This is a genomic window from Pedobacter sp. PF22-3, assembly GCF_026239555.1.
Lineage (GTDB): Bacteria > Bacteroidota > Bacteroidia > Sphingobacteriales > Sphingobacteriaceae > Pedobacter.
In genome coordinates this window covers 57,672-149,559 of record NZ_JAPIVP010000013.1, presented here as the reverse complement: position 1 = coordinate 149,559, position 91,888 = coordinate 57,672, and the positions used below count along the sequence as shown (strand labels likewise).

Annotated in this window: 80 protein-coding genes and 2 tRNA genes (1 of these 82 running past the window's edge); 45 read left to right on the top strand and 37 right to left on the bottom strand. The window is 38.0% G+C overall.

The window, feature by feature from the left end; genetic code table 11:
* The first annotated feature begins 321 nt into the window (after positions 1-321).
* Positions 322-687 (top strand): YraN family protein, encoded by a 366-nt coding sequence (locus OQX63_RS16865; protein ID WP_265851990.1) that lies wholly within the window; start codon positions 322-324, stop codon positions 685-687.
* On the top strand, positions 665-1,747 hold the full coding sequence (locus OQX63_RS16860; RefSeq protein ID WP_265851989.1) for a glutaminyl-peptide cyclotransferase: 1,083 nt from the start codon (positions 665-667) through the stop codon (positions 1,745-1,747). Before OQX63_RS16865 ends, OQX63_RS16860 begins: the two co-directional genes overlap by 23 nt.
* Positions 1,748-1,859: 112 nt before the next feature.
* Here the strand turns inward: OQX63_RS16860 and OQX63_RS16855 are convergent, their stop codons facing one another.
* The 3 genes from OQX63_RS16855 to OQX63_RS16845 form a co-directional block, all read right to left on the bottom strand.
* Positions 1,860-2,390 (bottom strand): DUF4251 domain-containing protein, encoded by a 531-nt coding sequence (locus tag OQX63_RS16855; RefSeq protein ID WP_265851988.1) that lies wholly within the window; start codon positions 2,388-2,390, stop codon positions 1,860-1,862.
* A gap of 102 nt (positions 2,391-2,492) precedes the next feature.
* Positions 2,493-3,107, bottom strand: coding sequence for a hypothetical protein (locus OQX63_RS16850; RefSeq protein WP_265851987.1), 615 nt, complete (start codon positions 3,105-3,107; stop codon positions 2,493-2,495).
* Positions 3,108-3,195: 88 nt separating this feature from the next.
* The gene (locus OQX63_RS16845) at positions 3,196-3,537 is read right to left on the bottom strand and encodes a TfoX/Sxy family protein (protein WP_265851986.1); all 342 of its coding nucleotides are present in this window, start codon (positions 3,535-3,537) and stop codon (positions 3,196-3,198) included.
* Between the two features lie 85 nt (positions 3,538-3,622).
* Here OQX63_RS16845 and OQX63_RS16840 point away from each other — a divergent pair, with 85 nt between their 5' ends.
* The 4 genes from OQX63_RS16840 to OQX63_RS16825 all read left to right on the top strand — a co-directional run bounded on the left by OQX63_RS16840 (position 3,623) and on the right by OQX63_RS16825 (position 7,596).
* On the top strand, positions 3,623-4,231 hold the full coding sequence (locus OQX63_RS16840) for a ribonuclease HII (protein WP_265851985.1): 609 nt from the start codon (positions 3,623-3,625) through the stop codon (positions 4,229-4,231).
* 22 nt (positions 4,232-4,253) lie between these two features.
* Positions 4,254-5,456, top strand: a complete 1,203-nt coding sequence (locus OQX63_RS16835; RefSeq protein WP_265851984.1) for a glycosyltransferase family 4 protein — start codon at positions 4,254-4,256, stop codon at positions 5,454-5,456.
* Between the two features lie 255 nt (positions 5,457-5,711).
* The gene (gcvT, locus tag OQX63_RS16830) at positions 5,712-6,791 is read left to right on the top strand and encodes a glycine cleavage system aminomethyltransferase GcvT (RefSeq protein ID WP_265851983.1); all 1,080 of its coding nucleotides are present in this window, start codon (positions 5,712-5,714) and stop codon (positions 6,789-6,791) included.
* Between the two features lie 85 nt (positions 6,792-6,876).
* Complete coding sequence (locus tag OQX63_RS16825) at positions 6,877-7,596, top strand: 2-phosphosulfolactate phosphatase (protein WP_265851982.1); 720 nt, start codon at positions 6,877-6,879, stop codon at positions 7,594-7,596.
* 144 nt (positions 7,597-7,740) lie between these two features.
* On the opposite strand, the gene OQX63_RS16820 is transcribed toward OQX63_RS16825, so the two are convergent.
* From OQX63_RS16820 to gldB, 4 genes are all read right to left on the bottom strand, one after another.
* Positions 7,741-8,601, bottom strand: a complete 861-nt coding sequence (locus OQX63_RS16820; protein WP_265851981.1) for a hypothetical protein — start codon at positions 8,599-8,601, stop codon at positions 7,741-7,743.
* Positions 8,602-8,730: 129 nt separating this feature from the next.
* Complete coding sequence (locus OQX63_RS16815) at positions 8,731-9,525, bottom strand: M12 family metallopeptidase (RefSeq protein ID WP_265851980.1); 795 nt, start codon at positions 9,523-9,525, stop codon at positions 8,731-8,733.
* A gap of 313 nt (positions 9,526-9,838) precedes the next feature.
* Positions 9,839-10,609 (bottom strand): patatin-like phospholipase family protein, encoded by a 771-nt coding sequence (locus OQX63_RS16810; protein ID WP_265851979.1) that lies wholly within the window; start codon positions 10,607-10,609, stop codon positions 9,839-9,841.
* A 43-nt stretch (positions 10,610-10,652) separates the two neighbouring features.
* Positions 10,653-11,687 (bottom strand): gliding motility lipoprotein GldB, encoded by a 1,035-nt coding sequence (gene gldB / locus OQX63_RS16805; RefSeq protein WP_265851978.1) that lies wholly within the window; start codon positions 11,685-11,687, stop codon positions 10,653-10,655.
* Between the two features lie 30 nt (positions 11,688-11,717).
* Between gldB and OQX63_RS16800 the strand changes: the two genes are divergently transcribed.
* Positions 11,718-12,386: a porin family protein gene (locus OQX63_RS16800; RefSeq protein ID WP_265851977.1), complete on the top strand. Its 669-nt coding sequence runs from the start codon at positions 11,718-11,720 to the stop codon at positions 12,384-12,386.
* A 44-nt stretch (positions 12,387-12,430) separates the two neighbouring features.
* Positions 12,431-14,071 carry an NAD+ synthase gene (locus tag OQX63_RS16795; RefSeq protein WP_265851976.1) on the top strand — a complete coding sequence of 547 codons (1,641 nt, stop codon included), beginning with the start codon at positions 12,431-12,433 and terminating at the stop codon, positions 14,069-14,071.
* 192 nt (positions 14,072-14,263) lie between these two features.
* On the opposite strand, the gene OQX63_RS16790 is transcribed toward OQX63_RS16795, so the two are convergent.
* From OQX63_RS16790 to rsmI, 8 genes are all read right to left on the bottom strand, one after another.
* Positions 14,264-14,680: an OsmC family protein gene (locus OQX63_RS16790; protein WP_090983017.1), complete on the bottom strand. Its 417-nt coding sequence runs from the start codon at positions 14,678-14,680 to the stop codon at positions 14,264-14,266.
* Positions 14,681-14,884: 204 nt separating this feature from the next.
* Positions 14,885-15,634 (bottom strand): M57 family metalloprotease, encoded by a 750-nt coding sequence (locus tag OQX63_RS16785; protein ID WP_265851975.1) that lies wholly within the window; start codon positions 15,632-15,634, stop codon positions 14,885-14,887.
* Positions 15,635-15,764: 130 nt separating this feature from the next.
* Complete coding sequence (gene lspA, locus OQX63_RS16780) at positions 15,765-16,271, bottom strand: signal peptidase II (RefSeq protein WP_265851974.1); 507 nt, start codon at positions 16,269-16,271, stop codon at positions 15,765-15,767.
* A gap of 5 nt (positions 16,272-16,276) precedes the next feature.
* Positions 16,277-16,738: a DinB family protein gene (locus OQX63_RS16775; RefSeq protein WP_265851973.1), complete on the bottom strand. Its 462-nt coding sequence runs from the start codon at positions 16,736-16,738 to the stop codon at positions 16,277-16,279.
* Positions 16,731-18,359: an apolipoprotein N-acyltransferase gene (gene lnt / locus OQX63_RS16770; protein WP_265851972.1), complete on the bottom strand. Its 1,629-nt coding sequence runs from the start codon at positions 18,357-18,359 to the stop codon at positions 16,731-16,733. Before lnt ends, OQX63_RS16775 begins: the two co-directional genes overlap by 8 nt.
* Before the next feature lie 121 nt (positions 18,360-18,480).
* Complete coding sequence (locus tag OQX63_RS23395) at positions 18,481-18,723, bottom strand: GIY-YIG nuclease family protein (protein WP_265851971.1); 243 nt, start codon at positions 18,721-18,723, stop codon at positions 18,481-18,483.
* Positions 18,724-18,774: 51 nt separating this feature from the next.
* Positions 18,775-19,428, bottom strand: a complete 654-nt coding sequence (locus OQX63_RS16760; RefSeq protein WP_265851970.1) for a PH domain-containing protein — start codon at positions 19,426-19,428, stop codon at positions 18,775-18,777.
* A 39-nt stretch (positions 19,429-19,467) separates the two neighbouring features.
* On the bottom strand, positions 19,468-20,181 hold the full coding sequence (gene rsmI / locus OQX63_RS16755; protein ID WP_265851969.1) for a 16S rRNA (cytidine(1402)-2'-O)-methyltransferase: 714 nt from the start codon (positions 20,179-20,181) through the stop codon (positions 19,468-19,470).
* A 98-nt stretch (positions 20,182-20,279) separates the two neighbouring features.
* On the opposite strand from rsmI, the gene serS reads away from it, so the two are divergent.
* Complete coding sequence (gene serS / locus OQX63_RS16750; RefSeq protein ID WP_265851968.1) at positions 20,280-21,551, top strand: serine--tRNA ligase; 1,272 nt, start codon at positions 20,280-20,282, stop codon at positions 21,549-21,551.
* A gap of 217 nt (positions 21,552-21,768) precedes the next feature.
* Here serS and OQX63_RS16745 read toward each other — a convergent pair whose 3' ends face one another.
* The 5 genes from OQX63_RS16745 to fabV all read right to left on the bottom strand — a co-directional run bounded on the left by OQX63_RS16745 (position 21,769) and on the right by fabV (position 26,068).
* On the bottom strand, positions 21,769-22,083 hold the full coding sequence (locus OQX63_RS16745) for a hypothetical protein (RefSeq protein ID WP_265851967.1): 315 nt from the start codon (positions 22,081-22,083) through the stop codon (positions 21,769-21,771).
* A 93-nt stretch (positions 22,084-22,176) separates the two neighbouring features.
* Positions 22,177-22,863 carry an SIMPL domain-containing protein gene (locus OQX63_RS16740; RefSeq protein ID WP_265851966.1) on the bottom strand — a complete coding sequence of 229 codons (687 nt, stop codon included), beginning with the start codon at positions 22,861-22,863 and terminating at the stop codon, positions 22,177-22,179.
* Between the two features lie 514 nt (positions 22,864-23,377).
* The gene (locus tag OQX63_RS16735) at positions 23,378-23,830 is read right to left on the bottom strand and encodes a cold-shock protein (protein ID WP_029277369.1); all 453 of its coding nucleotides are present in this window, start codon (positions 23,828-23,830) and stop codon (positions 23,378-23,380) included.
* A gap of 413 nt (positions 23,831-24,243) precedes the next feature.
* Positions 24,244-24,780 (bottom strand): GNAT family N-acetyltransferase, encoded by a 537-nt coding sequence (locus tag OQX63_RS16730; protein ID WP_265851965.1) that lies wholly within the window; start codon positions 24,778-24,780, stop codon positions 24,244-24,246.
* A gap of 94 nt (positions 24,781-24,874) precedes the next feature.
* Entirely contained in the window at positions 24,875-26,068 is a 1,194-nt protein-coding gene (gene fabV, locus OQX63_RS16725; RefSeq protein WP_265851964.1) for an enoyl-ACP reductase FabV, read from the bottom strand.
* A gap of 384 nt (positions 26,069-26,452) precedes the next feature.
* On the opposite strand from fabV, the gene OQX63_RS16720 reads away from it, so the two are divergent.
* Both OQX63_RS16720 and OQX63_RS16715 read left to right on the top strand, forming a co-directional pair.
* On the top strand, positions 26,453-27,160 hold the full coding sequence (locus tag OQX63_RS16720) for a DUF2490 domain-containing protein (RefSeq protein ID WP_265851963.1): 708 nt from the start codon (positions 26,453-26,455) through the stop codon (positions 27,158-27,160).
* An 85-nt stretch (positions 27,161-27,245) separates the two neighbouring features.
* Positions 27,246-28,136: a hypothetical protein gene (locus OQX63_RS16715; protein WP_265851962.1), complete on the top strand. Its 891-nt coding sequence runs from the start codon at positions 27,246-27,248 to the stop codon at positions 28,134-28,136.
* A 601-nt stretch (positions 28,137-28,737) separates the two neighbouring features.
* Here the strand turns inward: OQX63_RS16715 and OQX63_RS16710 are convergent.
* The 6 genes from OQX63_RS16710 to OQX63_RS16685 form a co-directional block, all read right to left on the bottom strand.
* On the bottom strand, positions 28,738-29,625 hold the full coding sequence (locus OQX63_RS16710; protein ID WP_265851961.1) for an archaemetzincin: 888 nt from the start codon (positions 29,623-29,625) through the stop codon (positions 28,738-28,740).
* Positions 29,626-29,727: 102 nt separating this feature from the next.
* Complete coding sequence (locus tag OQX63_RS16705; RefSeq protein WP_265851960.1) at positions 29,728-30,177, bottom strand: DUF1572 family protein; 450 nt, start codon at positions 30,175-30,177, stop codon at positions 29,728-29,730.
* 10 nt (positions 30,178-30,187) lie between these two features.
* Complete coding sequence (locus OQX63_RS16700; RefSeq protein ID WP_265851959.1) at positions 30,188-30,952, bottom strand: hypothetical protein; 765 nt, start codon at positions 30,950-30,952, stop codon at positions 30,188-30,190.
* 438 nt (positions 30,953-31,390) lie between these two features.
* Positions 31,391-32,122, bottom strand: coding sequence for a head GIN domain-containing protein (locus OQX63_RS16695; RefSeq protein ID WP_265851958.1), 732 nt, complete (start codon positions 32,120-32,122; stop codon positions 31,391-31,393).
* A gap of 157 nt (positions 32,123-32,279) precedes the next feature.
* Positions 32,280-33,932 carry a M1 family metallopeptidase gene (locus tag OQX63_RS16690; protein ID WP_265851957.1) on the bottom strand — a complete coding sequence of 551 codons (1,653 nt, stop codon included), beginning with the start codon at positions 33,930-33,932 and terminating at the stop codon, positions 32,280-32,282.
* A gap of 71 nt (positions 33,933-34,003) precedes the next feature.
* Positions 34,004-35,875 carry a CocE/NonD family hydrolase gene (locus OQX63_RS16685; RefSeq protein WP_265851956.1) on the bottom strand — a complete coding sequence of 624 codons (1,872 nt, stop codon included), beginning with the start codon at positions 35,873-35,875 and terminating at the stop codon, positions 34,004-34,006.
* A 312-nt stretch (positions 35,876-36,187) separates the two neighbouring features.
* Here OQX63_RS16685 and OQX63_RS16680 point away from each other — a divergent pair, with 312 nt between their 5' ends.
* The 10 genes from OQX63_RS16680 (at position 36,188) to OQX63_RS16635 (ending at position 47,441) form a co-directional block, all read left to right on the top strand.
* Positions 36,188-37,018 carry a DUF6515 family protein gene (locus OQX63_RS16680; protein ID WP_265851955.1) on the top strand — a complete coding sequence of 277 codons (831 nt, stop codon included), beginning with the start codon at positions 36,188-36,190 and terminating at the stop codon, positions 37,016-37,018.
* A gap of 435 nt (positions 37,019-37,453) precedes the next feature.
* Positions 37,454-38,614, top strand: coding sequence for an esterase-like activity of phytase family protein (locus tag OQX63_RS16675; protein WP_265851954.1), 1,161 nt, complete (start codon positions 37,454-37,456; stop codon positions 38,612-38,614).
* 23 nt (positions 38,615-38,637) lie between these two features.
* Complete coding sequence (locus OQX63_RS16670; RefSeq protein ID WP_265851953.1) at positions 38,638-39,303, top strand: HAD family hydrolase; 666 nt, start codon at positions 38,638-38,640, stop codon at positions 39,301-39,303.
* A gap of 42 nt (positions 39,304-39,345) precedes the next feature.
* Positions 39,346-39,954 (top strand): DUF2306 domain-containing protein, encoded by a 609-nt coding sequence (locus OQX63_RS16665; RefSeq protein WP_265851952.1) that lies wholly within the window; start codon positions 39,346-39,348, stop codon positions 39,952-39,954.
* Positions 39,955-40,192: 238 nt separating this feature from the next.
* Positions 40,193-40,549, top strand: a complete 357-nt coding sequence (locus tag OQX63_RS16660; protein WP_265851951.1) for a bleomycin resistance protein — start codon at positions 40,193-40,195, stop codon at positions 40,547-40,549.
* A 369-nt stretch (positions 40,550-40,918) separates the two neighbouring features.
* On the top strand, positions 40,919-42,325 hold the full coding sequence (lpdA, locus tag OQX63_RS16655) for a dihydrolipoyl dehydrogenase (RefSeq protein WP_265851950.1): 1,407 nt from the start codon (positions 40,919-40,921) through the stop codon (positions 42,323-42,325).
* Between the two features lie 376 nt (positions 42,326-42,701).
* Positions 42,702-44,249 (top strand): choice-of-anchor I family protein, encoded by a 1,548-nt coding sequence (locus tag OQX63_RS16650; protein WP_265851949.1) that lies wholly within the window; start codon positions 42,702-42,704, stop codon positions 44,247-44,249.
* 409 nt (positions 44,250-44,658) lie between these two features.
* Positions 44,659-45,477, top strand: coding sequence for a bifunctional hydroxymethylpyrimidine kinase/phosphomethylpyrimidine kinase (gene thiD / locus OQX63_RS16645; RefSeq protein ID WP_265851948.1), 819 nt, complete (start codon positions 44,659-44,661; stop codon positions 45,475-45,477).
* The gene (locus tag OQX63_RS16640) at positions 45,474-46,127 is read left to right on the top strand and encodes a TenA family protein (RefSeq protein ID WP_265851947.1); all 654 of its coding nucleotides are present in this window, start codon (positions 45,474-45,476) and stop codon (positions 46,125-46,127) included. The genes thiD and OQX63_RS16640 overlap by 4 nt, the downstream gene beginning before the upstream one ends.
* A gap of 108 nt (positions 46,128-46,235) precedes the next feature.
* A complete protein-coding gene (locus OQX63_RS16635) occupies positions 46,236-47,441 on the top strand; it encodes an MFS transporter (protein WP_265851946.1) in 1,206 nt (401 codons plus the stop codon).
* A 796-nt stretch (positions 47,442-48,237) separates the two neighbouring features.
* On the opposite strand, the gene OQX63_RS16630 is transcribed toward OQX63_RS16635, so the two are convergent.
* From OQX63_RS16630 to OQX63_RS16610, 5 genes are all read right to left on the bottom strand, one after another.
* Positions 48,238-49,041, bottom strand: coding sequence for a hypothetical protein (locus tag OQX63_RS16630; protein ID WP_265851945.1), 804 nt, complete (start codon positions 49,039-49,041; stop codon positions 48,238-48,240).
* Between the two features lie 231 nt (positions 49,042-49,272).
* Positions 49,273-52,467: an efflux RND transporter permease subunit gene (locus tag OQX63_RS16625; protein WP_265851944.1), complete on the bottom strand. Its 3,195-nt coding sequence runs from the start codon at positions 52,465-52,467 to the stop codon at positions 49,273-49,275.
* Between the two features lie 65 nt (positions 52,468-52,532).
* Complete coding sequence (locus tag OQX63_RS16620) at positions 52,533-53,600, bottom strand: efflux RND transporter periplasmic adaptor subunit (protein ID WP_265851943.1); 1,068 nt, start codon at positions 53,598-53,600, stop codon at positions 52,533-52,535.
* 2 nt (positions 53,601-53,602) lie between these two features.
* Positions 53,603-54,943, bottom strand: coding sequence for a TolC family protein (locus tag OQX63_RS16615; RefSeq protein WP_265851942.1), 1,341 nt, complete (start codon positions 54,941-54,943; stop codon positions 53,603-53,605).
* Positions 54,944-55,029: 86 nt separating this feature from the next.
* Complete coding sequence (locus OQX63_RS16610) at positions 55,030-55,641, bottom strand: TetR/AcrR family transcriptional regulator (RefSeq protein WP_265851941.1); 612 nt, start codon at positions 55,639-55,641, stop codon at positions 55,030-55,032.
* Between the two features lie 167 nt (positions 55,642-55,808).
* Between OQX63_RS16610 and OQX63_RS16605 the strand changes: the two genes are divergently transcribed.
* The 4 genes from OQX63_RS16605 (at position 55,809) to OQX63_RS16590 (ending at position 58,422) form a co-directional block, all read left to right on the top strand.
* Positions 55,809-56,249 (top strand): sterol desaturase family protein, encoded by a 441-nt coding sequence (locus OQX63_RS16605; RefSeq protein ID WP_265851940.1) that lies wholly within the window; start codon positions 55,809-55,811, stop codon positions 56,247-56,249.
* Positions 56,250-56,259: 10 nt separating this feature from the next.
* Positions 56,260-56,706: a hypothetical protein gene (locus OQX63_RS16600; RefSeq protein WP_265851939.1), complete on the top strand. Its 447-nt coding sequence runs from the start codon at positions 56,260-56,262 to the stop codon at positions 56,704-56,706.
* A gap of 41 nt (positions 56,707-56,747) precedes the next feature.
* Positions 56,748-57,764 (top strand): UDP-N-acetylmuramate dehydrogenase, encoded by a 1,017-nt coding sequence (murB, locus tag OQX63_RS16595; RefSeq protein WP_265851938.1) that lies wholly within the window; start codon positions 56,748-56,750, stop codon positions 57,762-57,764.
* A 127-nt stretch (positions 57,765-57,891) separates the two neighbouring features.
* Positions 57,892-58,422 carry an RNA polymerase sigma factor gene (locus tag OQX63_RS16590; RefSeq protein ID WP_265851937.1) on the top strand — a complete coding sequence of 177 codons (531 nt, stop codon included), beginning with the start codon at positions 57,892-57,894 and terminating at the stop codon, positions 58,420-58,422.
* 492 nt (positions 58,423-58,914) lie between these two features.
* Here OQX63_RS16590 and OQX63_RS16585 read toward each other — a convergent pair whose 3' ends face one another.
* Together OQX63_RS16585 and OQX63_RS16580 are read right to left on the bottom strand one after the other, a co-directional pair.
* On the bottom strand, positions 58,915-60,396 hold the full coding sequence (locus OQX63_RS16585; RefSeq protein WP_265851936.1) for a phytoene desaturase family protein: 1,482 nt from the start codon (positions 60,394-60,396) through the stop codon (positions 58,915-58,917).
* A gap of 330 nt (positions 60,397-60,726) precedes the next feature.
* Entirely contained in the window at positions 60,727-61,032 is a 306-nt protein-coding gene (locus OQX63_RS16580; RefSeq protein ID WP_265851935.1) for a GIY-YIG nuclease family protein, read from the bottom strand.
* A 573-nt stretch (positions 61,033-61,605) separates the two neighbouring features.
* Here OQX63_RS16580 and OQX63_RS16575 point away from each other — a divergent pair.
* From OQX63_RS16575 to OQX63_RS16565, 3 genes are all read left to right on the top strand, one after another.
* On the top strand, positions 61,606-62,136 hold the full coding sequence (locus tag OQX63_RS16575; RefSeq protein ID WP_265851934.1) for a hypothetical protein: 531 nt from the start codon (positions 61,606-61,608) through the stop codon (positions 62,134-62,136).
* Position 62,137: 1 nt separating this feature from the next.
* Positions 62,138-62,827: a lycopene cyclase domain-containing protein gene (locus tag OQX63_RS16570; protein WP_265851933.1), complete on the top strand. Its 690-nt coding sequence runs from the start codon at positions 62,138-62,140 to the stop codon at positions 62,825-62,827.
* Between the two features lie 679 nt (positions 62,828-63,506).
* The gene (locus OQX63_RS16565; protein ID WP_265851932.1) at positions 63,507-63,749 is read left to right on the top strand and encodes a cytochrome b5 domain-containing protein; all 243 of its coding nucleotides are present in this window, start codon (positions 63,507-63,509) and stop codon (positions 63,747-63,749) included.
* Between the two features lie 136 nt (positions 63,750-63,885).
* On the opposite strand, the gene OQX63_RS16560 is transcribed toward OQX63_RS16565, so the two are convergent.
* A complete protein-coding gene (locus OQX63_RS16560; protein ID WP_265851931.1) occupies positions 63,886-64,806 on the bottom strand; it encodes a PfkB family carbohydrate kinase in 921 nt (306 codons plus the stop codon).
* Between the two features lie 143 nt (positions 64,807-64,949).
* Between OQX63_RS16560 and OQX63_RS16555 the strand changes: the two genes are divergently transcribed.
* The 3 genes from OQX63_RS16555 to OQX63_RS16545 all read left to right on the top strand — a co-directional run bounded on the left by OQX63_RS16555 (position 64,950) and on the right by OQX63_RS16545 (position 67,236).
* A tRNA-Asn gene (locus OQX63_RS16555) sits at positions 64,950-65,023 on the top strand.
* A 334-nt stretch (positions 65,024-65,357) separates the two neighbouring features.
* Entirely contained in the window at positions 65,358-66,266 is a 909-nt protein-coding gene (locus OQX63_RS16550) for an alpha/beta fold hydrolase (protein WP_265851930.1), read from the top strand.
* A 103-nt stretch (positions 66,267-66,369) separates the two neighbouring features.
* Complete coding sequence (locus OQX63_RS16545) at positions 66,370-67,236, top strand: helix-turn-helix domain-containing protein (protein WP_265851929.1); 867 nt, start codon at positions 66,370-66,372, stop codon at positions 67,234-67,236.
* Between the two features lie 858 nt (positions 67,237-68,094).
* Here the strand turns inward: OQX63_RS16545 and OQX63_RS16540 are convergent.
* A complete protein-coding gene (locus OQX63_RS16540; RefSeq protein WP_265851928.1) occupies positions 68,095-68,595 on the bottom strand; it encodes a GNAT family N-acetyltransferase in 501 nt (166 codons plus the stop codon).
* A gap of 442 nt (positions 68,596-69,037) precedes the next feature.
* Between OQX63_RS16540 and OQX63_RS16535 the strand changes: the two genes are divergently transcribed.
* The 5 genes from OQX63_RS16535 (at position 69,038) to OQX63_RS16515 (ending at position 76,389) form a co-directional block, all read left to right on the top strand.
* The gene (locus tag OQX63_RS16535; RefSeq protein ID WP_265851927.1) at positions 69,038-72,322 is read left to right on the top strand and encodes a TonB-dependent receptor; all 3,285 of its coding nucleotides are present in this window, start codon (positions 69,038-69,040) and stop codon (positions 72,320-72,322) included.
* A gap of 257 nt (positions 72,323-72,579) precedes the next feature.
* On the top strand, positions 72,580-72,738 hold the full coding sequence (locus OQX63_RS16530; protein ID WP_265851926.1) for a hypothetical protein: 159 nt from the start codon (positions 72,580-72,582) through the stop codon (positions 72,736-72,738).
* 448 nt (positions 72,739-73,186) lie between these two features.
* Positions 73,187-73,263, top strand: a tRNA-Asn gene (locus tag OQX63_RS16525).
* Positions 73,264-75,086: 1,823 nt separating this feature from the next.
* Positions 75,087-76,094: a S1 family peptidase gene (locus tag OQX63_RS16520; RefSeq protein ID WP_265851925.1), complete on the top strand. Its 1,008-nt coding sequence runs from the start codon at positions 75,087-75,089 to the stop codon at positions 76,092-76,094.
* 169 nt (positions 76,095-76,263) lie between these two features.
* Complete coding sequence (locus tag OQX63_RS16515; protein WP_265851924.1) at positions 76,264-76,389, top strand: hypothetical protein; 126 nt, start codon at positions 76,264-76,266, stop codon at positions 76,387-76,389.
* A 174-nt stretch (positions 76,390-76,563) separates the two neighbouring features.
* On the opposite strand, the gene OQX63_RS16510 is transcribed toward OQX63_RS16515, so the two are convergent.
* Complete coding sequence (locus tag OQX63_RS16510; RefSeq protein ID WP_265851923.1) at positions 76,564-76,977, bottom strand: VOC family protein; 414 nt, start codon at positions 76,975-76,977, stop codon at positions 76,564-76,566.
* A 239-nt stretch (positions 76,978-77,216) separates the two neighbouring features.
* On the opposite strand from OQX63_RS16510, the gene OQX63_RS16505 reads away from it, so the two are divergent.
* The gene (locus tag OQX63_RS16505; RefSeq protein ID WP_265851922.1) at positions 77,217-78,371 is read left to right on the top strand and encodes an aspartyl protease family protein; all 1,155 of its coding nucleotides are present in this window, start codon (positions 77,217-77,219) and stop codon (positions 78,369-78,371) included.
* 241 nt (positions 78,372-78,612) lie between these two features.
* On the opposite strand, the gene OQX63_RS16500 is transcribed toward OQX63_RS16505, so the two are convergent.
* Entirely contained in the window at positions 78,613-79,227 is a 615-nt protein-coding gene (locus OQX63_RS16500; protein WP_265851921.1) for a hypothetical protein, read from the bottom strand.
* 294 nt (positions 79,228-79,521) lie between these two features.
* Here OQX63_RS16500 and OQX63_RS16495 point away from each other — a divergent pair, with 294 nt between their 5' ends.
* From OQX63_RS16495 to OQX63_RS16460, 8 genes are all read left to right on the top strand, one after another.
* Positions 79,522-80,583 carry a sensor histidine kinase gene (locus tag OQX63_RS16495; RefSeq protein ID WP_265851920.1) on the top strand — a complete coding sequence of 354 codons (1,062 nt, stop codon included), beginning with the start codon at positions 79,522-79,524 and terminating at the stop codon, positions 80,581-80,583.
* Positions 80,580-81,272, top strand: coding sequence for a LytR/AlgR family response regulator transcription factor (locus tag OQX63_RS16490; protein WP_265851919.1), 693 nt, complete (start codon positions 80,580-80,582; stop codon positions 81,270-81,272). The genes OQX63_RS16495 and OQX63_RS16490 overlap by 4 nt, the downstream gene beginning before the upstream one ends.
* An 18-nt stretch (positions 81,273-81,290) precedes the next feature.
* A complete protein-coding gene (locus OQX63_RS16485; protein WP_265851918.1) occupies positions 81,291-83,045 on the top strand; it encodes a CocE/NonD family hydrolase in 1,755 nt (584 codons plus the stop codon).
* A gap of 135 nt (positions 83,046-83,180) precedes the next feature.
* Complete coding sequence (locus OQX63_RS16480) at positions 83,181-84,716, top strand: SulP family inorganic anion transporter (RefSeq protein WP_265851917.1); 1,536 nt, start codon at positions 83,181-83,183, stop codon at positions 84,714-84,716.
* A gap of 689 nt (positions 84,717-85,405) precedes the next feature.
* On the top strand, positions 85,406-88,261 hold the full coding sequence (locus OQX63_RS16475; RefSeq protein WP_265851916.1) for a SusC/RagA family TonB-linked outer membrane protein: 2,856 nt from the start codon (positions 85,406-85,408) through the stop codon (positions 88,259-88,261).
* A 34-nt stretch (positions 88,262-88,295) separates the two neighbouring features.
* Positions 88,296-89,813, top strand: a complete 1,518-nt coding sequence (locus tag OQX63_RS16470) for a RagB/SusD family nutrient uptake outer membrane protein (RefSeq protein WP_265851915.1) — start codon at positions 88,296-88,298, stop codon at positions 89,811-89,813.
* A gap of 11 nt (positions 89,814-89,824) precedes the next feature.
* The gene (locus tag OQX63_RS16465) at positions 89,825-90,934 is read left to right on the top strand and encodes a discoidin domain-containing protein (protein ID WP_265851914.1); all 1,110 of its coding nucleotides are present in this window, start codon (positions 89,825-89,827) and stop codon (positions 90,932-90,934) included.
* Positions 90,935-90,938: 4 nt separating this feature from the next.
* Positions 90,939-91,888, top strand: the 5' portion of a protein-coding gene (locus OQX63_RS16460) for a DUF5007 domain-containing protein (protein ID WP_265851913.1). Its footprint extends 175 nt past the window's final position; only the first 950 of its 1,125 coding nucleotides appear in the window; it begins with the start codon at positions 90,939-90,941; the stop codon falls past the right edge of the window.

Below are 91,888 nucleotides of genomic sequence, written 5' to 3'. Positions count from 1 at the left end.
ACCTAATGCCAATATGTAACCTGGGATACCGCCGGGAGGGGATGTCATAACCATTTTTATGCCCAAAATAGAATTTCGATCCCAGATCTGTTCAGAAATGCCATCCAAAATGAAATTGCAGCTATAAATATAGTTATAGGGGGGATAAAATCAGGTGATATTCATTTTGTAAATTGCCAATATTCATAATTATAACAGACATGCGGATATTAGGAGCTATCGGGTCCGCTCGAAATGACGGCTTTTCAATCATGACGATCGTTCTTGATAAAGAGACTATAAAATTCATTCATTCAAAATTCACTCATTCAATAAGTAGACATGGCGCTTCATAATGATTTAGGTAGAGAAGGTGAACGGATTGCGAAGCAATATCTGGAAGGAAAAGGATACGAAGTTTTAGATGAAAACTGGACACATGGTAAGGCTGAGGTAGATTTAATTGTATATAAAAATGGTATTATGGTTTTTGTTGAAGTTAAGTCCCGTAGCTCCATTGCTTTTGGAGAACCAGAGGAATTTGTACACAAAGCGAAACAAATTCAGATGGAATTGGCCGCTAATGCTTATATTGAAATCATGAATCATCAAAATGATATCCGTTTTGATATTATTGCGATTACCTTTACAAAAAATAAAAGTTATAATTTAAACCATATAGAAGATGCGTTTTGGCCTGAAGATTAACCCCATTAAAAAAATTGCATTTATTGGAATTGCACTTGCATTTGTAAGCTCTTGTAAAGAGCGTACAACCACAACTTACCGTAATTTTGTTGCTCCATTAACTGGTGTTAATGTGCCCTCAGGAAATGAATTTGATGTGAAAGTGCAGTTTGGAGCTGAGCAAAAAGTAGACTCTGTAATTTATTTGATCGATACCATCAAAGTTGCTTCGAAAACCGATACTTTGGCGCTTAAACTTAAAACAGAAGGTCTGAAATTGGGTAACCACCTGTTAACCGCCAAAATATTTGGAGAAGGAAAATCAGAAGATTTAACTTCAAATATTAACGTATTGGCAGCGCAGGCGCCTACAGAATATACTTATAAGGTAATTAAGAACCTGCCTCATGATACCGCTTCGTATGTAGAGGGTTTAGAATATCATGATGGCTTCTTTTACGAAAGTGCCGGCGATTATGGCCATTCGAGCTTACGCAAGGTAGACCCGGCAACAGGAAAAATTCTTCAGAAAGCAGATTTAGATAAGCAATATTTTGGCGAAGGCATGACCGTAATTGGAAACAAAATTATTCAGTTAACGTATCGCGAAAAAGTTGGATTTGTTTACGATAAAGCTACTTTGAAGAAATTGTCTGAGTTTTCTTATACTGCTGGAAGAGAAGGCTGGGGTTTGGCTTTTGATGGGGAGAAGGTGTTGAATACCGATGGTTCAAATACGATCTTTTTTCTGAATAAGGATACTTATCAAAAAATTGGTTCGATTGATGTGTTTGATAATAAGGGGCCGATCCAAAATCTGAATGAACTTGAAGTTATTGACGGTAAAATTTATGCAAACGTATATACAACAAACGAAATCATGATCATCAATCCGGAAACGGGTGCCGTTCAAAGTAAGATCGATTTATCAGGACTGTTGCCAGCAGATTATTTTAAAACTGAAGATGAAAAAGCCAATAATGTGTTAAACGGAATCGCTTACGATAAAGCTGGTAAAAGGCTTTTTGTAGCTGGCAAAAAATGGCCGCACATTTTTCAGATTGAGTTGGTTAAGAAATAGTGCAGTCGTCGTCTCAACCGAAGCAAAGCAAAGCGGAGAGATCTTTGAACCGTGCTAAAAGATTTCTCCAATCCGCTCGAAATCAAGATTTATTAAGCCTGGCTTCTAATATCTAATCTTTTTTCTTTAGCTCTTCTAAATATCCATTAAAAATAATGGGCTGTTTATTGATACTACTCGCCGTTAAAGAAGCATAACCGTTTGTCGAAATATTGATTGTAAACCGATAATTTTCTCTTACCACATCCTTTGTTTCAATTTGGATGGTATACATTCCTTTTTTATTCTTCGATTCTTTATAGGTGAAATTTTTTGAAGTAAATTTAATACCACCTTGTGTCGGATCTATCGGAGCCGAAAAAGACCTTCCAAAATAAGGCAGGTAAGCAATAATACTGTCTTTGGTAACCTTTACATCGTATTGTGATCCGCTTAGGTTTATGGAAGAACCTACCTGGCTGCCTGGCATTGTTGACAATATTCTGTTAATGTCATTGTTAGCCATTGGAGTGGCTGTGTTGGCCACAAAAGCATAATTCTTATCTGTTACGATTTTTATGGTGGTTTGCTTATCCGTTTGGGCAAAAGACTGAAATCCTATCGAAAAAAATGCAAGGCTTAATATTAAATTTAAATGTTTCATAATGTGTGTTTTAAATGTATAATAATTTAAAGATGCACAGATTTGAAAGATTCCATAATAGTGCCAAAAAACGGGAGTAGCATAAATTTAAAGATATTGATACTAAGGATATACCTTTTCCGAATAACTCGATTTGTATAATGGATTAGCTTTTTCTGTTGCAGAGGCTCCCATTGCAGTAAATTTATAAATGCCTACAGGCAGGTTATTCAGCTCTATTTCGCCATTTTCGTTTGTGATTAAGGTGATTAAATTTCCTCCCGGATTTTTACCACCTTTAACAACTATTCCGCCTATTGGTGATCCTGCCACCCGTGATTTGGGATTGGTGGAAGGGACCAAAAGGATAAATTTGTAATTCCCTGCGCTGGCATTGTTAAATTCTATCTCGCCATTTTGGTTGGTTACAAGTGTAACTATATTGCCGTTAGGGTTCTTGTCTGCTTTTACCAAAATCCCGCCAATGGGTTGCCCGGCAACAAAAGTAACCTCTCCGGAAGTTACATCTAATTTACCCTTTATGGATTTCATGATGCAGGGGAAATGCGATTCCGGATAATTCAGCTTACAATAGTCGCAATAATGCCCTTCTGGTGCCTGTTTTCTTAATTGAGTATTTTCGTTGGTAGTTATTGCAGTAGTGGTTGTTTTAATTTGAGCCAGTACGGTTAATGATATAGACAGTAGAAATATGGCCAGAGCAGCTCTTTTTTTCATAAAATTTGATTAGAATGGTAAAATTAATCAAAAAATATGGCTCTTACTAGAATTAGCCTGTTTTGGAGCTTTGCCGGCCTTAACCTGTTTATTTCTTTTTTGATGCTTTGGCAATAGGATTAAAATCCAGGGCAAGTTTAACCCAAAAATCAAGCTCATCATTTCTAACTAAAACATCTTCTGATACTGAAATATAGCCTCGCATAGGCCTATTACCCATGATCATTTGGTGCCATCCATCTTTATGCGATAGGTTTTCTAAACCATTTGGATCCAGTCTTACCATCATACCCTCCTTCGAAACACCAATGCACATTTTGCCATTCACCATGAACACTAACCCGCTAAACATCAGTTTTTCTTCTACATCAGCAATGTGCATTAAACGTTCGGCTACACGGTGGGCAAGGGTTTCGTTGTATACTCTCATAGGTCATACTATTGGCAATTGATAAACAGAAACAATTTAATCTTTAACTTTCATTCGCAAAAAATAAAATAATTAAATTTGCAACATGTTGTTAAACTGCTATCAGGAAGAATTATTGGAGGCTGGTTGTGATGAAGCTGGAAGAGGTTGCCTTGCAGGGCCAGTTTTTGCAGCAGCGGTAATATTGCCCAAAGGTTTTGTACTTGAGGGTTTAAATGATTCCAAACAGCTTTCTCACGAGCAAAGGGCGCTGTTAAGGCCAATTATTGAACAGGAGGCTCTCGCTTGGGCAGTAGCCTCTTGCGATCATGAAGAAATTGATCGCATTAATATTTTAAATGCATCTTTTCTGGCCATGCACAGGGCTATTGAGAAATTGCAAACACAACCACAATACCTGATTATTGATGGGAACCGTTTTAAGACCTATCCGCAGATTCCACATAGTTGTATTGTTAAAGGCGATGGTAAATATCTAAATATCGCCGCCGCTTCTATACTGGCCAAAACGCACCGCGATGAATACATGACCAATCTACACATCGATTTTCCGCATTACAATTGGCAGCAGAATAAAGGATACCCAACAATTGCACACCGTAAGGCTGTAATCGAAATCGGTTTATCGCCATTTCACCGCAAAACATTTAATGTAAGCGATCCCCAGTTAGAACTGTTTTCAAAAAACGCCTAAAAATTCGTATTTTCACCACATTGTGAAAATTCTGTTGATTACTAAGCGGGTTCCCTTTCCGCCAAATAGTGGTTACCCTATTGTGGTTTATAATACCATAAAAGGTTTGCTGCAACTTGGTGCAGATATTACCTTGTTTAGCCTTAACCCAACAAAGGGCCGTATCGATATTGAAGATATTTATGACCCCATTTTTGAACAGATTAAATACCATACCTACGATTTAGATACCGATGTAAATGTGTGGTCGGCTTTTTTTAATATTTTCACCAACGAATCATACAATGTTTCCCGGTATTACAGCGAAGATGCTGCGCGGCAGCTGGAAAATCTCTTAAGGGAAAACGTATTCGATGTCATCCAGTTCGAGGGGCTCTTCGTGGTGCCCTATTTGGATGTGGTTAAAGCAAATAGTAATGCAAAGCTGATTTACCGCGCACATAATATCGAATTTACGTTGTGGGAACGTCTTTCGCTTTCAGAAAAGTTTCTCATTCGGCGTAAGTACTTAGCTTTTTTGGCACAACGGCTTAAAGCTTACGAAACGGATCAGATTAACCGCTTTCACCACATTTTTGCCATTTCCGAACCCGATCGTCAAAGTATATTAAGGTTTGGTTGCGAAATTCCGATGTCGGTTTTTCCGGTTGCCATCGATCTGGAAAAATATAAGGTAGACAAAACCAAAACCAGTTTTCCTACGCTTTTTCATTTGGGGGCGATGGATTGGCGGCCAAATCAGGAAGGTTTAGAATGGTTTTTAGATGATATCTGGCCAGACATTGAAAAGTTAAATAAAGACCTCCGTTTTTATATTGCCGGGAAAAATATGCAGAAACATTTTTTTGAATATGATTCAGAGAACCTGATCGTAGAAGGAGAGGTGTTTGATGCCGTAGAGTTTATGAATTCTAAGGCAATTATGATTGTGCCCTTAATTTCTGGTACCGGAATGCGGGTGAAGATTATTGAAGGCATGGCGATGAAAAAATGCATCATTGCTACAACTACTGCAGCTGAAGGAATTAATTACAAGCATGGACATGATATTTTAATTGCTGATTCTGCAGATGAATTTTACCGTTCAATCTTACAATGTGTCATCAATCCTAAACGTTGGGCTGAAATAGGAGAGAACGCCAGGAAAACAGTCGAAAATGATCATGCGGTTCATTTAATCTCCAGTAAAATGTTGAAGATTTATGGGGAATTGGTAAGTGCGTAACTGTATAAGAGTTAACATCTTTTCTATACGCTTAGAGAGAAATTTGTCAACTCCGGGCATCTTTTTAATAGATGCTGAAGCAAGTTTAGCATGACGGAAGAACAGAAAAACCATCTAAAAATGCTCTTTAAATTAACCTCAAAATTTTGTCTTTTTCTTAGTAGTTTTGCCCCACGAAGAATACGAATGAAATCGCCATAATCTGGGGGTGAAATTGTTATCGCTTCATTATTCATAAAAAAATAAAATTTACGGATGAAAAATACCGCATTAACAGAAAAACACATCGCTTTAGGCGCTAAAATGGTTCCATTTGCAGGTTATAATATGCCTGTTACTTACGAAGGTATTAATGCTGAACATGCAACTGTTCGTAATGGAGTAGGTGTTTTTGATGTGAGCCACATGGGTGAATTTATTCTTAAAGGCGAAAATGCATTAGACTTAATTCAACGGGTTACCAGTAATGATGCTGCTAAGTTGTATGATGGAAAAGTTCAGTACTCTTGTTTGCCAAATAAAGATGGCGGTATTGTTGATGATCTTCTGGTTTACAAAATAGATGATACAACCTATATGTTGGTGGTAAATGCATCAAATATTGAAAAAGATTGGGACTGGATACAACAGTTTAATACAAAAGGAGTAGAAATGCACAATATTTCTGATCAGACTTCTCTTTTAGCCATTCAAGGACCAAAGGCAGCTGATGCTTTACAAAGCCTAACCGAGGTTGATCTGGCTTCGATGGAGTATTATACTTTTGTAAAGGGCACTTTTGCTGGTGTTGATAATGTGGTGATTTCTGCAACAGGATATACCGGTGCAGGTGGTTTCGAGATTTATTTCGAAAACCAATATGCTGATCAGATCTGGGATGCCATTTTTGAAGCTGGTGCGCCTTATAACATTAAGCCGATTGGTTTAGGTGCACGTGATACTTTACGTTTAGAAATGGGTTTCTGTTTATACGGAAATGATATTGATGATACGACTTCGCCAATTGAGGCCGGTTTAGGTTGGATTACTAAATTTTCTAAATCTTTTACCAACTCAGAAGCTTTGTTAGCACAAAAAGAAGCAGGTATTCAAAAGAAATTAGTGGGTTTTGAAATGATCGATCGCGGTATTCCACGCCATGATTATGAAATTGCTGATGCTGACGGAAATATTATTGGTAAAGTAACTTCTGGTACGCAAGCACCTTCTTTGCAAAAAGCAATCGGGATGGGTTACGTTGCAAAAGATTTCGCTAAAGAAGGAACTGAAGTTTTTATTTTAATTCGCAATACGCCAATTAAAGCTAAAGTGGTTAAGTTTCCTTTTTATAAGTAAGATTTGAGAAGTTAGATGTGAGATTTGAGACGGTTTGATCCTCTGAAATCTCATATCTCATATCTCAATACTCATATCTCCTCGCATGTCAAAAAAAATAGAAGTTTGTTTAACGCCAGCCTTGATCGATTTATATGATATCGAACAAAGTATTGTAGTGGTTATCGATATTTTGAGAGCGACCTCCTCTATTACTTATGGGATAGATAATGGTGCTGAGGCGATTATTCCTGTAGCCCAGGTTGAAGATTGTTTGAACTATCGCGATAGCGGATTTTTATTGGCAGCAGAACGAAACGGAGAGGTAGTTGCAGGCTATGATTTCGGCAACTCGCCATTCTCTTATACACACGAAAAGGTAAATGGGAAAATGGTTGTTCTAACAACTACAAACGGAACCAAGGCCTTACATTTGGCACAGAAAAGAGCCTATCAAGTTGTGATAGGGTCATTCCTTAACTTAGATTCACTTTGTAATTATTTGAAAATTCAGGATAAAAATGTGCTTTTACTTTGTGCAGGCTGGAAAGATCAGTTCAATTTAGAAGATACCCTTTTTGCAGGTGCCGTAGTAAGCAATCTTCGCCAGAATTTTAAACATTTTGATGATTCCAGTGTGGCAGCTGAAGACCTTTATTCCTTGGCTAAAGAAGATTTGAGAAAATACCTTCACAAATCATCACATAGCCATCGCTTGGCTCAGTTGAATATAGAAGAAGATGTGGTTTTTTGTTTGCAGCTAAATCTGTGCAAAACCATTCCGGTTTTAGAGGGCGAACGTTTGGTAGCCTTAAAAACGAATTAATATAGTCCTCGTTTTTAACGAGGATTGTGGAAAACCACATTTGTAATGTGCTTGCATCAGTCACAAGAATTGTTCTTCTCTGCGATAAAATCGCCATTCTATATTATCCTCGTTGGAAACAAGGACAATGAGATAGTCTTAAAATTAAAAGCTGAAATTTATCCCTAATAATACTGCGTTTTTTCTAAAATTTGCACCGTTAAATTGAGTTTCCTCTGTTGGTCTGGTATTATAATAGGCTTTATCTACACCAGTGTAAGTATTGATGTTATTGATTATATAGTCAACCTCTACCTGTAGACTTTTATTCAATGGTACTGCCAGATCGATATCTCCGGCTAATGAAAAGGAATTTGCCCGGTGTGTAAAGCTTACTGGTTTTGCAAAATCGGGAATTAAATTCCAATTGGCTTTGGCTGAATAAGTATAAAAACCACCTAAAACTGTAGCCCCGATACTAAATTTTTGTGTTTTAAGTACAAATTCTGCTCCTAAATCGAAGCCTTTATATCTTATTCCATAAATAGAGTTGAGGCCTTTGCTATCGGGGTTATTGGCGCTTTCTAACAGGTGAAATTTTTGCTGATGATATGATAGGCCAACAATTGGATTAATGTTAAATTCTCCAAACTTTACGAGCTGATAGCTGAATTGTAAACTACCATCATATAGGTAGCCTTTATTTGCGTCAAGCAGGTCAAAATAGAAAGCACCTTGTCGGTTATCCTCAGCATAATCGGTATCTTCTACTTCGCCTTTAGTTATGCTGTAGTATTGGTTGGTGGCTTTAACGCTGAACCTATTGGTGATTTTGTAGCTAACATCTAGCCCAAAAACTGGCCCTTTAAGATTTTTCCAGATCAATTCTGATAATATATTCGGACCTGTCCCGGCTGCATTACCTGCAATAGACCAATCAGATTTAGATTGCTGGAGACCAATATAAGGTTTTAGGCTCCACCTTTGGTGAAGATCTTGAGCTGATGCAACTTTGCAGAATAGCATTAGGATTGAGCAGGCTAAAAACTGTTTCATCAAAGAAATCCGCAAAGCAATCAGCATATTTATTATATATTTTACAGCAGTAAAATACACATAGTGGCCAATTATACCACTATGTGTAATTATTTATTTTTAAAACGGATATACTGAGGCGATAAATGATTTATCAGTAGGAGACAATACCGTATTCCATCCCACCTCGAAATCACCAATAGTTAATTCATTTGGAACCGAATAGTGCATGATCGAATATTTATCGTAAGCGCTGTAGTTGGTTTGCGTGGTGCTGTATTTTGCAAATAAGTTATTGTCAACATCTGCCTGGCTCCAATAATTTGGTGCTGCAGCATAATAAGCGTAAACCGCTGGTTTATCCCAAGGAATAGCCACTAATGGGTGTTGGTGCTCATGGATCAATCCTAAGGCATGACCGAATTCGTGAATTACCACGCGGCTATATTCCGAATCTGCTGTACTTGCGGTTAACCAACCGTAGTTCATGGTCGCGCCAGTGCTGGGAGTTGATTTTCCAATGTAAGACCAGGATCCATCTCCGCTTACAAAACTTACCCTGATTTTGGCTGTATTATCATTTGTTACAAAGTTGAATTTAATGTTGGCATATTGTTCCCACGCTTTAGCATATTGGATTACTTTAGCTCTGATGGCTGCCGTGCTTCCATTTAAACTTACTTTTATTGTCGTTCCTGGTGTCCATTTGGTCGACTTTAGTACAGCGCCTCTTGGGGTAGTGCCATCTAAAGATCTTTCTGTACAGATTTGGATATTACCAAGCGGATTAACAGCAGCTATTTCTGGTTTTTCTAAATCTGCCGTTTCTGTAGGCCTTTCTTTTTTACAGGCGTATAATACTGTAGATAGCGCAAGGGCGGTTAATAAGGTTTTATTTAATTTTAAAAATTTCATGTTTAGGTTTTTTAGGTAAAATAATGATCTGATTTTTGGCGGAGAAATCATTTAGAAAATTGTGAAGACAGGAATTCTTCTTCTTTGGAAAAGAATAATTTGGTTGAAAAACATAGATAGAAATTTAGGTTTGTTTGCCGCATATTTGCGATGTACGTCCTAAAGTAAAATTTAAATATGTTATTACCAATAGATTTGTAATATTTTTATTTCACTAGCGTATTATATATGCATGATATAAATGAATTTTTAAATTATAATCATGTATAATTAATATTACTTTTTAGAAAAAAAATATATGAAAATTAGTTCCTTATTTTGTAATTAATTCAGAAATGGTCGGGCTGTTTTTAATGGTAATTAAGGCTTCTTCGTGTGCCAGCCAATAAATGTCTTCCGCACGTTTCATGTCGAATGTACTAATGGCCCCTAAACCTTTAGGTTCGATCAGTACATTGCAAAATTTAGCTTTTCTTTCCATATCATGGTTAATAGACATGATACCTGCACGGCCCATTAGATTGGTGATTCCTGTGATTTTATCAACTGGCTTAAGGTGGTTACAGGATGAGCCTATAATGAAATCGCAGTCGTCCATTAAAGGTTCAACCGGAAAATTATTTAAAATACCGCCATCCACATACATCTGACCATCGATCATAATGGGTTTAAAAATACCGGGTATACAACTAGAGGCATGAATGGCCCTGATTAGTGGTCCTTTTGTAAAGTAAACCAACCGGCCTTCACTAAAATTTACAGCAGCTATGGTTAAAGGTATTTTTAGTTTATCGATTGAATCTTCAGGGAAATATTCTTTTAAAATTAAAGCGGTATTTTCAATATTAATTAAGCCTAGCGAACCCACTGCCGGACGTACAAAGCGCCAAAGTTTTGTTTTAAGGAAAATACTTAACCCTTCTTCCGGATCTATGCCTGCAGCAAAAAAAGCTCCGGCAATGGCTCCTGCACTTGTTCCGCTAATGTGGCTAAAGGTAATGCCCAAATTGCTAAAGGCCTTTAAAACGCCTAAATGTGCTATTCCCCTAATGCCTCCGCCTGATAATACAATGCCAACTTTCATTTTTTATGGGTTAATTGTTTGAACTGATACTGCTAACTGAAAACTACTTCTGTTGTTTTGGTTTATACTTCGATTCCTTTAAAATTTTCTGCGCATCATTATCTGCCATTAACTGTTGCACAGTAATGTCAGGATGCGTTTTCATATATTTTTTAACTATTTGCCATCCCATCCATACACCCAATTTTGGTGCCGAATCTCTATTTTCGCCTAAACCTGGCGTAAAAGGCCCTTCAGATAAAAATACCTGGATTTTTTGATAGTCTGTTTCATACAGATAATTGTTCTCTAAAAAATATGCCCAAATATCTCCTTCAAAATTTTGTACCCAATCCATTTGCTGTTGGGTATATCCGATTTTAGTAGAATCGTCTACATCTTCGGGCAAAACCTGGTCGAGAAAGTATAAAATTTTTCCCTGAAAAATCATTTTAGCCAATAAGGTTCTATTATCATCAGGCTCTGCAAAAAGTTCTTCATGTGCATAGGTTTCGGCTACGCGGGGCACAATATATTCAGGTGTAAACCTCCTGGAAAGATATAGCGGTACACTTTGCACTATAGCCCTGTAAAATTTGCTGTCTTTGCCCAGAAACATATCTAAGCCAATGCCCAGATAGTTATCACCAACCGGCATCTGGTAAGCAAAACCTGAAGCAAAGGAAATGAATTTTGGAATCTTCGCCTTTGGGTAATAATATTTAATGTATTTAAAAGTCTCGTTTAGTCCCTCTTCCTGTGCCTTTAAATTTGGAAAAACACTATCTACTTCCTTGCTTAAATCTGTATAGGCCCGATCATGGTATAAATTGTTCAACGATTCGGTGTTGGAATATTTACTGTCTAAAATCCGATGGATAAAATCGTCATAAAACACGTCATATTTTGAAGCAAGTTGCTTATCTACATCAATCACATCCTTGTTTTTTCCATTAAACAGCTCTTTATCAAATCTTTCAATTTTAATGCTTACCTGTATATTACTTACATCGGGCCTGTTGTTCTGCCTGCAGGAAATAAATGTGATGGCAAAAAGAAAAATTAGATAAATTTGCCAGTGTTTTACGTTATACATCATGTATCACAAATATATATAAACACCTATAGCATGAAAAGAATATCAACCATTTTAATTTTATCTGTTTTAAGTTTTGGTGCCTGGGCGCAAAATTCGCCTTTAACCAGTTACGGTTTTAGGTTGGGTTTAACTGCAACCCCAACTTTTGGTTGGGTTAAACCCGAGCAGGGAAAAACAGATGGAATAGGTTTGGGCTTTTCTTATGGATTAATTGGTGATTTTAATTTTGCTCCAAATTATAGTTTTTCTACTGCGCTGACAATTACTTCCATTAATGGTAAAAGTACAGAGGCCAATGTTTTACCTTACTATGCGCCCGGTTCGGCACCGAAAGCTTATGATTTAAAATATAAACTGCAATACATAGACTTGCCTTTAACCATAAAATTAAAAACCGTAAAAACTGATGGAAAGCGTTGGTATGGCCAGTTCGGGTTGTCTAATTCAATCAACATTAGTGCAAAACAAGATGCAGTTACAGGTGGAGCAGTTGTTGGCGATAATTTAAATGTGTCTGATCACATCAAGCTTTACCGTGCCGGATTAATTATTGGTGGAGGTGGCGAATTTGATATTTCTGGCAATACCAGTATCGTAGCTGGTTTAACTTTTAATAATGGGTTCACTAATATTGTAACAGATAAAGCCAGAGATGTTAGAAGTCATTATTTAGCGCTTAATTTCGGCGTATTCTTTTAATCTGGATATTTTTGTCTTGATACTTACTCCTTGATACATTAAACATGAAAATAGCACTCGCACAACTTAATTACCACATCGGGAACTTTGAAGCCAATACTAAAAAAATAACCGAAAATATTCAATTAGCGAAAGATAAAGGAGCAGATCTGGTGGTTTTTGCCGAATTGGCTATTTGTGGTTATCCTCCAAGGGATTTTCTGGAGTTTGAAGAGTTTATTGCATTGTGCGAAAGCGCAGCTCAGGAAATAGCCAAACACTGCACCGATATTGCCTGCATTGTTGGCCTGCCTATCAAAAATGAGATATTACAAGGAAAAGACCTGTATAATGCAGCTTATTTTATTGAGGAAGGAAAAATTAAGGCAGTTGTTAAAAAAGCATTATTGCCTACCTATGATGTTTTTGATGAATATCGCTATTTCGAACCTGCCACACAATTTAACTGTATTGATTTTAAGGGTAAAAAAATTGCCTTGACCATTTGTGAAGATCTTTGGAATATTAATGATAATCCATTGTATGTATCAAATCCAATGGATGAGCTGATTAAAGAGCAACCTGATGTAATGATTAATATTGCAGCATCACCTTTCTCTTATACCCATGATGATGAACGCATAAAAGTATTGGCTGACAATGCGAAAAAATATCACCTGCCCGTATTTTATGTAAACCAGGTGGGTGCGCAGACTGAGATTATTTTTGATGGCGGTTCTTTGGTTTTCGACGCTGATGGAGCCATGAAAGCAGAAATGAAATATTTTGAAGAAGACCTTCAGGTATTTGATCTGGAAGAGGTTGAAAATGTGCGCAATAAGTATCCCAAATCGGAAAGATTAACAGATATCGAACAAATTCATGATGCCTTAGTTTTAGGGATAAAAGATTATTTTCAGAAATCTGGGTTTAGTAAAGCGGTTTTAGGCCTGTCTGGCGGAATTGATTCAGCAGTGGTTTGTGCCCTCGCCTGTCGTGCATTAGGCCCCGAGCATGTAATGGCTGTTTTAATGCCATCTAAATTTTCATCCGATCATTCTGTACAAGATGCTTTAGATCTGGTTAATAATATTGGTTGCATGCACGAAATTGTGCCTATTAAAGACGTTGCCGATGCTTTCGATCACACGCTGGCACCAGCTTTCAAAGGCTTGCCTTTTAACCTGACGGAAGAAAATATCCAGGCTCGGATCCGCGGCATTATTAATATGGCGATGAGCAATAAATTTGGTTATATTTTATTAAATACCTCTAACAAAAGTGAATGTGCGGTAGGCTATGGTACGCTGTATGGCGATATGTGCGGTGCAATTGGTGTTATTGGTGATGTATATAAAATGCAGGTTTTTGAGCTGGCGAAGTACATTAATAAAGAAAGGGAAATTATTCCGATCAATACTATTGTTAAACCCCCTTCGGCAGAATTGAGGCCTGATCAGAAAGATTCGGATTCTTTGCCTGAATATGAAATCCTTGATAAAATATTATATCAGCACATCGAAAAGCAACAAGGCTCAAAAGCCATTATTGCTCAGGGTTTTGATGAAGCATTGGTGTTACGCATTTTAAAGATGGTAAATATTGCCGAGTTTAAACGTTACCAAACTCCACCTATCTTAAGGGTATCACCAAAAGCCTTTGGCATGGGAAGAAGAATGCCAATTGTGGGGAAATATATGGCTTAGGCATTTTGATTGTTTAATTCTTGGTTAACTGCGTAAGCGATTAGTAGCTTAAACCTGCGAATCGTAGAGGATTCGTCATCACGACTGGAGCGCAGCGGCTTGCCCGTAAAGGCGGGGAGAGCTCTTTTAAAAGATTTCTCGACTGCGTTGCACTCCGCTCGAAATGACGATCTCTTGAGGATGTGATTAATTTTACGCTAAAGTAGCATCAACTGTAATGGTTGTATTCAATAATTTAGAGATGGGACAGTTTTTTTCTGCATCTGCTACCAGCTCATCAAATTTTTCCTGTGTTAAATCAGGTACAGAAGCTGTTAAAGTTAAATGTGATTCTACAATTTCACCTTTTGATGGGTCAAGGTTAATTTCACATTTAGTTTCCAATTTATCTGCTGTAAATCCTGCTTCAGTTAAGTTAGCAGATAGTTTCATGGTAAAACAACCTGCGTGTGCAGCAGCAATTAATTCTTCTGGATTTGTACCCACACCATCTGCAAAGCGAGTATTGAAAGAATATTGAGTATTATTTAAAGTAGTACTTTGTGTAGTGATGTTACCACTACCTTCTTTGATAGAACCTTGCCATACGGCTGTTGCATTTCTTTTCATGATCGGACTTGATTTTTAGATTGTTTAACACTTAAAGATAAAAATATGTTTGTATAAAGCTGCCAATTCTTTGTTAAGAAATCTTGTTGTAAAAATTATTTCCCAATCTTTCTTAAATAAGCATTTTAAAAAAAGAGAAGCTGTTTCACAGAAACAGCTTCTCTTTCATTACGATCTTTTTAGGTTATTTATCTGATTTTTTAACTATAAAGGATACAATACTGCAGTAGCTTGTTTATCTTTAGTAGATAAAACAGTAGCACCACTTCCGCATTGTCCACCGTTCATTAGCGATTGTGCATCTGTTCCTCCAACGCCAGGAACATTGGTTGTGGTAGATTGATTAGTATGCTTAAATGAGATGGTGTGGCCAAACTCATGTGTAATGGTTCTGGTACGCTGTGCAAAAGAATTGTTTTGGATAAGGGCCTGGTTGATCCAAACGGTATTACCCGCTTTACCATTTGATGTTGACAGATATGCCTGTCCACAGGTAGAACTTCCGATTGTATTATCCACTTTAATCAGGATATCATACACCGTTCCGGTTGTGATTACAAATTTTAGTTTAGAATTTGGTACCGTATTCCATTGGTTAATTGCAGAATTGATTTCGCTGGTCATGCTGGTTATTGAAGGATCAATTTTTACCCGGATATTAGTACTGTTGGTTACGATATAACCATTGTAATATTGTTCTGTTATCGCTTTTCCATAATCAGCCGGAACTTCCATTTTTTTACTAAATACTATATCTCCATCAACTACATAATTATCACCGCTATCTACGATCTGCGCATCCGTAAACCCGAGATTTTTAATGTAAGCAAGCACTTTTTGATTTTGATTAGTTTGAATTTCCGTGTCAGCAGGAACATCATTTTTTTTCGTACACGAAAGAATAACTGTTGATAGCAAGGCAACCAAAGCAGCTTTTTTAAATAAGTTTTTCATCGTTTAGGTTTTTAGTTTAGATCGTAATTAGGTATTACATAGATAAATATAGTCATAAAAACATAATTTTGTATTTTTATGACTATTATTTTGTAGTCTTAATTAGTGTTTTCGATCTAAGCTTTTTTCCCTAATCGGCTTGTAGTTTAACCTGGTTACTTCTGATTGACTGAAAAAGCAATGTGCCTACGCCAATCATAATTGAGATATCGGCAAAATTAAAAACACCTGTTTGGAAGAGGTAAAAATCCATATGCATAAAATCGGTAACCGATCCATGTATAATCCGATCATATAAATTGCCAATACCGCCACCAATCAGAAAGCACAAGGCGATTTGCATCGTCATGGTTAAATTACGTTTGGCGAACAGAAAATATAACCCGTAAACCAAAAATAATAGTGGTAAGCCTGTTAAAATAAGGAGTCTGAATATATAGGGCATGTTATCGCCCAAACTTAAAAATGCACCACTGTTTTCTACCTTTGTTAAGGTGAAACGGTCTTTTATAATGCTGATATGTTCATAATCACTGATTTCGTTACGTACAATTCTTTTAGAAATCTGGTCGCAGCCAAAATTTAAGGTTAATAAAAGGAGCAATACTGACCAGCGGAGGTTTTCTATTTTTTGCATAATTTTTATCTGATAATATCGGCATCAACCGGTACGTAGCCTAAATGCCTGCTTAACGACATGATTTGTCCTTTGTGATGAAACTCGTGGGTAATAACATGGGTAAACAATTGCAATGGATTTACCTTTAAAATTTCTCCATTTCTGTACAATTCCATTTCCTGCAGCTCGTTTCCTTTAAATTTTTTGGTAAATAAGGTAATATATTCATCTACCTGGTTAAAATAAGTCTGGCAGTCTTGTAAGGTCTGGTAGTTTTCGAAAGGTAAAAACTCTTGTTTAATGCCTAAGGCCCTTTCGCCAATCCAAGCGCAATAGGTTTGACAGATATGAACCAATAAATTTCTGATAGATCCTCTGCCGAAAGAACTGTTGTTGGTTAAGAAATCCTGTTCAGAAATAATCCCGATATAAGTTAAAAGGGTATTTCTGGACGATAAAACGAAATCGTATTGTTGTTTAAGCATGTCTTGGTTTCCTGATCCATTTTCTAAAAGGAATAATTAAAGCGAATAGAATGGCTGTAATGCTCAATAATTTTGCAATAATATCTCCACTTTTTACATAAAAGGTAATTTCGTCATTCAGATTGATATTGGCTTTCAGCGCAGTTCTGGTCCACCATTTGGTTTTTTGCATGACGTCGCCACGTTGGTTAATGAAACAGGATATCCCAGTATTGGCCGAGCGCGCTACATCTCGATGGGTTTCAATGGCCCTCAGTTTGGCATACATCATATGCTGGTCTTTTCCTGAAGTATTTCCCCACCAGCCATCATTCGTAATAATGGCAATAAACTGTGCGCCATCCTTAACCTGTTCACCGATCCAATCGCCCCATAAACTTTCATAACACACAACAGGCGCAACCCCAATGCCACTTTGAGCATATAGTACACTTGGCTTATCTTGCCAGCCCCATCCGCCAACAGTTCCGCCTAACTGAGCAAAAACACCGTCTAAAAAAGAAAATACTTTTGGGAAAGGCATTTTTTCTACCCCAGGAACCAATTTGGATTTATGGTAAAACTGAACATTAGCAGAATTTTCTACCTGCATGGCGGTGTTAAAATTATCAAAATAAATACCCTTCTGATTATCAAATTTTGAGGTTACTGTTCTTTTATCCTGATAAATTTTAATGCTTTCTATGCCTGTGATCAACGTTCCGTTTTTGTATTTTGATAAAAAGCTTTGCAGGTTGATGAAATCGTTATTGCTTCTGATCCTATCTTCATCCGCATAATTTGGAATGGCGGTTTCAGGCCAGATAAAATATTCTGTATTGGTTTGTCCGATAGAATCTGATAAGTGTGTCAATATCCTGATCTGTTCGGCTGGTGGAATATTTTCTAATTTTTGATAAGGGTCGATATTGGGTTGAACCACCACAACATTACTTGGCGTACCTTTTTGCGCTGCTGTAAAGTATTTGGTTAATGAAATGCCAATGGGAATAATGACCACCAAAGCCCAGATACCTGCTGTTCTAAACCTTAAATAACCAGTTTGTGATTTGAATTTCTTATACGCTTCGAAAGCCAGAATATTGCTTACTAAAATCCATAGTGAACCACCATAAATACCAGTATAATCATACCATTGTGCCAGCTGGTGCATCCCTGCTAAACCATTACCCAATGTCATCCAAGGGAAAGCTAAATCCCAGGTTTGCTGCAGATATTCTAAAGCGATGTAAAAAGAAATCAAGCCCAGATAAGCAATCGTTTTACTTACATATTTACCTAATCTATAGTATAACCAAAAGGCAAAGGTCATTAATAAGGCACCCAGACCAAAAGGAATTAGGGAAACGGGTAGCGCCACTGCTGCGCCATTATAAGCACTTATTGCATTATACACCCAATAAATGGATGCCGTATTCCAGACTAAAAAAGTTAAACCTGCAGTCAGGAAAATTTTTTTTCCTTGTTTTTTTTCTGCATTACCTGAAATGGAATCGAGGGCAATAAACAAAGGTACTAAACCGATTAACAGCAAAGGAGTGGTAAAAGGCATTGGTGGCCAGGCTAGCCAAAGTAAAAATGCACTTATAAGGGCGAGGAGGTAAGTTTGTTTAGATTTCATTACTAAGGTGTAAAATCGTCATGCTGAATTTATTTCAGCATCTTAAATGCTATTTTCTTTTAAAGATTTCAAGGAGGAGGCATTTATTCAAGTGTTAAGAATAAATCTTTCCAATTAGGATTTAATTCATTTTCCATGCCCTTTTCCAGTTCTTTAACTGTTTTTCTCGTATTATCGCTTCTTCAATAATGTCAAATTGTTCAAAAAACACCAACAGATTACAATTATATCTTGCAGAAAATGAATTAGGATGATATTTATCTTTATGTTCTTTAATTCTGAAATACAATTCTGATGTTACACCAATATAAAGAACCGTATGTTTAAAATTGGTTAGTATATAAACACATCCGCCTCTTTCCATCTTTAACAATCAATTAAGACCCTGAAATAAATTCAGGGTGACGGATTTCGTCTACAAACTTTCTAAAATATTTGCTTTTTTAGCTTCATATTCTTCCTGAGTAATCAGGTGTTTATCGTATAATGTTTTAAGCTTGCGTAATTTTAAAGTGGTTTCATCTTCCGGCTCTTCTACCACTTCAGCAATTTGGATAACAGGTTCTACCGGTTCCGGAGTTGGTTCGTAAGCAGGAATTTCGGCTAAAGGCTGTGCATTTAAATTAATGGGAGAGGCTGTTGCACGGTTTTCTTCCAGTTTTTGCTGGCGCAACATTTCCTTATACGCTTCTAATTGTTGGTTTGCAGCCTGATGTAATTTACGTGCCTGAACTTTCGGAATAAACTCAGTTACGATATTTTCGCCATGTTGTGGAACGCAGATAAATTTAGAGCCAAAAAATTCTTCTTTGAACGAAACCTCTTTAATGCTTTTCCACGAAATATCTTTAAAGTTCATCGTTAAACCCAAATTACCTGGTTCGCAATAAAAAATACGCTTGTTAGAAATTGCGATGCTATCTGGTAATAAGTTTACCGCTGGTTTTTTCTGTACTGCTAAATATAAAAGTTCTTCACCTGTGGTTAAAAGGTCGTTTAATTTTCCAATAACTTTTTCAACCGCTTTTGGGTCTTGCTCGTCACTTAGAAATCTATCTATACTCATCATAATATTTTTAATTTGTGGTGTTGGTTATGTTTTTTGATGCTACTCTTCGGCATCGTCATATTTGTTTTTGCTCTTAACATTGGGTTTCCCCGCTATGCAAATTACAAATTCTCCTTTTAAAGTATTGTTTTCAAAATGTGATTTTATTTCTACCAAAGTTCCGCGAACAGTTTCTTCGAACATCTTCGTGAGCTCTCTACTTACCGATGCCTGCCTATCGGCGCCCAAATACTGCGCAAACTCTTCTAAAGTTTTTAATAAACGGTGCGGACTTTCGTAAAGTATAATGGTGCGCTCCTCTTCGGCCAATTTTTTAAATTTGGTTTGTCTGCCTTTTTTAACCGGCAAAAAACCTTCGAAACAAAATGCATCAGCAGGTAAGCCCGAATTAACCAAAGCAGGTACAAAAGCCGTTGCGCCAGGTAAACACTCTACAGCAATATCATTTTTAATGGCCTCGCGTACAAGGAAAAAACCCGGATCGGAAATGGCAGGTGTTCCGGCATCAGATATCAGGGCAATTTTTTGTCCTTCGTTTAAAAACTTGATAATTTCTGAGGTGGCCTTATGTTCATTGTGCTGGTGGTGCGAGAAAACTCTTTTATCAATCCCAAAATGTTTGAGCATTGGCGCACTGGTACGGGTATCTTCAGCGAGGATCAGATCGCATTCTTTTAATATACGGATTGCCCTAAAGGTCATATCCTCCAAATTGCCTATGGGCGTTGGTACGAGAAAGAGTTTGCCATCCATATTTCAGTTTTCAGTTTAAAGTTAACGGTTTGCAGTTTTTTCCAAACTCCTTACCCCAAACTCCAAACTCTTGTTATCTTTGCTTAAAAAATTAAATAATGCTGCAAGTTAACTATATCCGCGAAAATAGAGAGAAAGTTTTAGAACGTTTAAGTGTCCGTAATTTTAAACAACCAGAACTGGTAGATGAAATCATTAAAATTGATGAAGACCGCCGTTCTACACAAACTTTTCTGGATAATATTTCTGCTGAGGCTAATGCAGCTGCCAAACAGATTGGCGATTTAATGCGTACGGGTAAAAAAGAAGAAGCCGAAGCCATTAAGGCACAGACAGCTTCTCACAAAGAAAATATCAAAAACCTGAGTGATAAATTGAATGAGTTGGAAGCGGCTCAACACAATTTAATTGTTCAATTACCTAATTTGCCTTATCATTTGGTAAAACAGGGATCTACTGCGGAAGAAAATGAGGTTGTGTTAACGTATGGTGAGCCTGCTCAGCTACCAAGTAAAGCTTTACCACATTGGGAGCTTGCTGCGAAATACGATATTATCGATTTCGAGTTGGGCGTAAAAATTACCGGTGCTGGTTTCCCGGTATATAAAGGAAAAGGAGCAAGATTACAGCGTGCATTGATCAATTTCTTTTTAGATCATGCTACTGCTGCAGGTTATAAAGAAATGCAGGTACCTCATTTGGTTAATGCGGCTTCGGGCTTTGGTACCGGCCAGTTACCGGATAAAGAAGGACAGATGTATCATTCAACTGTTGATGATTTGTATTTAATCCCAACAGCTGAAGTTCCGGTAACCAATTTATACCGTGATGTAATTGTTAAGGAAGAAGATCTCCCAATTAAAAATACCGCTTATACCCCATGTTTCCGGAGAGAAGCAGGTTCATATGGTGCCCATGTACGTGGTTTAAACCGCTTACATCAGTTTGATAAGGTTGAGGTTGTTCAGATCACCCATCCGGATAAATCATACGAAACGCTGGAAGATATGAGCCTGTATGTACAGTCTTTATTGAAAGAACTGGGATTACACTATCGCGTGTTGCGTTTATGTGGTGGCGATATGGGTTTTACTTCTGCCATGACTTACGATATGGAAGTTTGGAGTGCTGCCCAGGAGCGTTGGTTGGAAGTTTCTTCTGTTTCAAACTTTGAAACATACCAAAGTAACCGTTTGAAATTACGCTTTAAAGGAAAGGAAGGGAAGGCACAGCTTGCGCACTCTTTAAATGGAAGCGCATTGGCGTTACCGCGTATCGTGGCTTCGATTTTAGAAAACTACCAAACCGAGAATGGAATTAAAATTCCAGAAGCTTTGGTAAAGTATACAGGGTTTAATATCATTGATTAACCTTCGATAAATCGTCATTGCGAGGCACGAAGCAATCTTAATGCTGTAGCAAAACCTCTTGGTGTTTGGCGATTAATTAAAGGAAACGAATTGTCTTTTGTAGTAAGATTGCTTCGTCGGCCGAAAAAGCCTTCTCGCAATGACGATATTTCTAATAAAAAAAGCTTTGCATTAATGCAAAGCTTTTTGTTTTTATAGATAGATGTGTTTTTTGCAATTATAAAATCAGGATCAATAATAAAATGATGATAATGATTGCACCAACTGAAAGGTAAACACCTCCTGAAACTGCACGGGCCTGACCTTTTAATTCTCTTAACTCGCTACGTAAAGCTTTACGTTCTGCTCGCGTTAAGTTAGATTTGTCCATGTCTCTGATTTCTTCAACACGGGTTTTAATTTTTTCCAGTTTAATCGCTTGTTCTGCAGATAATTCTGTTGGGTTTTTCGCAGGTTTATCAGCTGCCTGAACTGAATTAAAACTAATGCCTAAAGAGAAAACCAGCGCTAGCGTGTAAATGAATTTTTTCATAATATCTATTTTTTAGTGTTCAATCTCTATGTAACAAAAAACCTACCAAAATGTTCTGGTAGGTTTGAAAAGCATTAAGTTACTGTTAAGCTCTTATTTGATTTCGAAAATAGCATTTACTGTAAAATTCAGTTTAATTTTTTTAAAATCAATTTCAGGTGCGCTGGAAGCATCAGCCATTTCAGCTTTCATTGCAAAATTTCTGTAAACAGGTTGCATTACATTGTCTCCGCCATCTTGTATTTCGATCACACTCCCTAATTTATCACCTAGAGCCTCTACCATATATACAGCTTTCTCTTTTGCGGATAATAATGCCTTAACTTTCAGCTCTTTTTTTAAGCTTTCGATTTTAGAATAATCGTAACTTTCGATATTTGTATTGGCAATTCCTTTGGCATCTATCGATTCTAGTATGGCGTTGAATTTATTTAGATCGCTAACTTTTAAACGATATTGTTTGCTGGCTAAAAAATCGGGATTTTTCTTTTTTTCAGTTTCGTAATTCCAGCTGCTTAAGTTACTGATGGTTAAGTTTTCTTTTGCAATACCTGCTTTTTGTACAGCGGCATACAATTGGTTTTCCAATGCTGTGATGTCTACTTTTTTCTTTCCGTTCAGGTATTCTTTAAGCGAAATGCCGATGTAAATAATATCGGGGGTAACTTCTGTTTCTGCGGTGCCGCTTACGCTAATTTTTCTGCGTAAATCTACTTGTTGAGCCATCGCTGACGATAAACCTAAAAATGCAACCAGTGCTAGTGCTATTAACTTTTTCATATTCGTAGTGTTTTTAATGGTTATGAAGCTTGCATAAGCTTTTTGTATTTAGCTTTTTGTTGCTTATGCAGGTTTCATAATTGTAATTTTCTTTGTGTGTACTGTAATGATGTAAACCATATGCAAATTCCACACCGAGATTTTAATTTTTTTTATCTCATAAACGATTATCATGAGTTAAAGGCTACAATTTTTCCTTTTAATAGTTCTATGTTATTTATTTACAGTATGATAAATTATTCTGCGGTTGGCGGGGCAAAATTAGATAGCATGCATTTTTGGATAAATAAATGCTGGAATAATTTAGAAATCCTGTTATTGAGAAGCTAAATTCCTTCAAGATTAATCTACACTTCCTCGGGAGAATACCTGATGAAGAAAATTATGCGCAAGGTTTTATGCTTAAATAGACGGAATTATATATGGTTATAAAACCTAGCGCAGCAGAATGCTCTGCAGAATTTTAATCATGTTTTGCAATTGGGAATTGCAAAAAAAAATTGAATGGCGGTTGTTAAACCTTTGATACTTTAACTGCCGTTGGTCCTTTTTGACCCATTTCTACTTCAAACGTAACTTTATCACCTTCTTTAATCTGGGTGATTAAACCGTTTGCGTGAACGAAAATACTGTCTTGTGTTTCAGTATTTTTAATAAAACCGTAACCTTTGCTATCATTGAAAAAAGTAACTGTTCCTTTTTTAACAGGATTTTCATCAATGATGTCTTCTTGTCTTGAAATACCGATCTGAATATCTTCCGTATTAATTACTTTCTTTTTCTTCGGATCTGGTGGAGTAGAAGAGATGTTTCCGTTTTCATCAACGTAAGCCATCATATCTTCAAGTGCTAAACCTTTTTTGGCATTAGCCTGACGCTCTTCTTTTTTCTCTTGTTTGTCTTTTTGTTTTTTTAACCGTTTTTTTTCGTTCTCTTTTTTACTGTATGTTGCCTGAGATTTAGCCATATTTTATTTAATTGTTTTGTTTTGAAAGGTGAGTGGAATGGAGAATTATACAAAGATAACAATACTTAAGGATAAACACGATTTTATTCGGTCACGCTCTTTTCATTATAGTTAATGTTTGCCACGGAAACACAGATGGATGCTTTGACCACACTAACATTGATGGACTCCAACAAGGCAGTTTTCATCCCGGCTGTATCGCAGTCCCGAACGTTTGGGAGAGAGATTTTTCTAGACAGATGAGCTTCGCTGAGCACTTACGTGGTTCGCGACTGCGTTGCACTCCGCTCAAAATGACGGCACCTCGGGACTATTCACACCTCCTTGGTAATTGTTTCTCTATTATTTTACCACAGATGAAAAGGATGAGCACAGATAAGATAAATAATATGTTTAAATCTGTGGTTAAAATTTTAATTCATTTTTTTCCATTTAACCTTATCGATCTGGTATACAAAATTCCATTTTAAGGGTTCACCATAATAGGCAACTTCTAATTCAGCAATTTTAACAGCACCTAATTTTTCAATTGCTTTTTGCGAACGGAAATTAGTAGCACCAATATGTAAAATCACTTTATCTGCAAATTGAAAAGCATGATTAAACATTAAAGTTTTTAAAGCCTTATTATGTCCCTTACCCCAAAACTCACGCGCAATAAAGGTATAGCCAACCGCAACCGAACTATCTTCCTCATCGAGCTCATAATACCTGGAACTCCCTACAATTTTGTTGGTTTCTTTTTCATATACAATAAAAGCACCTTTCGATTCCATTGCGCCTTTAAAGAAATTTTCGAAAACGTTTCTCTTATAACGGTCTTTGTTGGGATGTTGTTCCCATATTAACGGATCGGAAGCTACTGCGAAAAGGGCTTCAAAATCTTCTTCTTTTAATGGAACTACTCTAATTAAATCGTTTTCTAGTTTGGGCTGTAAATCGAAACTCATTTTATCAGGAAATAAAAACGGCCGGCTTTAAGGCCAGCCGTTTGTAATTAAATTATGATGTAGACCCTGAAACAAGTTCAGGGTGACGGATAAACTAGTTTACCAAACCTTCAATTTCCACTACTTCCTGGGCATCTTTTTGATAGTCTACTTTATCAATTTCGAAGCCAAATAAGCTTAAGAAATCAGATCTGTAACCTGGTAAATCACCTATCGCTGGTAAAGTTTCAGTAGTGGCTTCTTTCCAAAGTTCGGCAACTTTAGCCTGGATATCCTCACGCATCTCCCAATCGTCGATTCTGATTCTTCCTTTTTCATCAACAGGAACAGCGTTGCTTGTATATAATCGATCTGCATATAAACGTTGGATCTGCTCGATAGTACCTTCGTGAATGCCTTCAGCTTTCATTACTTTGTATAATAATGAGATGTATAAGGGAATTACCGGAATAGCCGAGCTGGCCTGGGTAACCAATGCTTTATTAACCGATACGTAAGCTTTGCCATCAATATCTTTTAATTTATCGCTGATTGTGAATGCGGTTGCTTCCAAATCATCTTTCGCTCTTCCAATGGTACCTTTGCGGTAAACCGGTTCGGTTAATGCAGGGCCGATATAAGAATATGCTACGGTAGTTGCACCTTTCGCAAGCAGGTTTTCTGCTTTTAAGGCATCAATCCACATGGCCCAGTCTTCGCCACCCATTACAGCAACGGTGTTGGCAATATCTTCTTCTGTAGCGGGTTCGATAGAAATTTCGCTTACATTACCCGTGTGGAAATCAACAGTTTTATTGGTATAAGTACCGCCGATAGGTTTTAAAGTAGAACGGTGCAATACTTCAGTATCAGGATGTTTCCTTACTGGTGAAGCCAAGCTATAGATCACGAGATCAACCTGGCCAAGATCAGCTTTGATCAGTTCGATGGTTTTTTCTTTAATTTCTTTAGAAAATGCATCGCCATTTATACTTTTTGCATATAAACCGGCGGCATGGGCTTCTTTTTCAAAAGCTGCGGTATTGTACCAGCCTGGAGATGCCGTTTTGCCTTCTGAAGGTGCTTTTTCAAAAAATACGCCAATGGTTGAGGCACCAGAGCCATAAGCAGCAGTAATACGCGAAGCTAAACCGAAACCTGTTGATGCACCAATCACCAATACTTTTTTAGGACCGTTTATAGCACCTTTAGATTTTACATATTCAATTTGATTCTTTACGTTTTGTGCGCAACCATCTGGATGTGCAGTTAAACAGATAAAGCCCCTCATTCTAGGTTCGATAATCATTTTTGTTCTTTTTTACGTTTTGTAATGTTAAAAATAAGCGCAATTAAGATGTCTTAATGCCCAAATCTTTAACGAAGATATATTTTTAATCGTTTAACGTTAAATGAATTTTGTTTTTAACTGTAAAGTGGGCAAAGGTTTTCGCAAAGAAGTAGATGAGATTGGTGTCATTTTTAACACCGAGGCAATGGAGAAAAGGCACAGAGCACACAGAGTTATAGTTACTAAGCATTTTTATTTGGCGATTAGACTTCGAGATTATTAAATTAGACTTAGGACTCAAGGCTTCAGACCTCCGATGTTCTAACTATTTAACAACTCTTCCTTATTTTGCCATAATTCTATTAATTTAGCGCCACACAGGTAAAACCGGTTTATCTTTTTATGAAAAAAATATTATTATCTGCCGCGATGGTTTTCATCATGGCTGCTGGAAAGCTATATGCACAAACCCAACATCAAAATTCGGGTTGGTTTATGTTTTTAAATAACACCAAATTTAATGATAAATGGGGGTTGCAATTTGATGTTCAGGTTCGTTCAGCCGATGATTGGAGTTATGTAAGAAATACTTTGGTGCGGCCTGCGTTGCAATATTTTATTAACGACAAACATAATGTAGCTTTAGGTTATTTGTGGCAAACTACTGATATGAATCTGACAGGCGGCAATAACAATCTGTTTCACGAACACCGTATCTTTGAACAGTACATTTACAATCATAAAATCAGCTCGGCATTTGCCAGTCACAGGATTAGGTTAGAACAACGTTTTATCGGTCGTTCGGGTGAAGATGTGTTTTCGCAGCGTTTCCGTTATTTCTTAAGGTTAGTCCAGCCATTGCAAAAAAATCAGCCAACGTTTACAAAAGGTCCATTTTTGGCTTTGCAAAACGAGGTGTTTTTAAATCTTCAGAATAAGGATAAAATCAACAATAGTGTTTTTGATCAAAACAGAGCCTATCTTGCTGTGGGATACCGCTTTTCAAAAAAGTTTGATCTGGAAGCCGGCTATATGAACCAGGCTTCCCATGGACTAAATAATAATACAATTAACAACATTATCCAGCTGGCTGTTTACACGAGGTTTTAATGTTTTAAAGTCATTTTTTGCGTAACAACTCTGGCGAAATGTTAAACCTGTTGTAAATGATTGGTCTTTTTGCTCAATTTGCCGCGTGAAAAAAATTACCATCCTATTTTTAGCACTCTTGTTTGGCAAGCGGATGCATGCACAAGAGGTTCAAAGCTCAACAACAGATCATACGCCGACTTCGAAAAGCTTGTTTAACCCGGAACATAAAAGAAATTTTTCGCGTAAAGGCGATTTTTTTTTCCACTGGGGGTATAATAGTTCCTGGTACGGTAAAAGCGATATCAGGTTTCAGGGGCCGAACTACGATTTTACAATGAAAGATGTAGTTGCACATGATCGGCAATCGAAATTAAGCTGGGACTATTTAAATCCTGGATTGATTACTGTACCACAGTATAATATCCGTGTCGGGTATTTTATCAAAGATAATTATAGTATCTCTATTGGCTGGGACCACATGAAATATGTAATGGATATTCCACAAACTGTAGCCATTACCGGACATATAGGAGCTAATATTACACCTGAAAATGTGGCCACTGGTGCATTGGCAGGCGATTATAATGGACAACTTGTAAATGTTAAAGAAAGCACGCTCACTTATGAGCATACCGATGGTTTTAACTATGCCAATATTGAGGTAGAACGTTATGATGATATCTGGGTAGCACCGGGAGGAAATACTTCGTTAACCTTAGAAACGGGTTTAGGTGGTGGAATTATGGTGCCACGTTCTGATGTACGTTTGTTTGGCCTAGGCAGAAACAACCACTGGAACATTTCTGGCTATGGTGTTTCGGCTAAAATCGGACTTAAGTTTTATGTCTGGAAAAATGTTTATCTGCAGAATACCACAAAATTTGGTGCCACTAATTTAACAAACGTACATACCACAGGCTGGGATGAATATGACCACGCTAGTCAGAAAATTAACTACATTGAAAATATGTGGCTGATCGGGGTTCAGTTTTAAAAGATATTGGAGGAGGCTTAAGCCTCCTTTTTTGTTTTGCATGTCTTCTTTAAATAATAGCCGCGGAAACACAGAAAAGCACGGAGAATTCACCTGGCTAATGTTGATATTGCACCAGAATCCCTCGCGAAATATTTAGCATAGTTAAAAGATTTCTTCCCGAATCTTAGGGATTGCAATGATGATCCACTTGTATCTATCATCACAAATCTTTTGTTTGTTTTCTAAAACGGACCTCTATAATCGACACATTTAAATAGAAAAGTCGTCATTGCGGGGAGGAGCGAAGAAGCAATCTTTTGTGTTGAATAGCAATGCTGTAAAGATTGTTTCATCCAATGAAAAATTGAATTTACAACAATGATCGCTCGAGAAATATCATCTCCTTAAAGGTAATTGGCATATTGGAGCATTTTTGATTTGTATGCTGATTACTTTTTCGTTTACTAACGAGATCAGGTCGAGATATGAAAATTCTTCGATTTCATTGCTTAGCCAGAGCCGCCAATGGCTAACCGATAACGGATTCGTCGTCTTTTAAGATTTTGGTTGTCTGTAAGGTGAAGATTTGTTATACCATTGGATTAAATAAAGCTTAAGTTTATTTCACAACACTAAGATCTGAATTCAGCATCATTAAATCGTTTTTCATACCAGTGCTTTTAAAAAAGCAAATCAACTCTTTTAATCTTTTCTCGTTGCTGAATTTTAAACTTGAGTTTAATTTGCTTTGGCAATTTGAACATAACCTTAAAATACTTTTATCGGTTTCTAACATGCTGTTTGTTCCATTCATTACACACTGTGCATAAATGCAATGTTTTAAGCCAAATATGTGACCGATTTCATGTGAACTTATTTTTAATAATCTGATGAGACTTAATTTAAAATTTTTCTCTGACAATGGCTTGTTTTGCAGCCTGTATATTGAGCTAACGGCTAAACCTTCTTGGTAAGATGCTAGGCCAAAAACATAATTCCATTTTGGATTTGGATATAAATCCATTTCTGTAATACCCATTATCGCAATTGCATTTTTGGGTTTTTCTTTGGCGATTACTGTATCGCGGAGGTAGGTTGCCAACAGTTGTTCATGTTGCTGTGGCCCAATTCTTCTGGAACCTGCAGGAACCACCTCATTGTTAACTTTATTAAGTGTAACGGTTTTTAACTGAAAAAATATTTCTAAATACTGACGGGTAGTTTCTATTTCTTTTAGCTGGAGTTCGGTAAAGTTTCCAATCGGTTTTAAATAAATCAAATTGGCTGTTTCAGTAGGTTTAAGTGGATTTGATTTTTTAAACTGCATGAGTGATTGCCCAATTTCTTTGTGGCTGAACAGCCAATCACCAGATTTTGATTTTGGTAAGTCAATATCATTTTTAGCGATTTTGTTAAAATAGGAATCATGATTGGTAGAGCAAGATCCTAATGCAATTATCTGAAAAATGAAATAAAATTTTACTGTTATGTTCAATAGTTGCTTCATAATGGTTTTACTTTGGATTTTAAAACCAAAGTTCTGATAATAACTTAACTCCTTTCCAACAACAATCTAAGCCAGATCGCTTCACGCCCCACGCTTGACCTTCTATTCCCTATCCAACAGCCTTCTATGGTAATTAATCTGTCCCAGGTGATAAGCTAAATGTGTGGTGAGGTGAACGAGGAAAAATTCGGTAGAGGTTTTTTCTTCAAATACCAGTATCGGATACTCGTTATCCATCTGCTCCTTGCTTACCTGATCTAAAGTTTTGCTAACAACACCTATGGTAGCTTCAATCATGTTGATCAGCTCCTGCTTAGGGATATCTTTTAATGTAAATTCCAGTTCGCGGTTCCGGACATAATCGGTACCACCTAAAATAGCGCCGATGTAGGTATTAAGATTACCGACAAGGTGCAGGCAAAGGTTTCCTGCCGGATTTGCAATGCCATGGTCTATCAGCCAAAGATTCTCCTCTTTCTGGTAAGCTTCAATTTCGGATTTCAGCTTACTGAGATCCCGGTTAAAAAGTTTTTTTAGTGTTTCGGCAAGCATCTTTCAACAATTAAAGATTGATTTTTTTCGCAGGTTGAGATAATATTTCTTTTCCGGCCTTACTGATTACCAATTGGGCAGGTGGAGCATCTTTCTCGCCAATTACAATGATGAAGCAGGTATATAGATAGTCACCGCTTTTGAATTGATAATTATGATTTCCACCACTGCCATCAGGTTTAAATTTCCCATTGGTCAAAATTAATTTGGGCTTATCGCTCATTTTACTTTTTACAGGCCATGCGGCATAGCGGTAATTGTTGTTACCAAGATCATCAATCCTGATCCGGTACTGAGCCGTTTCTAAAACAAGAACAGGTTGTGCAAAATTGCTGATTGAGGGGTGAAGGCCGCTTTTATCAATATTTATCAATCTGGCCTGTTCTTTGGCTTCTAGCCTCGATTGGTGATTAACGGCAATTAATTTTCCATCGGTATCAAGCCATAACTCGCCATTTAACAACATAATGCCACGCCAGCCAACATCTTTCCAATCGGTTGCAACCTTAGCATTAATAATCTTTTTGATCAAATTATCATCAAAAACTTCTTTGTACCGCTTAACAAATTCCTGTTTGTTTTTAATGGGCGGAATCGGGTAGGTCCGGTTTAATGGATATTTGATTTTGCTGCTCAACTTGTCAATATTTCCGCTTTTAACGGCATTAACAAAGTTGGTAACTACCGGGCGGTATTTTTTATCGAGCGTTTCTTCCTGCGAATAGGCAAGGTAGGTTATGCTGAAAAATAAAAAGGCTAAAAATGGTTTTTTCATGGGTGAGATATAGGTAAACGAAGATAATTGTTTCAAAGCAAAAACAGATCAATATGTTTTTTGTGTGCTAAAGAAAACATTTTTTTGGAGCGCAGTGCTTGCACACAACAATAAGTTTCTTCCCGTTTTACGCTTGTACGCTTCACTTCCTCGTACCTCGGTCGTTGCAGGGTACCGCTTCAACCGGGGCTAGGTGGGCAGAGCAGTAATTTATTTTTAGGGTTTGCAGGGTGCAGAAACCATTGTTACTAAACCCGATATGAATGGAAAGCCCGGAAACCCGATCCTTCATCGGGATGAGGACTTGAAATGATAGCGGGACGGACATTAATATTTGCACTGAACCTGCTTTTCAAATCACGCTTGTAAGCTAAAGGGATATAAAAAAAACGCCCCAAATTTCTCCGGGGCGTTCCTTCTACGATGATGAATCTGATCTTATACTTTTCTTACGCCACCTGATCCAATAACCGTTTTATCTACAGTTGGATTGCCTGAATAATTTACATTTCCCGAACCGCTGATGACTGCTTTAATGCTATCGCTTACGGCAATGTTCACCGTTCCTGAACCGCTAATGGTGCTGGTTAGTGTTTTTGTAGAAAAAGATTTACCAGAAAAAGTGCCTGAGCTACTGATCACCACTTTCGCATGATCTGCACCTCCAGTAATATTAATCGATCCTGATCCGCTGATTACACCACTATAATTATCTACATCTGCAGAGGCCTTAATATTTCCTGATCCGCTCACAGTAGTTGTTAGACTACCTGTGCTGATTTTTCCATTTACGGCTAAGCTTCCATCGCCGCTAACCGTTAAACTCGCCAATTCTTTTGCTGATACATAAGCGGTGATTTTTTTTCCTTCGTATTTTCTAGACCAACTGGTGATGCTGGTTTGCGGACGGATAACCAAAATGTTGCCTTTAACTTCCGTAACAATCGAGGCTATTGCTTCCGCGTCACCTTCCAAGCGACAGCTCTCGCTATTCCCGAGCGTTACAATTACATTTATAGGGCCTGCTGCTGCAACGCCATTAAAATTTTTTACGTCTCTGTCGTCGCCGTTATTTTTGGAAGTGGTGATACTGATCTGATCTTTTGCAACCGCATTAATGCTAAAACTTAATGTTAGGCAGGCTAATAATATGGCAAATATTTTTTTCATGCGTATAGATTTTTGTTTTTTAGATGAATAATGAGCCTTTCTTATATGACGGTTGTTTTTAAGAAATGTTGCACAAGTTGAAAATTATCTTTGTTGGCCAACTTACGACGTTAGACGGGCTATAGGCCTAAGGAAACTTCGTAAGTCTGGACGGGGATTAACCCTTTTTAAGGTTAATATAAAATAGCGGATCCTGTTTAAAGTTATCAGCGTTTATGTTTGCATCAATTTTAATGGTTTTCCAATCGTTGGTAGGTTTGATTAAAGTATAAGCATTAACTTTTAAGGTTACGCGTACGGGCATATCAAATCCTTTAACATCAGTTAGCCAACGATAAGATAGGATACCATTGCTGATCTTATATTCCAGAATAGGCGGCTTGGAATAACGGAGATACTGATCAAAAACTTTATCTAATTTCAGTCCGCTTTGTTTGGCTATGTAATTTTCGATTTCGGCGGTGGTTACTGTTTTATGATAGAATGTTTTGCCTAATCCACGCAGAATTTGCCTGAACTTTTCATCGTTATTGATGAGTTGGCGAATGATACTGACCAGATTCGCACCCTTTGGATACATATCGCCAGAACCTTCTTTGTTTACACCATAAGGACCAATTACAGGTACATCGTTACGGATGATTTTCTGTAATCCAATTACATACTCGTTAGCTTCGGCTTTACCTTCAGTACATTCGGTAAAAAGAACCTCTGAATAATTGGTGAAACCTTCGTGGATCCACATATCAGCAATATCTTTTGCGGTAATGCTGTTCCCGAACCATTCGTGGCCACTCTCGTGGATGGTGATAAAATCCCATTTTAAGCCATGACCGGTGCCACTTAAATCTTTACCTAAGTAACCTGGCTTAAACTGATTGCCATAAGCTACCGCACTTTGATGTTCCATACCTAAATGTGGTGCCTGAACCAGTTTATAACCGTCTTTGTACCATGGGTATGGGCCAAACCAATATTCAAAACATTTTAACATGGGTTTAACATCGGCATCCCAATGTGGGCGAGCTTTGGCACTATCGGTTTGTAAAGCCCAATAATCTATACTGAGTTTGCCATTTTCGCCATCGTAACTATCTTGCCAATGGGCATATTTGCCAATGTAAAAAGTAACATCATAGTTGTTGATGGGGTTGGCAACAAACCAATTGTACTGTTTGTAACCATCGGCTTTATCTGCTGTGTTTCTCAGTCTACCATTGGATATTTCCTGTAAAGTTTTAGGAACAGTAATGCTGATGAGCATACTGTCTACTTCATCGCTCTGATGATCTTTATTGGGCCACCATACACTGGCGCCTAAACCCTGGCAGGCTACAGAAACAAAAGGATTGCCTGCAGCATCTTTTTTAAAGATAAAACCACCATCCCAGGGTGGAGTTTTAGCTACAGTGGGATTTCCTGAATAAAAAACCGTGAATTTATCTTTACTTCCTTTTTTAATTGCTTTGGGAAAGGACACAAAAACAGCATTATACTCGCGGGTAAAAGGTAAATCAGTGCCCCTATACACTACTTTTTCTATTTTCAGGTTATCAAAAAGATCAAACTGCAGTTTGGTGAAATCCTGCGTGGCGGTAAACGCAAATTCGTTGCTTCCGGCGATGGATTTCTGATCAATATCAATTTTTACGTCTAAATGGTAATAGTTGATATCGTAGCAGGTACGTAAAGGTGTAAGTGTTCCACGGAGACTATCGGCCCTGGAGTTTACCTGGTTTTTGCCCAGCATCTGCGCCTGCGCAGCAGGAATACTGAAAGCAAGCGCGAAAAGGATAAATAGTTTTTTCATTTGGTTTGTTGGTTGAGCAAAGCCTCGGTTCGTGGAGACATGAACCAGGGCAATGGTGACACGCAATGGGCTTATTTTAATATCGAAACGCTAAGGAAAGAACTGTTGTGTACATCATGATAAATTCTATGTGTTGCTTTTTGAAAATCCTGTGGTTCTGCATGATAGATATCCATAAATTTCTGTGGATTGCGATCGGCCAAAGGAAACCATGAATTTTGAATCTGGATCATAATTTTATGTCCTTTTTTAAAGGTATGTGCTACATCTGGCAGCGGATAATTTACTTTGGTAATGGCACCAGGAACAAACGCTTCAGGTTTTTCAAAACTGTTGCGGTATTTTCCGCGCATAATTTCTCCTCGTACCAACATTTCGTAACCGCCCATGATTAAGTTTTTTGGGTTTGGTACTGGGTTTGGTGCATCTTCAGGGTAAACATCAATCAATTTTACAACATAATCGGCATCTGTTCCGGTGGTAGAAACTACCAGATTGGCCAGCAAGGGTCCGGTTAGGGTAATGTCTGCTGTTAAGGCATCAGTCTGATAAGTTTTAACATCTGGGCGGCGGGCGGCAAAACGCTGATCGTCTATCATGTATTCGCGGGTACGTCTGTCCTGAACACCGTCCTGGTAAGGAACGGGATTGTTGGGGTCACTTACATATTCGTCCCAGCTATCGGTTCTGCCAACTTTATCGAAACTGAGCTTTCCATTGGGTTGTAAATACAGATTTTTACTTTCTACCTCTTGTGGTGGCCAGGAATTGAATTTTTTCCATTCATTACTCCCAGTTACAAAAATATTAGCTTCTGCGGCATTAAAATCTCCTTCGCCTTTTAAATAATGTTTAAAGAAAGGTAGTTCGTACTGCTGTTGATAATCGATACTGGTGGTTTTGCCAAAGTTGATATCCCCAAGAAAAGAACCATTACTGCGTACCCAGCCTCCATGAAACCAAGGCCCTGCAACCAGGATATTGTTGGCGCCGGGATTTTGTTTTTCAATAGCTTTGTAGGTGTCAAAAGTTCCATAGGCATCTTCAGCATCGAAAAAGCCCCCCACAACCATTACGGCAGGCTTTACATTGGTTAAATGAGTGGTAATTAAACGTGCTTTCCAGAAGGTATCTAAGTTTGGGTGTTTAAATAAATCGTTCCAAAATTTAATACTATCCGCAAAATAACGATCTTTTAAATTTTTAACTGATCCGGCTTCTAAATAAAAACGATAATTATCCTGGATAGGAAACGGAAAACCTTTAGGCCCTTTATCTGGTGTAATCGGTTTAGGTCTCGGTACACCAAAACTGCTCATAAAACTGAAGGCGTCCATCAGAAATAATGTACCCCGGTGGTGGAAATCGTCACCCATAAACCAATCGGTAACGGGTGCCTGAGGAGAAACAGCCTTTAGTGCCGGGTGGGCATTTGGCAATGAAGTGGTAGAATAGAAGCCAGGATACGAAATGCCGTAAATACCAGCATTCCCATTGTTTCCTTTTACGTTTTTAACCAACCAATCGATAGTATCGTAAGTATCCGTACTTTCATCAATTGCTGTTTTAGATTTTTTACCAGTTAGTTGTGGGCGGATATCGGTAAAAGTACCTTCACTCATCCAACGGCCACGCACATCCTGATAAACAAAAATAAATCCTTCGCGCATCATGGCCGGGAAATTACCCAGGCTTAGCTTATATTTATCTTCGCCATAAGGGGCAACAGTATATGGCGTACGGTTAATTAAAAATGGATATTTTTTGGATTGATTTTTCGGTATGTAAATGGAAGTGAATAACTTAATCCCATCGCGCATGGGAATCTGCCGTTCTATTTTGGTATAGTTTTCTCTCACATAAGCCGAATCGGTTTGTTGAGCCATTAATTCATTAGAAACAAACAGACAAAATAAGAGGCTGAAAATTCTGCTAAGGTTCATTTAAGCTGGTTTTTAGGAATAAAATTTAAATATAGGTGATTAACAATTGATAAGAAAAATATAGCGCGTAAAAGGTTTGTTAGCATGTAGAATGAGGGATGATGGAAGATGTATGATGGAAAATGGAATAGAGATGATGGTGGCTAATTGAATTGTTAATAGGCAAGGTGTTTTATCGGTTCAGATGCATGTTTTTTGGGCTAATAATCCACTATTCGTCATTGATTTATCAAAATTTAGTTAAATTTTATTAGAGGATAATCTTTTAAGCGTTTTTACCGTCTGATAGATAATTGACTTAAACAAAAAACAATGAACAGGTTAATAAATAAAGCATTGGTTGTTTTCGCTGCAGCAGTGATGATCACAACCTGGAGTATCGAAAGTGCTTCTGCACAGCGGCCAAGTAGGGGCGGTGGTGGTGCCTCTTTCGGCGGTGGCAGATCAGGCTCAATGGGCTCATCAAGAGGTGGTGGGTTTTCTCATCAGCCCACTATGCGCGGGCCAGGCAGAAGTAGTTTTTCTTCTACTAGTATCCGTTCCAGCAGATCAAGTTATAGTTATTACAGGCCGGGTTATCGCGGGGGATATGGCAGGCCATACTATGGTTCCAGATTTGGTTTCGGAAGGCCTTATTACAGACCTTACTATAGTTATTACAGTTTTTACAGACCTTTTTTAGGTGTTAGGATTAGTGTGTTGCCATACGGCTATTATCCATTCTGGTATGGCCCAACCCAATTTTATTATTCCGGCGGATTGTTTTATCAACAAAATAATAATCAATATGAAGTGGTAACACCGCCCGTTGGCGCTGAAGTTCCAAAATTACCCTCTGACGCAAACCGGGTAACCATTAACGGAATTGACTATTACGAATACAAAGGTGTTTATTATACCCAAAAAGAAAATGCCGATGGTAAAACGGTATATATAGTGGCTGGCAAAGACGGCGTTTTAAATACCACAGATGGTTCTGCCGATACGCATAACATTGGTGATATTATTAACCAGTTGCCTGAGGGATGCAGAGAGGTGACCATTAAAAACGAAAAATATTTTGTTTCGCCTGATGATGTTTATTATGAAGAGGTAGTTGATGGAACAAATATTACTTACCGTGTAATTGGTAAGCTGTTTTAAGGTGATTCAACCAAATTAAGTACTTGTTATTTTACATGTGCAGCCAGATGTTACCATCTGGCTGTTGTTCGTTGAAGATTTTTCATTACATTCAGAAAGATGTCCCAAAATGTCATCCCTAGGGATAATATAAAAATAATGGACAATAACGGCAATGGTAGCGCCACAGCGAAGGAACTGGTGAAAGATTTGCCAATAATCCGGCTTCGATACTTAATCAAGCTAAATAAATGTGTAATTGGATGTTACCTCCGATTGTCTTCGTTGCAAAAAAGATTAATTAAAGGAAGCTAAATTAGCATTGACGCCTGTTAAATGGTAAAATCTAACAGCACATAAAAGAACTCTTCCTACTAGGCTCCCTAAAATAATTCAGCATAACTTGAGCCCAAGCCGTCCAAAAAAACTATATTTTTACAGTCTAAATATTTCGATTTGAAACCTATAGGATCATCTTTCATTATTTATGCTCTTTTCGTTGTTGTTTTATCTTCCTGTTCAGTAGCTAAACATGCTGCGGTTAAGCCAGATGAGACAAGTGTTTCAGCTGTCAGGTTTCTGGATGAATACGTTATGCCCTTAAACCCTGTTTTTCAAAATACGGTTGTTGGTGGTTTATCAGGTATTGATTATGATATAAAACAGAACCAGTATTATATGATCAGTGATGATCCTTCGCAATTTAGCCCGGCAAGGATTTACACCGCAAAGATTGATCTCAAAGAAAATAAAATCGATAGCATCCGGATTACAGGAGTTACTTTTCTTTTACAGGAAAACGGAAAAGAATATCCCAAATATGGGACCGATAAAAGTGTGAAGCCAGATGGAGAGTCTGTTCGTTATAATCCAATTACCAATCAACTGATCTGGAGCAGCGAAGGCGAAAGGTTATTTAAAAATGGTGATACGACCATTGTTCAACCCAGTTTAACTTTTATATCTACAATTGGAAAATTTTTAGACACCATTCCGCTGCCAGAAGGTTTTCACTTTACCAAAACAGAGAGCGGTGCACGAAAAAATGCTTTATTTGAGGGATTAACTTATGCGGATGATTACAAAACGTTATATGCCAGCTTGGAGGAGCCACTTTACCAGGATGGTCTGCAAGCTGCTTTTGAATATGATAAAGCTCTAACACGAATTTTAAAGTTTGATGTGGCGACTAAAAAGAATGTTGCACAATATGCTTATAACCTTGGCGCCTTACCTGTTAAACCTACTGTGGATAATGACTGGAATGTGAATGGAATTTCCGAAATACTGGCCATTAACCATCATACGCTTTTGGTAATGGAGCGGGCCTGGGCAAAAGGGCACGATGACCATACTTTTTTAAAACTTTACCTGGTTGATCTCAATGGTGCAGAAAATGAAATCAATAATGCATCTTTTGCGAAAAACCTGCCTAAGCCACTCAGCAAAAAACTACTTTTCGATTTTGATACCTTAAACAGGCACATCGATAATTTTGAAGGTGTAACGTTTGGGCCAAAACTTGCCAACGGACACCATTCTTTGATATTTTGTGTAGATAATAATTTTGGTAAATCTCAGGTGCAACAGTTTTTCCTTTTCGAGATTGTTCCATAAACCAAATCAGTTAAAAATTTATAATGAGTAAAATAAAAGCCCTGCTTTTCGATTTAGATGGTACATTGATTGATTCTGAAAAGTTTCATTTCGATTGTTGGAATACCTTTTTAGCACCCTATAATGTGCATATCGAATTTAAGGATTGGCTAAGTAATTATGCGGGGATTCCGCTACCGAAAAATGCAAAAACCATTTTATACCGCTATAAAATTGATGAAGATTTAGCAAACTTTATTGAGAGAAGAGAAAAGATAACTTTTGAAGGTTTTAGAACAACTGATATAGAACTAATGCCACATGCCTTAGAATTTGTACAGTTTGCTTACGAAAAAGGACTTACGCTTGCAGTGGTCACCGCCAGTCCGAAGATTGATGTTGAAGCTGTTTTCGAGCGCAATGGTCTGGCCAAATATTTCAGTCTGTTTATTACCCGTACAGATGTAAGCAAATCAAAACCCGATCCCGAGAGTTATAACCTTTGTGTAGAACGCCTGGGTTTGGACAAAGAAGAATGCATCGTTTTTGAAGATACCCTAAATGGGGTTAAATCGGCTATGGCTGCTGGTATTACCTGTTATGCTATACAAAGTAATGTGCGGGCACACCAAAAATTAAAAATAGCAGATGAACTGTTCCTCAGTTTTGCCAACGCCAAAACATTTATGTTACAAAAAGAACTGATTTAGTTATTGAAAATTAACTAGCTTAGTATTAACAGGACGCTCAGTATGGTAAAAAAAGGATTATGGATTTTATTTGCAACTTTCGCATTGCTGATTGGACTTTATCCAACGATTTACTTTTTAACCAATAGAAAATTTGGATTATTAAGTTCAAAGTCGGTTGAGTTGTTGAGCAACACTTGCTGGAACATTGGCTTTTACACGCATATTATTTTAGGAGGAATCGCTTTATTTATCGGTTGGACACAATTTAGTCCTAAAATGAGAAATAAACGAATGGCATTACACCGGAAATTGGGTAAAGTTTATATAGTTGCCGTACTGCTCAGTGCATTAGCAGGCATTTATGTTGCTTTTTTTGCTACAGGCGGGTGGATTTCTTCCGCAGGATTTATTTGTTTGGGCACCCTTTGGTTTTACACTACTTTAAAAGCTTATTTATACATTAAACACGGAGAAATTGCAGCACATCAAAAAATGATGGTTTATAGTTATGCCGCCTGTTTTGCTGCGGTAACATTAAGGATTTGGCTGCCCATTTTGACAATAATGTATGGCGATTTTATAAAAGCGTACCTGGTTGTTGCCTGGTTATGCTGGATTCCAAACATAATTGTTGCTTATTTAATCACCAGAAAAATAGCTTATCAATAATTGCTTGATATTCTATCTTCCGAATAATTTAGTTTATAATGTCAGCTCAGGAAATTTTAGCAGGTGTAGGAACATTTTCATCCCATTATTTTACAGGTTTTTCCAGTTAAACTAATCGCTTCGTATCTTAAAATAACTCCAGAAACATTAAGCAGGGTTAGGGCAAACTATTGAATTTCCTGATTTCGATCAGGTGCTGCTTTTGAAAAAATTGCTCATTTTTGAAATAAAAAAAAATATGCTGACAGAGATCAACCCAAAACTTCCAATGCGTGATAAAGAAATCACCAAAGATTTTTATGTAAATAAATTAGGATTTAAAGACATTGGCGCAGAAAACTTCAAGGATTACCTAATGGTTAAAAAAGACCATATTCAGATTCACTTTTTTTTATTTGAAGCACTTGATCCGAAAGAAAACTACGGACAGGTTTACGTCCGTACGGATGATATAGAAGGTTTGTACAATTCTATGCTGGATACCAAACAAAGCATTCACCCAAATGGGCATTTGCAAACAAAACCCTGGGGGCAGAGAGAGTTTTCCATGCTCGATCCGGATAGCAATTTACTGACCTTTGGGCAAGAGGCTTAGGGTTTATTCGTCAATCGTTTATTGGTCAATAGTTCATTAGTCAGTAGTTCAATTCTCAATTCTTTGTGGCTAATCAAATTATTGGTTGATCACCGCAAAACCTCAAAGACTTAGTTTAAGTTATTTATTTGTGTACTGGAACGAATCCTATATTTTATGGTCTTAAAGTAAAATGTTTTTTTGCTCAGCAACTTATAGCCATTGAATTTTTTGGGATCATGCTATTCCGACACCAGTATTAGCGCATTTGTTCTGGCTATGGGTTCATGAACCGTACGGATGGCAGGAATGACAATACTATTGCCTATTCTACTTTTAGCTTTTCGCCTTTTTTACATACATTTGGCTAATTAAATTACTTAAGAAATTATGCAATACGATGTCGTTGTTATCGGTTCAGGGCCGGGCGGTTATGTAGGCGCAATCCGTTGTGCTCAGTTAGGTTTAAAAACTGCTGTAGTAGAAAAATATAAAACTTTTGGAGGTACTTGCTTAAATGTAGGTTGTATTCCATCAAAAGCTTTGTTAGATTCATCAGAGCATTTTCACAACGCTGCTCATACATTTACTACTCACGGTATCGATTTAAAAAGCCTTAAGGTAAATATGCCACAAATGATCGCCCGTAAAGACGATGTTGTTGCACAAAATACAGCCGGTATTACCTATTTATTCAAGAAAAATAAAATCGATTCTTATGAAGGCGTTGGTTCATTTGTAGATAAAAACACAGTTTTAATCACAAAGGCTGATGGTTCTACAGAGACCTTAACCGCTAAAAATGTGATCATTGCTACGGGTTCCAAGCCTACAGCCTTGCCATTTTTGCCAATCGATAAAAAACGCATTATTACCTCAACAGAGGCTTTAAATATTAAAGAAGTTCCAAAGTCGATGGTTGTAATTGGTGGCGGTGTTATCGGTTTGGAGTTAGGTTCTGTTTACGCCCGTTTAGGTACAAAAGTTTCAGTAATTGAGTTTTTACCATCCATCATTGCAACAATGGATGCAAGTTTAGGTAAAGAACTTCAACGCGTATTGAAGAAAAACTTAGGTATGGAATTCTTCATGAATCATAAAGTTACCGGTGCTACAAATAATGGTAAAACAGTAACAGTTACTGCCGAAAATGCGAAGGGTGAAGCCGTAAATTTCGACGCTGATTATTGTATCGTAGCTGTTGGTCGTACGGCTTATACCGAAGGTTTAGGTTTAGATAAAATAGGAATTACAGTAGAAGAAAGAGGTAAAAAAGTTCCTGTAAATGAACATTTAGAAACTTCGGTTGCTGGTGTTTATGCCATTGGAGATGTAATTACTGGTGCAATGTTGGCACACAAAGCAGAAGATGAAGGTACTTACGTTGCCGAAACCATTGCCGGTCAGAAACCACATATTAACTATAACTTAATCCCTGGAGTGGTTTATACCTGGCCAGAAGTGGCTTCTGTAGGTTTAACCGAAGAGCAGTTGAAAGAAAAAGGAACAAAATATAAAGCAGGTTCGTTTCCATTCAAAGCCAGCGGACGTGCTAAAGCAAGTATGGATACCGATGGTTTCATTAAAGTTTTGGCTGATGCTGCAACTGATGAGGTTTTAGGTGTACACATGATTGGTCCGCGTGCTGCAGATATGATTGCTGAAGCCGTTATTGCAATGGAATTCCGCGCATCTGCTGAAGATATTGCCCGTACCTGCCATGCGCATCCAACTTATACCGAAGCGTTAAAAGAAGCAGCTCTTGCTGCAACTGATAACAGAGCAATACATATTTAATAATAGTAGCTGAACTTGTTTCGGCAAAACGAATAAAAAATCCCGGTATTTATATCGGGATTTTTTTGTTTTAGTCCCTCTCCATCATTGCGAGAATGCTTTAATGATAAAAAAAGTTTAACGGGATAACCACCCCAGCGTTACCGTCATCCCGACTGTAACGCAGTGAAATGGAGAGATCTATTTAGGCAGATTTAGCTGTGCAGAGCCTCCGGGTTCTCGACTTCGTTGCACTATACTCGAAATGAAGGCAGCTCTGCGTTCCCCTTTCCGCTCTAGTCTTTTCTTCACAATTCCTTAACCAAATGATAATGTTCGCAGGCTGAAAAATAGCGTTTTGCACTTCTATTTTTGCGGCTCAGATATTAAACAAACCATGAATTGTAAAAAACTATTTGGTGCAATCCTTATTGCGTCGTTGGCATTTGCTGCCTGCAAAAAAGATTCAACCGATGATCCGATTGTAGATCCTCCGGTCGAAGCTATTGTTCCAGAAAAAATCGACAGCTTTAAAGAAACTGCATCTATTGATTTAGGTGGCGAATTCGCTTCTGAAATTTCCGCCTACGATCCCTTAACCAAAAGATTATTTGTAGTGAGTAATGATGGTGGTACCAAAGTTGATGTTGTAGACATGAGCAAATATCCAGCTGTTACAAAATTGCAAACTTTAAGCTTTGCAGCAAATGCTGGTATTAATAGCGTTGCAGTAAATAACGGTTTATTGGCAATTGCTTTAGATGGGGCTGATAAACAAGGTAATGGTGATATTTTGGTACTGAAAACTTCAGATTTATCAGAAGTTAAAAAAATTACGGTGGGTGCTATGCCAGATATGGTAACTTTTAGTCCGGATGGCAACTACATTTTATCTGCTAATGAAGGTGAGCCCAATCTGGCCTATACGGTAGATCCAAAAGGAACCATTTCAATCATCAGTATCAAAGATAATTATTTGGTAAAAACAATAGATTTTTCAGCTTTTGAATCGCAAAAAGCTTCATTGCTGGCTGGTGGTTTCAGGATATATGGTTACAATGCCAGTTTTACCCAGGATATCGAGCCAGAATACATTGCAGTAAGCAGCGATTCTAAGAAAGCTTATGTTACGCTTCAAGAAAACAACGGTGTTGCCGAAGTAGATATTTTAGCAGGAACCATTACCAAGATTTTTCCATTAGGCACGAGAGATATTAGCCTGGCAGAAAACGCTTTCGATGTTAGCGATAAAGATGGTAAAAAAGTTTTGGGTACGTGGCCAATAAAAGCTTATTACCTGCCAGATGCAATTTCCTGTTTTACGGCCAATGGTGCAGCGTATCTGGCGCTGGCCAATGAAGGCGATACCCGCCAGGACTATACACCAAAAGAATCAAAAGAAGAGGTTCGCGTAAAGGATCTTATTTTGGATCCGGTTAAGTTCCCCAATGCTGCAACTTTGCAGTTAGATGCAAACCTTGGAAGACTTACGGTAACCAATACCGCTGGTTTTACCATGGTTGGTACAAACAAAATATACCAGGAATTATTTTCAACCGGAGGAAGAAGTGTGAGTATTTTGAATGCAAACACCGGAACTTTAGTAGCCAACATTGGGAAAGATCTTGAACAACACGTAATTGATGCTGGTAAATATGATGACGATCGCTCAGATAATAAAGGTGTTGAAGTAGAAAGTGTAACGGTTGCCCAGGTAAACGGACAAACCCTGGCGTTTATTGGCCTGGAACGTGCAGATGCGATAGCTATTTATGATGTAAGCACCCCTGCAGCGCCAAAATTTGTTCAGCTATTCTCTACTGGCGATGCACCAGAAGGATTGATGTTTGTTAAACCAAAAGATAGCCCGAATGGCAGAAGTTTATTAATTGTTTCAAATGAAGGAGACGGTACCGTTCGGTTCTATCAACCTGATAAAATATAGTCTCTCAATCCCTATATTAATTATTATGTTTAATCCCGGTATTTATATCGGGATTTTTTGTTTGAGTTGTCAACTTAATAGGCCTTTCGCTATTAAGTTGACAACTCTTCGCATATAATTCATTTCCATAAACGAAGAATTAAAATTAAGCCCTATATTGCAACAATAAAAACTTTAGGGGTGCCTTCAAATAAGTTGGCTGAGAATATACCCTTTTTGTGGTTAAAGGTAGAAGGTAAAAAGGTAGAGGGTAATTCCTTCAGCCTTAAAACCCTCCAGCCATCAACCTCAAATGGACCTGATCCGGATCATGCCGGCGTAGGAAATTAGTTTGTCTGCAATAATTGCATAAAATGCCTTCGGCATTTGAAGACTCCTGAAGTTGTACAACAAAATGAAGTCTTTAGCAATGAATTATATACAAGTATTAACAATAGCTGGCTCAGATAGTGGTGGCGGCGCTGGCATTCAGGCAGATTTGAAGACCTTTTCGGCCCTGGGATGTTTTGGTAGCTCGGTAATTACAGCCGTAACCGCGCAGAATACACTAGGGGTGCGTTCCGTTCATGGTATTCCCGCCACGATAATTAAAGATCAGTTACAAGCAGTATTGGATGATATAGCACCTGTTGCGATTAAAATCGGTATGATTAACCGGGCAGAAGTGGTTGATGTAATTGAAACAGAACTTAAAAATTACGCTGCGGATGTACCTGTAATTTTAGATCCGGTAATGGTTGCTACGAGTGGTCATAAATTAATAGCACCCGATACCGTTGAGCAATTAATTGACAAATTGTTTCCAATAGTAAGCCTGGTTACCCCTAATATTGATGAAGCCGTTATTCTGGGCGGGCAACCCATTCATAACCTTGATGATATGATTGCTGCAGGTAAGAAAATTATTGAAAAAGGGGCAAAAGCTGTTCTGGTTAAAGGAGGACATTTAATAGGCCCGGTAATTTACGATGTTTTTATTTGTGGAAGCGATGTTCCTGTGATACTCGAAAGTACTTTTATTGCTTCTAAAAATTTGCACGGAACAGGTTGTACGCTTTCATCAGCTATAGCTGCCGAAATGGCTAAAGGCAAAACGTTGCTGGATGCTATTAAAAATGCGAAAAACTACATCAGCCGGGCATTACAAGCTGGTAGTGAAATAAAAACAGGTGAAGGCAACGGACCTTTAAACCATTTTTTCGAACCTTTAAAATTAATTATCCAATGAAGTGGAGCGAACGGGCATTACAAAGGGTTAAACCCATCTATAACCAAATTTTAAACATGCCCTTTAATACGGAGCTGAGCAATGGTACCTTGCCAAAAGAAAAATTTATCTTCTATTTAGCACAAGATGCCTATTACCTTTTAGAATTTGGGCGGACGTTAAGCGCCATTAGCGGACGTATGCAAAATGCAGATTGGGTGATGGCTTTCGCCGGGTTTTCTACAGGTGCTATTTTTGCTGAGCGTAATCTGCACGAAAGCTATTTTGTAGAATTTGGTTTAGCAAGCGATGTTCAACCTACTCCATCTACGCTTTTGTATACCAGTTATATCCTTAGTCAGGCTGCCTATGCCAATATAGAAATAGCCGTAGCAGCTGTTTTACCATGCTTTTGGATTTATAAGGCTGTAGGTGATCATATATTTGCTCAGCAAAATGGAAGCAGAAATCCTTACAAAAGGTGGATTGACATGTATGCGGGGGTGGAATTTGCAGCTGCAGTAGAAAAAGCAATTGATATTACAGATGAACTGGCAGCACAGGCGAATGCTGTAACTCAACAAAAAATGCTGGATGCTTTCGAAATGGCTACTCGTTTAGAATGGATGTTCTGGAACAGCGCCTATAAATTGGAAAAATGGAAAATTTAATGTTTTAACTGGGTAAACAGCAAAATATTTTGATAAAATGTTAAAAACCTGTCGGTATTTTCAATAGATTTAAAGAACTTTGTCGTTTTATAATTTTAAAACATCACATTGGAAGAGCGCACGCAAGAACAGGAATTTTTAATTAAACAAGAAGATAAACCTCCATTAGCGCAAAGCTCTCCAAAACAAGTACGTTTAGCCATATCTGCCTTTTACTTTATGCAAGGGGTTTGTTTTGCCAGTTGGGCCAGCAGGATTCCAACTTTTAAAGCCTCAATGGGTTTAAATGATGCAGAATTAGGATCTATACTTTTTGCATTACCGGCAGGGCAGATTATAACCATGTTTTTTTCTGCAAAACTAACCACACATTTTGGCAGTAAGAAAATGCTAAGGGCAACAGCGCCGCTTTATGCCATTGCATTAACTTTTTTAGCATTAGCCACTACAGGTTGGCAATTGGCTGCTTTTTTGGTTTTATTTGGCATTACAGGTAATCTATGTAATATTGCTTTGAATACACAGGGTGTTGCTGGCGAAAACTATTATGGAAAACCTATTATGAGTTCATTTCATGGCGCCTGGAGTATCGGAAATTTAACAGGTGCGTTAATTGCACTTGGTTTGGTTAACTTGAAATTAGGTATGTATACCCATTTTTGGATCATAGCCCTAATATCTTTGACCAATGTGTTATTTAACTCCGAAAAACTACTCAATTACAATAAACCAGATACCGTAGTAGAGAAAACGAATTTTTTTACCATGCCTCAAGGTATTTTAGTGTTATTAGGCGTTATTGCATTTTGCAGTATGGCTACCGAAGGCACCATGTTCGATTGGAGTGCTATTTACTTCGAGGATGTAGTAAAATTGCCGCACAATAAGGCCATTATCGGTTATGCATCATTCATGTTTATGATGGCCAGCGGAAGATTTATGGGGGTGTTTTTAATCGGAAAATTCGGGCGAAAAAATCTCCTGCAAATTAGTGGGGCCATTATATCTATAGGTATGGCACTTGCGGTAATATTCCCGAATCTGTTCATTGCTATTTTTGGTTTTATGCTTATTGGTTTGGGTGTTTCGAGCATTGTGCCCATGGTATATAGCATAGCGGGCAACAATAAGAAAGTACCAGCCGGTAAAGCCATAACCATGGTTTCGAGCATCGGTTATTTTGCTTTTTTATTTGGCCCACCATTAATCGGTTACGTTTCGCAATTGTCCAGCCTGCGCTATTCTTTCGGGATTATTTCTGTGTTTGGTATGCTGATTATTTTTTTGGTTGCGAAAATTAAAGAGATAAACTAAGTTTCATTACATAGCGAAATATATCTGTTATTTGTAGCGCAGTGCCTGTGGGCAAAATAGCGGCTCTTCCCGTTTTTTGCTTGTACGCTTCGCTTCCTCGTACCTCGTTGCTGCAGGGTACCGCTTCAACCGGGGCTAAATGGCCAAAACAGTATTTCATTTTTTGGGTAGCAAGGCGCAGAAATATGTTTAGTGATGACACGAACCATGGCGGGTGCAAAGATCAATGCAAAGTCTCAGTCTGAGCAGAGTTAAAAACCTTTACCCTAATATTTATAAATCAATCTTCATATTTTGGAGCGCAATGCTTGTACAAATCAATAGGTGTGTTCCCGCTTTACACTTATACGCTTCGCTGCCTCCTCGTACCTCGTTGCTGCAGGGTATCGCTTCAACCGGGGCTAGTTGGCCAAAACAGCATTTCATTTTCGGGGTTGCAGGGTGCAGAAACCATTGTTAATAAACCCGATTGCAATGGAAAGCCCGGAGCGCAGCGAGGACTTGAAATGAAAAGCGGGACTGCAAACCACCAAGAACTATTGAACGCTCATTTCCTAAAAAATATCTTGAGCAAAGGGAGCGCAAGGCCTTTACAAAACACTAAGTTTCTTCCCTTTTTCCGCTTGTACGCTTCGCTTCCTCGTACCTCGTTGCTGGAGGGGACCGCTCCAACTGGCTCAGTGGCCAAAACAGTGTTTTATTTTTATTAGGGTGCATCAGGATCCGTTTTGCTAAGACCCTGAAATAAATTCAGGGTGACGATTACTAGCGTTGAGTCTCTAGTAAATCTAGTATGTTATTCTTTCTTTACCAATCCATGCTCCTTTAAGGCTGCAACTGCAAGCTCGATTAATCTGAAGTTTTCTTCCAGATGCCCATGCTGTACTTCTACATTGATGTAAGGAATGTTATTTTGCATGGCGTAAACCGAAAGAGACCCGTCATTAGTGGCAAATTTAGATTGAAGAATGACGTTTACATTGGCCTTTTTTAAACTGCTGAACAATCTTGGCTCTGTTACATAAATCAGATCGTCGCCATCCATTTCAAAGTTGATGTATACCGAATCGGCAGTGCTGGCTAAATCATAACCTGGTAAATAAGAAGAAATACCAAAACCACCATCGGCATTGTTATGAAGGGTTAAAAAATAGCCCGTAGTTTTTGGGTCGTAAAAATCTACAATTTGCTTTCCTGCGTTTAATATGGCTTTTTCCACTTCGTTAGAGCTGAATTGGTTTTTCTTTAACCTGGTATTAACTCCCACTTCGGTGTATATCGCATTTGGATCTATGCGGTATTGGTCGTCCATATAGGTGAAATAATAATCCCTCACCGATCCATATTGGCTGTCGATCAGCTCGCCACCATACCAGCGGATATAATCAAAACCAGCTTTTACGCCGGTATCTTCATTGTCATGTACCACTAAAAACCTTACGCCATTGGGTTTATAACTGTATTTTGCCAATGTAATATCCAGATTGCAGAGTTTAACGAAGCTCGAATCGGTATGCATAGCCGCAAAAATAGGTGGATGTTGAGCTTTTACCAGAAGTGTAGAACAGATTAAGAACAGACTAAGGATAATTTTGAACATAATCACTAATATACAATGTGATTAACAATTTGTTTGGATACAGTAGGGTAGAATTATCTTCCCGTGAAATTTAAGGCGGTTTAATGGTTCGTGGTGACATGAACCATGGCACTTGAGATTTCTTATGTTTTAATTTATCAGTGAACACAAAAAATCATGATCATGGGTTTAAAACTTTACAAAAAAGCCCCGATTTGGGGTCGGGGCTAATTGATTGTTAATTTGGAGAGATTAATGTCCGTGATCTAAATCGTATTCATTTACATCTTTATGGTCATATGGTTCAACCATTAACTCATCTATAGTTTTTCCTTTTTTATTGAAACCAAAGCGTTCTAACATTCTGTCGAACATCAAGTATACCACCGGTACTACAATTAAGGTTAAGAACAATGAACTGGTTAATCCACCTACAATTACCCATGCCAAGCCATTTTTCCACTCTGCACCAGCACCACTTGCCAAGGCAATTGGAAGCATACCAAATACCATGGCAATGGTTGTCATTAAGATTGGTCGTAAACGTGCATGGTTGGCCAATACAAGCGCTTCTTTGGTTTCTTTACCTTCAGCCTTTAAATGGTTCGTAAAATCGACCAGGATAATCGCATTTTTTGCTACCAGACCCATTAACATGATTAAACCTAAAATGGTAAAGATACCAATTGAGTTATTGGTTAAAGCAAGAGCTAACAACGCTCCGATTACTGCTAAAGGAAGTGAAAACATTACTACCAGCGGATAGATAAAACTATCGTAAAGCGCAACCATAATCAGGTATACTAAAATGATCGAGGCCAATAAAGCGATACCTAAAGTACCAAAACCTTCGCTCTGGTTCTCCTGGTCACCCGCCCAGCTATAACTTACGCCGATCGGCGCTTTAAGTTTACCATTTTTTTGCATTTCTTCCAGTTTAGCCTGGAACTCCGCAACTACAGTTCCTGTCGGTCTACCGATTGATTGTGCCTTAACCGATACCGAAGTAGATTTATTTAAACGCTCCAGTTGACTTGGACCTGAACCTTCTGTAATGGTTGCAAACTGTGATAATTTGATCTGTTTGCCATCATTGTTTACAAAAATCAGGTTACGCACGTCGTCAATATTCTGGCGGTTAAAGTTCTGATACTGGATGTTAATATCATACTCGTACTCCCCTTTACGGTATTTACCATCGGTATTACCCGCAAAAGCAGTCTGCATGGTCGAACCTACGGTTTGTAAGGTTAAGCCTACTGCCGACATTTTATCTCGGTCTACCTGAACGTTAATCTCCGGTGTACCTTTCTCTACAGATAATTTAATCTCCGTAGCACCAGGAATAGAAGCAAGCACTTTTTGTGCACCCTCAGCATATTTCAAGGCGCTATCCAAATCAGAACCCATTACCACTAACTGGATCGGTGCATTTTCTGCAATACCCAAAATACTGATTGGAACGGTTTTTACTTTTGCACCAATTAATTCTTTAGCTAGTGCACGGCTCATTTTGGTTGCGAAAATATCTGAAGAAACGCCTTTTCGCTGATCGCGTTCAACAAGCTTAACATTAATTTCCGATTTATAGGCTGTAGCTTGTGTACCACCAAAATCACCGGTCGATTGTCCAACAGTAGTAATTAACTGCGTAATTTCAGGTTGTTTATCTAAGAAAGCTTCCGCTTTTTGAGTGAGGAAGTTGGTTTGCTCTAAAGAGGCATCTTTTGGCAATTCTAACTGCACCAAGAACTCACCTTTATCTGATTTAGGGAAGAATTCTGATCCAATAAAACCGCCGGCCAGTAAACCGCACGAACTTAAGAACATCACCACCACGGCAATTAAAGTTATCGCTTTATGGTTTAAAGACCATGTTAAAATGCTGGTGATCCAAAGGGTAAATTTCTTTAACTGTTTTTCGAACCAGAGAATAAAACGGCCGAATATATTTTTGCCTTCAATGTGTTCTAACTTACCGAAACGCGAGAAGATAAGTGGTACAATAGTAAATGAAGCTAGCAATGAAAGCAATGTTGCAATAATTACCACGATACAGAACTGGCGTAAGATATTAGATACCAATCCGGTACTTACCGCAATCGGGAAGAATACGACCACAATAACGAAAGTAATGGATACAACTGTAAAACCAATCTCTCTTGTTGCATCAGAGGCTGCTCTCACTTTGTTTTTACCCATCTCCATGTGTCGCTGGATATTTTCCAGTACCACAATCGCATCATCTACCAGGATACCTACCACGAGTGATAGTCCGAGCAGCGACATTAGGTTTAAAGTAAAGCCAAATAAGCTGATACCAATAAATGTAGCGATTAATGAAACCGGAATCGATACCATTACAATTAACGCATTACGTAAACTGTGTAGGAAGAAAAGCATCACGAAGGCCACCAAAATAACCGCTAAGATTAAATCGTGGATTACCGCATCAGCAGATTCTAAAGTAAAGATCGAACTATCATTTACAATCCTCATATCAAGCTTATTGGCGGCGTATTCTGTTTTAAGTTTGGCAATAATGGCATGTACACCTTTACTCACCTCTACGGCGTTCGCATCACTTTGTTTGATAATCTGAATGGCAATAGATGCTTTACGATCGATACGGGCTAGTTTTTCCGTTTCTTTTTGCGAATCCTGAACATCGGCCACATCGCCTAAACGGATCTGTGCACCATCTTTACCTGTGGTTAAAACCAGGTTTCTCAATTCTTCAATGCTTCTATATTTACCTGATAAACGGATTAATACGTCCTGGTTCTGCGTTTTTACACTTCCGGTAGGGAAATCCAGGTTCGAAGAAAGAATCATTTGTTGTACCTGAGGAACAGCAAGGCCATAGCCCTGTAATTTATTGGCATCAAGTGAAACCTGAATCTCACGTTCAGAACCACCTACTAAATTTACCTGTGCAATACCACTTACCCTCGAAATTACCGGGGCAATACGTTTGTCTATTAAATCGTAAAAGCTTACGTCGTCCATATTGGCAGAGGCCGTCATGGTAATTACCGGTAAATCATCAAGTGAGAATTTACTCAGTGAGGGCGTTTTAACATCTTCCGGTAATTGAGAAAGAATGGCATTAACCTTTCTTTGTGCATCATTTAACGAGATATCAATGTTCGCGGCATCTGTTAGCGTAATGGTTACTGTTGATAAACTCTCAAACGATACAGAGTTGATTTTTTTGATGTTTTCCATCGATGATACCGCATCCTCGATCTTTTTGGTTACGGTATTTTCAACCTCATTTGGTGAAGCACCAGGGTAGATGGTCGAAATAGATACTACGTTGTTGGAGAATTTTGGAAGTAATTCATAGCCCAACGAAAAGTAACTTAATAACCCAAGCAAAGTAAGTGCGGTAAATACCACAATAACCAGCGAAGGCCTTTTTATAGATATGTCTGTTATCTTCATTTTAATTCGTATTGCGTTTTTGCGATTGGCATATCGCGTTTTTAAAAGCTGAAAATTCTGCGAACTTACTTCACGATACTCACGGGAGTACCTTCAGTTAAGTTAATCTGTCCACTGGTAATTACAGTTTCACCTTCTTTTAAGCCATCAAGAATTTCAACATTATCTCCTAAAATACGACCTGCTACCACATTACGGGTTTTGGCAGTATTGCTGGCTTTATCCAATACAAAAACCTGATTGCTACTTACGCTACCCACAAATGATGTACGTGGAATAAGAATGCTTGGTGCCTGTTTAGGGAACTTGAATACTGCGGTTCCATACATACCGGCTTTTAAAGTATTTTTATGGCTGTTCTCCACTTCAATTTCAATAGGGAAATTCAAGGTTGCATCCGCTTTAGCTGCGATAAAGGTTACTTTTCCCGAGAAATTATCCGTTGGGAAAACCGAAGATTTGATCTCGATCTTATCGCCTATTTTAAGGTTGGCTACCTGCGATTCGTTAACATTTACCTTGAGTTTTAATTTGGAAACATCAACCAATTCGAATAACTGTGTACCCTGAGCAGTTACAAAAGCACCAACTTCGATGTATCTTTTGTTTACAATGCCGTTAATTGGCGATTTAATGTTCGCATCGCTTAATCTTCTTTGCGAAGCCTGTAGACGCAGTTTAGCATTTTTTGTAGCCAATTTAGCCTGATCTAACTGTTGTTGCGTAACGCCGCCAGTTTCGAATGAGCTTTGATATCTGGCTTCATCTCTTTTTGCATTTTCGTAAGTAGCCTGGGCAGTTTCTCTGTCCGTATTGATAATTTCGGCATCAACGCGGGCTAAAACCTGTCCCTTGCTCACCCTGTCGCCTTCATCTACATAAATAGCCTTAACCCGGCCAGCATTTTCCGATAAGAAGTTAAGTTCCTGTTTAGGAATAAAGTTTCCGTTCGCACTGAAATCTAAATCCACAGCTTTTCTTTCCACCTGTGCAACCCGAACGGCAACAGCACCACCACCTTTAGCAATGAAAGCAGTTTTTTCTTCGTTCTTCTTTTTATTGTTGCTTAAAACATAAGCTATTGCACCAAGGGCAACAACAACTACGATGATTATGGTAATTACTCTTTTCATTTCTATTGTACTAGCGATTTAATATTTCCGTTTGATTTGATTAATTGTATTTCGGCAATTTTATAATTTAATAAAGCCTGGGTATAACTGTTTTGTGCCGAAGTAAGTGCGTTTTCAGTATCCAAAAGATCGGTTAGCGATGCTAAACCGTTATTGTAATTATTTTGGGTGCTACTATAAATCTCCTGAGCTAAATCGGCATTTTTGCGTTGTGCCTTAATGGTGTTTAAGTTATTGCGCAACTGTATTTTTGCATTTTCGTAAGCGAGATTTAATGCATTGTTGGTTTCTTTTCTGCTTTCCTGAGCTTTTTTAATCTCTACATCAGCCTGACGGATTTTAGAACGGGTTAAGAAACCGTTAAAAATGGGTACTTTTAAAGTTAAACCAATGGCCGACGCTCCATAGCCGATAGCAGCAGCATTTGATTTAAGAAAATCAAAACTATCACTCTGGCTTGAATAGGTATAGTTGCCTGTTAAGGCTAAACTAGGGTAGTATTCGGCCACATAAGCTTTTCTTTGTAGGGATAAAAGTTTATCCTGGTTATTTAAAAGTTTAACTTCTGTTCTGTTAGCCAGATCGATAGAATCTGTAAACATGGGTAATGTGGTTACTTCTGTTAGTTCGGTAGAAGGTAGGCTAATTGGGGTAGCAACCGCCATTCCCATCGAATATTTCAACTGGTTTTCCAATTGGGTAATCGCATTGATGACTTGCTCGCGTTGCGTGTTCAGGTTGGTTAAATTTACACTGATCCGGTCTACATCGATTTTTCTAGCGAGACCATTTTTATACTGGGTGCCCACAATTTTTTCAACTATCTTAACATTTTTGATGTTAGTATCGATCACGTTAAGTTGTTGCCTGTTTACCAAAACCTGATAGTAATTGTTAGCTACCAGTTCGATAATTTGTTCCTCAGTTAACTGCGAAGTAAGATTATAATATTCTTCACTCGATCGTGCAGCCTGCAGTCCGGTAAAAACCTGTTGGTTAAATAATTGCTGTGAAAGCTGAACCCCTGCGGTTGAATTCCAGTTCTGGCCAAGTTTAATTGCCTGTGTTTGTCCGCCGAAATTTGCCACCAACTGGCCAATAATAGGGTTGTAAGTTAAACCAACATTTCCGGTAAGTTGTGGTAATGCTTGTGCCCTTACTTCTTGTACCTTGTATCTTCCACCTTCAATGTCTAATTTGGCATTGCGTATTTTAGTGTTGTTTTGGAGCGCAAAGGTGAGCGCTTCTTTTAAGGTAATTTGCTGCTGTGCAATTGCCAGCTGCGGTAAAACCGAGCCGATAATAACAATGAGCATTAATTTTGCCATTTTTATTTTAAGCATAATGTATTGTTTTTTTGTTTTTGGGTTCTTCTCTGTTTATTTCAGCCTGTAAAGTTGAGGCTGTTTATTCATGCCACGTTAAACTTTTAGTCTGTACACCTTAAGCCTCTCACAAATATAGAAGTCAGGTTTTTTTGCTTTAACGTCATTTTATTTAATGATTTTTTATCTGGGAAAAGGTCCTTGCCGGTTTCCATAATACACATGGTGCAAAGGCCCATTAAACTTTCCAGGTATAACTCGGCAACATGCGTGGTGTCTTCATGTTCAATTTCTCCTTTTGCTTTAGCCTGACTAAAAATTTCTGCGAAAAAATCTTTTTCTGATTCTTTTAGTGTATGCAGTTTGCCTTTAATTACTTCATCGTTCAGTAAATCCGGAATGCCCTCGGTAATGCGGAGCATGTAATATTTCTGGAAAAATGTGTTCCGGACATCAATCGTATTAAAAAGAATTTCCTGTACCGGTAAATCAGGGTTGTGTTTCTTTTTGATCAGTTCAAAGAAGTCGTTAAATACTCTTTCTATCACGCCTAAAATCAAATGTTTTTTATCGGGAAAATAATAATAAAGAGATGGTTTAGATACGGATAGATCTTCGGCAATATCATTCATTGTGGTTTTACCAATACCAAAATGAATAAAGCGTTTTATAGCACCATCAATAATTTGCTCTCTCTTTTTATCAGCTACAATCATTTTACTTTTCTACTTTCTGACTTTTTTAATATTTTGGTCAAAAATAGTGCTAAAAAATGATTTGTCATGAAAAGTTAGTTTGAAACAGTGGTAAGCTTACAATTTTATGACATATTTTTGCTTCCGAAGATGTTTATATATCTTTACAAACCAATAATTTAGAAAAGTTGTCTGCATTTATCAATATACTCATTGTACTATTTACCATCATTGCTATGGAGTGTTTATCGTGGTTTATACACAAGTATTTATTCCATGGGCCGCTTTGGTTTATGCATAAAAGCCACCACCAGAAAGCAAAATCGTTTTTCGAATGGAACGATTTGTTTGCGGTATTATTTGCTGCAACATCTTTGTATTTAATGTACATCGATCGGGATAGTTTGGGTTATAGGTTTTTTGTTGGCTTAGGCATTACTTTGTATGGCTTAATTTATTTTGTAGTGCACGACTGGTTTGTTCACCGGCGATTTAAAACCTTTAAAAGCAATAATGTTTATTTAATGGCGGTACGGAAAGCGCATAAAATCCACCATAAAAACAGAGGAAAGGAAAAAGGGAAAGCTTTTGGTTTGTTGTTTGTGCGTAAAGCAGTATTAAAAAGCTAAATCGCGCCGTATGAAAACTTATCGCCTGGCAATTTTGATTGGAATTATTTCTTTAACCTTATATTCATGTAGCAAAAAGACGGATAAAGACCGCGCCATTGCCCTAGTGGAATCTAAATATGAAAACAGCAGTCTGGATCTGAATTTCGATGGGGCGGAATTGGATAGTTTATACAATATTTCTCCGCAGGCTTATGCCGATAGCATTAAAAAAGGAGATGAGTTAGATGTTTCTTTAGCTGAGTTAGAAAGCCAGATTGAGCATTTGAGTCAGGCGGAGTCGGACAGTGTAGGATTGATTAGTGCTAAACTCACTAAAGAAAGATACCGTCTTTTGGATTTAAAGAAAATCAAACCAGAATTTATTGGCTGGAAACTTTCTGGTGTAGCCATAGTGGGTGATAGGCAAGTTTTAAGCTTTAATTTTGATAAGGGAATTACCAAAATCGTTCCTTAACTATTTTTTATTTTACTTTTGCAGCATAATACAAAATCAATATGCTTCAAATCCAGGAAAATATTTCGCTAAAACCATACAACTCCTTTGGTATAGATGTTAGGGCCGGTTACTTTGCTGAAGTGTTTTCTGAAGCAGATCTGAACAGTTTGTTTAAAAATGTGATCGTAAAATCTAAGCAGCTTCTGATAATAGGTGGGGGGAGTAATGTTTTATTTACTGAAGATTATGACGGATTAGTTGTTAAAATCAGCATCAAGGGCATTCAATCTAAAGTAATTGATGATCGTGTTTTAGTAACTGCCGGTGCAGGTGAGGTTTGGAACGATTTTGTAAACTATTGCGTTGAACACCATTTTGCAGGTGTAGAAAATTTGAGCCTGATTCCAGGTACGGTAGGTGCGTCGCCCATACAGAATATCGGAGCATATGGGGTAGAACTTAAAGATGTTTTCGAAAGTTGCACGGCATTTGAAATTAAAACCGGAGAAATTAAAACCTTTAACTATAACGATTGTCATTTTGGCTACCGTGAAAGTATTTTCAAAAGAGCGTTGAAGGGGCAATATATTATTACGTCTGTTACTTTCCGTTTATCATCAGAAGCCAAAATTAATACTTCTTACGGCGCAATCGAAACCGAGCTGCTGAACAGGGGAATCAAAAACCCAAATATTGCAGATGTTTCTGCGGCTGTATCGCATATTCGCGTAAGCAAACTACCAGATCCTTCTACAATAGGAAATGCGGGTAGCTTCTTTAAAAATCCGGTGATCGAAAAACATGAATTTGCAGATATTGTAGCAAAGCACCCCGATGTGGTGCATTATCCTACGGCTGATAATAAAATTAAATTAGCAGCAGGCTGGTTAATTGAGCAATGTGGCTGGAAAGGAAAAGTGGTTGGGCAAACGGGTACCTGGAAAAACCAGGCATTGGTTTTAGTTAACCACGGACACGCAACTGGTACAGAAGTGTATAATTTTTCTGAACAAATAATAGACAGTGTGAAGTCTACTTTTGGGGTCACCTTAGAGAGAGAAGTAAATATTCTGTGACGAAAGCTGACTATGAAGTAGTTACGCGCTTTTAGTATCATGCCAGAAAATTTTGGTATTAAGTTTGTTTGAGTTTAAATGAATGAACAATAATTGATTTGTTTTTAATCTCCTAAAGCTAAATATCATGACAAAATTTGAATTCAATCATCTGGTTAATCATCACTCGGTATCACTTAGATCTTATGCTTTAAATTTTACAAAAGACGCAGAAGACGCAAATGATTTGGTTCAGGATACTATGCTGAAAGCAATCACTTATTATAATAAATTCAAAGAGGGTACAAATTTAAAAGGGTGGTTGTTTACGATCATGAAAAATACCTTTATTAATAATTATCGCCGATTGGTTAAAACAAATACTTTAATTACACAGAGCGAAGATATTTCTTCTGCAAACTTATCATATAGTGCAACCAAAAACCAGGCAGAGAGTAAATTTGTGTTAGGTGATATTGATAAAGCATTATCTCAATTGCCTGAAGAATACTATGTGCCATTCATCCGCTATTTTGAAGGTTATAAATACCATGAGATTGCTGATATGTTAGAAATTCCGATTGGAACAGTAAAAACACGTATCCACGTAGCAAGAGGAATTTTGAAAAAATACCTTAAAACTTACTCAAAAGAGATTGCCATTTCGGAATTGTCTTAAAATACATCTATTATAGAATTAGGGGCTCAGATTTATCTGGGCCTTTTTTTATGTGTTCTGACTTCTTCAAAGAGGTTTGTTACTTATTCGTCATTGCGATGAGGCTTCTTCAGCCGAGGAAGCAATCTTATCCTTATGGATTATAGCGATCATTTTAAGATTGATTCGTCTCTTATAATGACTTCAATGTAAGTTATTAATTATCAGATTATCTTTTTTAGACGTCATCCCCATTTTTTTCAGGGAGAAGTCCTGATGAGTACTCATAATGACGATTCTTTTTATAGAAACACCCTAAAAGCAAAAGGCCCGGAAAATCCAGGCCTTTTTGCTTATCATATATTTGGTTAGTTGATTCTTATGTTTTCTTTCAACAATTCGCCTTTTCTCTTATTTCGAAACAAATGCAAACCTCAAACAATTATGCGTTTTGTAGTATTATTGCAGTGTTTTTGTTTTGTGGTTATAAAGATAAGGGAAATTTTAAATTTGTCAAGCTTTTTTTAACTTTTTTTTTATTTCTTTTGCTGCCACTTGTCCAGAGATGATTGCAGGAGGTACCCCAGGCCCTGGAACGGTTAATTGTCCGGTATATAAAAAATTTGTTACTTTACTTTTCATTTTTGGTTTTAGAAAAGCGGTCTGTTTCAAAGTGTTTGCTAATCCGTACGCATTTCCTTTAAAGGCATGATAATCTTCCACAAAATCTTTCATGGCATAACTTCGTTTAAATAAAATGCTGCTGCTAATGTCGTTTCCCGTCAAGTTTTTAAAGCGTTCTATCAATACATTAAAGTATTCTTCTCTTTTGCTTTCGTTATCTTCCAAATCGGGTGCAAGCGGAATCAAAAAGAAGAGATTTTCACAACCTTCTGGTGCTACGCTTTTATCAGTTACAGAAGGGCAGCAGGCATAAAACAGAGGTTGCGATGGCCATTGTGGGTTACTGTATATTTCTTCGGCATGTTGATCAAAATTTTCATCGAAGAATAAGTTGTGGTGTAATATATTGTCAAGTTTTTTATTTAAGCCGATATAGAATAAAAGACAGGAAGGTGCCATTGTTCTTTTATCCCAATACTTTTTGTCGTAATTACGGTACGGTTGATCAAAAAGATGTTGATCAATGTGGTGATAATCTGCATTGCCAACCACAAAGTCGCTTTTAAAATTTCCCTGATTCGTAATTACGTACTCTGCCAGGTTGTTTTTTACTTCGATTTTAGTTACTTCCGTGTCGAAAATGAATTTTACCCCTTCGCTTTCTGCAATGTTCTGCATAGCAGCCACAATTTGGTGCATGCCGCCCATTGGGTACCAGGTACCTAAAACGAGGTCTGCGTAGTTCATTAGGCTGTATAATGCAGGTGTGTTTTGTGGCGTGGCACCTAAAAACAAAACCGGGAATTCCAAAAGCTTCCGCAAACGCTCGTTTTTGAACAGCTTGTGCACATGTTTTCTCATGTTGCCCAAGAGCTGTAGTTTAATACCGCTAATGGCTAACCTGGGGTCGAAATATTCCATTACACTATGCGAAGGCTTAAAAACATACTCGTTCATGCCTACATCATATTTATACTTGGCCTGATCGAGAAAATACTTTAGGTTACCGCTGCTGCCCGGCTCAAGTTTTTCAAATAATGCATATAAATCTTCCAATGTTGCTGGAACATCAATAGTGTCTTTTTTGCCAAAATAAATGCGGTAAGAGGGGCTTAGTCTTTTTAATGAATAGAAATCGGAAGCAGTTTTGCCAAATAGGTTATAATAGTTTTCGAATACATCCGGCATCCAGTACCAGCTAGGGCCCATATCGAAAAGAAAACCATCTTTTTGCCAGGTTCTGGCCCTGCCGCCGGCCATTTCGTTTTTTTCGATAACCGTAACGTCACAGCCATCTTTGGCCAGTAAAGCTGCTGCAGCCATGCCTGCAAAACCGGCACCGATAATGGTAACCGTGGGTTTTTTCTCCATGGTGTAAATAAAGGAATTTTATTGGGTTTTGTTTTGGTTTTTTCTCATTCCTTATCTGTCATGCTAAAATGCAATAAAGAATCTTTTTTGACAGTTAGCCCGCATTTTTAATGTGTAATATAGAAATAATGCCTTTCTCTGTGGTTAAAGATCCTTCGCTGCGCTCAGGATGACATTTAAAGGATTTGTCATTCTGAATGCAATGAAGAATCTTTCGCTTAGATCGTTTTTTATCAGCTTAATTAATCAGTGTTTTTGGGTTTAATGTTCTATGTTAAAGATCCTTCGCTGCGCTCAGGATGACAGTAAAAACAAGGAAGATGTTGTGTGTTATTCTTCAGCAATTAAATCGTTAAGGAAATCCCAGTTTTCATTTTTTAATTCAATTAATGCATTCTTCTTTTCCCTTGTCCATCCATTTATTTCTTTTTCACGTTCAATAGCATAATCAATGTATTCAAATCTTTCAAAATAAACTAGGTAATAGCAATTGTATTTTTTAGTAAAGGCAAATTTATTTTCTTTGTTTTCTTTGTGTTGCCTCAATCTGACCTCTAAGTCATTTGTGACTCCAGTATAAACTACAGTTTTATTTTTATTGGTTAAGATGTAAACGAAGTAATTGTGGTTCATCATTAAAAATAATATTTTTTATTAAAAAGAAGTTTGTCATTCTGAATGCAATGAAGAATTTTTTGTATTGACCGTTTAACTGCCTTCTTAATGTGTGATTTAGGTACAATGTTTTCTTGGTTAAAGATCCTTCGCTGCGCTCAGGATGACATTGAGGGCGTCTGTCATTCTGAATGCAATGAAGAATCTTTTGCTTAGATCGTTTTTTATCGGCTTAATTGATCAGTAGTTAGCGGTTTAGTACTCTATGTTAAAGATCCTTCGCTACGCTCAGGATGACATTGAGGGGATTTGTCATTCTGAATGCAATGAAGAATCTTTTGCTTAGATCGTTTTTTATCGGCTTAATTGATCAGTAGTTAAAGGTTTAGTACTCTATGTTAAAGATCCTTCGCTGCGCTCAGGATGACATTGATGGGATTCGTCATTCTGAATGCAATGAAGAATCTTTTGTATTACCTGTGTTTTTAATAGACTTAGTTTAACGGCAACGTTATTTTATCGAAATCCCTGACTGCATCCTGAAATACAATACAAATAAATGCGCCCAGCTTTTCTTACATTTGCCAGCAACATATGATTAAACTACGTATTATATTTTTCCTGCTGTTTACGGCAGTCAACGTTACCTATGCACAACTCTCCACCCCAGAAATTGCGGTATTAAAAACCAATTTGGTTAAAGCGGTAGACAATGCTAAACTCACTGATTCATTATTTACCAAACTGAGCAAACTACCCAATAAAACAGCATTGGTTACTGGTTACTTAGGTACTTTGGAAGCACTCAAAGCCAAACACTCATGGAATCCCTATAATAAGATCAAATATGTGGGCCAATCGCTTAAAACGATGCAAAAGGCAATAGATATGGATAAGGAAAATATGGAAATTCGTTTTATGCGTTTTTCTATCGAATTTTATACACCTTCCTTTCTGGGTTTCAGTAAAGATTTAGCGCAGGATAAAAAGGAGATTGTTAAACATTATCAAAATGGAAATTTTGGCCTGGCTGATGCAGAGCTGGTTAAAAACGTAGCTAAATTTATGATCGACAGCAAAAAATGCAGTCCTGCTGAAGTTAAAATTTTAACAAAATATCTTTAGGATGAATTATACCTATCTACTTATTAATATAGCCGTAATTTTTTTTCCACTGGTTTTATCATTCGATAAAAAAGTCCATTTTTTTAGCAAATGGAAGTTTATATTTCCTGCCATATTACTTACCGGTATTATTTTTTTAATCTGGGACATCTTATTTACCAAACTCAATGTATGGTCTTTTAATCCCGATTACCTGGTCGGGATAAATCTTTTTGGTTTGCCTTTGGAAGAGATTTTATTCTTTTTAACGGTCCCTTATGCCTGTGTATTTATTTATGAATGTTTAAATGCCTATTTTCCAAAGAATGATCTGCAAAAATATAGCCTTGCATTAAGCAATCTTTTCCTTGGGCTTAGTGTAGCCATTTTATTTTTCGGCTATAACAGGTGGTATACGTTAATTAATTTTGGCTTTTTGTTTATCGTGTTGGCCTACGTAGAATATGTGAATGTAAAATTTAGGTTTATGTATAAATTTTACAGAGCTTACCTGGTTTCACTTATTCCATTTTATATCGTAAACGGTTTTTTAACTGCTATTCCAGTGGTAATGTATAATAATAAAGAAAATATAGGGTTTAGGGTGGGTACCATCCCTTTCGAAGATCATTTTTATTTAATGGGGCTGTTGCTGATGAATATCTACCTGTACGAGGTTTTTAAAAGTAAGGGTGGTAAAAGCCAGGCGTAAATAAAATTGTTTGTTTTTTTGGAAAACAAATGTGCAGTAGCGCTTGGCGGGTTTCAGTCCCGCTTTTCATTACAAGTCCTCGCTGCGCTCCGGGCTTTCCATTACAATCAGGTTTAGGAACAGGGATTCTGCACCATACAAGTCCCCCGCCGTGGTTCGTGTCATCACGAAACATATTTCTGCACCTTGCCAATCCTAAATATGAAACACTGTCTCCGGCGACCTAGCCCCGGTTGAATCGATACCCTGCAGCAACGAGGTACGAGGCAGCGAAGCGTATAAGCATAAAGCAGGAACACACTTATTGATTTGTACAAGCGTTGCGCTCCAAAATATGAAGATTGATTTATAAATATTAGGGTAAAGGTTTTCAACTCTGCTCAGACTGAGACTTTGCATTGATCTTTGCACCCGCCATGGTTCGTGTCATCACGAAACATATTTCTGCACCTTACCAACCCTAAATATGAAACACTGTCTCCGGCCACTTAGCCCCGGTTGGAGTGGTACCCTGCAGCAACGAGGTACGAGGCAGCGAAGTGTACAGGCGTAAAACGGGAAGAAACGTATTGATATGATATGTACAAGCTGCGCGCTCCACAAAAGTTTAGCCCTGTTTTATACCATCTAAAGATATGGTTAAAAATCTTTTCTTTATCTTCAGCGCGAAATTAACCCAATGGATTTACCAAGTTACACCAAACAACAACTTGCTTTGCGGAACGGACAGGATAAGCCTCAGATCTGGGTAGCTTATAAAGGTTTAATTTATGATATGACAGATAGCAGGTTGTGGAAGAATGGCAAACATTATGAGCACTGGGCCGGGCAGGATTTAACTGATGAGCTGCCAGATGCACCCCATACCGAAGCTGTTTTTGAAAAGTTTGTACCTATAGCTAGACTCGTTCAACCGAATTAATTTTGCTAGCCTCCAGGTTGCGATAAAGATTTGCCCAATAAAAAAGCCGCATTATTTAAGCATGACACTTAAAATCTGCGGCTCAATTTATCTGCGTAATGTAACTGATAACTGCTTATTGAAAACTGTGAACTGTTTAAGCTTCTATTGTAAAAGAACTTAAGTTTACAAATTCCTGAATTCTTGCCGCAACTTCTTCATCGGTTAAATTTAATAACTTTTCTGTTCCAAATTTCTCTACACAGAAAGAGGCCAGTGCAGAACCGTAAATAATTGCATTTTTCATGTTGTTGAAGTTGATGGTACCCACTTTGGCCAAGTAACCAATAAAACCTCCTGCAAATGTATCTCCTGCACCTGTCGGATCGAATACTTCTGCCAAAGGTAAGGCCGGAGCAGAGAAAATCTGGTCTTCGTGGAATAATAATGCACCATGTTCACCTTTTTTAATGATCAAATATTTTGGACCCATGGTAAGGATTTTCTTCGCGGCCTTTACCAATGAATATTCTCCTGATAGCTGGCGTGCTTCGGCATCATTAATGGTTAGTACATCAACCATTTTAATGGTTTCCAATAAATCATCCATCATAATATCCATCCAAAAGTTCATGGTGTCCATCACGATTAATTTTGGGCGATTTTTAAGGCGTTTAATTACCGTTTGCTGTACTTGTGGCGTTAGGTTGCCCAACATCAGATATTCGCAGTCTTGGTAGCTCTCTGGGATAATCGGGTCGAAATTTTCCAATACATTTAATTCCGTAATCAAAGTATCGCGGCTATTCATGTCATTATGATATTTGCCCGACCAGAAAAATGATTTTTCACCAGCTTTAATCTGTAGTCCTTCGGTATCAACACCGTGTTTGGTGAAAGTGTCGATGTCTGATTGATGAAAATCATCGCCCACCACAGCTACAATTTTTGCTTTATTATAAAAGTAAGAAGCTGCTAAACTTGCGTAAGTTGCCGCACCACCAACAATTTTATCAGTTTTTCCGAAAGGAGTTTCAATAGCATCAAAAGCTACAGTACCTATGATTATCAGGCTCATATATATGTATTAAATTTTTTTAAAATTTTTTCACTGCAAATATTGCATAAATAATTTAAAAGCCCTAATATTGCATTCCCAAAACGAACAATGGTTGTTGTGCTGCAAAGTACATAAAACTTCGTTTTAGGGAATGCCAGCACTCCTTCTTAGCTCAGCTGGTTAGAGCATCTGACTGTTAATCAGAGGGTCGCTGGTTCGAGCCCAGCAGAGGGAGCTTAAAGCGGATAACGAAAGTTATTCGCTTTTTTCATTTAAAAATCAGGCTGGGCGAGGATGTTAATCTTCAAAGTAAATTCCATCGTAAGTTTTCAAGTTCAGATAACTATGATTTTCCTCAATTGCCAGAATGTTAGTCCTTGTCTAACCAAAGATGTTTATGGAATGGGTATAATGTCCATGTCTTAGTTGTTTTAAATCTTGAAAATATTTCATTCTAGGAAAAATGTACAAGATTGTTGTCTGTTTGTCCATTCCCTGGGGCTGGGATTCTCCCCACCTTTGTATTGTCAACAAACAACAAATATTTCAAACATTTAAAAAAAACAACAATGAAAAATCTAATCTTAACAGCAAGCCTAATCATCACCTTAATTACTAGCCAGTTTGCTTTTTCACAAAGTAAAAGAATCCCAGCTTCAGCCGGAAGAGCACAATATATCGAAGTTGAGCAGGGAGTGAAACTTCATGTAACTGATCTTGGTGTAGGGCAACCAATAGTACTGATTCATGGATGGCCACTAAGTGATGAAATGTACCAATATCAATACCAATATTTAGTAAGGAAAGGTTTTAGGGTAATTGGCATAACGCTACGTGGTTTTGGCAAATCAGATAAACCTTATGGAAAATACAATTTTGATGTTTTTTCTGATGACATTTATGCCGTTCTTCACACCCTAAAAATAGAAAATGCTGTTTTGGGCGGTTTTTCTATGGGCGGTGCGGTTACCATCCATTATGTAAACAAGTATAAATCTGCACATGTGAGCAAACTGGCACTATTTGCCGCCGCTGCTCCATCCTGGAAACAACGTGCAGATTACAATTACGGAATATCTGAAGAAGGTGCTGCCGGACTGATTAAACAAACCATGACCAACAGAGAGGAGCTGATAGGCGGATTAGGTGCAGCATTTGCAGCCAAAGGCACTACATTACCTAAAAATACAGAGAAATGGCTTGAAAGCATCAATTTATCAGCAAGTCCATACGTAGTTACCGAATCTATTAGTGCGCTTGGCGATTTAGATTTGCGCCCTGTACTTAAAAACATAAACATTCCTGTAGCCATATTTCAAGGTACAAAAGATCAATTGATTGATTATGCATTAGCAGAACAGTTGCAAAAGGGCTTTAAAAATGCATACATCGTTAAATTCGAAAATAGCGGGCACGCACTTTTTGTAGAAGAAATGGATAAATTTAACACAGAGCTAGAACAGTTTGCAAAAAAATAAAAGCTGCCTGTAGATTCCCAGATCTACAGGCAGCTTTCCTTTTAACCTATATTGAAATCATCGCGAAGAATTGTATTTTTAATCGATTTGATCGGACCACATTATGAAACGAAACATTTTTGACGAGAACCTTAAAACCATTGGCATGTTAAATGTCGATTTACAAAGTATCGAAGTCATTAATTCCGAAGCATATAAATCTTATATCAAGGTGCTTTATCTTAATGAAGGATTTGAGTTAAAAGTAGATTTCAATGTATATAGTACGATTGGTCCAACACTATTCTTTATCAGTCCAAATCAGGTGCTGAACATCGAAAAACTTGGTCAGAAACCTGGCCGATTGATATTTTATAACCGCGACTTTTACTGTATACAGTTACACGATGAAGAAGTTGCCTGCGATGGCCTCTTGTTTAATAACATCAATAATATGCCAATGACGATTATACCCGGGCAAGACGCAACTTTTATTGAATACCTGTTTTCGAGGATGGAGGATGAATTTGAATTGGAAGACGGTTCGCTGGAGGAAATGATCAGAACTTATCTTAAACAGCTTTTAATCAAATCGACCCGCTTATGGAAGTTGCAGCACTTAGAAGGTGTGATGGCGGCGAAACCCAACAACGACCTGGAATTTTTCAGGAAATTTACACAATTGGTTGAGGCTAATTTTAAACAAAAGCATCATGTTGCCGACTATGCCGATATGCTGCTGATGGCACCCAAAACCCTTACCCATAGATTTAAGCGGCTTAATTTGCCTCAGCCTAATGAAATTATCAAGAATAGGATTATCCTGGAAGCAAAGAGGTTGTTGGTACATACAAACAGAACAGCTAAAGAAATTGCCTACGCATTAGGTTATGAAGATCCTGCCTATTTTAGCCGCTTGTTTTTTATTAAAACCGGCGAACCGCCTTCTGGTTTCAGGTCTAAATACCTGAATGTAAAAGAAAGGAATTAGCCGCCAGTTGATTGTTAACCTGTAGTAACGAGGTAAGAGGAAGCGAAGTGTAAAAGCTAAAAAAGAGAAGGAGTTTTGTATTTAATATTAGCTTGCGCTCCATATATAGCAATTATACATTTACTGCAATTGAAAAAAAATGTTTTGTTTTAGGAAATGAACGTCTTGTGGATCTTGGCGGCTTTTAGTCCCGCCATCCGCTATAGCTCCGATAGAAAGAATCGGAGGCTGCCGCTGCTGTCGGGTTTAAGAACAGGGGTTTGTGCGCCGTGCAGCCTTAAATGAAAGTTGCTTTGCCAAAAATCAACTATTTAACATATGAGATATTGTAGTAAATATAAGCTTATATGGCTCTTATATTTCTCAATATGGTTTAATATATTGGAAAATGAGGATTAGGTAGTTTTCTGGCGGTTACGGATCCGATGCGTTTCACTTTTTTTATATCATCTGGTTGGTAAACAATGGTTGTGTATTCTTTAACCTCAAAAATGAAAACTGGTTTGGCCAATTAGCACCTGGTTGATTGTTACCCTGCAGCAATGAGTTACGAGGAAGCGAAGCATAAAAGCGAAAGAGCTTTGTATTTAATGCAGGTTTTGCGCTTCAAATAGCAATTATTCATTTCTTGAAATTGAAAAATAATGTATGTTTTAGGAAATGAACGTCTTGTTGCTTTTGGCGGCTTTTAGTCCCGCTTTCACTTATAGTCCTCGCTTCACTCCGGGCTATTCCGTTCAGTCAGGTTTAGGGACAGCGGTTTGTGCCCTGCAACATTAAAAATCTTTGTATACCAAAATGGCGCACAATCTTATTATGCTGCAAGGGCATTTTGTGATCTGTTATGCGTATTAAGAATTACAACAATTTTTGGTAACAAAAGAAACGTAATCCGGGACGCTTGGCCAAGCCAATTTCGCCACTAAACTGATAGCCAAGTTTTGGGAACAGTGCCTGGGTGGCCATATTTTTACTGTTCGTGTCTACCCTCAAGATAGAGATATCCGAGTCTTTTGCTACCTGCTCGGCCTGATTCATTAAAGCTTTGGCAATACCTTTGCCCTGGCAATCAGGATCAACGGCTAAGCGGTGCGTAACAATGGCTTTTTCGGTAGTGTCCCAGCCAGCGTCAGCATATTCGGGGTCTTGATCTGTTGTAATTGCCGAGATACCAACAATTTTATTTTCCAGTTCCGCTACCCATAACTGGCCGATTGTAATATCGTTGGCAAATACTTCAGGATTAGGATAATCATCTCCCCACTGGAAATTTCCTGCAGCACGCATCAAAGGCACAACCTTGCGCACAAGTTGCATAATTGGTGGGATATCTTCTGTAACGGCTAATCTTATTGTCATGAGTGCAAAAATAAGTTTTTTGGCCAACTGTTTAAATTGGTTAATCTATTAATTGTCGCCAACCGCTATTCGCCAAACCGAGGCAATCATTGGTTCATTTGTCTATTGGTCATTTGTTGGCTGGTGCAGGTTTGATGAATGGTTAACTATAAAAATAGGTTAATCTACGCTAAACTTCTAACTGCTTTAATTGACTTCGGACTCCAGACTAAAGACTTCAGACTGGTGTTAGCCAAATCTTCATCAAATCTTCATCTTTCTGGCTGATATTTGAGCATATCGCTCATCATCTTATTCCGGCTTCTAAAGAGCTGTTAAGGAATTGTTTTCTTATTATTTAATTCCGATTTCCATAGTGTTAATATAAGGTTAAACTTAATTTGATGTTAATATTGAGTTAACATTAAGGCTGTTGTTTTGTGCTAAAATAAAATAACAGAAAATGAAATCACGTATACTATCGCTAGTAAGTATTCTTGTACTCCTGGTCACGTTTGCCCAGGCGCAGGTTACAACGTCAAGTATTAATGGAAAGATTAAGGATAGCAAAGGCATCATCCCTGGTGCAACTATCGTTATGGTACACGTTCCTACAGGAACAGTATCCAAAGGTTCGTCAAACGAATCCGGGCTTTACCGCATTGGTAACTTAAATCCTGGTGGACCATACAAAATCACCGTAACCTTCGTAGGTTATAGTCCAGTAGTAAAAGAAAACATTTATTTAACCCTTGGTTCAGATTTAAAAATTGATCTTGATCTTCAGGAGCAGGGTAATCAACTGGCCGATGTAAGTATTAAGGGCCAAAAGGGCGGAACAAAATCTGGTGCAGGTACTAGCATTGGAGAAGGTCAGATTAAAACCCTGCCTACCATGAACCGCAGCTTGCAGGATGTTACCCGTGTAACGCCTCAAGGCAGTAAAGACAATACCTTTGGCGGTACCAACTTCAGGTACAATAACGTAACCATTGATGGTGCGATTAATAATGATGCCATTGGTTTTAGTCCTTCATTGGGTGGCCAGAGCGGAAGTTCGGGTATGCCGGGAAGCAGTACACGTACCAACCCGGTTTCGCTTGATGCGATCCAGGATGTTACCGTTCTACTTTCTCCTTACGATGTTAAAGTGGGTAACTTTTTAGGTGGTAGTATTAACGCTGTTACGCGTGGTGGTACCAATGAGGTAGTAGGATCGGTTTATGGTTATGGCCGTAACGCTTCATTGATCGGTAGAAATAAAATCGGCGATAATGCAAAAGAGCCTTCTGCCTTTCACGATTATCAAACCGGTTTCCGTGTTGGTTTCCCGATTATAAAAGATAAGTTATTCTTCTTTACCAACGAGGAGATTACCCGCCGTCAGGATCCGGTAATTTTAGGTGCAGGATCGTCTGACATGAAATTACTTACCTTATCTGACGCACAGAAAATTTCTGACCGCATGAAAAATGCTTATGGTATTGATGCGGGTTCATTCGGAGATTATAATATTTATTCGCAATCTAACAAATTTTTTAACCGTTTAGATTGGAATATCAGCGAAAGCACCCAGTTAACCATCAGAAACAATACCATTGTTTCGAAAGCCACGAACTTAGAAAGAGATCAGTCTAACTTCAGGTTTGGCGGTATCGATTTTAAACAGAATAACAACCAATCGTCTACCGTTGCCGATCTGAAAACCCGTTTCGGAAATTCAGCCACAAATAACCTGATTTTAGGTTACTCAACTGTACACGATTTCCGCACACCTCTTTCTGATCCTGCTATTCCACAAATTGAAATTGGCTCTAATGGTGGTACTATTTTCCTGGGTACAGATAGAGAAGCAAGTATTTTTAATATGAAGCAAAATACTTTTGAACTAACGGATAACTATTCATTCAGCAAAGGCATACATAATTTTACGGTGGGTACGCACAATGAATTTTATAAAATCAATTATGGTTTTGTAAATGCCTGGAACGGTAGGGTAGCTTATGATAGTGTTGATGACTTCTTAAACAACAAGCCAAAAAGGGTACGCACAAGTTTTGATTATGCTGATAATACCCGCGATAATATTATTGCGAATCCGACAGCTAAATTCAATGTTAATCTTTATAGCGCTTATGGGCAGGATGAAATGCGTTTGAGCGATAAATTTAAACTGACATTAGGTTTGCGTTTCGATATGGCTGATTTACCAACCATGCCAACTTTGAGTAGTAAAACAACGAACTCACCAGTTGATCCTAACTATGGTACAACATATACCTATACCCAACCTTCAAACATTAATAATAAGTTTTTAAATAAAGTTCAGATTTCACCAAGATTAGGCTTTAATTTCGATGCATTGGGTGATCAAAGTTTGATTGTACGTGGCGGTAGTGGTTTATTTACCAGTCGTGTACCTTTTGCCTGGTTAGGTTATGCATATTACAATAATGGTGTAAACTATGGTTCTTATGATCTTAAACCTGCAACAGGAAACAAGGTTGTGACGCAAGTACCTGGTACCGATCCAATTAAAGATGCATTAGGTGGGAATGGCGAAGCAGGATATGCCGCCAAACAAGGCGTAAACATTAACGATGCAAATGGTGCAACACAAGTAGATTTAGTGGATAACAATTTTAAAATGCCAAAAGCATGGAGAAGTAACCTGGCCTTTGATTTCAAAACACAGGATAACTGGAAATTTACTGTAGAGGGTATTTATAGCAAGGTTATTAAGGATGTTGCTTTCCAGCAAATTAACTATGTAGATAATCCAAAATACATGGTTTATGATACACAAAAACAACAACCCATTTATAGTACAACTTCTGGAGCGTACGGAAATGGAAAGATTAATAACAAGTATACAAATGCTTATTTATTATCAAATACCGATCAAGGATATAAATATTCCTTAACAGGACAGATTAGTAAATCTTTACCGTTTGGATTAGATGTAATGGTGGCTTATACTTATGGTCAGTCAAAAGATATTGCAAACGGTATCCGGAACTCGATGGAATCTAACTGGCAGTTAAATCAGGCTTTAAGTCCAAATAACCCAGGTTTGGCTTATTCTAACTTCGATATCCGCAACAGGATTATCTCTACAATCAATTATAGGTTAGATTGGGCTAAAAACGGTAAGTATGTCTCTAACTTCTCGTTGTTCTTCAGTGGTCAATCAGGTTCTCCTTATTCATTGGGTTTGGTGAATAGTACAATCAATGGAACCGGACAAACCGTAAGTTTAATGTATATTCCGGCAGCTGGCGAAACACAGAAATTTTTTGCCAATACAGCAGATGGAATTGCACAGGCAGCAGCGTTTGATAGCTACGTCAATGGTGATAAATACCTAAGCACCCGTCGTGGCAATTTTACAGAACGTAATGGCGCACGTACCCCTTGGAATGTTCAGGCTGATTTCCGTTTATCACAAGATATTTTTGTTACCGGTACAGCAGCTAAAAAACATACTTTAACGCTTACTTACGATATTGTTAACTTAACTAATTTGTTAAATAAAGATTGGGGTGTACAATACTTTTCGCCAAATACCTACAACTCAATGGCGAGTATTGGTTTAACCCAAGCAAAAGATGCTGCAGGAAAAGTATTAACTGGAAGCCCTACTACTTATCCTACTTATACTTTTAGTCAAGCTGGCGTTAGTTCTTATTCAAAAGATTTCTTTGCCTCACGTTATCAGATGCAATTGGGATTGAGATATAGTTTCTAATCTTTTTTTAAATAAATACCTAAAACGGTCTGACTTCGAGAAAGTCAGGCCGTTTTTTGTTCTACAGAACTATTACTTTATCCGGGATATTCGCAACCTGTAATTCTACTCTATTGGTAGGCCACGGATGCACGAATAGGTTTAATTAATAATTGTTGTAGGGAATTAACCAATTAAACCTTTCCTATCCCCATCACGTCCAAATTAAATACACAGTATAACGCTTGAATTTATTTTTCAATTTAAAAGGTTAGGTTATGAAAAGGATTGTAAATGTATTGCTCTTGTTGGTTATGGCGGTTAATTTTAGTGCTTGCGTGGTAAGTGCACGTGTACCAAGGGCACATTGGGTGCGTGGTTATTATTTTGTTGGGCCTTATGGTGATCGGCATTGGGTGCCGGGACATTACCGATAGAGTTTCTATCGGCCGGTGTTTTCGCCGGCCGATTTTATAATGATTAGTTTACTGCTTAAATCTGTGTCGGAATCCTGGCTTTGGCTCTCCGCTGATGATGCAGATTACCGTTGAATTACGACCACCATATTCCCTGTGTATTTACTCTGGGTTGTCTGTGGTTAAAAGGATATGATAAATCTTGGTTGTTGAGGTATAACTAATGTAATTCTTCAGTTATTTTATTGGAAAGAATAATACGTTAGCGTCATCAATATCTATTTCAACCATGCATGATGAAATTATTTTAGAGCGATCTTTGTTAACTGGTTAATTATTATTGTGTTTTAATAATTTAATTTTTTATTTGCATAAATAGTTTAAAAGCACTAATATTGCACTCCCAAAACGAACAAGGCTATTTAATTGCAAAGTATAAATAAACCTCGTTTTAGGAAACGACCAGTACTCCTTCTTAGCTCAGCTGGTTAGAGCATCTGACTGTTAATCAGAGGGTCGCTGGTTCGAGCCCAGCAGAGGGAGCCATAGAGGGCAAACAGAAGAAATTCTCGTTTGCCCTTTCTTTTTTCACGCATAATTACTGTTAATCAAATATATTTCGGCTTCTACCTTGATTGTTTTATAGTCTGAACCGTCAATATCTCCTGCAAGCAGCAGCACTCGTGTTTAGTGATTAGAACGAAATACCCCTGATATTAAAAATGATAATTATGTCAATTTAGATAATTATAAAGCACTGGCTTGGATAGGTCTTAGAGACACTGAAGCCTACCAGAAATTTAAGGAATTGACTGGTGAAACCGATCTCAGCCAGAGTTTAAAAATAAATTTAATAAACCAAGGTACAACTAACGAATGTAATAATTGATATACCATGAAATACTTAATCATTCTAATAATCATATTTTCAACTCACTTTATAGCAGATGGACAAGAGAAAGAGAATATATATTTTCTCCTAAAAAGTGAAAAATACACAAAGTCTAACATGACCAGGTATGTTACCATCAAGACCAGGAGGCTTGACACCGCTTACTCTTTTACCATACCCTGTAATTGCAAGCCAGGATACCTACATTTTTATCATAATACCAATCCGGAATCTGGAAATGTGAATCAAAAAATTTACACGATAACCAGGAAAACTTTACGAAAGATCCGCTTTGTAAACCTTGAAACATTAATAGACATCATCAAAAAAAACGACACCTATTTCAATAGAAAATTTAATCTTTTTCTGGTAGAACCTGGCGATATTATAACTGTCTTTCCAGTATTCAAAATCACATCATTCGGAGATTACGCCGATGACGTAGTAGAACAATGATAATAAATTTAAATTTGGTTTCACCCTGTGAATAGGCACTAAAAAACAGATTTCAATATTAAGTTATACTTATGTAGTGAATTATTTCCCCAAACGAAACCAGGATTATTATACCTAACAATGTATCTTGGGGGAAACAATTGACATACTAACAAAGTTTCAATATTAATTTTAATTGAATCTGGTTATCACCAAGAGAAGCTAATTTCGATAGTGAGGCCATAATTTGGTTCGAGAATTGCCCAGTTAGGGAACAAAGATTTTTAAGTCTGAAAATCACATAAAAACCTCATTTGTAGGGATAGAATGGGGTTTTTTATTTCCATAATGGGAAGTTTCTTGCTCCAACTTGTCTTTTCAATAGCCAAATCATGTTAAGTTTTACAGGAAAAACTGTCGAATTTAACGTATGACTTTTACAAATATTTAACAAAGAAAATCCCGCCATTTAGGACTTCCGGCGGCATCCCGAAAACAAGCGGGAGTTCTTAGTCAAAGATCAGTTTGTTAAAAAACTGATCAATTCAGAATTGGACAGCTATAGATTGGCCATTAGCAACCTTGATTCAAAGTTTCATCTCTTTAGTGCCGATGAACTCAAATATTAGGAACGGACGAATTGACTACAACCATGCAGGTTTATCAACTATTGAAAACCTTAAATTTGATTATCATTAAAAATCTGATCTTATTTTTCCTGACTTGCATTATTGCTACCGGAGCATTTCTGGCGGATAGCACTATGAAAAATCCCCTGCCAGCTTTTATTGTCGGATTCGGAGTTTGGATGTTATTTCCTTACCGGCTCGGACGAAACAAAAAAGGCTGAGTTCAATGTAGCGTTTTCAACAATTTAATCGTATAAATAGCGGCCGGGAGGATGTTGTCAAAGCTACTTTCTTCATGTGCGACAAATAAGTTTTAAAAAATTAATTATTTCATAGTAGTGACAGACACCAAATGCCCGATTAGCGGGAGTTAACTTAAAATATTAAATACTATTATCTAAGCTCAATATAATATGCAAGCAAAAACAGTATTGACAGTTTTATTAATAAGTGTTGGAATAGCCGTCCAATCATGTAAACGAAATAACCCAGTTGTTCCAAAAAGCGAGCAAACCGTTCCGAAGATTGAAGATATTTTGAACGGAAATGATCAAAATCTGATTAACCTGCTAAATAAGGTACGGGGAAGCGTTGGAAGACGTGGCTACGGATCAAAAACAATTTGGAGTAGAAAAAACGATTATGGTTTGGGACTTTATATAAGCGCCAACCATGTTTATCACATATCCGGATGGAATTCCCGAAACGCCAAATTCTTTGACTTATCGTCCGAAAACACGGGCATTTTTGAATCATCGCAACTTCCTCCGACTAATGGAGGTATCGATTTAGGTAATACACTGGTGGCAGATTTCCCCTTCATTCATTTTGATATTTCTTCCGGTGCCACTAATACGACCATACTGCCGGCAGAAGATTTTTATCTAGGAATAAATGATAATCAACGAACTCCGCAAGGTCCTTTTCCTAAATACCCTGAACTTGTTAAAACGTCTGAACCATTGCAACTATACGATCCTGAGCATAGGACAATAGCAACCCAAACATGGAATACCGCTGTGGCAGGCGAAAAAGTCATTGCAGTTGGTTATCCTCGGGATGATATCAACTACCCTAACGGAGCAGTAGCTTATGGAAAAATATTATCCGATAAAGAAGCAGCGGAAGCAATCCAAAAATTGAAGATTGCAGGCGATGTCGAAGGAGATATCCCCTATAATGCGAGTGCCGAATTCTTTATAGAAGCGCAAGCGATCGGTGGAATGAGCGGAGGGGGCGTATTTAATTCTGAGGGGCAATTATTGGGAATTATGGTGAGAGGAAGCGATAAGGAAGGTGCTCCTAAAATCATAAGAGTAGTAAAAATATCTTATATTAAAGCTGTCTTAACAGAATTTTATAATGGTTTATCCGAAGTAGACAAGATCAAAGTAAGCCCATTTATAAGGGGCGAATTATGATAAATCGGCAGATTTAACCGAGGTAAGCCGCAAGCTCCTAGATACAGGGTATTTCAGATATCTGCCAAATGATCCCAAAAAATGTTTTATTGCAATGCGGCCAGTATCGTGATAATTTTTAGGATCACCGTTGAGGATGATGGTGTGGGATTTGATACTGAAAGCCCGAATGAAAAAAAGGAATACAAATGAACAATATCAAGGCGAGGAAGCCTATTTAGATGGGAAATTTGATATGATGTCGTTTGATGGCCACGGTGCCAGCATTAATGTAGAAATGAATATGTGCTCTTAAATACCATTTTCCCTTACATTAGGCATAAAATTTCAATTACCCTGGTAAAATTATCTACTCCCCGTAGCCTGCACTTGAGTCATCTCGTTACTTATACTCATTATGCATCTGCAGCAGCAAAAAGCAAGCTAGGCAGAACCCTTGCTTGCTTTTTTACTTAAAACGACATCCAAACTACCCCAGCTGTTCCGGGATACCTTTCGGATCCATCCACATATATTCCCAATGGTGGCCATCAAGGTCATCAAAACTGTGCTGGTACATAAATCCATAATCAGTAGCCGGATTAGGTATGGTAGCGCCGGCAGCTACCGCTTTATCTACCATTTCGTTAACCGCCTCTTTAGTATCAACAGATATGGCAATAGAAGTTTCAATAGCTTGGTGGGCGTCTATAATTTCTTTTTCGGTAAAGGTTTGGAAAAAGGTTCTGGTGAGCAGCATCACGTAAATCGTATCGCTGATAATCATACAGGTTGCTTTCTCGTTGGTAAATTGCGCATTAAAAGTATAACCGAGTTTGGTGAAAAATGCTATTGATCGGTCAAGATCGTTAACAGCCAGGTTTACAAAAATTTGAGTTGCCATATTTGTTTTCTTATTTTAGTTATCCAAAGATACTACCGTTGCTTACAGATGCTCGTGTGCAAAAACGACAAGTTAAGGGGTTAAACGCGACTTAAATATAGGGTGCTAATCATTTGAACTGCTCTAAACTTAAATGCATAGAAAATTACAAAGTTTAGCGATTATTTTTATCTTTAATTTCGGTGGCAGCCATCAATAATTTCACTGTAAGTCTAAAACCTAAAATCCATTTATCGCTCATGAAACGAATATTGCCTGTTTTAATGCTCTTGCTTCCCATTTCTGTCTTCGCTCAAAACAAACTGCCAGTGGTAAAGGCAAGCGCTGGCCAGGCCAAAATTTACGAAGAGCATAACGCAATGTCACGCTGGTATATTAATCCTAAAGTGAAACTCGACATTTTTACTACAGGTAAGTTTACAAAGTCCAAAAGGATAAAATTCAAAACAGATGTCGACTCGATTATTTTTAACATCAGTCCCGGGCAAAAAAAGGAATTTATTGTTTTATTAAATGGGAAAGATTCTTGCCTTACCCAAATCGCTGCCCCGGTGCTCAAAAACTTTAGTAAAGTATCGCCTGAAATTCACGATTCGATACCTTTTTTTGTGAACAAATACAATACGAATTTCTTACCCATCGTTTTCAACGGTACAGATTCGCTATTCATGAATTTTGATTCCGGCGCAAATGATATCGACCTTACCAATGCTGCACTGGCCACAAAAGTGAAATCAAAGCCCAGTCTTTACCATACCGATTATGATGTCAAAATTGGAAACCATACATATAAAAGCAAGATTTATGATATTGAATTAGCTGGAAATGAAACCGATGGTTTGTTAGGCTGGGATATATTTGATGGTATGATTGTAGCCTTAGATTATGATCAAAATAAAATGATGGTGCATTCTGCCATGCCAAAGGAGATTTTACAGGATAAACATTACAGCAGGTTTAAGATCACTTATATCAAAAATAAACCTTTTATAGAAAGTGAAATTTCGCAAAGCGGAACCAAAAATAAAAGCCTGTTTTTCTTTGATCTAGGTTACCAACGTACCGCTATGCTTGATCATGATCTGTTGCGGGAAATGAAGTTTCCAACCGAAAAAATGGAAGTGATCAAAAAAGTAATGATGCATGGGGTAAAGGGTAATGAAGTGCCGGTAACCACGGTAAAACTTCAAAGTTTGAAGATTGGTCGTTTTGAACTGAAAAATGTACCGGGTCAGGTGATGGAACACAACAAGCCTATGCCTGGTATTAACGTTCATTACCTTGGAACCGATATTTTGAAAAGATTTAATACAGTTTTTGATTTTCAAAATAATGTGATCTATTTAAAGCCCAATCATCTTTACGATGTTGCCTATGCAGACCAAAAGAGCTAATCTCATTTGTTTTTTTTACAGTAAAGCACATAGCATTAGGTCGTCATCTCGATCCGATGGCTATCGGATGAAGTGCAACGAAATGGAGAGATCTTTTAAACTAGGGTTTCTACTTCAATCATCTGTTTTTGCCTCGCAATGACGAGTCGACCTTGCGATTGCATTGCTTAACTTAAGTATGGAGCGTAAGGATATAGGCTTATTTCCATCATCCGTTTTTACCTCAGCCCCATGTTTTTCATTAATCAACAAATTGTATTTGTTGTACCAGATAAGCTTTTCCAAATTTCTGCGGATCGTGCACCACTGTAGCCTTAATGGCTTTCCATTTTGGACGTTGTCCGTTTAAAACGTTCGCACGGATTTCCTGGGCATTCAACCAGATTTCCTCCAGCTCATTCTGAATGGTACTGTTTGCATAAGTGAGCTGTAACTTACCTGGAATCATATAATAATCAGTTCCTGTTTTGCTCAGTCTTATTACTGGTCCGCCTGGCACATATGAAGTAATCAGTTGAACAGGAAAAGATTCATTTCCTTTATACTGCTCCTTGCTCAATATCTTTTCGAAAACAAAATAGTATTCAGGTCCATCCTGTAAAGGCACTTCGTCGCGGTTAAATCTCGCTTTAACACGGTAACTGTAACCGGGTTCACGCTCATCAAAACCCGAAAGCGAAGCACCAGCATCTACATTGCCAGGTAGCTTTAATAGGAGATCATTGTCTGCACCATAACGATGGCTGACCAGTAATTCCACTTCTTCTCCATTTTTTAAGTTCAGCGGACCATATCTTTCTGATTTTTTACAAGAAATAAACGCGAACATGAGGAATAGAAAGAGTAGTTTTTTCATAGCGGTTTGATGATTTAGATGAATTGTTTTTTATAAAACGTAAAAACACCGACAGGCGCTACACCAGATTGATCATTTTGTTTCTCCCGCAGGTGTAAAAGATTAACGCAGCGCGCACTAAGATATATTTAGTTCTTTTGCACAATTGACTCCCGGCGTCAGACTTCAAACTCTGGACTATTCCCATCCTATTATTCCAGCATAAAAAACACTTATACACCAAAAGCCTACGCTCGTGTACTTTGTCTTTTTTCTTAAAATTAGTTTTCGTTGCTTTGTTCAGAGCAGAAAATTTTGGTAAAGAAACCCTACATATCGCTTTATTGGAAATGTCAGTTAATTGGCTGGTCGGTGGCGGCTTTGTACTGGACATTCCAAGGTTGGTCTGCTGCCGGTAATTTTAAATTCGATTTGGCTGTTGTACAGTTTGTTTCGGATGTGTTGATGTACATTTTGATTACCCATTTATACCGTAATTTTGCAAACAAAAACCATTGGCAGAATCTTTCACTCGAGAAACTGATCTGGCGAATGTTGATTGTTATTCCGCTGATGGGTATTTTTTATACCTTGGTTACCATTGGTAAGTTGTACCTGGTGAGGCTGCTGTTCCTAAGCCATCCACAGCAGTCGTTCACCGATTTTTTTAATGTAAATGCTGCAGGTATTTTTGTCGCCGGTATCCGCTTAATGGCCATCTGGCTTTTAGCCTATCATCTTTACCACTACGCAAAAAGAGAAATAAGGTTATCGGTAGAAAATGCCAGGTTGGAGCTGAGCTTTAAACAATCGCAACTAGACAACCTTTCCGCCCAATTAAATCCTCATTTTTTATTCAATGCACTTAATAATATAAAATCTTTGGTATATACCCGCCCCGATGCTGCAGGCAGGGCAATCGATCTGCTAAGTGAACTGTTGCGTAGCGGATTGTATAAGGGAAGTGCCATGCTTATTAAGTTGAATGATGAAGTGGAATTGGTGAAAGATTACCTGGAACTGGAAAGTTTGAGAATGGAAGAAAGATTAACTTATGAGTTAGATATCGATATTTCGCTATCCGGACTGTTGGTGCCGCGCCTGTGCACCCAAACATTGGTCGAAAATGCGGTAAAACATGGGGTTGCACTAGCGAAACAAGGTGGAAAGATTGATGTAATAGTTCATGAGCAAGATGGTTTTGTAAGTATCCGTGTTTTAAACCCCGGCAAATTGAAACAGGATAAAAAGGTTGCAGGCATAGGAATTCAAAACCTGAAAGAACGGCTCGATCTCAGTTACCAGCACTGTGCATCTTTCAGCCTTTATGAAATAGATCAGAAGGTTTGTGCCGAAATTAAAATTCCGATCAGATGAGAAACATCAGGACATTAATAATTGATGATGAAGGCGGTGCGAGGCAGGAACTGATCAGGATGTTAAAAGGCTATCCTCAATTTACGGTATTAGGCGAGGCCGCCAATGCTGATGAAGCCGAACAGCTGATTGGACTTTTAAAGCCCGACCTGATCTTTTTGGACATCCAGATGCCTGGCCGTTCCGGTTTCGGCCTTTTGGAAAATTTAATACAGGTACCACAGGTGATTTTTGTAACGGCTTTCGATCATTATGCCGTGCAGGCTTTTGAAGTAAGCGCTATGGATTACCTGATGAAACCTGTACGCGAAGAACGTTTTAAAAATGCTATAGATAAAGCAATAGAAAAGATTGGTAGCAATGAGGGAGCAGCTATTTTTGTAAAAGACAAGGGTAAACACTACTTCATAAAATGGAAAGATGTGCATTTGATCGAGTCGGTAGAGAATTATGCCAGACTCTTTTTTGGTAGGGAACAAGTATTGCTTAAAACTTCTTTAAATAAACTGGAAGAAAACCAAGATTGCCAAAGGTTTTTTAGGGCAAGCCGAAGCATTTTATTTAATTTAGATTATATCAGTTCTGTGAAAAAGGACGATAACCACACCCTGGTAGAACTTGTAACAGGAGAACAGATCAGAATCTCTGAACGCCAGGCTATTAAATTTAGAAACTTGATTAAGCAATAAAACATTAAAATTTTAATAATGAAAATGAACTTAGTGAAACTGGGTATGGCTGTGCTATGCCTTGCATTGGGACTGAAAACTTTTGCACAGCAAAAACTAACTTTACCTGATAGCAATAATTATATCATTAACGATAGTGTATTGATTAAGACGAAATACGGCATTACTTTATCTGCTGTAGTGGTGAGGAAGAAAGGTATGCCGCAGAAATTGCCTGCTGCGCTCTTATATTTTATCTACTCCAACACCAATAGAAGTTTAATGGAAGCCAAGTATGCGGCCGATCATGGTTATATCGGTATTGTGGCTGATGCAAGGGGAAAAAGGCTCAGTCCAGATATGCCGGCGCCTTATGAACATGAAGCTAAAGATGTAAATGCTGTTATCGATTGGATAGTCAACCAATCGTGGAGTGATGGCAGGGTAGGGATGTACGGCGGAAGTTATTCAGGTTTTGCGCAATGGGCAGCGGCTAAATACCTTCATCCGGCATTAAAAACCATTGTACCTTATGTTGCTGCTATTCCAGGACTTGGCTTACCCATGGAAAATAATGTTTTTTTAAACGCTAATTACCAGTGGGCATTTTACATCACCAATAACAAATATACCGATGATGTGGTGAATAACGACCATACACGCTGGCGCAAAATGCGGAACAACTGGTGGGAAAGTGGAGCCGCTTATAATAAAATTGATAGCATTGACGGTACCCCAAATCCCTGGCTTCAGAAATGGCTTAGCCATCCTGATTATGATACTTACTGGCAATCGATGGTACCCTATGGTCGCGATTTTAAGCGCATCAATATTCCGGTGCTCAGCATTACCGGTTATTACGATGATGGACAGGTTTCTGCATTAGAATACCTCCGCGAACATTATAAGTATAATCCATCAGCTGAACATTATTTAATTATAGGCCCTTATGATCATTTTGGATCGCAGATAGGTGGAGCAGCCAAACTAAGAGGTTATGAGGTAGATTCAATAGCGTTGATTAATACCCGTGAAATTACTTTCCAATGGTTCGACTATATTCTTAAAGGCGGAAAGAAACCTGCATTGCTCAAAGATAAGATCAACTTTGAAGTAATGGGAGCAAATAAGTGGAAGCATGCTCCTTCATTGGCAAAGATGGAGGATTACCACATCCGCTTTTATCTGGACAGTGCCGAAAACGGAATGATGCTTTCGGAGCAAAAGCCGGCCAAAGAAATTTTTATGCATCAACAGGTTGATCTGGCAGACAGAACCAGGTTTTACAACGATTATTATCCTGATCCGATCATCAAAAAGGAGATCGACAGATCAAATGGACTGTTTTTTATCACGAAGCCATTTAATCAGGCTGTTTCTGTTTCAGGTGAGCTACGGGGGCAGTTAAAAGCCATCATCAACAAAAAGGATATGGATGTAGGCCTTATTCTGTATGAAGTTACGCCCAGTGGCGAATATTTTCAGCTGTCTTATTATTTAGGAAGAGCCAGTTACGCATATGATATGAGGAGAAGGAACTTGCTTAAGCCTGGGAAATTAGAGTCTATACCTTTTTATAGGTCGAGAGTATTCAGCAAGCAGTTGCAAAAAGGCAGTAGGTTGCTTTTAGTGCTCAATATTGATAAAAATCCTTTTGCACAGATCAATTATGGAACCGGTAAGGATGTGAGTACAGAAAGCATAAAAGACGCAGGCACCCCTCTTAAAATTGAATGGTCTACACAGAGTTTTATAGCGCTAGGTTTTTCAGTAAATGCAAAAAGTTTATTTTAAACAAATATTGCTGCTAGCTGGTCTGGATTGTAGTTCTTTGGCCCCGCTGACAATGAACTTATTCAGCATCCATAGTTTATTATAGCAGTATTGTTGTCATAATTTAGATATTTGCAGCTGCTAATAATTTTACTGATGAGACCCTACCTGCAACTATTCGATTTTTCAAAGAAAATAAATTACCGAACCGAAATGCTTGCAGGTTTAACGGTAGCCATGACCATGATTCCCGAATCGCTTTCATTTGCTATTCTTGCCGGTTTCCCTCCTTTAACAGGACTATATGCTGCTTTTATTATGGGGTTAGTTACTGCTGTTCTTGGCGGCCGGCCCGGCCTGGTTTCCGGTGGGGCAGGTGCAACGGTAATTGTACTTATTGCTTTAATGAAAAGCCAGGGCATAGAATATGTTTTTGCTGCGGTGGCTTTAGCAGGACTAATTCAGATTACGGTTGGCTTGTTTAAGCTTGGCAAATTTGTAAGGCTGGTTCCGCAGCCCGTAATGTTCGGTTTTGTTAACGGTTTGGCGGTTATCATTTTTATGTCGCAGCTAGGACAATTCAAAACCCTTGTTAACGGCAAATTAGAGTGGTTAAGTGGCATGCCTTTATATATTATGCTGGCTTTGGTATTGCTCACCATTGCCATTGTAATTATTCTCCCAAAAATTACCAAAGCTATTCCATCCTCGCTGGTGGCTATTATTGTGGTTTTTTTTGTTGTTTTATTTTTTGGTATTGATACGAAACTAGTTAAGGATATTGCTTCGGTAAATGGTGGTTTTCCGCCCTTTCACATTCCGAGAGTACCACTAAATCTGGATATGCTCAAGATCATTTTTCCCTATTCGCTCATTATGGCAGGAGTCGGCCTAACAGAAGGCCTGCTTACGTTGAATCTGGTTGATGAAATTACTGCAACTAAAGGCAATGGGAACAGGGAGAGTATTGCACAAGGCATTGCCAACATTGCAAACGGCTTTTTTACGGGAATGGGCGGCTGTCCAATGATTGCCCAAACACTCGTCAACCTCTCCGCTGGTGCACGGGCAAGGTTATCAGGTATTATTGCGGCCTTAACCATACTGGTTATCATTTTGGTTGGTGCTCCGGTCATCGATCGTGTACCTATGGCTGCCTTGGTTGGTGTAATGATGATGGTCGCCATTGGCACTTTCGAATGGATGAGCTTTAAAGTAATCAATAAAATGCCACTGCAGGATATTGTCATTGGCATACTGGTGGCAGGCATTACCATTTGGCTTCATAACCTCGCGTTGGCCGTATTAATAGGGGTAATTATTTCGGCACTTGTTTTTGCATGGGAAAGTGCTAAACGGATACGGGCCAGTGAACATAACGATACCAATGGTGTAAAAACTTATGAAGTATATGGCCCTTTATTTTTTGGATCAGTTGCCCATTTTAATGAACTATTTGATGTGACACACGATCCTCAACAGATTGTAATTGATTTTAAGCATAGCCGTGTTTTTGATATGTCAGGCATTGATGCGCTGAATAAACTAACTGAACGCTACCGTCTATCGGATAAAAAACTTCAATTAAAACATTTAAGTAACGATTGTAAACGCTTACTGAAAAATGCTGATCAGATTATAACCGTAAATATTATAGAAGATCCTACTTACCAGGTGGCTACGGAAAAGTGAATTGATTTAACTTTCCGTTTTAAACCATAGACTATCTTAGGTTCAAGCTGATTTTTTGGCGGTAGCAGGGAGTTTTGTTAATGCCTAAACCATTGTTACCGTATGGCCTAATTGTTTGTCCAAATGGTGTGGCTATACTAAAACGTTTAAGTATTTAAAGGGATTGCAACAAAAAATTGTTCAAAATATTGTGTTTGTCGGTTAAAAATATCCTTATGTACTGTTTTATAAGATGTTACTTTTCTAAAGTATCCTGATAATATTTATTTTTTTACCTGTCTGTTTGACAGTTATTTTGTCAGAATTAAATATTATTGCATCATTTAATAAAAATTTCATAAAAATGACAAATCATTATTAAAACGTTTTAGCATATTATATATTTGAGTTAACCAAATAACTAAATTTTATGAGAATCCCTAACTACTACTACCAAAGTACCTGTCTTTTTAACCTAAGACATGTCTTGCCGTTTCTGAAAAAATAAGTTTTAGCAATCATTTTTTTACCAATTAAAAGATCCATTAACTATGCGATACTTATGGGCGTGCCTTGCTTTTTTTGCGGCGTTTACGTTAAACGTTTTACCGAATTATGCTGCGGGCAAAAAAAATCATAAAGGCCTTACAATTAATTATTTGATCTTTCAGGATACAACGAAAATAAGGATCGTATCGCTAAAAGACTCCTTGAGAAAGGATAGTCTTGAACAGATCAGAAAAAAAACACTTTACACCAAATTATCTGGAGGTGTACAAAAAGACACCAGGGATTTAGCACTCTTCCCGGCCATTTCATTGCAGCAAAATTTAAAGGGCAATTTTGCTGGTCTTTATGTTCAGGAACCTTCAGGCGAACCTGGTTCTATCCAGAACATGTTTATAAGAGGAGCTGCCATGCCCTTATTATCTAAAAAGGATTTATACGATGCCCAGCCGCTGGTGGTTCTTGATGGAATCCCTTTGGTAAGGGAGCATCCTTTTGCCTTCGACATACAGCAATTCGATTTTAACAGAATCGGACCGGCAACTAATTTACTGGCCGGTATCGATATGAATAATATTGCATCCGTAGAGGTGTTAAAAGATTTAGGTTCCACCTCCGTTTACGGACCAAGAGGTGTTAATGGGGTAATTGTTTTAACCTCAAAAACAGCAGTTGGCAAATACCGCGCTATCTCTTTCAATTCGTATATCGGCATGGTGCAAAAACCATTCGTAAATACCATCAATGGTAAGTATGAAAATAATTTCAGGCAGCGCTTTTATGATGTATACACCACAAACGGCAGGTATTCTGATGATGAAGAGTATCCGGTATATTTAAGTGATTCGCTAAATAATGTATATAGTGGAAAATCAGACTGGACCGATTTATACTATAAAAATGCGCTGGTATATGGTATTAATTTCTCACTGGCTGGCGGTACCGATAGGGCGAACTTTAGATTTGCATTGGGTAATACCAAGAGTGAAGGCGTAGCCGATGAAACGGGTATCGACCGTTATAGCGCCACTTTCAATATCAATATGAAGCCAACCAAGTGGTTGCTGTTTTCAACGATGATTAATGCGAACCGCTTAAACCGCGATAGAAATAAAACCTTACGCGACAGATTTGCACAACTGAATTATTTTCCTGATTTAAGCGCGCCGCTGCCTCCAAATAAAGATTTCTATGGTTCATACCTGCAACAGTACAAAAAAGGTTTTGATGATAACAAAACGAACTCCATTCAAGGTTATGCCAAATTAGAAGGGATTTTTGGCCAGTTTAAAGTGGTGTCATCTTTTAATGCCGATTACAGTGAAGGCTATAGGGATGTTTTCTACGCCAGAACGCTTTTGCAAGGAAATAGTTATGCATCTAATTATTATGGCTTTAGCCAGAGATTAATGATGGATAACAAGGTAACTTACGATTTAAACCTGAATAAGGTTCATGATTTTCATTTTGCTTTAGGGCAATCGATGCAGTGGGATATTTATAAATACAGTAACGCCTACGCTTATAAAGGTGTTAACGATTATATTAAAATCAACTTGCTTGATTCTAAGCCTAAAAATGATGATGGCACGGATAACGGAGGTTATTTAACACCAGTAGCCTTTCCGAGAGAATTAACTTACCGGTTTTTAGATAAAACAGAAGATAACTTATTGTCATTTTATGGAAAAGCCGATTATTCATTTAGCGATAAATACTTCCTGTCAGCCATATTACGTTTAGACGGCTCTTCAAACGCACAACCCACAAGCCGTTGGTTTTATTCGCCAACTATTTCTGCCGCCTGGAATCTCAAAAACGAATTTTTGAAAAACAAGAGCTTCGTTGATGATTTGGTATTGCGTGCAAGTGTGGGTAGAATGGGGCGTACCTTCAGTTACGATAATTATACACAAGGCCCACAATATACAGCTTCAGTAGGCTATACCGGTAATTTAACAGTGCCAGGATACAATGCCTTCGGGGTATTAACCCGCCCTTACCAGTTTGGTTGGGTTGGTTATGGGGTGCCCTGGTCATACTCAGATCAACTGAATATTGGTGCTGATGTAGCCATGTTAAAAAACCGTCTTCACGTTTCAGTTGATCTTTATAGTAAAACCGATAAAAACCAACTAATTGGGATCCCTGCTTATGCAGAATATGGTTATAAACAAGCGATAGAAAGTGGCATGTCTGTAAACAACATGGGGATCGATTTTACCGTGAGTGCCCAGGTCATCGCAAAAAGTAAATTCTCCTGGAATTCGGCCTTAAACTTTAATCACAATGCTAACGAACTAAAAGCATTGCCTAGAGGATTGGATCAGTTGGTGGTGGGCAACAGGTTTTTGAAAGTTGGCCAACCGGTAGATCAATATTGGTTACTGGAGAATAATGGTATTTATACTTCGGATGCTGATGTACCAACAGTTAACGGGCAAAAGTTAAAATATAAAGGAATTGTTTTAAAGGCAGGCGACCCACGCTGGAAAGATCAAAATGGAGATAACACCATTGATGATAATGATAAAGTATTGAAAGGCCACTCCTTACCAGCCCTTTCAGGTGGTTTTGATAATAACTTTAAGTATGGCAATTGGAGTTTGGGTACAAGTTTCTACTTTAATTTAGGCAGAAAGCTAATCAACCAGGAGATGGCTAACCGTTTTGATTTTGTTAACCGCGAAGGTAATACCGATATCAACTCTGTGAAGGAAATTACTTTCTGGGAGAAACGTGGTGATTACTCAAAATATCCCCTTTACAATCCTTGGAGTACGGTAATTCCATATCGTGCAGATCAGGACCTCTTCTTAGAGAATGCTTCATTCTTAAAATTAAGACAGGTTTCATTGGGTTACGAACTGGGTAATTTGCTCAATAAGAAAAACATTAAAATCAACAAATTCTTTGTGTACGGTGCAGTGAGCAATATTTTCACCATCACGCCTTACACTGGTCAGGATCCCGAACTGGTTAGCTACGATGGCGTTGATACCGGTTATGGCCAACCTATTCCGAGAACGTATACCCTGGGTGTTAAAATGGAGCTATAAGATGAAAACAAGAACGAACAAAACATCAAGTAAGATGAAAAATATATTTTACACACTACTGGTTTCTGTAATAGCCTTTTCTAGCTGTAACAAAGCTTTAGAAACCGATTCTACCAGGGTTGTAGGAGAGAAAAATGCCTGGAATACGGTAGAGGATGCCCGATCTGGAATTTTGGGTGTATATGCTTTAACCCGGGCTGCACTATCAGATAATAATGGTCATTGGATTTATGGAGATGTAAGAACAGGAGAGTTTTTAAGTCCGAAAAGACAGGATTTAAAGGCAGTGATCGGCAATAATTTAAATGCCGCATATCCTGTAATGGAGGCCCTATCTGATTGGACAAGGTTTTACGCCATAGTAAACGGTGCCAATGTTTTCCTGGAAAATGTTGGGCATGTAAAAGAAACAGATAAACGATACACCAGCAATAACATGACGGTAGATATTGCTCAGGCCAGATTTTTAAGGGCTTTTGCTTATTTCTACATGGTGAGAATTTGGGGCGATGTGCCGTTCATTACCTCATCAGACGAAGGTAAATTTAACAATAAACCCCGCGAAAGCCAGGCCAGGATTTTAGCTTGGGCAGAACAGGAAATGCTTAAAGCAGCAGCTGATTTGCCATTTATCTACAGCGGTGGTGATGTGCAGCAGCCAACTGATTATTATAATGAAACTTCGGGAAGATGGGGTGGTGCTTTGGCCACAAAAGTTACGGTATATGCGGTTTTAGCTCATTTGGCAGCCTGGAATGCCGATTATACCAGCGTTTCTAAATATGCCAAATTTGTTGAAGATAATTATGGTAGAAGCGCGGGCGGTTTTACGGGAAGTGCTGATTTATCGAACTCTAATGGTTTTTTCTACAATAAAAATACCAGACAGATGTTTGGTTTCAACTCTGATTATGGCCATGTGGATGGTTCATCAACCGGGCATATTGAAGAGTTGACGCTAGCTGAACCGGTTATGACCAAGTCAGTTCCGGATATTTACCTTCCAAAAGATTCGATCCTAAAATATTTCAATCTCCCAAAAGACCAAAGGTTTGCGGTAGATACTTTGGGCCAGGCTAAATATGATGGAAGATATTTTACCAACCTTAATGGTAAATATCCCATTTTCAGTAAAATCAAAGTGATCCAGGGCGGAGGAACAGATCCAAACTTCAGGTATTTTACCAGTGCTCTGGTTTTTACCCGCTTAGAAGATATCATTTTGCTGCGCGCGGAAGCATTATCGGTTTTGGGTGATCAAAACGGAGCTTTAAATGAATTGCTGGTTGTACAGGGTAGGAGATACGATGACGTAACGGCTTTGGTTGATGCAATCAACACTAATGATGTTATCAAATTAATCTTCGAAGAGCGCCACCGCGAATTGATGGGCGAAGGCTCCAGGTGGTATGATCTGATCCGTTACAACAAAATCAAACAGAACGACGCCAAATTTATGAATCTCATTAATTCTGGTGGAATTTACTGGCCAATATCCAGAAAACTCCTTTCTCAAAACAGTTTATTAACCCAAAATGCTTACTGGCGCTAATGATAACGGATATGAAAAATTCAATAAAATATTTAGGCGCATTGGCAATCTTATCGTTGCTAACACTCATTAACCTGGCCTGCAAAAAGAATGGAGGATTTTATGATGCACCAGATCAGAATGCAACTTTTTCTGGTAATACTTACGAGTACCTGAAAAGCAAACCGGGCGTTTTCGACTCGCTTATTGTTGCGATTGACAGGATGGGCTTGAAAAAAACATTAACCGATAGTAATGTTACCTTGTTTGCAGTAAGTAATCCAAGCTTTCAATTGGCTTTACGGAACTTAAATACCTTGAGGAAACTATCTGATAAGGACCCGCTTTTTTTAGCCAATATCGATGCCGTTCAGTTAGATACAATGACCTCGTACTACATTATAAGAGGTAAAAAAACAACCGATTCATTAAAACTTCAGGATGGTTTAGATTTGAAAAGCGTACGTATGGGTTATCCCATGCATGCAAGTGTAACCAAAATATCGGCTTCTGGTCAGGTTGCTGCCGGGCCGGAGATTATTAATTTCGATAATACCAAAAAAAGCAAATTTATTCGCAACTGGGCAACCAGTACCACATCATCAAATAACATTAGAACAAAGAATGGTATTGTGCATGTGATCAGTGCCGATCACGTATTTGGTTTTAATGAGTTCGTTACCCGGTTAACTTTTGTACCACCACCACCAAACCTTTACCTCGAAATTGGCGGTATATTTTCATCCAACCGTGAAAATGGTGGAGGTATAACCAGTGGAGAAAATTCAAGAAAAGTAATCGATGGTGATGATCATACTAAATTCCTGGCCGATTTACAGGGCGAACTATGGATGAGGTTTGAACTTAAAACACCTGCTGTTTCATCGGTATATACTTTAACATCTGCCAATGATGCCAACGAGAGAGATCCAAAAGCATGGACTTACGAAGGCTCAATGGATGGCTCTAACTGGGTAGAACTGGATAGAAGGTCTAACTTCTTCTTTGAGGAAAGATACCAGCAAAAGGTATTTAGGTGTACCAATACGGTTGCCTACAAATTTTACCGCATTGTGATTACCGAGCTTAGAAATAGCGGCACTTTCCAGCTGGCTGAGTTTACCATAAACAAAACGAAATAAAGTGATGGGAAATAAAAACACTAAAATAAATAGTCCGATGAAATCGATCATATATAAATATTTTGCGCTCGTTTTGCTTACCGTAACCCTTTTTAGCAGCTGTAAGAAGATTTTCGATTTACCTGATGAGAAAGATTATATGAGCAACAATGTGAATTTTAGTAATAAAATTCTGGAGCCAATTATCGGTAGAACCAATCTTATCGGTGGCTTTAACAGCGATAACTCAACCAATCCGATCACCTTCGAAATTGTAAACGTAAGGTTTGGTGATGGAAAGCCAGTGAGCGATCTTTTTACAACAGCACCAACTTACGTATGGACAGCCCCTTATACCGGTTTAGAAAAAAGTTTGGCAGAAATTGAGGCTAAAAGAAAAATCGAAACGCATCCCATATTCGAAATACGTTCATCAGGTGAGTTTATCTTATGGCCATCGGCAACTAATCAGATATTAAAACCGCGCCCGACTGATAGTACCAACTTCTCTCAGGATACCCGCTTTTTTGATGTTAAGGTTAAAAATACGGGTGGAGAGCGCCTGATTAGGGACTTTCAGATCAGGCCTTTCAGAGAGCGCCCTTACGAACCATCGAATGATTTTAATGCATACACGGGTTTGCCTGCACCTGATCCAAATTTTCCGTTTGATAAAAAACGGAGGGATTACATTCGTCCTTATCTAAATAATGTAATTGGTGCAACTTCAAGCTTAAACTTGGTGAGCAACAATGAGAAAAAGGATGCGGTTGTATATATCCGTCCGCTAACCTCAGGCGGTAATGGACATTCGTTACGCATTGTAGTTTTGGGCACAGATTCTTTACCGATTGATCCGAAGTTTTTCAATGAAACAGTTTGGGATAAGATGATCCATGGTTTCAATATCCAAAAAACCGACAAATATGTTCAATATGATGTTGCGTATCCTATTCCATTGGTAGAAATCCCTAC

Excerpts from the sequence above, each read along its gene's own strand:
- OQX63_RS16865 (WP_265851990.1), top strand. The coding sequence starts at position 322 with ATGGCGCTTCATAATGATTTAGGTAGAGAAGGTGAACGGATTGCGAAG.
- OQX63_RS16860 (WP_265851989.1), top strand. The coding sequence starts at position 665 with ATGCGTTTTGGCCTGAAGATTAACCCCATTAAAAAAATTGCATTTATT.
- OQX63_RS16855 (WP_265851988.1), bottom strand. The coding sequence starts at position 2,390 with ATGAAACATTTAAATTTAATATTAAGCCTTGCATTTTTTTCGATAGGA.
- OQX63_RS16850 (WP_265851987.1), bottom strand. The coding sequence starts at position 3,107 with ATGAAAAAAAGAGCTGCTCTGGCCATATTTCTACTGTCTATATCATTA.
- OQX63_RS16845 (WP_265851986.1), bottom strand. The coding sequence starts at position 3,537 with ATGAGAGTATACAACGAAACCCTTGCCCACCGTGTAGCCGAACGTTTA.
- OQX63_RS16840 (WP_265851985.1), top strand. The coding sequence starts at position 3,623 with ATGTTGTTAAACTGCTATCAGGAAGAATTATTGGAGGCTGGTTGTGAT.
- gcvT (WP_265851983.1), top strand. The coding sequence starts at position 5,712 with ATGAAAAATACCGCATTAACAGAAAAACACATCGCTTTAGGCGCTAAA.
- OQX63_RS16825 (WP_265851982.1), top strand. The coding sequence starts at position 6,877 with ATGTCAAAAAAAATAGAAGTTTGTTTAACGCCAGCCTTGATCGATTTA.
- OQX63_RS16820 (WP_265851981.1), bottom strand. The coding sequence starts at position 8,601 with ATGCTATTCTGCAAAGTTGCATCAGCTCAAGATCTTCACCAAAGGTGG.
- OQX63_RS16815 (WP_265851980.1), bottom strand. The coding sequence starts at position 9,525 with ATGAAATTTTTAAAATTAAATAAAACCTTATTAACCGCCCTTGCGCTA.
- OQX63_RS16810 (WP_265851979.1), bottom strand. The coding sequence starts at position 10,609 with ATGAAAGTTGGCATTGTATTATCAGGCGGAGGCATTAGGGGAATAGCA.
- gldB (WP_265851978.1), bottom strand. The coding sequence starts at position 11,687 with ATGATGTATAACGTAAAACACTGGCAAATTTATCTAATTTTTCTTTTT.
- OQX63_RS16800 (WP_265851977.1), top strand. The coding sequence starts at position 11,718 with ATGAAAAGAATATCAACCATTTTAATTTTATCTGTTTTAAGTTTTGGT.
- OQX63_RS16795 (WP_265851976.1), top strand. The coding sequence starts at position 12,431 with ATGAAAATAGCACTCGCACAACTTAATTACCACATCGGGAACTTTGAA.
- OQX63_RS16790 (WP_090983017.1), bottom strand. The coding sequence starts at position 14,680 with ATGAAAAGAAATGCAACAGCCGTATGGCAAGGTTCTATCAAAGAAGGT.
- OQX63_RS16785 (WP_265851975.1), bottom strand. The coding sequence starts at position 15,634 with ATGAAAAACTTATTTAAAAAAGCTGCTTTGGTTGCCTTGCTATCAACA.
- lspA (WP_265851974.1), bottom strand. The coding sequence starts at position 16,271 with ATGCAAAAAATAGAAAACCTCCGCTGGTCAGTATTGCTCCTTTTATTA.
- OQX63_RS16775 (WP_265851973.1), bottom strand. The coding sequence starts at position 16,738 with ATGCTTAAACAACAATACGATTTCGTTTTATCGTCCAGAAATACCCTT.
- lnt (WP_265851972.1), bottom strand. The coding sequence starts at position 18,359 with ATGAAATCTAAACAAACTTACCTCCTCGCCCTTATAAGTGCATTTTTA.
- OQX63_RS23395 (WP_265851971.1), bottom strand. The coding sequence starts at position 18,723 with ATGGAAAGAGGCGGATGTGTTTATATACTAACCAATTTTAAACATACG.
- OQX63_RS16760 (WP_265851970.1), bottom strand. The coding sequence starts at position 19,428 with ATGATGAGTATAGATAGATTTCTAAGTGACGAGCAAGACCCAAAAGCG.
- rsmI (WP_265851969.1), bottom strand. The coding sequence starts at position 20,181 with ATGGATGGCAAACTCTTTCTCGTACCAACGCCCATAGGCAATTTGGAG.
- serS (WP_265851968.1), top strand. The coding sequence starts at position 20,280 with ATGCTGCAAGTTAACTATATCCGCGAAAATAGAGAGAAAGTTTTAGAA.
- OQX63_RS16745 (WP_265851967.1), bottom strand. The coding sequence starts at position 22,083 with ATGAAAAAATTCATTTACACGCTAGCGCTGGTTTTCTCTTTAGGCATT.
- OQX63_RS16740 (WP_265851966.1), bottom strand. The coding sequence starts at position 22,863 with ATGAAAAAGTTAATAGCACTAGCACTGGTTGCATTTTTAGGTTTATCG.
- OQX63_RS16735 (WP_029277369.1), bottom strand. The coding sequence starts at position 23,830 with ATGGCTAAATCTCAGGCAACATACAGTAAAAAAGAGAACGAAAAAAAA.
- OQX63_RS16730 (WP_265851965.1), bottom strand. The coding sequence starts at position 24,780 with ATGAGTTTCGATTTACAGCCCAAACTAGAAAACGATTTAATTAGAGTA.
- fabV (WP_265851964.1), bottom strand. The coding sequence starts at position 26,068 with ATGATTATCGAACCTAGAATGAGGGGCTTTATCTGTTTAACTGCACAT.
- OQX63_RS16720 (WP_265851963.1), top strand. The coding sequence starts at position 26,453 with ATGAAAAAAATATTATTATCTGCCGCGATGGTTTTCATCATGGCTGCT.
- OQX63_RS16710 (WP_265851961.1), bottom strand. The coding sequence starts at position 29,625 with ATGAAGCAACTATTGAACATAACAGTAAAATTTTATTTCATTTTTCAG.
- OQX63_RS16705 (WP_265851960.1), bottom strand. The coding sequence starts at position 30,177 with ATGCTTGCCGAAACACTAAAAAAACTTTTTAACCGGGATCTCAGTAAG.
- OQX63_RS16700 (WP_265851959.1), bottom strand. The coding sequence starts at position 30,952 with ATGAAAAAACCATTTTTAGCCTTTTTATTTTTCAGCATAACCTACCTT.
- OQX63_RS16695 (WP_265851958.1), bottom strand. The coding sequence starts at position 32,122 with ATGAAAAAAATATTTGCCATATTATTAGCCTGCCTAACATTAAGTTTT.
- OQX63_RS16690 (WP_265851957.1), bottom strand. The coding sequence starts at position 33,932 with ATGAAAAAACTATTTATCCTTTTCGCGCTTGCTTTCAGTATTCCTGCT.
- OQX63_RS16685 (WP_265851956.1), bottom strand. The coding sequence starts at position 35,875 with ATGAACCTTAGCAGAATTTTCAGCCTCTTATTTTGTCTGTTTGTTTCT.
- OQX63_RS16680 (WP_265851955.1), top strand. The coding sequence starts at position 36,188 with ATGAACAGGTTAATAAATAAAGCATTGGTTGTTTTCGCTGCAGCAGTG.
- OQX63_RS16670 (WP_265851953.1), top strand. The coding sequence starts at position 38,638 with ATGAGTAAAATAAAAGCCCTGCTTTTCGATTTAGATGGTACATTGATT.
- OQX63_RS16665 (WP_265851952.1), top strand. The coding sequence starts at position 39,346 with ATGGTAAAAAAAGGATTATGGATTTTATTTGCAACTTTCGCATTGCTG.
- OQX63_RS16660 (WP_265851951.1), top strand. The coding sequence starts at position 40,193 with ATGCTGACAGAGATCAACCCAAAACTTCCAATGCGTGATAAAGAAATC.
- lpdA (WP_265851950.1), top strand. The coding sequence starts at position 40,919 with ATGCAATACGATGTCGTTGTTATCGGTTCAGGGCCGGGCGGTTATGTA.
- OQX63_RS16650 (WP_265851949.1), top strand. The coding sequence starts at position 42,702 with ATGAATTGTAAAAAACTATTTGGTGCAATCCTTATTGCGTCGTTGGCA.
- thiD (WP_265851948.1), top strand. The coding sequence starts at position 44,659 with ATGAATTATATACAAGTATTAACAATAGCTGGCTCAGATAGTGGTGGC.
- OQX63_RS16640 (WP_265851947.1), top strand. The coding sequence starts at position 45,474 with ATGAAGTGGAGCGAACGGGCATTACAAAGGGTTAAACCCATCTATAAC.
- OQX63_RS16630 (WP_265851945.1), bottom strand. The coding sequence starts at position 49,041 with ATGTTCAAAATTATCCTTAGTCTGTTCTTAATCTGTTCTACACTTCTG.
- OQX63_RS16625 (WP_265851944.1), bottom strand. The coding sequence starts at position 52,467 with ATGAAGATAACAGACATATCTATAAAAAGGCCTTCGCTGGTTATTGTG.
- OQX63_RS16620 (WP_265851943.1), bottom strand. The coding sequence starts at position 53,600 with ATGAAAAGAGTAATTACCATAATCATCGTAGTTGTTGTTGCCCTTGGT.
- OQX63_RS16615 (WP_265851942.1), bottom strand. The coding sequence starts at position 54,943 with ATGCTTAAAATAAAAATGGCAAAATTAATGCTCATTGTTATTATCGGC.
- OQX63_RS16610 (WP_265851941.1), bottom strand. The coding sequence starts at position 55,641 with ATGATTGTAGCTGATAAAAAGAGAGAGCAAATTATTGATGGTGCTATA.
- OQX63_RS16600 (WP_265851939.1), top strand. The coding sequence starts at position 56,260 with ATGAAAACTTATCGCCTGGCAATTTTGATTGGAATTATTTCTTTAACC.
- murB (WP_265851938.1), top strand. The coding sequence starts at position 56,748 with ATGCTTCAAATCCAGGAAAATATTTCGCTAAAACCATACAACTCCTTT.
- OQX63_RS16590 (WP_265851937.1), top strand. The coding sequence starts at position 57,892 with ATGACAAAATTTGAATTCAATCATCTGGTTAATCATCACTCGGTATCA.
- OQX63_RS16585 (WP_265851936.1), bottom strand. The coding sequence starts at position 60,396 with ATGGAGAAAAAACCCACGGTTACCATTATCGGTGCCGGTTTTGCAGGC.
- OQX63_RS16580 (WP_265851935.1), bottom strand. The coding sequence starts at position 61,032 with ATGATGAACCACAATTACTTCGTTTACATCTTAACCAATAAAAATAAA.
- OQX63_RS16575 (WP_265851934.1), top strand. The coding sequence starts at position 61,606 with ATGATTAAACTACGTATTATATTTTTCCTGCTGTTTACGGCAGTCAAC.
- OQX63_RS16570 (WP_265851933.1), top strand. The coding sequence starts at position 62,138 with ATGAATTATACCTATCTACTTATTAATATAGCCGTAATTTTTTTTCCA.
- OQX63_RS16565 (WP_265851932.1), top strand. The coding sequence starts at position 63,507 with ATGGATTTACCAAGTTACACCAAACAACAACTTGCTTTGCGGAACGGA.
- OQX63_RS16560 (WP_265851931.1), bottom strand. The coding sequence starts at position 64,806 with ATGAGCCTGATAATCATAGGTACTGTAGCTTTTGATGCTATTGAAACT.
- OQX63_RS16550 (WP_265851930.1), top strand. The coding sequence starts at position 65,358 with ATGAAAAATCTAATCTTAACAGCAAGCCTAATCATCACCTTAATTACT.
- OQX63_RS16545 (WP_265851929.1), top strand. The coding sequence starts at position 66,370 with ATGAAACGAAACATTTTTGACGAGAACCTTAAAACCATTGGCATGTTA.
- OQX63_RS16540 (WP_265851928.1), bottom strand. The coding sequence starts at position 68,595 with ATGACAATAAGATTAGCCGTTACAGAAGATATCCCACCAATTATGCAA.
- OQX63_RS16535 (WP_265851927.1), top strand. The coding sequence starts at position 69,038 with ATGAAATCACGTATACTATCGCTAGTAAGTATTCTTGTACTCCTGGTC.
- OQX63_RS16530 (WP_265851926.1), top strand. The coding sequence starts at position 72,580 with ATGAAAAGGATTGTAAATGTATTGCTCTTGTTGGTTATGGCGGTTAAT.
- OQX63_RS16520 (WP_265851925.1), top strand. The coding sequence starts at position 75,087 with ATGCAAGCAAAAACAGTATTGACAGTTTTATTAATAAGTGTTGGAATA.
- OQX63_RS16515 (WP_265851924.1), top strand. The coding sequence starts at position 76,264 with ATGAAAAAAAGGAATACAAATGAACAATATCAAGGCGAGGAAGCCTAT.
- OQX63_RS16510 (WP_265851923.1), bottom strand. The coding sequence starts at position 76,977 with ATGGCAACTCAAATTTTTGTAAACCTGGCTGTTAACGATCTTGACCGA.
- OQX63_RS16505 (WP_265851922.1), top strand. The coding sequence starts at position 77,217 with ATGAAACGAATATTGCCTGTTTTAATGCTCTTGCTTCCCATTTCTGTC.
- OQX63_RS16500 (WP_265851921.1), bottom strand. The coding sequence starts at position 79,227 with ATGAAAAAACTACTCTTTCTATTCCTCATGTTCGCGTTTATTTCTTGT.
- OQX63_RS16490 (WP_265851919.1), top strand. The coding sequence starts at position 80,580 with ATGAGAAACATCAGGACATTAATAATTGATGATGAAGGCGGTGCGAGG.
- OQX63_RS16485 (WP_265851918.1), top strand. The coding sequence starts at position 81,291 with ATGAAAATGAACTTAGTGAAACTGGGTATGGCTGTGCTATGCCTTGCA.
- OQX63_RS16480 (WP_265851917.1), top strand. The coding sequence starts at position 83,181 with ATGAGACCCTACCTGCAACTATTCGATTTTTCAAAGAAAATAAATTAC.
- OQX63_RS16470 (WP_265851915.1), top strand. The coding sequence starts at position 88,296 with ATGAAAAATATATTTTACACACTACTGGTTTCTGTAATAGCCTTTTCT.
- OQX63_RS16465 (WP_265851914.1), top strand. The coding sequence starts at position 89,825 with ATGAAAAATTCAATAAAATATTTAGGCGCATTGGCAATCTTATCGTTG.